This window comes from Citrobacter sp. Cf136 (assembly GCF_030333815.1).
Classification (GTDB): domain Bacteria; phylum Pseudomonadota; class Gammaproteobacteria; order Enterobacterales; family Enterobacteriaceae; genus Citrobacter; species Citrobacter freundii.
Genome location: NZ_JAOWFE010000029.1, coordinates 346030 through 461372, shown reverse-complemented (window position 1 = coordinate 461372; position 115343 = coordinate 346030). Strand labels below are relative to the sequence as shown.

At 49.6% G+C, this 115343-nt stretch carries 110 protein-coding genes, 1 tRNA gene, 1 other RNA gene and 1 pseudogene (2 of these 113 only partly in view); 37 read left to right on the top strand and 76 right to left on the bottom strand.

Annotated features, from left to right (window positions below; all coding sequences use genetic code 11):
- The 3 genes in view from OGV98_RS02770 to OGV98_RS02760 are tightly spaced (at most 25 nt apart) and all read right to left on the bottom strand, a layout consistent with a single transcriptional unit that may run on beyond the window.
- Positions 1–1061 carry the 5' portion of a PTS fructose transporter subunit IIC gene (locus tag OGV98_RS02770; RefSeq protein WP_142712486.1) on the bottom strand. Its footprint begins 370 nt before the window's first position, so the window shows 1061 of its 1431 coding nt (coding positions 1–1061); the start codon lies at positions 1059–1061; its stop codon lies beyond the left edge, outside the window.
- Between the two features lie 25 nt (positions 1062–1086).
- On the bottom strand, positions 1087–2001 hold the full coding sequence (pfkB, locus tag OGV98_RS02765; protein WP_200023938.1) for a 1-phosphofructokinase: 915 nt from the start codon (positions 1999–2001) through the stop codon (positions 1087–1089).
- A 10-nt stretch (positions 2002–2011) separates the two neighbouring features.
- The gene (locus OGV98_RS02760) at positions 2012–2866 is read right to left on the bottom strand and encodes a tagatose bisphosphate family class II aldolase (RefSeq protein WP_044714487.1); all 855 of its coding nucleotides are present in this window, start codon (positions 2864–2866) and stop codon (positions 2012–2014) included.
- A gap of 339 nt (positions 2867–3205) precedes the next feature.
- Between OGV98_RS02760 and OGV98_RS02755 the strand changes: the two genes are divergently transcribed.
- Together OGV98_RS02755 and OGV98_RS02750 are read left to right on the top strand one after the other, a co-directional pair.
- Positions 3206–4039 (top strand): DeoR/GlpR family DNA-binding transcription regulator, encoded by an 834-nt coding sequence (locus OGV98_RS02755; RefSeq protein WP_044714486.1) that lies wholly within the window; start codon positions 3206–3208, stop codon positions 4037–4039.
- Positions 4040–4049: 10 nt separating this feature from the next.
- Positions 4050–4988, top strand: coding sequence for a sugar kinase (locus OGV98_RS02750; RefSeq protein WP_048232847.1), 939 nt, complete (start codon positions 4050–4052; stop codon positions 4986–4988).
- Positions 4989–5036: 48 nt separating this feature from the next.
- Here OGV98_RS02750 and garD read toward each other — a convergent pair whose 3' ends face one another.
- Entirely contained in the window at positions 5037–6608 is a 1572-nt protein-coding gene (gene garD / locus OGV98_RS02745; protein WP_044701298.1) for a galactarate dehydratase, read from the bottom strand.
- A 403-nt stretch (positions 6609–7011) separates the two neighbouring features.
- Between garD and garP the strand changes: the two genes are divergently transcribed.
- The 5 genes from garP (at position 7012) to rnpB (ending at position 11673) form a co-directional block, all read left to right on the top strand.
- On the top strand, positions 7012–8346 hold the full coding sequence (gene garP / locus OGV98_RS02740; protein WP_003024898.1) for a galactarate/glucarate/glycerate transporter GarP: 1335 nt from the start codon (positions 7012–7014) through the stop codon (positions 8344–8346).
- A gap of 15 nt (positions 8347–8361) precedes the next feature.
- Positions 8362–9132: a 2-dehydro-3-deoxyglucarate aldolase gene (garL, locus tag OGV98_RS02735; protein WP_048217113.1), complete on the top strand. Its 771-nt coding sequence runs from the start codon at positions 8362–8364 to the stop codon at positions 9130–9132.
- Between the two features lie 30 nt (positions 9133–9162).
- Positions 9163–10053 carry a 2-hydroxy-3-oxopropionate reductase gene (garR, locus tag OGV98_RS02730; RefSeq protein ID WP_003840019.1) on the top strand — a complete coding sequence of 297 codons (891 nt, stop codon included), beginning with the start codon at positions 9163–9165 and terminating at the stop codon, positions 10051–10053.
- 65 nt (positions 10054–10118) lie between these two features.
- Positions 10119–11264 carry a glycerate 2-kinase gene (gene garK / locus OGV98_RS02725; protein ID WP_044714478.1) on the top strand — a complete coding sequence of 382 codons (1146 nt, stop codon included), beginning with the start codon at positions 10119–10121 and terminating at the stop codon, positions 11262–11264.
- A gap of 32 nt (positions 11265–11296) precedes the next feature.
- Positions 11297–11673: RNase P RNA component class A (gene rnpB, locus OGV98_RS02720), an RNA gene on the top strand.
- Positions 11674–12134: 461 nt separating this feature from the next.
- On the opposite strand, the gene OGV98_RS02715 is transcribed toward rnpB, so the two are convergent.
- The 18 genes from OGV98_RS02715 to OGV98_RS02630 all read right to left on the bottom strand — a co-directional run bounded on the left by OGV98_RS02715 (position 12135) and on the right by OGV98_RS02630 (position 28490).
- Positions 12135–12974 (bottom strand): helix-turn-helix domain-containing protein, encoded by an 840-nt coding sequence (locus OGV98_RS02715; protein WP_060854943.1) that lies wholly within the window; start codon positions 12972–12974, stop codon positions 12135–12137.
- A 477-nt stretch (positions 12975–13451) separates the two neighbouring features.
- Positions 13452–14081, bottom strand: a complete 630-nt coding sequence (locus tag OGV98_RS02710) for a DsbA family protein (protein ID WP_202580972.1) — start codon at positions 14079–14081, stop codon at positions 13452–13454.
- Positions 14082–14165: 84 nt separating this feature from the next.
- Complete coding sequence (locus OGV98_RS02705) at positions 14166–16322, bottom strand: polysaccharide biosynthesis tyrosine autokinase (protein WP_376740923.1); 2157 nt, start codon at positions 16320–16322, stop codon at positions 14166–14168.
- Between the two features lie 14 nt (positions 16323–16336).
- The gene (locus tag OGV98_RS02700; RefSeq protein ID WP_032939221.1) at positions 16337–16783 is read right to left on the bottom strand and encodes an arsenate reductase/protein-tyrosine-phosphatase family protein; all 447 of its coding nucleotides are present in this window, start codon (positions 16781–16783) and stop codon (positions 16337–16339) included.
- Complete coding sequence (locus OGV98_RS02695; RefSeq protein WP_048998063.1) at positions 16771–17910, bottom strand: polysaccharide export protein; 1140 nt, start codon at positions 17908–17910, stop codon at positions 16771–16773. The genes OGV98_RS02700 and OGV98_RS02695 overlap by 13 nt, the downstream gene beginning before the upstream one ends.
- Positions 17911–17974: 64 nt before the next feature.
- Positions 17975–18295: a hypothetical protein gene (locus OGV98_RS02690; protein ID WP_003842056.1), complete on the bottom strand. Its 321-nt coding sequence runs from the start codon at positions 18293–18295 to the stop codon at positions 17975–17977.
- A gap of 26 nt (positions 18296–18321) precedes the next feature.
- A complete protein-coding gene (locus OGV98_RS02685; protein ID WP_032939223.1) occupies positions 18322–18876 on the bottom strand; it encodes a fimbrial protein in 555 nt (184 codons plus the stop codon).
- Positions 18869–19357, bottom strand: coding sequence for a fimbrial protein (locus OGV98_RS02680; RefSeq protein WP_003842057.1), 489 nt, complete (start codon positions 19355–19357; stop codon positions 18869–18871). Before OGV98_RS02680 ends, OGV98_RS02685 begins: the two co-directional genes overlap by 8 nt.
- A 27-nt stretch (positions 19358–19384) precedes the next feature.
- Positions 19385–19879 carry a fimbrial protein gene (locus OGV98_RS02675; protein WP_202580974.1) on the bottom strand — a complete coding sequence of 165 codons (495 nt, stop codon included), beginning with the start codon at positions 19877–19879 and terminating at the stop codon, positions 19385–19387.
- Between the two features lie 8 nt (positions 19880–19887).
- A complete protein-coding gene (locus tag OGV98_RS02670; RefSeq protein WP_003842060.1) occupies positions 19888–20409 on the bottom strand; it encodes a fimbrial protein in 522 nt (173 codons plus the stop codon).
- A gap of 14 nt (positions 20410–20423) precedes the next feature.
- On the bottom strand, positions 20424–20903 hold the full coding sequence (locus tag OGV98_RS02665; RefSeq protein WP_003845290.1) for a fimbrial protein: 480 nt from the start codon (positions 20901–20903) through the stop codon (positions 20424–20426).
- A 9-nt stretch (positions 20904–20912) separates the two neighbouring features.
- A complete protein-coding gene (locus OGV98_RS02660) occupies positions 20913–21425 on the bottom strand; it encodes a fimbrial protein (protein WP_237665911.1) in 513 nt (170 codons plus the stop codon).
- A 35-nt stretch (positions 21426–21460) separates the two neighbouring features.
- Positions 21461–22525: a hypothetical protein gene (locus tag OGV98_RS02655; protein ID WP_210943523.1), complete on the bottom strand. Its 1065-nt coding sequence runs from the start codon at positions 22523–22525 to the stop codon at positions 21461–21463.
- Positions 22526–23218: a fimbrial chaperone gene (locus tag OGV98_RS02650; RefSeq protein WP_003842067.1), complete on the bottom strand. Its 693-nt coding sequence runs from the start codon at positions 23216–23218 to the stop codon at positions 22526–22528.
- The gene (pefC, locus tag OGV98_RS02645) at positions 23202–25565 is read right to left on the bottom strand and encodes a PefC/AfrB family outer membrane usher protein (RefSeq protein WP_202580977.1); all 2364 of its coding nucleotides are present in this window, start codon (positions 25563–25565) and stop codon (positions 23202–23204) included. The genes OGV98_RS02650 and pefC overlap by 17 nt, the downstream gene beginning before the upstream one ends.
- A 76-nt stretch (positions 25566–25641) precedes the next feature.
- Positions 25642–26184, bottom strand: a complete 543-nt coding sequence (locus tag OGV98_RS02640; protein WP_060854949.1) for a fimbrial protein — start codon at positions 26182–26184, stop codon at positions 25642–25644.
- Positions 26185–26672: 488 nt separating this feature from the next.
- Positions 26673–27584, bottom strand: a complete 912-nt coding sequence (locus tag OGV98_RS02635; RefSeq protein ID WP_200058405.1) for a helix-turn-helix domain-containing protein — start codon at positions 27582–27584, stop codon at positions 26673–26675.
- A 396-nt stretch (positions 27585–27980) separates the two neighbouring features.
- Positions 27981–28490: a redoxin family protein gene (locus OGV98_RS02630; protein ID WP_003845298.1), complete on the bottom strand. Its 510-nt coding sequence runs from the start codon at positions 28488–28490 to the stop codon at positions 27981–27983.
- Positions 28491–29640: 1150 nt separating this feature from the next.
- On the opposite strand from OGV98_RS02630, the gene tdcA reads away from it, so the two are divergent.
- From tdcA to OGV98_RS02585, 9 genes are all read left to right on the top strand, one after another.
- Complete coding sequence (gene tdcA / locus OGV98_RS02625) at positions 29641–30579, top strand: transcriptional regulator TdcA (RefSeq protein ID WP_044714476.1); 939 nt, start codon at positions 29641–29643, stop codon at positions 30577–30579.
- Between the two features lie 98 nt (positions 30580–30677).
- A complete protein-coding gene (gene tdcB, locus OGV98_RS02620; RefSeq protein ID WP_003024877.1) occupies positions 30678–31667 on the top strand; it encodes a bifunctional threonine ammonia-lyase/L-serine ammonia-lyase TdcB in 990 nt (329 codons plus the stop codon).
- A 22-nt stretch (positions 31668–31689) separates the two neighbouring features.
- A complete protein-coding gene (gene tdcC / locus OGV98_RS02615) occupies positions 31690–33021 on the top strand; it encodes a threonine/serine transporter TdcC (RefSeq protein ID WP_003024875.1) in 1332 nt (443 codons plus the stop codon).
- Between the two features lie 31 nt (positions 33022–33052).
- Positions 33053–34261 carry a propionate kinase gene (gene tdcD, locus OGV98_RS02610; protein ID WP_003845303.1) on the top strand — a complete coding sequence of 403 codons (1209 nt, stop codon included), beginning with the start codon at positions 33053–33055 and terminating at the stop codon, positions 34259–34261.
- Between the two features lie 28 nt (positions 34262–34289).
- Positions 34290–36584, top strand: a complete 2295-nt coding sequence (pflB, locus tag OGV98_RS02605; RefSeq protein ID WP_003024871.1) for a formate C-acetyltransferase — start codon at positions 34290–34292, stop codon at positions 36582–36584.
- A gap of 13 nt (positions 36585–36597) precedes the next feature.
- Positions 36598–36993, top strand: a complete 396-nt coding sequence (locus OGV98_RS02600) for an enamine/imine deaminase (RefSeq protein ID WP_003024870.1) — start codon at positions 36598–36600, stop codon at positions 36991–36993.
- 87 nt (positions 36994–37080) lie between these two features.
- Positions 37081–38445, top strand: coding sequence for an L-serine ammonia-lyase (tdcG, locus tag OGV98_RS02595; protein WP_048218687.1), 1365 nt, complete (start codon positions 37081–37083; stop codon positions 38443–38445).
- 282 nt (positions 38446–38727) lie between these two features.
- On the top strand, positions 38728–40059 hold the full coding sequence (locus OGV98_RS02590; RefSeq protein ID WP_003841510.1) for an SLC5/6 family protein: 1332 nt from the start codon (positions 38728–38730) through the stop codon (positions 40057–40059).
- 24 nt (positions 40060–40083) lie between these two features.
- The gene (locus tag OGV98_RS02585) at positions 40084–41397 is read left to right on the top strand and encodes an L-cysteine desulfidase family protein (protein WP_044714474.1); all 1314 of its coding nucleotides are present in this window, start codon (positions 40084–40086) and stop codon (positions 41395–41397) included.
- A 54-nt stretch (positions 41398–41451) separates the two neighbouring features.
- Here OGV98_RS02585 and OGV98_RS02580 read toward each other — a convergent pair whose 3' ends face one another.
- Positions 41452–41601, bottom strand: coding sequence for a protein YhaL (locus OGV98_RS02580; protein ID WP_164919136.1), 150 nt, complete (start codon positions 41599–41601; stop codon positions 41452–41454).
- A 26-nt stretch (positions 41602–41627) separates the two neighbouring features.
- Positions 41628–42329 (bottom strand): pirin family protein, encoded by a 702-nt coding sequence (locus OGV98_RS02575; RefSeq protein WP_003024860.1) that lies wholly within the window; start codon positions 42327–42329, stop codon positions 41628–41630.
- Between the two features lie 104 nt (positions 42330–42433).
- Here OGV98_RS02575 and yhaJ point away from each other — a divergent pair, with 104 nt between their 5' ends.
- Positions 42434–43330, top strand: a complete 897-nt coding sequence (yhaJ, locus tag OGV98_RS02570) for a DNA-binding transcriptional regulator YhaJ (protein WP_003024855.1) — start codon at positions 42434–42436, stop codon at positions 43328–43330.
- A 91-nt stretch (positions 43331–43421) separates the two neighbouring features.
- Here yhaJ and OGV98_RS02565 read toward each other — a convergent pair whose 3' ends face one another.
- The 12 genes from OGV98_RS02565 to OGV98_RS02510 form a co-directional block, all read right to left on the bottom strand.
- The gene (locus OGV98_RS02565) at positions 43422–43781 is read right to left on the bottom strand and encodes a DUF805 domain-containing protein (protein WP_003841504.1); all 360 of its coding nucleotides are present in this window, start codon (positions 43779–43781) and stop codon (positions 43422–43424) included.
- 217 nt (positions 43782–43998) lie between these two features.
- Complete coding sequence (locus tag OGV98_RS02560; protein ID WP_003841502.1) at positions 43999–44364, bottom strand: DUF805 domain-containing protein; 366 nt, start codon at positions 44362–44364, stop codon at positions 43999–44001.
- Between the two features lie 863 nt (positions 44365–45227).
- Positions 45228–46214: a glutathionyl-hydroquinone reductase YqjG gene (gene yqjG, locus OGV98_RS02555; protein ID WP_162648190.1), complete on the bottom strand. Its 987-nt coding sequence runs from the start codon at positions 46212–46214 to the stop codon at positions 45228–45230.
- A gap of 72 nt (positions 46215–46286) precedes the next feature.
- Entirely contained in the window at positions 46287–46679 is a 393-nt protein-coding gene (locus OGV98_RS02550; RefSeq protein WP_003024847.1) for a DoxX family protein, read from the bottom strand.
- Positions 46680–46852: 173 nt separating this feature from the next.
- The gene (locus tag OGV98_RS02545; protein WP_003024845.1) at positions 46853–47152 is read right to left on the bottom strand and encodes a YqjK-like family protein; all 300 of its coding nucleotides are present in this window, start codon (positions 47150–47152) and stop codon (positions 46853–46855) included.
- Complete coding sequence (locus OGV98_RS02540; protein ID WP_003024834.1) at positions 47152–47547, bottom strand: phage holin family protein; 396 nt, start codon at positions 47545–47547, stop codon at positions 47152–47154. The genes OGV98_RS02545 and OGV98_RS02540 overlap by 1 nt, the downstream gene beginning before the upstream one ends.
- Before the next feature lie 2 nt (positions 47548–47549).
- A complete protein-coding gene (locus OGV98_RS02535) occupies positions 47550–47855 on the bottom strand; it encodes an ElaB/YgaM/YqjD family protein (RefSeq protein ID WP_003024832.1) in 306 nt (101 codons plus the stop codon).
- A gap of 33 nt (positions 47856–47888) precedes the next feature.
- Positions 47889–48257, bottom strand: a complete 369-nt coding sequence (locus tag OGV98_RS02530; RefSeq protein WP_003024825.1) for a DUF1090 domain-containing protein — start codon at positions 48255–48257, stop codon at positions 47889–47891.
- Between the two features lie 148 nt (positions 48258–48405).
- Entirely contained in the window at positions 48406–48774 is a 369-nt protein-coding gene (gene mzrA / locus OGV98_RS02525; RefSeq protein WP_162838710.1) for an EnvZ/OmpR regulon moderator MzrA, read from the bottom strand.
- A gap of 18 nt (positions 48775–48792) precedes the next feature.
- Entirely contained in the window at positions 48793–49455 is a 663-nt protein-coding gene (gene yqjA / locus OGV98_RS02520) for a DedA family general envelope maintenance protein YqjA (protein WP_003024820.1), read from the bottom strand.
- A gap of 348 nt (positions 49456–49803) precedes the next feature.
- A complete protein-coding gene (gene exuR / locus OGV98_RS02515; protein WP_003024817.1) occupies positions 49804–50580 on the bottom strand; it encodes a transcriptional regulator ExuR in 777 nt (258 codons plus the stop codon).
- 134 nt (positions 50581–50714) lie between these two features.
- Positions 50715–52016, bottom strand: coding sequence for an MFS transporter (locus OGV98_RS02510; RefSeq protein WP_003024814.1), 1302 nt, complete (start codon positions 52014–52016; stop codon positions 50715–50717).
- Between the two features lie 473 nt (positions 52017–52489).
- On the opposite strand from OGV98_RS02510, the gene uxaC reads away from it, so the two are divergent.
- From uxaC to OGV98_RS02495, 3 genes are all read left to right on the top strand, one after another.
- Entirely contained in the window at positions 52490–53902 is a 1413-nt protein-coding gene (gene uxaC / locus OGV98_RS02505; RefSeq protein WP_003024811.1) for a glucuronate isomerase, read from the top strand.
- 15 nt (positions 53903–53917) lie between these two features.
- Complete coding sequence (locus OGV98_RS02500) at positions 53918–55405, top strand: UxaA family hydrolase (protein WP_003024809.1); 1488 nt, start codon at positions 53918–53920, stop codon at positions 55403–55405.
- A gap of 207 nt (positions 55406–55612) precedes the next feature.
- On the top strand, positions 55613–56167 hold the full coding sequence (locus OGV98_RS02495; protein ID WP_003024807.1) for a YgjV family protein: 555 nt from the start codon (positions 55613–55615) through the stop codon (positions 56165–56167).
- 16 nt (positions 56168–56183) lie between these two features.
- Here OGV98_RS02495 and sstT read toward each other — a convergent pair whose 3' ends face one another.
- From sstT to OGV98_RS02475, 4 genes are all read right to left on the bottom strand, one after another.
- Positions 56184–57428, bottom strand: coding sequence for a serine/threonine transporter SstT (gene sstT, locus OGV98_RS02490; protein ID WP_286551011.1), 1245 nt, complete (start codon positions 57426–57428; stop codon positions 56184–56186).
- Positions 57429–57670: 242 nt separating this feature from the next.
- Positions 57671–58639: a TerC family protein gene (locus OGV98_RS02485; protein ID WP_003828551.1), complete on the bottom strand. Its 969-nt coding sequence runs from the start codon at positions 58637–58639 to the stop codon at positions 57671–57673.
- Between the two features lie 271 nt (positions 58640–58910).
- Positions 58911–59909, bottom strand: a complete 999-nt coding sequence (locus OGV98_RS02480) for a Gfo/Idh/MocA family protein (protein ID WP_049001658.1) — start codon at positions 59907–59909, stop codon at positions 58911–58913.
- 72 nt (positions 59910–59981) lie between these two features.
- Complete coding sequence (locus OGV98_RS02475) at positions 59982–60482, bottom strand: M48 metallopeptidase family protein (protein WP_106107580.1); 501 nt, start codon at positions 60480–60482, stop codon at positions 59982–59984.
- A gap of 84 nt (positions 60483–60566) precedes the next feature.
- Here OGV98_RS02475 and rlmG point away from each other — a divergent pair, with 84 nt between their 5' ends.
- Complete coding sequence (gene rlmG / locus OGV98_RS02470; RefSeq protein ID WP_003024789.1) at positions 60567–61703, top strand: 23S rRNA (guanine(1835)-N(2))-methyltransferase RlmG; 1137 nt, start codon at positions 60567–60569, stop codon at positions 61701–61703.
- 128 nt (positions 61704–61831) lie between these two features.
- On the opposite strand, the gene OGV98_RS02465 is transcribed toward rlmG, so the two are convergent.
- The 7 genes from OGV98_RS02465 to ebgR all read right to left on the bottom strand — a co-directional run bounded on the left by OGV98_RS02465 (position 61832) and on the right by ebgR (position 73819).
- On the bottom strand, positions 61832–63850 hold the full coding sequence (locus OGV98_RS02465) for an oxidoreductase (RefSeq protein ID WP_016151020.1): 2019 nt from the start codon (positions 63848–63850) through the stop codon (positions 61832–61834).
- 228 nt (positions 63851–64078) lie between these two features.
- A complete protein-coding gene (ygjK, locus tag OGV98_RS02460; RefSeq protein ID WP_044713668.1) occupies positions 64079–66430 on the bottom strand; it encodes an alpha-glucosidase in 2352 nt (783 codons plus the stop codon).
- Positions 66431–66445: 15 nt separating this feature from the next.
- A complete protein-coding gene (gene ygjJ / locus OGV98_RS02455; protein ID WP_202580980.1) occupies positions 66446–67507 on the bottom strand; it encodes a protein YgjJ in 1062 nt (353 codons plus the stop codon).
- Between the two features lie 82 nt (positions 67508–67589).
- Positions 67590–69023, bottom strand: a complete 1434-nt coding sequence (locus OGV98_RS02450; RefSeq protein ID WP_202580981.1) for an amino acid permease — start codon at positions 69021–69023, stop codon at positions 67590–67592.
- Between the two features lie 66 nt (positions 69024–69089).
- Complete coding sequence (locus OGV98_RS02445) at positions 69090–69539, bottom strand: beta-galactosidase subunit beta (protein WP_086538602.1); 450 nt, start codon at positions 69537–69539, stop codon at positions 69090–69092.
- Positions 69536–72628: a beta-galactosidase subunit alpha gene (gene ebgA / locus OGV98_RS02440; protein WP_123977379.1), complete on the bottom strand. Its 3093-nt coding sequence runs from the start codon at positions 72626–72628 to the stop codon at positions 69536–69538. The genes OGV98_RS02445 and ebgA overlap by 4 nt, the downstream gene beginning before the upstream one ends.
- A gap of 207 nt (positions 72629–72835) precedes the next feature.
- The gene (ebgR, locus tag OGV98_RS02435; RefSeq protein WP_049001650.1) at positions 72836–73819 is read right to left on the bottom strand and encodes a transcriptional regulator EbgR; all 984 of its coding nucleotides are present in this window, start codon (positions 73817–73819) and stop codon (positions 72836–72838) included.
- 208 nt (positions 73820–74027) lie between these two features.
- Here ebgR and OGV98_RS02430 point away from each other — a divergent pair, with 208 nt between their 5' ends.
- Positions 74028–74360: a tRNA-binding protein gene (locus OGV98_RS02430; protein WP_003024768.1), complete on the top strand. Its 333-nt coding sequence runs from the start codon at positions 74028–74030 to the stop codon at positions 74358–74360.
- Positions 74361–74433: 73 nt separating this feature from the next.
- Here OGV98_RS02430 and ygjG read toward each other — a convergent pair whose 3' ends face one another.
- Positions 74434–75813, bottom strand: a complete 1380-nt coding sequence (gene ygjG, locus OGV98_RS02425) for a putrescine aminotransferase (RefSeq protein WP_202580982.1) — start codon at positions 75811–75813, stop codon at positions 74434–74436.
- A 430-nt stretch (positions 75814–76243) separates the two neighbouring features.
- Here ygjG and OGV98_RS02420 point away from each other — a divergent pair, with 430 nt between their 5' ends.
- Complete coding sequence (locus tag OGV98_RS02420; RefSeq protein WP_003841468.1) at positions 76244–77764, top strand: methyl-accepting chemotaxis protein; 1521 nt, start codon at positions 76244–76246, stop codon at positions 77762–77764.
- 53 nt (positions 77765–77817) lie between these two features.
- Here OGV98_RS02420 and OGV98_RS02415 read toward each other — a convergent pair whose 3' ends face one another.
- On the bottom strand, positions 77818–78543 hold the full coding sequence (locus OGV98_RS02415) for a PadR family transcriptional regulator (protein ID WP_202580983.1): 726 nt from the start codon (positions 78541–78543) through the stop codon (positions 77818–77820).
- 235 nt (positions 78544–78778) lie between these two features.
- On the opposite strand from OGV98_RS02415, the gene OGV98_RS02410 reads away from it, so the two are divergent.
- On the top strand, positions 78779–79561 hold the full coding sequence (locus OGV98_RS02410; RefSeq protein ID WP_202580984.1) for a siderophore-interacting protein: 783 nt from the start codon (positions 78779–78781) through the stop codon (positions 79559–79561).
- Here the strand turns inward: OGV98_RS02410 and OGV98_RS02405 are convergent.
- Positions 79558–80406 carry a helix-turn-helix domain-containing protein gene (locus OGV98_RS02405; RefSeq protein WP_003024755.1) on the bottom strand — a complete coding sequence of 283 codons (849 nt, stop codon included), beginning with the start codon at positions 80404–80406 and terminating at the stop codon, positions 79558–79560. The genes OGV98_RS02410 and OGV98_RS02405 overlap by 4 nt on opposite strands.
- Positions 80407–80473: 67 nt before the next feature.
- Here OGV98_RS02405 and cfa point away from each other — a divergent pair, with 67 nt between their 5' ends.
- Positions 80474–81628, top strand: a complete 1155-nt coding sequence (cfa, locus tag OGV98_RS02400; RefSeq protein ID WP_003846231.1) for a cyclopropane fatty acyl phospholipid synthase — start codon at positions 80474–80476, stop codon at positions 81626–81628.
- Between the two features lie 90 nt (positions 81629–81718).
- Here the strand turns inward: cfa and OGV98_RS02395 are convergent, their stop codons facing one another.
- Entirely contained in the window at positions 81719–83377 is a 1659-nt protein-coding gene (locus OGV98_RS02395; protein WP_202580986.1) for a glycerone kinase, read from the bottom strand.
- A 561-nt stretch (positions 83378–83938) separates the two neighbouring features.
- Between OGV98_RS02395 and OGV98_RS02390 the strand changes: the two genes are divergently transcribed.
- Both OGV98_RS02390 and dhaR read left to right on the top strand, forming a co-directional pair.
- On the top strand, positions 83939–85036 hold the full coding sequence (locus OGV98_RS02390) for a glycerol dehydrogenase (RefSeq protein ID WP_003024745.1): 1098 nt from the start codon (positions 83939–83941) through the stop codon (positions 85034–85036).
- Between the two features lie 91 nt (positions 85037–85127).
- Positions 85128–87053 carry a dihydroxyacetone kinase operon transcriptional regulator DhaR gene (gene dhaR / locus OGV98_RS02385; protein WP_286551004.1) on the top strand — a complete coding sequence of 642 codons (1926 nt, stop codon included), beginning with the start codon at positions 85128–85130 and terminating at the stop codon, positions 87051–87053.
- On the opposite strand, the gene OGV98_RS02380 is transcribed toward dhaR, so the two are convergent.
- Genes OGV98_RS02380 through OGV98_RS02365 form a run of 4 tightly spaced genes read right to left on the bottom strand, consistent with a single transcriptional unit; the run spans position 87031 to position 89546 of the window.
- A complete protein-coding gene (locus OGV98_RS02380; RefSeq protein WP_044713680.1) occupies positions 87031–87561 on the bottom strand; it encodes a cob(I)yrinic acid a,c-diamide adenosyltransferase in 531 nt (176 codons plus the stop codon). The genes dhaR and OGV98_RS02380 overlap by 23 nt on opposite strands.
- Positions 87562–87915, bottom strand: coding sequence for a glycerol dehydratase reactivase beta/small subunit family protein (locus tag OGV98_RS02375; protein ID WP_003846238.1), 354 nt, complete (start codon positions 87913–87915; stop codon positions 87562–87564). It lies immediately after the preceding gene.
- A 16-nt stretch (positions 87916–87931) separates the two neighbouring features.
- The gene (gene dhaT / locus OGV98_RS02370; protein ID WP_003024734.1) at positions 87932–89095 is read right to left on the bottom strand and encodes a 1,3-propanediol dehydrogenase; all 1164 of its coding nucleotides are present in this window, start codon (positions 89093–89095) and stop codon (positions 87932–87934) included.
- 22 nt (positions 89096–89117) lie between these two features.
- Positions 89118–89546, bottom strand: coding sequence for a GlcG/HbpS family heme-binding protein (locus OGV98_RS02365; RefSeq protein WP_003024730.1), 429 nt, complete (start codon positions 89544–89546; stop codon positions 89118–89120).
- Positions 89547–89938: 392 nt separating this feature from the next.
- Between OGV98_RS02365 and OGV98_RS02360 the strand changes: the two genes are divergently transcribed.
- The 5 genes from OGV98_RS02360 (at position 89939) to OGV98_RS02340 (ending at position 94891) form a co-directional block, all read left to right on the top strand.
- Entirely contained in the window at positions 89939–91606 is a 1668-nt protein-coding gene (locus tag OGV98_RS02360; protein WP_003841447.1) for a propanediol/glycerol family dehydratase large subunit, read from the top strand.
- Positions 91607–91617: 11 nt separating this feature from the next.
- A complete protein-coding gene (locus tag OGV98_RS02355; RefSeq protein WP_049001634.1) occupies positions 91618–92202 on the top strand; it encodes a propanediol/glycerol family dehydratase medium subunit in 585 nt (194 codons plus the stop codon).
- A gap of 2 nt (positions 92203–92204) precedes the next feature.
- Positions 92205–92633: a diol dehydratase small subunit gene (locus OGV98_RS02350; protein WP_202580987.1), complete on the top strand. Its 429-nt coding sequence runs from the start codon at positions 92205–92207 to the stop codon at positions 92631–92633.
- A 10-nt stretch (positions 92634–92643) separates the two neighbouring features.
- A complete protein-coding gene (locus OGV98_RS02345) occupies positions 92644–94458 on the top strand; it encodes a diol dehydratase reactivase subunit alpha (protein WP_003846244.1) in 1815 nt (604 codons plus the stop codon).
- A gap of 109 nt (positions 94459–94567) precedes the next feature.
- A complete protein-coding gene (locus OGV98_RS02340; RefSeq protein WP_001573898.1) occupies positions 94568–94891 on the top strand; it encodes a DUF1889 family protein in 324 nt (107 codons plus the stop codon).
- A 469-nt stretch (positions 94892–95360) separates the two neighbouring features.
- Here OGV98_RS02340 and OGV98_RS02335 read toward each other — a convergent pair whose 3' ends face one another.
- The 4 genes and pseudogenes from OGV98_RS02335 to OGV98_RS02320 all read right to left on the bottom strand — a co-directional run bounded on the left by OGV98_RS02335 (position 95361) and on the right by OGV98_RS02320 (position 97497).
- Positions 95361–96047 (bottom strand): AAA family ATPase, encoded by a 687-nt coding sequence (locus OGV98_RS02335; RefSeq protein ID WP_286551024.1) that lies wholly within the window; start codon positions 96045–96047, stop codon positions 95361–95363.
- Positions 95984–96709, bottom strand: a complete 726-nt coding sequence (locus OGV98_RS02330) for an AAA family ATPase (RefSeq protein ID WP_202580988.1) — start codon at positions 96707–96709, stop codon at positions 95984–95986. The genes OGV98_RS02335 and OGV98_RS02330 overlap by 64 nt, the downstream gene beginning before the upstream one ends.
- Positions 96710–96747: 38 nt before the next feature.
- Positions 96748–96942, bottom strand: a pseudogene (locus OGV98_RS02325) (hypothetical protein); the annotation flags it as partial.
- A 117-nt stretch (positions 96943–97059) separates the two neighbouring features.
- On the bottom strand, positions 97060–97497 hold the full coding sequence (locus OGV98_RS02320; protein ID WP_202580989.1) for a hypothetical protein: 438 nt from the start codon (positions 97495–97497) through the stop codon (positions 97060–97062).
- Between the two features lie 558 nt (positions 97498–98055).
- Between OGV98_RS02320 and OGV98_RS02315 the strand changes: the two genes are divergently transcribed.
- A complete protein-coding gene (locus OGV98_RS02315; protein WP_272929961.1) occupies positions 98056–98178 on the top strand; it encodes a hypothetical protein in 123 nt (40 codons plus the stop codon).
- Between the two features lie 293 nt (positions 98179–98471).
- Here OGV98_RS02315 and OGV98_RS02310 read toward each other — a convergent pair whose 3' ends face one another.
- Genes OGV98_RS02310 through OGV98_RS02300 form a run of 3 tightly spaced genes read right to left on the bottom strand, consistent with a single transcriptional unit; the run spans position 98472 to position 101361 of the window.
- Positions 98472–99719 (bottom strand): hypothetical protein, encoded by a 1248-nt coding sequence (locus OGV98_RS02310; protein ID WP_286511689.1) that lies wholly within the window; start codon positions 99717–99719, stop codon positions 98472–98474.
- Entirely contained in the window at positions 99716–100774 is a 1059-nt protein-coding gene (locus OGV98_RS02305) for a phage integrase (RefSeq protein ID WP_286511690.1), read from the bottom strand. The genes OGV98_RS02310 and OGV98_RS02305 overlap by 4 nt, the downstream gene beginning before the upstream one ends.
- On the bottom strand, positions 100774–101361 hold the full coding sequence (locus OGV98_RS02300) for a phage repressor protein CI (RefSeq protein ID WP_286511692.1): 588 nt from the start codon (positions 101359–101361) through the stop codon (positions 100774–100776). Before OGV98_RS02300 ends, OGV98_RS02305 begins: the two co-directional genes overlap by 1 nt.
- Before the next feature lie 137 nt (positions 101362–101498).
- Here OGV98_RS02300 and OGV98_RS02295 point away from each other — a divergent pair, with 137 nt between their 5' ends.
- Together OGV98_RS02295 and OGV98_RS23575 are read left to right on the top strand one after the other, a co-directional pair.
- Positions 101499–101798, top strand: coding sequence for a putative phage tail assembly chaperone (locus tag OGV98_RS02295; protein WP_286551000.1), 300 nt, complete (start codon positions 101499–101501; stop codon positions 101796–101798).
- Positions 101795–101944 carry a DUF6890 family protein gene (locus OGV98_RS23575; protein WP_502873840.1) on the top strand — a complete coding sequence of 50 codons (150 nt, stop codon included), beginning with the start codon at positions 101795–101797 and terminating at the stop codon, positions 101942–101944. Before OGV98_RS02295 ends, OGV98_RS23575 begins: the two co-directional genes overlap by 4 nt.
- A gap of 242 nt (positions 101945–102186) precedes the next feature.
- On the opposite strand, the gene OGV98_RS02290 is transcribed toward OGV98_RS23575, so the two are convergent.
- The 5 genes from OGV98_RS02290 to OGV98_RS02270 form a co-directional block, all read right to left on the bottom strand.
- Complete coding sequence (locus tag OGV98_RS02290; RefSeq protein WP_200018610.1) at positions 102187–102357, bottom strand: hypothetical protein; 171 nt, start codon at positions 102355–102357, stop codon at positions 102187–102189.
- Positions 102350–102976 carry a DUF6338 family protein gene (locus OGV98_RS02285; RefSeq protein WP_286550996.1) on the bottom strand — a complete coding sequence of 209 codons (627 nt, stop codon included), beginning with the start codon at positions 102974–102976 and terminating at the stop codon, positions 102350–102352. The genes OGV98_RS02290 and OGV98_RS02285 overlap by 8 nt, the downstream gene beginning before the upstream one ends.
- Positions 102977–103031: 55 nt before the next feature.
- On the bottom strand, positions 103032–103289 hold the full coding sequence (locus OGV98_RS02280; protein ID WP_060683193.1) for a hypothetical protein: 258 nt from the start codon (positions 103287–103289) through the stop codon (positions 103032–103034).
- Positions 103290–103333: 44 nt separating this feature from the next.
- On the bottom strand, positions 103334–103831 hold the full coding sequence (locus tag OGV98_RS02275) for a hypothetical protein (protein ID WP_286550994.1): 498 nt from the start codon (positions 103829–103831) through the stop codon (positions 103334–103336).
- A 205-nt stretch (positions 103832–104036) separates the two neighbouring features.
- Positions 104037–104112, bottom strand: a tRNA-Ile gene (locus tag OGV98_RS02270).
- 125 nt (positions 104113–104237) lie between these two features.
- On the opposite strand from OGV98_RS02270, the gene mug reads away from it, so the two are divergent.
- Complete coding sequence (gene mug, locus OGV98_RS02265; protein WP_003838087.1) at positions 104238–104744, top strand: G/U mismatch-specific DNA glycosylase; 507 nt, start codon at positions 104238–104240, stop codon at positions 104742–104744.
- Between the two features lie 30 nt (positions 104745–104774).
- Here the strand turns inward: mug and OGV98_RS02260 are convergent, their stop codons facing one another.
- The 5 genes from OGV98_RS02260 to rpsU form a co-directional block, all read right to left on the bottom strand.
- The gene (locus tag OGV98_RS02260) at positions 104775–106772 is read right to left on the bottom strand and encodes a TonB-dependent receptor domain-containing protein (RefSeq protein ID WP_003838090.1); all 1998 of its coding nucleotides are present in this window, start codon (positions 106770–106772) and stop codon (positions 104775–104777) included.
- A gap of 10 nt (positions 106773–106782) precedes the next feature.
- Positions 106783–107832, bottom strand: a complete 1050-nt coding sequence (gene yncE / locus OGV98_RS02255; protein WP_202580990.1) for a 7-bladed beta-propeller protein YncE — start codon at positions 107830–107832, stop codon at positions 106783–106785.
- A 161-nt stretch (positions 107833–107993) separates the two neighbouring features.
- Positions 107994–109841, bottom strand: a complete 1848-nt coding sequence (rpoD, locus tag OGV98_RS02250; RefSeq protein ID WP_003024699.1) for an RNA polymerase sigma factor RpoD — start codon at positions 109839–109841, stop codon at positions 107994–107996.
- A 243-nt stretch (positions 109842–110084) separates the two neighbouring features.
- The gene (dnaG, locus tag OGV98_RS02245; RefSeq protein WP_003024697.1) at positions 110085–111830 is read right to left on the bottom strand and encodes a DNA primase; all 1746 of its coding nucleotides are present in this window, start codon (positions 111828–111830) and stop codon (positions 110085–110087) included.
- A 237-nt stretch (positions 111831–112067) separates the two neighbouring features.
- On the bottom strand, positions 112068–112283 hold the full coding sequence (rpsU, locus tag OGV98_RS02240) for a 30S ribosomal protein S21 (RefSeq protein ID WP_001144069.1): 216 nt from the start codon (positions 112281–112283) through the stop codon (positions 112068–112070).
- Positions 112284–112519: 236 nt separating this feature from the next.
- On the opposite strand from rpsU, the gene tsaD reads away from it, so the two are divergent.
- Positions 112520–113533, top strand: coding sequence for a tRNA (adenosine(37)-N6)-threonylcarbamoyltransferase complex transferase subunit TsaD (gene tsaD / locus OGV98_RS02235; RefSeq protein ID WP_279279144.1), 1014 nt, complete (start codon positions 112520–112522; stop codon positions 113531–113533).
- 37 nt (positions 113534–113570) lie between these two features.
- Here tsaD and ureG read toward each other — a convergent pair whose 3' ends face one another.
- The 4 genes in view from ureG to ureC are tightly spaced (at most 9 nt apart) and all read right to left on the bottom strand, a layout consistent with a single transcriptional unit that may run on beyond the window.
- On the bottom strand, positions 113571–114188 hold the full coding sequence (gene ureG / locus OGV98_RS02230) for an urease accessory protein UreG (RefSeq protein ID WP_003838095.1): 618 nt from the start codon (positions 114186–114188) through the stop codon (positions 113571–113573).
- A 9-nt stretch (positions 114189–114197) separates the two neighbouring features.
- Positions 114198–114869, bottom strand: coding sequence for an urease accessory protein UreF (locus tag OGV98_RS02225; protein ID WP_049002826.1), 672 nt, complete (start codon positions 114867–114869; stop codon positions 114198–114200).
- The gene (gene ureE / locus OGV98_RS02220; RefSeq protein ID WP_003024684.1) at positions 114869–115327 is read right to left on the bottom strand and encodes an urease accessory protein UreE; all 459 of its coding nucleotides are present in this window, start codon (positions 115325–115327) and stop codon (positions 114869–114871) included. Before ureE ends, OGV98_RS02225 begins: the two co-directional genes overlap by 1 nt.
- Before the next feature lie 8 nt (positions 115328–115335).
- Positions 115336–115343, bottom strand: the 3' end of a protein-coding gene (ureC, locus tag OGV98_RS02215; RefSeq protein WP_003846283.1) for an urease subunit alpha. 1696 nt of this gene lie beyond the right edge of the window; 8 of the gene's 1704 nt are visible here — the last part of the coding sequence; its start codon lies beyond the right edge, outside the window — the gene reads right to left on this strand; it ends in the stop codon at positions 115336–115338.

Below are 115343 nucleotides of genomic sequence, written 5' to 3'. Positions count from 1 at the left end.
GGGAAGAAGGTGGTTGCCAGAGCGATCACCAGCGGAGGAGTAATACAGGCAGCGGAAACCCCCGCCATAAAGAAATAGTTTCCCTGGCCGAGCAGCAGCGTGCCGGTTACGTAGGCAGCTTTGTTGACCGGGCCACCAAAGTCGAACGAGCACATGGCACCGACGACAATTCCAAGCAGAATAGGATTGGCTTCCTGTAATGATGCAAGCCAGTTCATCATACCGTTGTTGATGGCGGCAACGGGTTGTCCGAGTAGCGACATCAGCACACCAATAGCCAGCACGCCAATCAGCGGCATTATGAAAATGGACTTCAGCCCTTCGTACTGACGAGGCAAACCGTCGAGCCGATTTTTTACCCACAGCATCAGATAACCAGCTGCAAACCCGGCAATGATGCCGCCGAGAAACCCTGCACCCGTTGCGTTAGCCAGTAAGCCGCCAACGAAGCCAGCCACCATTCCAGGCCTTCCGGATATAGAGTAAGCGATATACGCAGTAAAGACGGGAACCATGATTGAAAAAGCCTGCTGTCCAATCTTCATTAACATGGCTGCAATGGCATTATATTCCGGTGACTTAGGGTCGGCGGAATAAATTCCCCATAAAAAAGAAATAGCAATCAATATACCGCCGGCGACCACGAATGGCAGCATGTTCGAAACACCACTCATCAGATGTTTATAAATCTGACGACCTAAAGACTCTTTTTCTGTGTTATTCTGTGAAATAGTTTGGGCTCCTTTACGAATGGAGGCTTCGCCATTGAGAATCTTGTTAATCAGTTCAACAGGATGGTGAATGGCTTCTTTTACCGGGACTTCAATAACGGGTAAGCCATTAAAACGATCGGGAGAAACATCTTTATCAGCCGCAATAATCACCCCCACGATATCAATAAGGTCAGTGGGCGTAATAACATTCTCAACGCCGCTAGCACCATTCGTTTCCACTTTTATTTCGACAGACATTTTCTTCGCTGCATGTTTTAAAGCTTCTTCAGCCATAAAAGTATGCGCGATACCGGTAGGGCAGCCGGTAACTGCAATGATCTTTTTCATAAGCAGACCTTTAATTTGTTTTTGTTTACAGCTTTCGGACATGGGTTTGAGGAAGTAATGTATCAATCGCTGCAAGTTGGCCCAGCCCGGCCGAACTTGCTACATCAGCACCCGTTGCGCTGGCAAGCGCCAGAGCATATTCGACTTCACCTGTGGTTAACCAATGGCTTAAGAATGCAGCAAGCGCAGCATCGCCTGCGCAGGCTGAACTCACCAGTTCAATAGTCGGTGCGGAGCAGAACCAGCGATCAATGCCATTCGAGAAGTACATTCCTTTGGCTCCGAGCGTCAGTAAAACATTCTGCGCGCCGAGAGAGTGCAATTCTGCAAAGGCATTTTTTGCCTGAACATCATTGGTTACGGTTAACCCAAAAATGGCGTTTACCTCTTCGTCGTTTGGCTTGATTAATAATGGATTAAACTCCAGTAATTGACGCAACGATGGATGACTAATATCCAGTACAATCGCAATTTCTTTATGCCGACAAATCTGCATAATTTCAGCATAAAAGTTACTTTCGATTCCCTGGGGCAAACTGCCACTGATAACTAAATACTCTGCATCAGATAGTCGTGATATTTCATTCAATACTTGCTGCTTACAGTCATCAGGAATATATGAACCAGGATTGACCAGTTTGTACTCCTGTTGACCATCATTAATAAAAATATTAATTCTTGTTGGTTCATTGACCCACGCAGGAGATACGCTAATTTTTTTCTTGCGTAACTCTTCTACAATATAACGACCAGTAAACCCCCCAAAAATGCCAAGTATATGTGCAGGTCGTTGAAAATGTTTTAATACCAGAGCGACGTTGACGCCTTTTCCATTTGGGCAATATTCTGTATGGCGCGTACGGTTTACAATGTCAGGCTGTAAAGGATCGCTAAAGATATTCATATCAATCGCGGTGTTGAGCGTTAACGTGTAGATCACTGGCATTCCCTCACAACTGTCCTTCACAACCGCAGACATGGATCACTTTGCGTACGACTGCTTTCATCGCCTGTTTTGCTGGCCGCATGTAGTGGCGCGGATCGTTGGCTTTCGGGTTTTGTGCAAAGTACTGTTTTAGCGCATCAGAAAATGCGATTTTTAACTCTGTCGCGACATTAACTTTGCACACGCCCAGGCTAATAGCTTTGCGGATATCGTTTTCTGGCAGGCCGGAGGCACCGTGCAGAACAAGCGGGATATCGACCTGTGCGCGGATCTCTGCCAGGCGGTTAAAGTCGAGCTTGGGTTCTGCGGCGTACAGTCCATGTGCGGTGCCAATAGCGACGGCCAGAGAGTCAATACCGGTCCGCGCAACGAATTCACGCGCCTGTTGTGGGTTGGTGTACAGCGCATCTTTGCTGTCGACGATCAGATCGTCTTCCACGCCGCCCAGACGTCCCAGCTCTGCTTCTACACTCGTATCGTAGCGATGGCAAAAATCGACCACTTTTTTCACCAGCGTCACGTTTTCTTCGAATGGGAAGTGAGAGCCGTCGATCATCACTGAACGGATGCCAGCCAGCACTTTGCTTTCAATATCAACCGTTGATTCATGATGATCGAGGTGAATTGCCAGAGGGAGATTGTGCTCGCGAGCCAGATCGCCTGCGATCGCAACGATATTTCCTGTCCCGGCATAGCTAAACGTTCCTGGCGTACCTGCCACGATCAATGGCGAGCGCATTTCTGCTGCGGTTTCGACAACGACCTGCAGGGTTTCCAGGTTATGGATATTAAAAGCTGGTACCGCGTAGCCATCGCGTTGCGCTTTCTGAAGCATATTTTTGCTGGAAATGATGAACATGATTTTCTCTCTATAGTTTACTTTCAAAGTTAAAGTTGATACTGATGTTGTGCCTTCATTTTGAAAGTAATCTAACGATCATTCATGGATCTTATTGTGATCATCTACACAAAATCGTATTAAAATTTATAAAATGAAAGTTATTTATTGACTATTAATTTTCTTTTGTAAGTTAATGAGAAAAAACAGGATGCTGCTAATTTATTGATATTACTGAAATGTTTTGAGTTTTTTGCATCTTCGTGAACGAAGCGTAATTGACATCACTCAGAGGAAATTTAAAAATGAAAGTTAAAGCGCGGAAGAGACTTCCGACATGTCATATAAAAAGGGTACGTTGTGGCAAAACCATCTACCAGCCTGCTGAAGAGGCGTCTGGACATTGCCGAAATCGTTCGTAAGAACGGTGAAATCAAAGTGGACGACCTGGCAGAAATGTTAGCTGTTTCAGGAGTGACAATCCGTAATGATCTCAATTACCTGGAGCAGCAGGGTTACCTGAAAAGATCTTTTGGCGGGGCGATTTATACTGCACAGCCGGTTAGAGCATCTGTCACTCAGGATATGAGTTTGGTGCAGGAGTGGGACCGTAGCGCAGAGCTTGAGTTGGCGAAGCAGGTGGCTCGCCTGGTTGCTGATGAAGATTCGCTTTTTCTCGGGGCCGGAGTCGTTCCACGTAAAGCGCTCCCTTTTCTTGGCGAATCTCGTGAGCTGCGTCTGGCGTTCAACGATCTCGGCCATGTGTCTACTGCGCGTGATTATATTGACGGCGAGATTGTGTTGCTGGGGGGGACTCTGGACCGTAGCGGACAGAGACTGGAAGGCGAAATTGCTATTCAATCGATCCAGCGTTTTCAGCCAACCTGTAGCGTAGTGATGATTGAGCACGTCAGCGAAGATGGCACTCTGAGTGTGGCCAGCGAAAGCGCTGCGGTAATACTGGCGGAATCACTCAGGCTCAGCCTGCGATGCGTGGCGGTCATTGCGCAGCGTCCAGATTATGGTGAAGCAAGATATTCTGTAGGTAAGTTGAGCGCACTTAGTGCGGTGGTGACCCCGCAGATTGTTGCTGCCGAGTACCACTCGCGATTTATCGCCGTTGGGTTGACCAACAGCTATACCAACAATGAATGTCTGACCTGGATAAATCCCGCCCTGCATCCGGCAAGGTGAAGGACAACGCATGAAAATGACTATTGCGACACTTGGTGAATTACTCGTCGAATTTTTGGCGAAAAAAGAGAATCAGGGTTTTTCGTCTCCTGGCGAATTTTGGGGACCGTATCCCAGCGGGGCGCCAGCTATCTTTGCCGATCAGGTCGCTAAGCTGGGCTTTCAGTCTTTGCTATTTAGTTGCGTTGGCAATGATGCCTTTGGGGAGATGAATATCGCCCGGCTGAGACGAGACGGTGTGAACGTTAAGGGCATTTCCGTTCTTCCTCATGCCACCACAGGCAGTGCGTTCGTTAGCTATCGTTCACAGGCACAGCGTGATTTTATCTTCAATTTACCTAACAGCGCCTGTGGGTTGCTGAGCGCTGAACATCTTGATGGAAAATTGCTTGGGCAATGTAACCACTTCCACATAATGGGATCTTCATTATTTTCTTTTCGACTGATTGATGCCGTGCGTAAAGCCATCAGCATTGTTAAAGAGAACGGAGGAACCATTTCGTTCGATCCGAACATTCGCAAAGAGATGCTGAATATTCGCGAGATGTCACAGGCTTTTGAATACATCCTGGATTACGCCGATTTCTTCCTGCCAAGTGATGGTGAACTGGACTACTTTGGTTTGAGCAAATCACGCGATGAGTTGCAGATTGTCGAAAACCTGCTTGCTCGGGGAATTAAACATATTGTGATTAAACGCGGTCCTCGCGGTGCCAGCTATTATTCTACGCAGGAGCAGCATCACGTCACCGGCTATCCGGTTGACGTTGTCGATCCCACTGGTGCTGGTGATTGCTTTGGCGCAACATTTGTCAGCCTGTTTCTTGCAGGATACTCGATTCCGGATGCGTTGGCTCATGCCAATGCGGCAGGCTCGTTGGCGATATCGACGCGTGGGCCAATGGAAGGTACGTCAACGTTAGCGCAGATCAAGGCGCTGATGGGGTGAAATACCAGATGACGCTGACATCGTCTGGTATTTCACTGATTGGAATAATCAGGTCACTGGCGCCGGGTTAAACACCGCCAGCTGGTTATGCAGTCCCCACTGATCTGAGAAGGTTTTCTTACGTCCGCTGGCGACGTCGAGAATAAACTCGAACAGTTTCAGACCCACGTCTTCAATGGTTTCTTCTCCGGTAGCGATGGTACCGGCGTTGATGTCCATCAGGTCAAACCAACGATTGGCCAGCTCGGTGCGTGTCGCCATTTTAATCACCGGCACAGCCATCAGGCCATACGGCGTACCGCGACCGGTGGTAAAGACTTGTACTGTGATCCCGGAAGCAACCTGTTGCGTACCGCAGACAAAATCGCTGGCGGGGGTGGCAGCGTAAATCAGGCCACGTTTGGTTGGACGCTGTCCCGGCGACAAGACTTCGACAATCGCGCTCTTGCCCGACTTCGCAATAGAACCCAGCGCTTTTTCTACCACGTTTGCCAGACCGCCTTTCTTGTTGCCTGGTGATGGGTTGGCGCTCCGGTCAGTCTTGCCCATGTCCAGGTAGTTATCGTACCAGGCCATCTCTTCGAGCAGGCGTTTACCCACCTCTTCGTTAATCGCGCGCGGGGTCAGAAGGTGGATGGCATCGCGCACTTCGGTGACTTCGGAGAACATCACTGTCGCGCCGCAGCGCACTAACAGGTCGGAGGCATAACCTACCGCTGGGTTGGCCGTCACGCCGGAAAACGCATCGCTGCCGCCGCACTGCATGCCGACCACCAGTTCTGATGCCGGGCAGGTTTCACGCTGGCGCTGATTGAGCTTTGCCAGATGGCGTTCGGCCACTTGCAAAATATCGGCAACCATTGATTGAAAGCCGACGTGTTTTTCATCCTGCAGGCTGACGATGCTGGCGCTGTCGACCGGAATGCTTTTTACATCGTGCGTACCTTCCAGCAGGCGCTCTGGCTGCAGTTTTTCACAGCCGAGGCCAATGACCATTACCTCACCGCCAAAGTTAGGGTTCAGCGCAATATTATGAATAGTTCGAATGGGCACGATGGCGGCTGGAGCGTTAATCGCCACGCCGCAACCGTACAGATGATTGAGCCCCACCACACCGTCAACATTCGGGTATTTGGGCAGCAGATCGCGTTCAATGATTTTCACCACATAGTCCACCACGCCCGCCACGCAGTGCACGCTGGTGGAGATGCCGAGCAGATTCTTGGTGCCAACGCTACCGTCAGCATTGCGGTAACCTTCGAAGGTATAACCCTCGAGAGGCGGCAGCGGCTCAGGCACTTTAGTTGCCAACGGCAGCGTCTCCAGCGGCGGAGCCTTGGGCAGCTCAACCATTGATTCATCAATCCAGCTGCCGCGTGGGATGTCGCGAATGGCATAGCCTATCACTTCGCCATAACGCACGATTTCGCCATGAGCAGGAATATCCAATAGCGCCACTTTATGACCCTGGGGAATATGTTCAATGAGTTCCAGTCCGTCCGGAAAACGCGTTCCGGCTTTCAGACCATTGTCATTGACAATTATCGCCACATTATCTGTTTCGTGAACTTTAATATAAAACGCCGTTGGCGATTCTTGTCTAATTTCGATGTCGGCCATTGTCCAGTATTCTCCAACAAGTGGTGATAATAGTGTGGATATTTATATTTTGAATCTCATTTTCAGTAATAAAGATTCGGTATCGTGAAATAAGAATGTCAGGAGTTTATCGTGAAGAATGTGACAATGATCACTTAAACTCAGCAAGACCGCACCAGCAGGGGTAGCAATACGTAAATGTGTGGATTAGCGCCCATGCATGTGTGCATATGCCCAAAACATTATTTTCATAACGCATATTTAATGAGCGCTTGCACAATGATTAACGTTGCACTGCTGATTATACTAAATCACGGTTTCATAGCGTCTGATAAATTATTATACGTTTTTATTATCGGTAATTTATCACCAGGGATATCTGCCAAATAATAATAAAAACTTTTATGTACCCGAGGTAATTAGAATGATACTGGATACAGTTGTCGAGAAAAAGAAAGGTACGCACACCCGTTACTTAATATTGCTAATAATATTTATTGTTACCGCCGTTAACTATGCGGACCGTGCCACGCTATCTATTGCCGGCACGGAAGTGGCGAAAGAGTTGCAGCTCAGTGCCATCTCAATGGGTTACATTTTCTCCGCCTTCGGTTGGGCTTACCTGTTGATGCAAATCCCTGGCGGCTGGCTGCTGGATAAGTTCGGTTCGAAGAAAGTCTACACTTACAGTCTGTTCTTCTGGTCGCTGTTTACTTTTCTGCAGGGTTTTGTCGACATGTTCCCGCTGGCCTGGGCGGGTATTTCAATGTTCATCATGCGCTTTATGCTGGGCTTCTCGGAAGCGCCGTCCTTCCCGGCGAACGCCCGTATTGTGGCGGCCTGGTTCCCGACGAAAGAGCGCGGTACGGCATCTGCGATTTTTAACTCCGCACAATATTTCTCTCTGGCGCTGTTTTCGCCGCTGCTGGGCTGGCTGACCTTTGCCTGGGGCTGGGAGCACGTCTTTACCGTGATGGGCGTTATCGGTTTTGTGCTCACCGGCCTGTGGGTAAAGTTTATTCATAACCCAACCGATCACCCGCGTATGTCGCAGGAAGAGCTGAAGTTTATCTCTGAAAACGGCGCGGTCGTGGATATGGACCATAAAAAGCCCGGCGATGTGAAATCAGGTGGTCCTAAACTGCATTATATCAAGCAGTTGCTGACAAACCGCATGATGCTTGGCGTGTTCTTCGGACAGTATTTTATCAACACTATCACCTGGTTTTTCCTTACCTGGTTCCCGATTTACCTGGTACAGGAAAAAGGCATGTCGATCCTGAAAGTCGGTCTGGTGGCGTCGATTCCTGCGCTGTGCGGATTTGCCGGTGGCGTGCTCGGCGGTGTGTTCTCTGATTATCTGATTAAACGTGGCTTCAGCATCACCCTGGCACGTAAGCTGCCGATTGTGCTCGGAATGTTGCTCGCGTCGACCATTATTCTGTGTAACTACACCGATAACACCACCCTGGTGGTTGCGCTGATGGCGCTGGCGTTCTTCGGCAAAGGCTTCGGCGCGCTGGGTTGGCCGGTGATTTCCGATACCGCGCCGAAAGAAATCGTTGGTCTGTGCGGTGGGGTATTTAACGTATTTGGCAACGTAGCCTCTATCGTCACCCCGCTGGTGATTGGTTATCTGGTGAGCGAGCTGCACTCATTTAATGCTGCGCTGATGTTTGTAGGGTGTTCGGCGCTGATGGCAATGGTTTGCTACCTGTTTATTGTCGGTGACATTAAACGTATGGAATTGCAGAAATAAATAAAGGTATAGGCGATGAATAACACGATTTTCCCGAATAAGTTTAAAGCGGCCCTCGCGGCGCAACAGATTCAGATTGGCTGCTGGTCTGCATTGGCCAGCCCAATCAGTACCGAAGTTTTAGGCCTGGCGGGTTTTGACTGGCTGGTACTGGACGGCGAACACGCGCCGAACGATATCTCGACGTTTATCCCGCAATTGATGGCGCTGAAAGGCAGCGCCAGCGCGCCGGTCGTACGCGTGCCGACCAACGAGCCGGTGATTATCAAGCGCCTGCTGGATATTGGGTTTTACAACTTCCTGATCCCGTTCGTTGAGACACAAGAAGAGGCGGTGAACGCCGTGGCGTCGACCCGCTATCCGCCGGAAGGTATTCGCGGCGTGTCCGTCTCCCATCGCGCCAATATGTTTGGCACCGTACCGGACTACTTTGCGCAATCGAATAAGAACATCACCATCATCGTGCAGATCGAAAGTCAGCAGGGCGTTGATAACGTTGACGCCATCGCGGCGACCGAAGGTGTAGACGGTGTCTTCGTCGGCCCAAGCGATCTGGCTGCGGCGCTAGGCCATCTCGGCAATGCGTCGCATCCTGATGTGCAGAAAGCTATCCAGCACATTTTTGCCCGCGCGAAAGCACATGGCAAACCAAGTGGAATTCTGGCGCCGGTAGAGGCGGATGCGCGTCGTTATCTGGAGTGGGGCGCGACCTTTGTTGCTGTTGGCAGCGACCTTGGCGTGTTCCGTTCAGCCACGCAGAAACTGGCTGAATCTTTTAAGAAATAACCACCATCGACAGTAGAGAGAGATAAAGACATGACAATGAAAGTTGGTTTTATTGGCCTCGGTATTATGGGTAAACCAATGAGTAAAAACCTCCTCAAGGCAGGTTACTCGTTGGTGGTTGCTGATCGTAACCCGGAATCCATTGCGGAAGTCATTGCCGCTGGTGCAGAAACCGCCGCCACGGCGAAAGATATTGCTGAGCAGTGCGACGTGATCATCACCATGCTGCCGAACTCGCCGCATGTTAAGGAAGTGGCGCTGGGTGAAGGCGGAATTATTGAAGGTGCGAAACCGGGCACAGTGCTTATCGACATGAGCTCCATTGCACCGTTGGCCAGCCGTGAAATTAGCGACGCGCTGAAAGCGAAAGGCGTGGATATGCTGGATGCGCCGGTCAGCGGCGGCGAGCCAAAAGCGATTGATGGTACGTTGTCGGTAATGGTCGGCGGCGATAAAGCGATTTTCGACAAGTATTACGATCTGCTGAAAGCGATGGCTGGCTCAGTGGTACATACCGGCGACATTGGCGCGGGTAACGTCACTAAGCTGGCGAACCAGGTGATTGTAGCGCTGAACATTGCGGCGATGTCTGAAGCGCTGACGCTGGCGACCAAGGCGGGTGTGAACCCGGATCTGGTGTATCAGGCGATCCGTGGCGGACTGGCCGGAAGCACCGTGCTGGACGCGAAAGCGCCGATGGTCATGGACCGCAACTTTAAGCCAGGTTTCCGTATTGACCTGCATATCAAAGATTTGGCGAATGCGCTGGACACTTCTCATGGGGTCGGCGCGCAGTTGCCGCTGACTGCTGCAGTCATGGAGATGATGCAGGCGCTTCGCGCAGATGGGCTGGGCACCGCCGATCACAGCGCGCTCGCATGCTACTACGAAAAACTGGCGAAAGTGGAAGTCACACGCTAACAAGAAGGGCGCGGATGTGCGCCCTGTATTTCTTGCCTTGCGCGGCACAGTCAGGCTACATAACTATGAAAATCGTAATTGCCCCAGACTCTTATAAAGAAAGTCTATCTGCCACTGAGGTCGCTCAGGCAATAGAAAAAGGATTTCGGGAAATATTTCCCGATGCGCAATATGTTTCAGTTCCGGTGGCCGACGGCGGCGAAGGAACGGTCGAAGCCATGATTGCCGCCACGCAAGGGAGTGAATATTCCGCGTGGGTAACGGGGCCGCTGGGCGAAAAAGTGAATGCCTGCTGGGGCATGTCCGGAGATGGTAAAACTGCGTTTATCGAAATGGCGGCAGCCAGTGGTCTGGCGTTAGTCCCTCCTGATAAGCGTAACCCGTTAGTCACCACGTCACGTGGTACCGGGGAATTGATTTTGCAGGCGCTGGATAGCGGGGCGCAGAGCATTATTATCGGCATTGGCGGTAGTGCAACCAACGACGGCGGCGCGGGTATGGTGCAGGCTCTGGGCGCGAAACTTTGCGACGCTAACGGGACTGAGATTGGCTACGGGGGCGGTAGTCTGATGAGCCTCAACAGCATCGACATTTCCGGTTTGGATCCGCGATTAAAAACCTGCTCCATTCGCGTGGCCTGCGATGTGACCAATCCGCTCACAGGTGATACTGGCGCTTCACGCATCTTCGGCCCACAGAAAGGGGCGACGGAAGAACGCATTATCGAACTGGACCGAAATTTGTCTCACTATGCCGACATCATTAAAAAATCGTTACGGGTAGACGTGAAGGATGTTCCCGGGGCGGGGGCTGCCGGTGGTATGGGCGCTGCGTTAATGGCTTTTTTAGGCGCGGACTTGCGCAGTGGTATTGAGATTGTGACCCAGGCGCTCAACCTGGAAGAGCATATTCACGACTGTACGCTGGTGGTGACCGGGGAAGGACGCATCGACAGCCAGAGCATTCACGGCAAAGTGCCGGTGGGCGTGGCGATCGTCGCGAAGAAATACCACAAACCGGTAATTGGTATTGGCGGCAGCCTGACGCGCGATGTGGAGGTGGTGCATCAATATGGTATCGATGCGGTGTTTAGCGTATTGACCAGCATCAGTACGCTGGAAGAGGCCTTCCGTGGGGCATTTGACAATATTTATCGCGCCTCAAGAAACATCGCCGCCACGTTAGCGATAGGAATGCGCAGTGCGGGGTGACATTACCCCGCAAACCCTCTATACTGCGCGCCGAAGCTGACCAGACAGTCGCCGCTTCGTCGTCGTCCTCTTCGGGGGAGACGGGCGGAGGGGAGGAAAGTCCGGGCTCCATAGGGCAGGGTGCCAGGTAACGCCTGGGGGGGAAACCCACGACCAGTGCAACAGAGAGCAAACCGCCGATGGCCCACGTAAGTGGGATCAGGTAAGGGTGAAAGGGTGCGGTAAGAGCGCACCGCGCGGCTGGTAACAGTCCGTGGCACGGTAAACTCCACCCGGAGCAAGGCCAAATAGGGGTTCACAAGGTACGGCCCGTACTGAACCCGGGTAGGCTGCTTGAGCCAGTGAGCGATTGCTGGCCTAGATGAATGACTGTCCACGACAGAACCCGGCTTATCGGTCAGCTTCACTCTTTATAAAACCCCGCTTCGGCGGGGTTTTTGCTTTCCGGATAGGCCAGATGAATGACTGTCCACGACGCTATGCTCAAAAGAACGCGGCTTATCGGTCAGCTTCACTCTTTATAAAACCCCGCTTCGGTAGTTTTTTATTTTGTATAATAGTAATTTGATATGACAATAAATAATTTCCCTTTTCTAACTTTATTTTTCACACTTAATTAAGTGTGATGTGTCAAATTGATTATATCGTTTCTTAGTTTCCGTAATGCTATAAAATAATCTTTACCATCATCATGATTAACCAGACACTCATTGAGTTTCGATGAAATCCATGATAAAGATGCTTGCTCAACTTTTTCATTATTCAGATATTTCAAAAAGAATAATATATCAGCACATTCTATAAAACCATAGTTTCTGACAATATCCATAATGTATTGTTTAAGCATTAAATAATCTCTTCTGTTTTTAGCTATACTACAGGAATAAAATAATCACAAGATATTGTACCTGGACATGCTGTATCTATATATTTTAAAATCTCAATGTCTGATCCCTCTCGTCTTTTCAATCTAAGTTTAGGAAGTAAATAATAATAGACGCTCCTTGGGAAATATATATATTCATTGAGGCTGCCATTAAATGAAAATTTTATATACTTACCATCTTCAGATGTGAATTCCTCATCGGTTGATATCAAAAGATCATTTTTAGCGTGAAAACCTAAGAATGAGTTAACGATCAAATGGCGATCTTTCTGAGCGTGAGGAGAAAAAGTGCTGCTTATAAATAAATCTGAATGATATTTCCTCATGATATCAATGATCTTTTGATATCTGATGATGGTTTCATTTTCTCTAATGAAATACATTTGCTGCTCAAAGCTAAAGCGGTATCCATGATATTTTTTTGATTCTAAAATGCAATACTCGAATTTTATTTCAGGTACATTTTCTGGCTGAATTGGAAGTTGTAAAGATTTAAAATCCCACTCTCTGGATTTTCGATACTGGCGAGGTGAATATCCGAATAATTTACTGAACTCTCTGCTGAAGGATTGCTGGGAATCGAATTTCAATTGATATGCGATATCCATTATCTTGAGGTTTGTTAATCGTAGTAAAAAAGCAGCGCGACAAAGTTTTCGTTGTCTAATATATTTTGCTGGAGTTAGGTTTGTATACTGCATAAATATGTTTGATAAGTGTCTAATAGTATATCCACTAATATTCTCAAGTGTTGAGCTACAGATCTTTTCGTCGATGTTATCCTCGATCCAATGGATGATATCAGCAAGAAATTTCTTTTTCATAGGCTCCTGGCTAAACAAATCTTAATTTAAATAATGCCAAAAATAAAATTTTTTCTTGAAATTTATTCAGTAATAAATGACGGGTGTGAGTATTGATTAGATTTTTCCAATTATTGATGCTCATAGTATTAGATGCGATTATTAACGCACTTTCGTCCAGTATGATTTTTTCCTTGCTGTTTTACGCAATGTAAAGTGTGATATAAATAATACGGCCATGAGCTCGTCTGCTAATTTATTCATTGTTAATTGATGATTGATTAATATAAATTCGAGATTTGATGGTTATTATAATACATGCAAAATTAAGGGGGTTTAAGTTTGAGCTATAGAATTAGTCATAAGAGCTATAATATTATAGCTTCGGTGTGGACATGAATTTTTCTCTTTCGACTAATACAGTTTTGTTGCAGATTGATCAGGGTTAGCAAAAAGATACAACATAGAATTGCGAATCTGTCGTATCTTTTGTTATCACTATTCTTTGCCCAAAAGCAAAGCCTTCACGATTTGAGCAACGGTAGCGCCATACTTACATGGAGACGTTTCTCCTGTCCCATTGTTATTTAAAATGTATTTACCATTAACATAGAATGATGGTGTGCCTTGAACCTCAAAACTTTGGGCGGCGTGTATCTGTTTTTGTGTTAGCGCTTTAACCACAAAACTGTCTTTTGCTGCATCGTATTCTGTGGCTGAAATTCCTGCGTCAATAAATACCTGGCGAATATCTTCTTCATTGCGCAAAGATTTTTTATCCTGTACGGCAATAAATAGAGGATGCTCAACCTTATCTGTTACTCCTAATGCCATTGCAACCGACCACGCTGTTGTCAGATTTTGTCCCAGACTACCCATTGCGCCAACATGGTACTTTTCAACTTTTGTCCCTTCAGGTAGTACCTGGTTTATGGCCTCACTCACTTTATATTCACGAGAAAATGCCATGCAGGGTGGACAATAGAACGAAAAAAACTCGACTACCATAGGTGCATCTTTAACTGGTCTTCCCATTCGTGAATATTGTTGACCTTCCGCTACAGGAAAAGCGCTAACGCTAAAGGTGCAGAATGCCAGAACAACAAAGGATAATATTTTTTGTATCATGTTTGCTCTCATATCGTTAGTATAAATGTGTGAAAATAATAGATTTTGCATTAGAACGAACAGCATATTTCTATTGAGACGGCACTAAGATGTGGTGTATTCATATGCGTAGTAATTTGCATCTTCCCGTGTGATACCATTAAGAATAACGCCTTTCACGTTTATTCCATTTTGCTCAAATTTTCGCAGGCATCGGTTCACCTGTTGCAAGCTATCCTGATTTGCGCGCGTAACTACCAGACAAGTTCCTGCCTCGTACCCAGCGATGATTGCATCCGCAACCGCGAGAACTGGAGGGCTGTCGACGATCACCATGTCATATTCATTGTTTGCCCATTTCAATAGCTGCTTAAATCGCTCGTTCGCCAGAAGATCCACAGGACTAGAAAGTAATGTTCCACGGGTAAGTATGTCGAATTGGCCTTTCAGGCAATATTGAATACTTTCCGTTAATGTTGTGTTTCCACATAGAAAATCAGAGAGGCCATTTTTGTTCTCAACGTTGAATAAAATATGGGTGTATCCACGCCGCATATCGGCATCAATAAAAAGTACGCGCTGGCCGGACTGAGCAATAACAGCCGCAAGGCTGCTGCTGATAAATGTTTTACCACATCCCATTGTTGCGCCAGAAATCATCAGCACTCTGTTCGGTGTCTCCTTCATGATAAAATGCAGTGTGGTACGCAATCCGCGAACAGCTTCTATGGAAATATCAGCTGGTTCTTCAAATGCCAGACAAAATCGTGGCGACGTATCTCGTCGGAAGAAGTTAACGATTGAAGACCTTTGCTGATGCCGATATTTTTTTTCCAGAGATTTAGACACCGGCACAGTTGCCAGCACATGAACTCCCGCATTTTCTAATGTTTCTGATGATTCGATCCCACGACGCAGGGCTACGCGAGCAATAGCCAGACCCGATGAACTGATCAGACCAAGCATCGTCCCAAGCATGATAATCAATGCTTTTTTAGGTTTGACAGGCGAAGGCCAGGTCACTGCGGGATCGATAATGCGTACATTCCCCACGTTGCTGGAGCGGGAGATGTTGAGTTCCTGCTGACGGCTTAGAAGCTGTAAATAGATCTCTCTTCCTGTTTCAACATCACGGCTCAACTTCAGAACTTCTTGTTGAGTGGATGGCATTGCAGATATACGCTGGTTAAGTTTGTCCTTTTCCTGCACCAACGTTTGGCGTTTATCGAGTAATGCGCGGTAGGCTGGGTGGCTTTTCTTATAAAGTTGCGAGATCTCTGCTTCCCGGAAGGTTAACGCGTTGAGTTGGTTCTCTACGTTCACCATCTGTTCAAGTACCGTTTTTGCTTCCAAATTGAGATCAACAGAATCCTGTTGCTGTCGGTAAACGTTAAGTTTGCTTTCAGCATCATCCAGTTCAGACTGCACTTTCGGCAACTGGCGTTGTAAAAAAGCCAGGCTGTTGGCGTCGCGGGCCGCCTGACGATTGATATTCTGCTGAACGTAGTTGTTCATTACCGTATCGAGAATGCGTGCGATTTCATTTGGGTTATGTCCCGTGATACGAAGTGCGATCATTCCGCTCTCTTTACCCTGTTGGGACACGTCAATTTGCAGTTGCAAATTGCTAATAGCTTCCAGTTTACTTATTTTACGGAGCTTGAATCGAGAGCCAGGGACAGCATGTATGTTGCTAACTTCAATGATGATATTCTCTTTCTTCAGTCGCTCTCCAACCTTACCTTCTAAAGAAAAGTTTGTTCCTTGTAGATGAAATAATCCCTTCTCTTGTACTGTAAGAATAACCTCCGAGTTTTGATCGTTAGTCTGCGGCAAACTGAGATCTTGTATTGTAATTTCTGCTGATGATTCTCCCTTCAGCTTAGCCCAGAGGTATCCTGTGACAGGAAAATAAATTTGTTCCGATTGTATTCTTAGATTAAGGTCATCAACTGTTTTTCCCAGAATCATTCGCGATTTAAGCAACTCAATTTCAGCTGATACAGCAGATGTGTCGGTTGGTAAAATATTCTTCAAGCGGTTCAAAAATGCCTGATTTTGCTTTTGCTCAACCTGAATTAGGGCATCTGCTTGATACACCGTGGGAGATAAAAAAGTGTATAGTGATGCAGCCAGGGTAAAGGCGATGGTTATGCAGAGGATTATTTTCCATTGCAAAAATAAAATATGCAGTAGCTGGATAAGATCCAATTCTTTTTCCGCGGAGGAAGTGCGCGGATATTTCGAATTCTCATTCAAGATTAAACTGTCCTTTTTTACACCAGATGCTGGGCCCATCTTTGTGCACCCAGTTCCAGTTGTTGAAACACATACTCATAAACATCATGACTTTTTCGATAAGGGTCGGGGATTGCTTGTTTACTGGACCAATAGCTGAATAATAATGTTTTGCCTCTGGCTTCTGGCGCCATTGATGTAACAAACGCAATATGCTTTGGTTCCATCGCCAGGATAAGCCCGGAGTCACGTAGCATTTCCAGGGTGACATTTCTCGCGATGTGTCCGCTCAGTGACACGCCATGTTCGAACGCCACTGCCGCGCTCATGTTTTCCGCCGGATGCCCATGATGGGCATGGATCCCGGCAGAGGTGACAGAAATTGTTGGTGGCAAAAATTGGCATAGTAAGCGTTCTGCAATGACCGAACGGCAAATGTTCCCAGTACACAGCACCAATATCGATGTGAAATTTATCGGGCCCATGTTCTGATATACCGCGTGGTTTCAGTCAAATCGCGCACACCAACAATGGTGGGCAGTAACTGTGATATAACCCGATTCCAGCGTGCCAGAGGCGCTGTCGTTACGTAGACGATATCGTATGGTTCCAACTGGAATTCGGTACTGAGTACCATTGCGGAAGCATCCTGAGCATCCAGTTGATAAATGTTGGCTATTTTGCCATCGGGCTTTCCTTTCAACGCCCGAATCACGAAAATACCGGTTGCATCAGAGCTCTCTTGCTTCATGCCTTCGGCATTTCCCAGCGCTTCTGCCAGCGTCATTCCACTTCTGTCCATTTTGAGGGTGGCTTGTCTGCCGACCTCACCCATGACAAAAACTTTCAAATCATCATTACGGGGTATAAATAAAATGTCACCAGGATGAAGCAGACGGTTTTGCGTCAGATCACCGCGCTGTAATAGTGCATATAAAGAAAGGTGAGATTTCTGTCCATTATGGGTGAGAGTGACATTTCGCCAGTCGGCGTCTGCAGTCAGACCACCTGCAGCGTTGACTGCATCCATTACCGTAAGTGGAATATTGGTAACAGGTAGCACACCTGAACGCATCACTTCGCCTGTAACGTATATTTTCTGTGAGCGGAAGGCGGCAATACTGACATCTACCTGTGGGTTCTCTATAAATGCATTCAGGCGGGTAGATATGGCGTCGCGAACTTCATTTAAGGTTTTACCTGCCACATGCAGGCGCCCGACGTAAGGATAAAAAATAGTGCCGTCAGCACTGACCCAGTTGCCAGTATCACTGGCACTGCGATATTGGCCCGCTGGCGTAGTCAGCTCCGGATGATCCCAGACGGTAACCATTAAGACATCACCCACACCGATACGATAGTTATAAGACAGCAACTGTTTTTCTAATTGAGGGTTTGGACGAGAAACGATATTAGCCGGACGCAGTGTGTCGACAAGTCCGGGAGTCAGCATAATAATATTGAGCCTGTCATTCAGTGCATCACGATTGTGCGGCAAACCAGTGCCATTTTTCCCCTGAACAGGGAGCCCTTGTCCTGGCAATATCGTACATCCGGAAAGCAGTATCATTGTGCCAAAAAGAATAGGGCACATAAAATGTTGTCTGTTCATATTATCTCAAGTCGAACGGTTTCAGACTTTTGTTAAAATTCATAGCCTAATAATATATAATTAGTCATCGCGTTAATGTGCACCATTCATTATAATTTAACTCTATTGCACTAATAAATCTGAGCATCTGCTGGCTAATGTTGTTAATAGTATATAGTTTCCTCGATGTTGGTGATAAAATATCCATGGGATTAGGTGCGTGAGTTGATAATACCCGCGCCATGATTTTTTGCATGTTACTTTCAAGGATAAGAAGATACTCTCCCTCATCAACACACACTGATTCAATGACTCGCCATTCCTTGTTGATTTCTTTATTTAATAGTTTGTCCATTTTATGGATATAACTGTCAATTGAATCATTGCTATGAAATGACATTTGCATTTAGTTCCCCGTAAACAGAACAATGTTTAGTAATAGGTGATGTTAATTGTCAAATCAGCCTGGTAGCGGCCCGGAGTTAATGATGCAGAAGCAGTATTGATAACAGTTGGATATACTTTAAACGAGCTATCATATATGCTGGGTTGAATCTCAGCATCTTTAACTGACAATATATCTGTAGCAGTGGACAAATCAATCACGCTTGCACCATTACGTTTCCAGCGGGTAAGGAGAGCAATGTTTGCCATTGTGGTATTCACCAAACCTTTCGCTGCATTCTGAAAACCAGGGGTCGCGGCAGTAAAAGAAATCGTGAGTGCGCTGGGCTTGACGCCTTTGCTGCAGTCGATAATGAGCGGTACATCAGTAGCGCTAACGCGATCAGTGACGTTACCGCTTTCGTTCATTAGCGGCAAGTTATATGCTCCAGAAATACCTTTTCCGCCATTAACAGTACAATTAGCATGGGTGATTTTCATTTTTACCCCGATACTGGATGTGCTGTTACCAGCGATCGCAGTTGATGAGCATAGTGATGACAATATAATTATCGAGCATAGTAACAGCACCTGTTTAATCATAACTCAGCCTTAAAATAACAGACGTATCAATATTTCCAGCTGCCATCTGTTCAGCCGTTATTGGTAATAACTTGAATTTAAGGTCAATAGTTTTTTCATGATAAGGATAATCCTCATTAAAATTTAGGGCACCATACAACCCCATTTTCATTACACCAATACCAATACCATTCAGCCCTGATTTCATTATTGATTTCCCGAAATTTGTTTGACCTGATACGATCCCTTGTGCGGGAACAAACCTCATCTTAGTATTTGCCTCGGCCAAATCACAGTTACGTGTGAATTTAATTGACTTTTCTACCTTTCCAGCAAGTAGATCATGTGCAGAAACAGAGCCAAAATTAACCTCAGAAGAGATACTAATGGAACAGGTAGCTTCGGTAATTGCACCATTTATATTAACAACTGTATCCGTTTGCTGTGCGTTAGCGAGACAAGCAAAAAAAAATGCAACAAAGAAATATACTCTGAATGGCATTGCTTAAATTCCTTGCCAGGGTTATCACTAATCGTAAGACAGGCGTATGATTAAAGTCGTATCAATATTACCAGCAGCAATATCCTCTGAAGGTATTTTTACCGGTTTAATTTTGACCGGCATCGAGCGTTGACCGCCGTTTGGGATCCCCACGGAAGACCAGATATGTTCAGTATTAAATGATAAATTGCTAATGCTACCCATAGTAGGCAATTTAAATCCAACACCCGCTAATCCGGATTTCATTATTTTCGGATCACCCGTCACGATTGCACCTGGAATAAAAGTAAGTTTAATATTGGTTGCCATCCAGTCACAGTTTATCGTCATATTAATATCTTTTTCTGGAACGGTATTGTTATTAACATTTAATGCGGTAATAGAACCAAAATTAACCTCTGAGTCTGCTGTGAAGGTACAGGTGGTAGACGTTATGGTACCTTTCACAGGGACATTTACCGTTGCCGTAGATGCAAATACAGAGGATGAAAAAAGGGAAATTATCATTCCTATTTTTTTCATATTCTTCCTTAATCATACTGAACACTAATGGCCAGGTTGGTATCAACATTACCGGCTGCGATATCCTCGCCGCTGATATAGAATGGTTTAAGCGCAATTTTACCACCTAAATTGTAAGGTGATGCTGTTGTCGTCGTACTTGCCCAGGTTTGCTCTACGCCAAAGGGGGTATCAGTTAATGTACCTCCCGCAGTATTAGCAAATTGGAGCTTGAATCCTAAACCCGTTTTACCCGAGCGCATTACGCTGGTGTTGCCGGTAACGGTACCTTCCGTAGGGGTAAATGTCACTTTTACATTTTTAGCAATCCAGTCACAGTCCAGGGCTAGACTTACCTCTTTGGCGGCAATTCTGTTATTGCCGATATCTCCTGCGGTCAGGGTATTAAAGTTAATTTCAGTAGGCGTTGGTACAATATTACAGGTAGCGCCTGTTACGCTGGCTTTAATTGCGACAGTTGTATCCGCCGTTTTGGCATAAGAATAAGGAGATATACCCAGCAGAAAAACGACCGGAATTACTTTTTTCATATTTCATCCTTATATTAGATATAAGTTAACTGAATTGTCATTGAGGTGTTAAAAACCCCTTTGGTTATCGCACCATTTGCACCCAAGAGCATCCTGACAGATGTCGTCCCTGGTGATGGCCAAACTATATTACTGTTAAAGTTAACATTATTAACCCCCATGGCTGTCAATGAAACTGTATACATTACACTGGCGTTACTGGTTAATGCTGCATCATTTCTACCGCTTACTATGCCATTTCGTGGAATAAACATTAACTCGACCCGTGAAGCATTGTGGCAAGATGCGGTAATATCAAAATTCCTGATTCGTAAATCTGGGTTACCATTTAAAAAATCATTTCTGTTAATATCCCCAAAATTAATCACCGCAGGGGCAGTTAATGTACAGGTCGGAATAATTAGGCTTGCCCCTACGGTTATGCTTAATGTGCTGGTCTTGGCCGAGACGCTATGACCGCATAGCAGCAGTGTAAACAGGAATACTCTTGTCATATTTGCACTCTATGTATAAGTCAGCTCAGCGTTAAGTACGACGGATACCGAACCTGAAGATATCGTTCCACTGCTACTTTTTTTAACAAGTTTAAATTTTAATTTATAACCCGAACCACTCAATGCTTTTAAATTATAATCGGAGTTAAACTGCATCCGGGCATTATTGAAAAAGGGAAGGATCGCAACATTATGCCCGGCATCTAAAAAAGCGCCTCCTGACCCCCCGGTACTTACGGGGGAGGTGAAACGCAAATTCGCCGATTGCAAAGCTGTGACTGCGTTATTCCCGGTTAACTCTGGCGTGGCGCTATCAAGACGACACGTTAACGTCAAATCGGCTTCGATTTCCGGTCCTTCAGTAAGTGTTAAGGTTGTAATATTAACATCACCAAAGCTTAAATTATTCCCTCTGCTGGAGGTTATATTGCATGTAAATTCTCGGAATTTAACCGATAAATTTACCGTGGCGGTTGTACTTTTAGACAGTACATCCACGGGTATAAATAATAGTAGGGCCATGAAGGTATATGTTATCCGCATTATATCTCGCCCAGCTAGTTATAATTAATAATGAAATTTACAGCCCCCTTCCAGTCTGCGCTACGTCCTGGATCGGCCCAATACTTGTAGGGATAAACTGGTATAGTGATATTATTGAGCTCATTGATATTTAAAATCTGGCTTTTATTTGTATCAAACCTCAACCCCCATCCGTTTCCAACATGAAGCATAAAATCACCATTATAAATGTTTTGTGCATCCGGGGAATCAATGATAATTCTTGTAGAGCCGGGGATTATAAATGATGAATAATTTGATGTCATATTCCCACCACTAAGTCCCAAACCGCATCTCATACTCAGAACTATAGTCGCCAGTGGTTTGTTTAAATCTCCATTTATGTTTACAACACCAAGGTCAATATTATTTGCATTACTAGTGACAGAGCATGTTACCGTATTTGTATAATTCAGTGTAACACTATTATTTGTTACATTAGGTGTTACGGATTTATTACCTGGAATAAGTCCGCCTGATCTGTAGGTTATTTGGTTTCCGGTAGCTGAAGTCATCATTGATATAATTTTACTATTGGATGCAACATTACCTCCAATACTTCTGTTGGTATATATGCCATAAGTAAATGTCGGACCAGTATTGTTTCTTGGGTTTCCACCCAGAGCATCTGAAAATTCTAAGAAAATATTTGGGAAATTCCAAGAGTTACCATTTCTATCAAAGAATTTAGCTTTAGAAGACGCTATTCCTTCTGGCGCTAAATATATCCATCCACTGTTATGCTCTAATCTATTATTATTGATAAAGTTAAATTCTGGAAGTGGTACATATATATATCCTGCGGAACCTCCTAAGTACTGATCAATTTGCCAGGAATTTGGTCCGACATAATATGGGCAGCTAAAGGTTACCTTCATTGTTCCTATCCTTGTACCCGCAACAGTCTCTGTCGTGAGTGTGCTTTGCGAGTAAGAAACCTCTATTTTGCTAGAAGGCGATCCCCAATAGTAAGCTGCATTACCCGCCGCAAAACACCCTGCATATGCTGAAGGTGCTGCTAGTATTGATAGCAAAAAAAAACAAAAATATATTTTTCTCATTTACTTAACCTGATATTGATTATTTGCGCCGTAATCATCAATCGCGTTCACCGACACATTCCCGGTTAATGAGTTGCTGATCTGTACTTTGCTAAACGGCGCAAATTTGGCTAGCTGTGCCCCTTCATTTTTAGTGAGCTTTACCTCATTACCATTCACTTTTATCCCTGTAATAGCAAAATAGTAGGGAGTGGGGTTTTCAAGAAAATATTTTCCATCAGTCTTTAACAGCCTGACCTGCTTTTCTGCTTCTTTACGCCCATCGACCAGCGTTTGTGGGCGATAAATCAACTTAACGCGAGTGTTCAACGCAATAGCCAGAACATTTCCACCTGATTTAGGGGCCGGTGGGATCTCCTGTACATTAAGCCAAGTTAACGTCTCACGATCTTGCGGCAGATTAGGGTTGATATCCAGAATCCTGATCGTCTGTCTGCTTTTCGGGTCTACTTTAAAAAATGTTGGACTGGTTGTGAAGTAAACGTCTTTATCTTTTTCGTTGTCATTATCAATCCATACCTGTCCGGCATATTTTTGCTCGCTTTCATTAGAGACCATTACGGACAGGCTTTTTTTCCCACCTTCATAAACATAGCGAGTCCCATTAAGGCTAAACGCGGCATTACTGCTCAGGCTTACAGATAGCATGGCAACAGCAATAAAAGCTTTGATTTTGTTATTTACAGTAAACATCTTGAATTGTTCTCTTGGTTGGACTCAATTTTTCTAAATTAATGACACACTGATCGAGTGCGATATTTTTTACTTTACTATCAACGTTAAGTAACAATACGCCACCATTACTGACAAAACCCACTTCCTTGCCTGCATCATCCTTTGCAATTGTTCCCATAGGAATGACGTACTTATTTTTACTAAAAACGCGTAATATATAGTGATGAACACGGCGATACTTTATCTTCCTGTAGATAATAGCTTTCTCGGTTGGTATAACATTAATCACATTGCCCTGTATTTCAATATCTGTTGGCAACTTATCGACATCGATATTAATAGAGTTCGGTGAATAACTCGCCAAAGAGATCACCGCTCTCCCGTTGCTGTCTGTCGGAAGGCCGCCATTAATTACCGCACCACTAATTCCATCCATGTCAATCACTGCCAGCGTACCATTACTATTCTGTGATAACATCAGCCCACCACCATAAATCCCCAGTACTGATCCGCTCATCTGCAAGCTCAGGTTTTGGCTGGTAGAACCTTTCGAATACATGCTGTTTAATTGGGCATAATCCGAAGCATAGCCAGTGGATAACGAAATATTATTTCCGTTATTGTCTCGATTCATACTAACGTTGTAACTCAGTCGATCGTTAAGATTTGCAGAGCTACCCGCCATATAACTCATTCCGCCTTCACGGGTATAGGTCATCGAGGTATTACTATAATGCATCACATCGAATGCACTGAACGGGATGTTAAAGGAGAGGCTGGTCATATATTCTCCGCCATTCTCCCCTCTCTTACTGTAGCTTCCACTCAGCGAGGCCGAAAAGCGGCTAAATGACTTGCTGAGCATAAAATTCACTCCACTCTCCTGTGGCTTATCCCAATATTGCTGCATCCATCCGTTCATACTGAGATAAATATTTTGTTCCGGTATACGGTGAGCCAGGATCGCCTCATAGCGATTTTTTGACTTAAACTCATCCGTGCTGTAGCTCAGGTAATCATAATTGGCATACTCGACATATCCGCGGTCCGTAAACCGGTAGCCGATTAACTGTAAATCTGTCGTATCGGTTAGTGAGCGAGCATACTTAACGGAAGCGCTATACCCTTTCTGTTCATCTTTCTGTTTAAACCTGGCTTTTGACAGGTTCAAACTGGTCGATAATGCGCCAAACCATCCGAGCGAATGGGTGCTACCAATGCCCATGTTTTGATAGTTCTGACTCAACAACAATGCTGAGTTAAACGTTGCATAGTTGAAGCCGTAATCCAGGCTGCCCAGCCCGAAGGTACCATCGGCGGAACTTTTATTATTGCCCGCCATTTTTTTACCCACGGCCAAACCATAATCCATGGCACCGGGGCGCAGGAGGTTACCCATTATGGTTACAGGAAAATGTTCTGTTCTTTTACTGCCATTTTCCTCCGTAATGGTCATAATCAGATCCCCGCTACTGATTGCGCCCAGATTGTTAATTTCAAACGGCCCCGGGGGGACAACAATAGATTCTAATACGCGCCCATTTTGCTCTACGGTCACCCTGGCATTACTGGTTGCAATTCCCTGCAATTTAGGTGCATAGGTTCTGCTTAACCATGACGACATGTTCGCATTCGAGGTCAACTGAATCCCGCGAAAACCAAAACCATTCATTAACGGGCTATAGGTACTCTGTGCCTGCCCAATGCTTAGATCGGCCTTAATGGATTCCAACGCACGGGTTAAACGTAGATCGCTGGTGTTAAAACCACTTTCATCGGTGGCATTTGCGGTAAATGAAAGCACCCATTTGCCAATGTTCGCATTACCATTCACACCCAGATAGTTAGTACGCTGTTGCCCTGAGCTTTTACTGGTGTTCGCGTTGTATGCTAATTGAAATCCGGAATTGCCATAATCCCAAGGGCGTTGACTACGTTCGCCAGACAACAAGGCTGCCTGAGGAATACGTAATTTCAGCGTTTGTGTACTATTATCCAGCTCAACTTTTGTTGTTTTATTATTGCTTAATACGTAACACTTTCGGGTTGCGTCGAATTCCTGTGCATAAAAGTCCTCCTTGATAAAAACGCCTTGTTCGCGTAACCATTCGTTTGCCAGGCAAAGAGCTTGCTTTTCGCTGTCGGTAACGGTAATAAAACCGCTACCGACCTTTTCGCCATTAACCTCAACGTCAACCAGATATTCACCAGGAACAAAGTTAACGTTTTTATCAAAGACTTCTGGTAATTCATCCTGTGCACCACCACGAATAAAACTCATGTTAAATTCATCATCTGCCATTACAGTAAATACAGGCTGTAATGCAGAGCAAATCAGTAGTAATAATATTTTATTTTTAAGCATGTTATATATTATTTCAACTGTAAAATAAACGGGCTGCATATTTTATGCAGCCCAAAGGCGCATGAGGGTAATACGATTATTTATAGGCTACGGTATAGGATGCTGAAGTGGCAAAACTACCGGCCTTGACCGTACCGCTTTTAACCGTTTTAACCAACTGAGCTTCATAGTCAAACGTTGTCAAAGGTGTGGCTGGGGTGCCAGTACCTGCATATGCAATAGTACGGTTGGTGTCGGTCACCAGTTCGTCAGCTGTAGCGGCATTCTTGGCTTTTAGCTGCAGGGATACGCCGGTTGCCGAACCGCCGCTGTTACCCAGTCCTGCTGCATCCATGTTTGGTGCGCTCCAGCTCACGTCAGCAGCGGTTTTAGCCAGACAGTCGGCGGCAGAAGGGCCTGCTGGCGTCAGTGAAAATTGGACGGTTTTGGCTGCGGTTAAATCCGTGCCCGGTGTTCCCAAATCGATTGAGCTTGCTACACCACCTCCCACAACCGGACTTACCGTACAGGTTGCAGAGGTAATCGTACCGGTAAAATTAATTGTACCGCTGTTTGCTGATGCGACAGAAGAGAATGCTACCGCCGAAGCCAGTGCTCCAAGAATAAATAGTTTTTTCATTTTAACTCCAGGGATTAACTTTTTGTGATTACCTGTAAGTGCTAATCAGCGCACTTAAGGGATGTGGTCATATTATCTTTTGAATGGTGAATGACAATGGCTCAACAGAGGGTTGGGCTAAATGTGTAATATTTTGCGTTTCATTCTGGTATGTTTTTTTAATAGTATGAGCACTGAAGATATTAACCTCCTTAGCTTATAAGGCTTACCAGATTGACAAATAGAAAATGTGAGAATCTGTAGTTGATAGGGTAATGAGCATCGACATGAAAGTGCGTCGATTTATCTATTGCCTGTTTAGTTGGTCTGCAGCCAATAATGAAGGAGAAGGTGGCGAATGCCCTCGTCCCGCTAAAGTATAATTATTAACGGGGTTCTGGCTATGATGAGGGTGCTTAGTTACTGTAGGAATGGAAAGGTCAAGGGTCTTGATGAAGACAATTCTACTAGATTAACGTTTGCCATTGTATTGATAGTGAAGCGTACTTTCAGTGGTTTACCAGACTCATAAAAGTATAAGGGGTCATCTGGAAGTATTTCTTGAATGTGGTGATAAAATAAGACGTATGGTTGTATCCACACATCACCGAAACCTGAGTAATATTATAATCGCCTGTACGTAGTAGCCTTGCTGCCATACACATCCTGGCATCGAGATAGATCTCGCTGAAGGATGTTTGTTCTATCGCAAGTTTACGTTTTAGTGTGGAACGGCTCATATACAGCCTGGCTGCAACATCGTCCAGGCTCCATGATTTGGATGGAGCATTTTTCACCATATTATATACTTTTTCTCTCAGGCTTGATTTAACCGTACGAGTTAGTATGCCAATACCGTCCTCGTGAGCGGTAAAGGCCGAAAGCAGAAACATTAACGTAAAATCCAGCGGTGAACCTTCAGTTCCGGTGTCACAGCGTGTGCAATGCCCACACTCACTGCGCTCTGATTTTTGCAGGCAGCCAAAAACATTGTCAAAGGCTTCATTCATCCCTGGACGCAACGGTGAACAAAGCATGCGCGAGCTTATGCTTTTGTGCGCGCCTGACATATATTCCAGTTTGTTACCGGTGATCAGCAATGAGTACATTTTACTCATTAACTCATATGAAATATCGATTAGTTTGAATTCTAAATGATTATCGATATCACTGCACTTTATGTTAATTGTTTGGTTTTTCTCGATAAGAATAAGGCTTTCTCCAGTGCATTTCAGCATATCATTATTGCTGGAGTTAATGGTGAGTTCTCCCTTGCTTAATTTGATGAGTGTTGTATTGGCAACGTAGAGATGATTTAAAACTACGCCTTCGGTTGATTGATAATAGTTACTATTACTCACACTTTGTTGTTTACAATTGACCATGTCTGAACATTTTCTTTGGTTCATCGAATTTTGCATTGCAGCACCTTTGTTTTTATGTGGTTAATATACATATTATCAAGTAATGATTTTTTCTATGATTATTTGAGAGAGTTGGTCTGATAGTGAAAAAATTACAGCTGATATTAATATACAGAGTTGGTGCTGTAGTATTGCATTAACTAAAACCTCAATATTTGAGTTATGGCCATCTCAGGTGTCATAAAAAAGCACGATCAACGAAAGGTATCTTCTGAATTGTGTGAGGGGATTTTATGAGTGATGGAAGCCATGCATACAGAGTAAAAAAGATACATGCGATTAAAAAAACACCCGATCAGGTCCGGTAATATCGTTGAACCTGAAATTCAAAATGAATTCAACCGTCTTATGATGCGTCGTCGGGCGTTGTACAACCAGGAGTACGCAAATAACTTAAGGGATATGGGTGATGTCGACAGGGATTGTGACGTTCAGAACTGTATCAGTTTCATCACACTCAATCACTGAGCGGGCGAAAAGATTTAATTCAATAATCCGCAATCCTGTTTCAATCATAAAGCGATGGTTTGCATAATCCGAGACAAATTGGATTTTCGGACTGATATTGTTCTCTTTGATAAATCGACTTTGAGCAAATGGAGTATCGATGCTAATGACATAATATTTTGTAGTACTAACATCCTCATGAGTTAGAGACTCACTGAGTTGTTTTATTTGGGACTCACAAACTGGTGTATCTAGTGATGGTACGGTGTAAATAATCTTCCTAACACCTTTCGGTAATTTAAAAACATCCAGTTCTGGAGTCACCAGATCGTGTGCCGCTGGCAGTTTACCGCCTACGGACATGAAACCTTGATCCAGTGTCAGATCGTTTTCACCAAACTTTAATTTGAAATCCTTTCCTAAGTGAATATTATTAATTGATTTGACAAGTTTCATTAATCTTAATCCTTATAAAATATAAATGCGGATAACCGCTAAAATCGGCATAGCAACTGATAGGGATGAATCATTTGCTGAATAAATTAAATCATATTCAATGTTTTATTATTCAGTTGTCTCCCTAAATAAATAATAGCAGATGCGAATTTCAAAAACTTAGCTAAAAAGGAAATGTGTGAAATGAATTTTTAGAACACTTAAAAATTAGAATGTATATCCCCCTATAGAGGTATTTTATCCATGTAAAGAAAATGACTTTAAAAAGCATTGACTTGAGCAAACTTTGTCTTCTTGCGAGTATCAGTAAAGGGGCGAGGGACTAACGATTATCCGATGGGGGGAACCCTCTGTTGCCGTAAAGAAACACTCGCCAATTAGCCATACCCCTCCATCACCGTTAGCGTCGTCAGGTGCGCATGTTAACTGACATGGAAATTTTCTCGAGACTCTATTCCGCACTCATTTCCTGGTAGCTTTCTTTTTTGAGTAACTACTGCCGGAAGATGATAATTGAGACGATTTGGATACAAATGGTATATAGGTCTCTAAAAGAGATTTCTGGTTTTGTGATGACTAGCACAAAACGCTGAGCGATACGTTTTTATCGAGAATAATCGAACGCAATCGATCGCCATCACAAAATTACGCGCTAATAAAGTGTACAAAATTAGTGTTAATACAATGTTGCATATGATAATTATTTGTATTGTCTAGATTGAATTTTAATAAACGCAATGTTTCTTTACAAACAAATATGGCGAAAAAATGTGATGCATGGCGTTATTTAATCACCACAAACGGTGAAATATAATTATATTTGATAAATTACTCATTAAATTTAAGTGTCATTCTGCCCGATAATTGCGCTGTAATTGATTGAAATATAGCCTTTCCTGGTTTTTAGAAATAACAGATAAAATGGCGATGTTATAGCCATAAAAAATCGTTATCCCCCCATCTTTTTTTGATTAAAGTCAGGGTAAAGTGAGATATGTATTTCATATCCATATGATTTATAAGTGGTTTCATTTTTTATAATAGTCTTACAAAATGTAAGTCAAGGGGATTTGTGAGGGGTAGCACATATCCTTGTTTGCTTAATTTGGTACACTTCCTGCCGTCAACAAAGTAATTAACGCAGGTCGATATGAATACTATTACACTCCCTAAAACACAGCACTTAGTGGTCTTTCAGGAAGTCATTAGAAGCGGTTCTATCGGCTCAGCTGCAAAAGAATTAGGTTTAACTCAACCCGCTGTCAGTAAAATCATCAACGATGTTGAGGCTTATTTTGGTATTGAGTTAGTTGTGCGTAAAAATACTGGTGTGACATTGACTCAGGCAGGTCAGGTGATGCTCTCATGGTCTGAATCAATTACCCGTGAAATGAAAAACATGGTTGATGAGATGAACAGCATGACGAGCAATGCGGTCGTTGATGTGTCGTTTGGTTTTCCTTCACTGATTGCCTTCACCATCATGTCCGGCATGATTAAAAAATTCAAAGAGGTATTCCCGAAAGCACAGGTTTCTATGTATGAAGCTCAGCTCTCCTCGTTCTTACCGGCAATCCGTGACGGGCGTCTGGATTTTGCCATCGGTACGCTGAGCGATGAGATGAAACTGCACGATCTGCATGTGGAGCCGCTCTTTGAGTCAGACTTTATCCTGGTTGCCAGCAAGTCCCGAACATGCACCGGCATCACCTCGCTGAGCGCGTTGAAAAACGAACAGTGGGTGTTGCCACAAACGAATATGGGGTACTACAGCGAACTTCTTACCACGTTACAGAATAATGGCATCAGCAGTGAAAACATCGTTAATACTGACTCCGTCGTCACCATTTATAATCTTGTTCTCAATGCTGATTTCTTAACAGTAATTCCCTGCGATATGACCACACCGTTTGGCTCAAACCAGTTTATTACTATCCCGGTACAAGAAACCTTACCCGTCGCGCGTTATGCCGCCGTGTGGTCGAAAAATTATCGAATTAAAAAAGCAGCATCTATTTTGGTGGAATTAGCCAAAGAGTATTCATCATATAATTGTCGGAGACGAAGGCAATTAATTGAAATTAATTAAAGATTGAAATTGTTTTAACAAAAAATAAACGCCATCTGTCTATATCTGACAATGGTCACGGCTATCTATTTACTTTAATACCCTAGTAAGAGGTTCTAATGCACATTACATACGATCTCCCAGTTGCAATTGAAGATATCCTCGAAGCGAAAAAAAGACTGGCGGGGAAAATTTATAAAACGGGAATGCCTCGCTCTAACTATTTTAGTGAACGTTGCAAAGGGGAAATTTTCCTCAAGTTTGAAAACATGCAGCGTACCGGTTCATTTAAAATCCGTGGCGCTTTTAACAAGCTCAGTTCCTTAACAGAAGCAGAAAGAATGAAGGGCGTGGTGGCTTGCTCTGCAGGTAACCATGCGCAAGGGGTTTCTCTCTCCTGCGCCATGCTCGGTATCGACGGCAAAGTGGTGATGCCGAAAGGCGCACCGAAGTCTAAAGTAGCGGCAACCTGCGATTATTCCGCGGAAGTTGTGCTGCATGGCGACAACTTCAACGACACCATCGCTAAGGTTAGCGAGATTGTGGAAACGGAAGGCCGTATCTTTATTCCACCATATGATGACCCGAAAGTTATTGCTGGACAGGGCACTATTGGTCTGGAAATTCTGGAAGACCTGTACGATGTCGATAACGTGATTGTGCCAATTGGCGGTGGTGGTCTGATTGCGGGTATTGCGGTGGCAATTAAATCTATTAACCCGACCATTAAAATTATTGGCGTGCAGTCTGAAAACGTTCACGGCATGGCGGCTTCTTTCCACGCTGGAGAAATAACCACGCACCGAACGACCGGCACCCTGGCGGATGGTTGTGACGTCTCTCGCCCGGGTACTTTAACGTATGAAATCGTTCGTGAGTTGGTGGATGACATTGTCCTGGTCAGCGAAGATGAAATTCGCAACAGCATGGTGGCATTAATTCAGCGAAATAAAGTTGTAACTGAAGGTGCCGGTGCGCTGGCATGCGCAGCATTATTAAGCGGGAAATTAGATAGCTATATCCAGAACAGAAAAACAGTCAGCATTATTTCTGGCGGTAATATCGACCTTTCTCGTGTATCTCAAATTACTGGTTTAGTTGACGCTTAATATACTTCGTTGAGGATAGGATATGAGTACTACTGATAGCATTGTATCCAGCCAGACAAAACAGTCGTCCTGGCGCAAATCGGACACCACCTGGACACTGGGTTTATTTGGTACAGCCATCGGCGCTGGGGTGCTGTTCTTCCCTATCCGCGCAGGTTTTGGCGGACTGATCCCCATTCTGATCATGCTGGTGTTAGCATACCCAATCGCTTTCTATTGCCACCGTGCGCTGGCACGCCTGTGTCTTTCCGGTTCTAATCCTTCCGGTAACATCACAGAAACGGTTGAAGAGCACTTTGGTAAAACGGGCGGCGTGGTTATCACGTTCCTCTACTTCTTTGCGATTTGTCCGCTGCTGTGGATTTATGGCGTCACCATTACCAACACCTTTATGACCTTCTGGGAAAACCAACTGCAAATGCCAGCATTGAACCGTGGCTTTGTGGCGCTGTTCCTGTTGCTGCTGATGGCATTCGTTATCTGGTTTGGTAAAGATCTGATGGTTAAAGTGATGAGCTACCTGGTATGGCCGTTCATTGCCAGCCTGGTGCTTATCTCTCTGTCACTGATTCCTTACTGGAACTCAGCGGTTATCGATCAGGTTGATATCAGCAATATCGCTCTGACTGGCCATGACGGCATCCTGGTTACCGTATGGCTGGGTATTTCCATCATGGTGTTCTCTTTCAACTTCTCGCCAATCGTTTCTTCCTTCGTGGTCTCTAAACGCGAAGAGTATGAGAAAGATTTCGGTCGCGAATTTACCGAGCAGAAATGTTCTAAAATCATCTCCCGCGCCAGTATGCTGATGGTTGCGGTGGTAATGTTCTTCGCCTTTAGCTGCCTGTTCACGCTGTCTCCGGCAAACATGGCGGATGCGAAAGCGCAGAACATTCCAGTACTGTCTTATCTGGCGAACCACTTCGCTTCACTGTCCGGGACGAAGTCCACCTTCGCGACCGTTCTGGAATACGGTGCTTCTATTATCGCCCTGGTTGCTATCTTCAAATCGTTCTTCGGCCACTACCTGGGTACGCTGGAAGGTCTGAACGGTCTGGTGCTGAAGTTTGGTTACAAAGGCGATAAGACCAAAGTTTCCGCCGGCAAACTGAACACCATCAGCATGATCTTCATCATGGGCTCCACCTGGGTTGTGGCTTACGCCAACCCGAACATCCTGGACCTTATTGAAGCAATGGGCGCGCCGATTATTGCCTCTCTGCTCTGCCTGCTGCCGATGTATGCCATCCGTAAAGCGCCATCACTGGCGAAATACCGTGGCCGTCTGGATAACGTGTTTGTTACCGTGATTGGTCTGCTGACCATCCTGAACATTGTCTACAAACTGTTTTAATCCTTAAGCTCAGGATGAGCGGAGTAGTGAAATGAATGAGTTTCCGGTAGTACTGGTTATTAACTGTGGTTCGTCTTCCATTAAATTCTCAGTGCTGGATGCAGCTAACTGTGAAGTTTTAATGGCGGGAATCGCGGACGGTATTAACTCTGAAAATGCGTTCATAGCAATTAATGGAGGAGAGCCAGCTAAGCTGGCTCACCACAGCTACGAAGACGCATTGAAAGCAATTGCCGTTGAACTAGAGAAACGTAATTTAATGGACAGCGTGGCCTTAATTGGCCACCGCATTGCCCACGGCGGAAATATCTTTACCGAATCAGCAATTATTACTGACGAAGTTATCGATAATATCCGCCGGGTATCGCCGCTAGCACCGTTACATAATTATGCGAACCTGAGTGGGATCGAATCTGCTCAGCACCTTTTCCCTGGCCGGCAGCAGGTTGCGGTATTTGATACCAGCTTCCACCAGACGATGGCCCCTGAAGCCTATTTGTACGGTTTACCGTGGAAATATTTCGAAGAGTTGGGCGTTCGTCGTTACGGCTTCCATGGTACGTCGCATCGCTATGTTTCTCAGCAAGCGCATGACCTTCTCGACCTGCAGAGTGATGACTCGGGTCTGGTTGTGGCTCACCTGGGGAACGGCGCGTCAATCTGTGCGGTGCGTAACGGCCAGAGCGTTGATACCTCAATGGGCATGACGCCGCTGGAAGGGTTGATGATGGGGACACGCAGTGGCGACGTTGATTTCGGCGCGATGGCGTGGATTGCCAGCGAAACCAACCAGACGCTGAGTGACCTTGAGCGCGTAGTGAATAAAGAGTCCGGTTTACTGGGTATTTCCGGTTTGTCCTCTGACTTACGTACGTTAGAAAAAGCCTGGCACGAGGGACATGAGCGTGCGCAGCTGGCGATTAAAACGTTTGTGCATCGTATCGCGCGTCATATCGCCGGGCATGCCGCATCGTTGCATCGTCTTGATGGGATTATTTTCACTGGTGGAATAGGTGAGAACTCAGTATTAATTCGTCGTCTGGTTATTGAGCACCTTGCCGTTTTAGGCGTGAATATCGACAACGAAATGAATAGTCTGCCAAATTCCCATGGTGAAAGAATTATCTCAAATAAAGATGCTCGTGTTATTTGTGCGGTTATTCCCACAAATGAAGAGAAAATGATTGCACGTGATGCCATTGCATTAGGCAAAATTAATACCCCAGTAGCATTTGCATAATTAATTTTCAGCAGAGAGATTATTTTTCATGAAGGTAAATATCGATACCAGCGATATGCTGTATGCCGAAGCCTGGAATGGCTTTAAAGGTACGGACTGGAAAGAAGAAATTAATGTCCGTGATTTTATTCAGCACAACTATACGCCTTATGAAGGGGATGAATCTTTCCTCGCCGAAGCAACGCCTGCGACCACTGCATTGTGGGAAAAAGTTATGGCGGGCATCCGTATTGAAAACTCGACGCACGCGCCGGTTGATTTCGATACCAATATTGCTACCACGATAACCGCGCATGATGCGGGTTATATTGAACAAGAACTGGAAAAAATCGTTGGTCTGCAAACGGATAAGCCGCTCAAGCGCGCTCTGCATCCGTTTGGTGGCATCAACATGATCAAAAGCTCTTTTGATGCTTATGGTCGTGAGATGGATGCTGATTTTGAATACCAGTTTACTGAACTGCGTAAAACCCATAACCAGGGCGTATTCGACGCCTACTCTCCGGATATGCTGCGCTGCCGTAAATCCGGCGTGCTGACCGGTCTGCCGGACGGCTATGGCCGTGGCCGTATTATCGGTGATTATCGCCGCGTCGCACTGTACGGTATCCGCTACCTGGTGCGCGAGCGTGAACTGCAGTTTGCCGATCTCCAGTCGAACCTGGAGTGGGGCCAAAATCTTGAAGCCACGATTCGCCTGCGTGAAGAGCTGTCTGAGCATCGTCGCGCTCTGCTGCAAATGCAGGAAATGGCGGCGAAGTATGGCTGCGATATCTCCCGCCCGGCACGTAATGCGCAGGAAGCGGTGCAGTGGGTGTACTTTGCTTACCTGGCTGCGGTGAAATCGCAGAACGGCGGTGCGATGTCGCTGGGCCGTACCGCATCGTTCCTCGACATCTACATTGAGCGCGATTTCAAAGCGGGGATTTTAAACGAGCAGCAGGCGCAGGAGCTGATCGACCACTTCATTATGAAGATCCGTATGGTGCGCTTCCTGCGTACGCCGGAATTCGACACCCTGTTCTCAGGCGACCCTATCTGGGCGACCGAAGTTATCGGTGGTATGGGGCTTGATGGCCGCACGCTGGTGACGAAGAACTCGTTCCGCTATCTGCATACGCTGCACACCATGGGCCCGGCACCAGAGCCGAACCTGACGGTGCTGTGGTCTGAACAGCTACCAATCGCCTTCAAAAAATACGCCGCCCAGGTGTCGATCATTACCTCGTCTTTACAGTACGAAAACGACGATTTGATGCGTGCCGACTTTGACAGCGATGACTATGCCATTGCCTGCTGCGTCAGCCCGATGGTTATCGGCAAACAAATGCAGTTCTTCGGGGCGCGTGCCAACCTCGCCAAAACGTTGCTGTACGCAATCAACGGCGGTGTGGATGAGAAGCTGAAAATCCAGGTCGGGCCGAAAACGGCACCGCTGATGGATGACGTGCTGGACTACGACACGGTAATGGAGAGCCTGGACCACTTTATGGACTGGCTGGCCGTGCAGTACATCAGCGCACTGAACATCATCCACTACATGCACGACAAGTACAGCTACGAAGCATCGCTGATGGCGCTGCACGATCGTGATGTCTATCGCACGATGGCCTGTGGTATGGCGGGTCTGTCCGTGGCGGCGGATTCTCTGTCGGCTATCAAATATGCTCGCGTGAAACCGATTCGCGATGAAAACGGTCTGGCGATTGATTTTGAAATCGAAGGAGACTATCCGCAATACGGCAACAACGACGAGCGCGTAGACAGTATTGCCTGCGATCTGGTCGAGCGCTTTATGAAGAAAATTAAAGTGTTGCCAACCTACCGTAACGCGGTGCCGACGCAGTCCATTCTGACCATCACCTCCAACGTGGTGTACGGACAGAAAACTGGTAACACGCCGGACGGACGTCGCGCAGGTACGCCGTTTGCGCCAGGGGCAAACCCGATGCACGGCCGCGATCGTAAAGGTGCGGTGGCGTCGTTAACCTCGGTCGCCAAACTGCCGTTCACCTATGCCAAAGACGGTATCTCGTACACCTTCTCCATTGTACCGGCAGCGCTGGGCAAAGAGGATGGAGTGCGTAAAACCAACCTGGTCGGTCTGCTGGACGGTTACTTCCACCATGAAGCGCATGTGGAAGGTGGGCAGCATCTGAACGTTAACGTTATGAACCGTGAAATGTTGATGGATGCCATTGAGCACCCGGAAAACTATCCGAACCTGACGATCCGCGTGTCTGGCTATGCGGTGCGCTTCAACGCGCTGACCCGTGAACAGCAGCAGGATGTTATTTCACGTACTTTCACCCAGGCGCTCTGACGCCGGAGGGACTATGAGAAAAGTTATTGCAACCGAATGTGCGCCAGGGGCTATCGGGCCTTACGTACAGGGGGTGGATCTGGGCAGCATGGTGTTGACGTCAGGTCAAATCCCGGTGTGTCCACAGACCGGTGAAGTGGCTGAAAACGTATCCGATCAGGCGCGTCAAAGCCTGGAAAACGTGAAAGCGATTGTCGAGTCTGCAGGTTTGAAAGTGAGCGATATCGTCAAGACCACCGTTTTCGTTTCCGACCTGAACGACTTCGCCACCATCAATCAGGTGTACCAGCAGTTCTTTGATGAGCATAAGGCAATCTACCCTACGCGCAGCTGCGTGCAGGTCGCCCGCTTACCCAAGGATGTGAAGCTGGAGATTGAAGCCATCGCCGTACGTGGCGACACGCTGTAATCCCTTGCGGGGCGATCTCAGGAGCGCCCCGATCCTTAATGAGTGTGAAACCTGGTCTTCACTGAACGGCAATCCGAGGGTGTGGATATGATTAGCGCATTCGATATTTTCAAGATTGGCATTGGACCTTCCAGCTCCCATACCGTGGGGCCAATGAACGCAGGTAAAAGCTTTATCGATCTGTTGGTCAGCAGCGGGGAACTCCCCAAAGCTACGCATATTGTGGTCGATCTTTATGGATCGCTTTCCCTGACCGGAAAAGGTCATGCGACAGATGTCGCCATCATGATGGGACTGGCCGGTAACAGTCCACAAAATGTTAATATAGATTCTATCGCTGGTTTTACTCAGGAAGTGGCCCGTACCGGACGTTTACCGGTTGCAGAGGGCACGCATGTTGTCGATTTTTCCCCAGACAAAAATATTCTCTTTCATACCGAAACGCTGCCACGCCATGAAAATGGCATGCGTATCACCGCATGGAACGGCACCGAGACGCTATTAAGCAAAACCTATTACTCCATCGGTGGTGGTTTTATCGTTGAAGAGGAGCAATTTGGTCAGGCGCATGATGTTGAAGCACACGTGCCCTACAATTTTCATTCCGCCAGCGAACTGCTGAAACTGTGCGAGCGCAACGGGCTGTCTGTTTCCGGCCTGATGATGCAAAACGAACTGGCGATGCGCAGCAAAGAAGAAATCGATGCTGGCTTTGCTGCCATTTGGGACGTTATGCACGCTGGAATTGAGCGCGGCATGAACACCGAAGGCGTTCTGCCGGGTCCACTGAACGTCCCGCGCCGCGCCGTGGCATTACGTCGGTTGCTGGTTTCCAGCGATAACCTGTCCAGCGACCCGATGAACGTTATCGACTGGATCAACATGTTTGCGCTGGCCGTGAGCGAAGAAAACGCCGCCGGATGCCGGGTTGTGACGGCACCGACCAACGGAGCATGTGGGATTATCCCTGCTGTCCTGGCCTATTACGACAAGTTCCGCCGCCCGGTGAATGCAAACTCCATTGCCCGCTACTTACTGGCCGCGGGGGCGATAGGTGCGCTGTATAAGATGAACGCCTCGATTTCGGGTGCCGAAGTGGGCTGTCAGGGTGAGATTGGCGTCGCTTGTTCAATGGCTGCAGCTGGGCTGACCGAGTTGCTCGGCGGTAGCCCGTCTCAGGTGTGTATTGCGGCGGAAATCGCCATGGAGCATAACCTGGGACTGACCTGCGATCCGGTCGCCGGACAAGTGCAAATACCGTGTATTGAGCGCAATGCGATCAACGCGGTAAAAGCCGTCAACGCCGCGCGTATGGCGCTACGTCGAACATCTGAGCCACGCGTTTCGCTCGATAAAGTGATCGAGACCATGTATGAAACGGGCAAAGATATGAATGACAAATACCGTGAAACGTCACGTGGTGGTCTGGCTATCAAAGTGATTTGTACTTAACTAAATTTGTGTTTATTTCTCCTTTGGGCGCACCTGAGTGCGCCCTTTTTTTGTTGTGATCCGCTTCAAAAAGAGAAATTAATCCCATTTTGTAAATATAAAATAGAAAAATTTTATTAAACATTATGAAATGAGGGGGTATTTATGTGAAGTTTTTCTCTGACCCTCGGCGTATGATTTCTCCATTCTAACGAACTCGCCTGCACGACTCGTACCGCGTATCGCATTGATGCGGAACGGAAAAATAATAAAACCTTACCCTACATTTTGAGCGAGATTTTTATGGAAACGGCAACGAATAACAGCGTAATACTCGACGCATCTGCTCCGGCGCGTCGGGCTGGGATGACCGAAAGTGAATGGCGTGAAGCTATTAAATTCGACAGCATGGACACCGGCTGGGTCATTATGAGTATCGGTATGGCGATTGGTGCGGGGATTGTTTTTCTTCCTGTCCAGGTCGGGTTAATGGGGCTGTGGGTGTTCTTGCTGTCCTCTATCATTGGCTACCCAGCCATGTATCTGTTCCAGCGTCTGTTTATCAATACGCTGGCTGAGTCCCCGGAATGTAAAGATTACCCAAGCGTGATCAGCGGTTACCTGGGTAAAAACTGGGGCATCCTGTTAGGTGCGTTATACTTTGTGATGCTGGTAATCTGGATGTTCGTCTACTCCACCGCCATCACCAACGATAGCGCCTCTTACCTGCATACTTTTGGCGTTACTGAAGGTTTACTGTCCGACAGCCCGTTCTATGGCCTGGTGCTGATTTGCATCCTGGTGGCCATCTCGTCACGCGGGGAAAAACTGCTGTTTAAAATCTCCACCGGCATGGTGCTGACCAAACTGCTGGTAGTGGCAGCGCTTGGCGTATCGATGGTTGGGATGTGGCATTTGTATAACGTAGGTTTACTGCCGCCGATGGCGCTGCTGATCAAAAACGCGATCATAACGTTGCCATTTACGCTGACCTCAATTCTGTTTATTCAGACATTAAGCCCGATGGTTATCTCGTATCGTTCTCGCAACAAATCTATTGAAGTGGCGCGCCATAAAGCCCTGCGAGCGATGAATATCGCGTTCGGCATTCTGTTCGTGACCGTCTTTTTCTACGCCGTTTCCTTCACGTTAGCGATGGGCCATGACGAAGCGGTTAAAGCTTATGAGCAGAATATTTCCGCTCTGGCGATTGCCGCGCAGTTTATCAGCGGTGCGGGTGCTGGTTGGGTGAAAATCGTCAGCGTTGTTCTGAACATCTTTGCCGTTATGACCGCTTTCTTCGGCGTCTACTTAGGTTTCCGTGAAGCGACTCAGGGGATCGTAATGAACGTGCTGCGCCGCAAAATGCCAGCCGAGAAAATCAACGAAACCCTGGTTCAGCGCGGTATTATGGTTTTCGCCATCCTGCTGGCCTGGAGCGCAATTGTGCTCAATGCGCCGGTGCTGAGCTTCACCTCTATTTGTAGTCCTATCTTCGGCATGGTGGGTTGTCTGATCCCGGCCTGGCTGGTCTACAAAGTTCCTTCACTGCACAAATACAAAGGCGCTTCCCTGTATCTGATTATTATCACGGGCCTGCTGCTGTGCGTTTCTCCGTTCCTGGCATTTTCCTGAGTTATCTGAGCAAAGGTTGTTGTTATGTTTGAGACTACATTGAATCCATTATGGGATAGTTTTATCCGCGCGGTACAGGAAGAGGTTAAGCCTGCGCTGGGTTGTACGGAACCTATCTCTCTGGCGCTGGCGGCAGCGGTCGCATCCTCTGAGCTGGACGGCGCGGTTGAACGTATTGATGCGTGGGTCTCACCGAACCTGATGAAAAACGGCATGGGCGTTACCGTGCCGGGTACCGGAATGGTCGGGTTACCTGTCGCGGCGGCGCTGGGTGCGCTGGGGGGAAATGCCCGTGCCGGTTTAGAGGTACTGAAAGATGCGTCGCCCCAAGCGATCGCTGATGCGAAAGCGATGTTGAGCGCTGGTGGCAAGGTCGCGGTGATGCTGCAGGAGCCTTGCGAGGATATCCTCTTTTCCCGCGCGAAGGTTTACAGCGCTGAAGGATGGGCGTGCGTGACGATTGTGGGCGGTCATACCAACATAGTCCACATCGAGACCAATAAGGGTGTAGTGTTCACCACAGAACAGAATGCTCAGGAAGAGGAGCTGGAGTCGCCGCTGGCGGTACTGTCTCACACCTCGCTGGAAGAGATTCTGGCGTTCGTGAACGCGGTACCGTTTGAGTCGATCCGCTTTATTCTTGATGCGGCAAAGCTGAACGGTGCGCTGTCTCAGGAAGGGCTGCGTGGTAACTGGGGCTTGCACATCGGAACCACACTTGAGAAGCAGTGCGCGCGTGGTCTGCTGGCGAACGATCTCTCCACCTCTATTCTGATCCGCACCAGTGCGGCATCGGATGCGCGAATGGGCGGGGCGACGCTGCCGGCCATGAGCAACTCCGGATCCGGCAATCAGGGTATTACCGCGACTGTTCCGGTCATGGTGGTGGCCGAGCACTTTGGCGCGGATGAGGAGAAACTGGCACGTGCGCTAATGTTGTCTCACCTGAGCGCTATCTACATCCATCATCAGCTTCCTCGTTTGTCTGCGCTGTGCGCAGCAACCACGGCGGCGATGGGTGCAGCAGCGGGGATGGCATGGATCGTGGATGGCCGCTACAACACCATCGCGATGGCGATCAGCAGCATGATTGGCGACGTGAGCGGAATGATTTGCGATGGCGCTTCAAACAGCTGCGCGATGAAAGTATCAACCAGCGCATCTGCGGCGTGGAAAGCGGTACTGATGGCACTGGATGATACTGCCGTAACCGGCAACGAAGGGATTGTGGCGCATAACGTGGAACAATCTATCGCTAACCTGTGTGCGCTGGCGTGTCGTTCGATGCAGGAAACCGACAAGCAGATTATTGAGATCATGGCCAGTAAGGCGCATTAATCTTCAGGTCGGGTAAGGCGTTGCCGCCACCCGGCATAAGTCTAAGCCGCCTTTTCAGGCGGCTTCTTCGTCTTCCAGCCGTAGCTCGGCATCGGCCACAATCGCTTCCAGCTCTGTCAGCATTTCTTCATAGCCGAAGGCAACTGTTTCCCGTTTTTTCAGCTCAACCTGTGGCTGGCGTTTTTTTGATGATTTCTTGCTCAATAGTCGTACTCCATTGTTTTCCCTGACTATACGGGCAAATCTATCAGCAAAGCGCGCAGCGGGGTATCGGCGACTAACGTTATGTTAGTTTCGTCACGAATAAATGCCCCATCGCCACAGGTGAGCGCTTCTTTTTCGGCGCCAGACGTCACCGCATGGAATCTGCCGTGAATCGACTGTAAATAAGCGCGTGGCCCATGTAACTGAAAACTCAGCGATTCACCTTGCTGCAGTTCAACGTGGTGCACCCATACCTGTTGGCGCAGATGCAGGCTGCCTTGTTCACCGTCCGGCGAGGCCAGCAGCTGATGCTTACCGGTACCCAGCGTGGCTTTCTGTACGCAGGCGTTTTCACGCTGCGGGCAGGCGTCCAGCCAGAGCTGCATCCGCGTTAACGGTTTGTCTTTGCTGATATTGTGTTCGCTATAGCTAATCCCGGGCTGTGTCGCGAGCAGTAAAACTTCGCCTGCTTTGGCCTTGATATGGTTGCCTTCGCTGTCTCGGTACTCCGCTTCCCCTTCAAGGATCAGATTGACGATATCCACCTTCGGATAGGTCCGCGGCTGGAAAGAGGCCCCCGGTGCCAGAACTTCCTGGTTCAGAACACGCAGCGAGGCATAACCCAGCAGTTTAGGATCAAAATAGTGTCCAAAGGAGAAGGTATAACGGGCCTGCAGCCAGCCGTAGTCTGCTTGCCCGCATTGTTTGGCTGTACGGGTAGTAATCATAGTTCTTGACCTCTCTTTACTTCCTTTTATGTTAAATGGCTAGACGCTGCATTGTTAGCCAGATATTCTGCCTAGTATGTTCAAATTTCCTGAATGAGAACGAGATGGCTAAAGAAAGGGCTTTAACGCTTGAGGCGTTACGCGTCATGGACGCAATAGACAGGCGCGGCAGCTTTGCCGCCGCAGCGGACGAACTGGGGCGCGTGCCTTCCGCACTTAGCTATACCATGCAGAAGCTGGAGGAAGAGCTGGACGTAGTGCTGTTTGACCGTTCAGGCCACCGTACAAAATTCACTAACGTCGGGCGTATGCTGCTGGAGCGTGGGCGCGTACTGCTGGAAGCTGCGGATAAGCTGACTACCGATGCCGAAGCGTTGGCTCGCGGATGGGAAACGCATTTGACTATCGTTACCGAAGCACTGGTGCCAACGGCGGCGTTTTTCCCGCTGATCGACAGACTGGCTGGGAAGGCCAATACCCAGCTTTCCGTCATTACCGAAGTTCTGGCCGGGGCGTGGGAGCGTCTTGAACAGGGGCGGGCGGATATCGTGATTGCGCCGGATATGCATTTTCGCTCATCCTCAGAAATCAACTCGCGCAAGCTGTACTCGCTGATGAACGTATATGTGGCGGCACCGGATCATCCGATTCATCAGGAGCCGGAACCGTTATCGGAAGTTACCCGCGTGAAATACCGTGGGATCGCTGTGGCGGATACCGCCCGTGAGCGTCCGGTACTCACGGTTCAATTGCTGGATAAACAGCCGCGTCTGACGGTGAGTACGATAGAAGATAAACGTCAGGCGCTGCTGGCCGGATTGGGCGTAGCGACAATGCCGTACCCGCTGGTGGAAGAGGATATTGCAGCTGGTCGACTGCGGGTCGTTAGTCCGGAATCGACAAGCGAGATAGATATTATTATGGCCTGGCGTCGTGACAGCATGGGCGAGGCGAAATCCTGGTGTCTGCGAGAAATTCCCAAGCTGTTTGCGGGTAAATAATCTACGTCTGTGAATGATTGCAGTTCGGATTATTTCGGGGGCAGATTTCAGTGCAAATCGGGGCAATAAAATAATTGCCCCGCGAAATAAATTAATTAATTTCGTTTTGCTTCGGATCGTTGCCGTAGCGGTTGCTGCCGGAAGTCCCGTTTTGGCAGAAAAATACCAGCAGAATAATGGAGCCGATGACTGGAATTAACATGAGCCACATCCAGTGACCAGAACGCTCTGTATCATGCAGACGGCGAACGCCAACGGCAATGCTTGGTAGAAGTACGGCCAGGCTATAGATCAGTGAGAGTGCCGGAATTTCCATACCGATTACGGATTGAATGACGTTCAGAATGGCGCTGATAATCACGCTAATCAGAATAAACATCCAGTATTCTTTACGACGCGCGCGACCAGAGAATTCCACATAATTTTTTAAAACCTGTAAATACCACTGCATAAAATATCCCTATTCATCTTAAGAAAACAAAAAAATGTAGCACATGAACCTGTAAAGATCATGATTATTATTAAAAATAGGATATTTTACTAGTAATATTTTTTATGTTTATATTTATGGATAAAATATATAAATTAATTATTGTTGGTAGCAGTCTAATAAATATTTTTCTTGTTATGAATAAAAAGGCAGAATAGTTTTCTGCCTTTTTGAATATCTACGAAAGTTGCTTCGGGTTTTCGCCAAATCGGTTTTCACCCGGCGTGCCATCCTGACAGTTGAAAATGATGATGACCAACCAGCCGACGATCGGGATCAATAGCACCAGCAGCCACCAGGCTGAACGGTCGGTGTCATGTAAACGCCGGAACTGTACCGCCCACCACGGGATAAAGACCAGAACCCCGTAAATCGTCGTTAATATGCCTTCTCCTCCGGCGCGCTCCCAGCCAAACATTCTGTCCAGAATGCCCAGCACGAACGTGAAGATGATGTTGACCAGCACAAACATCCAGTATTCTTTACGACGCGCGCGGCCACCAAAACCAAAGTAATTCTTTAATACGTTTAAATACCAATCCATTTTTGCCTCGTTCTGCGTTCAATTACTTGTTTTTAAAGCAATCAAATTAAGAATAGCTGCGAATGGAATGCTGGTAAATATTTGTGTTGTTAATTATTTGGCCTCCAAACGGGCAATGACGATCAGTTAAGCATGTATGGTGAACATGTGATTCTTGCTCAGGGTTCCGTTCACCTCATGTGCGTTGCTTCTCTGATATCTTTATACCCGTGAACGGGCAAGGGAGGCTCACCGCCGCCTCCCTTGCAACCCAGGCTCCCGGCGGGAAAATCGTCGCTGCGCGATGTATTCGTCTTATTCCGTCTGCCTGTCGGGTCGGGGCCGAGCCTGCGTCCATGCAGGCCGTCCCCTCTGCCCGCATCCCTGCGGGCAGCCCCGGTCAGCCGTCAACGCCTCATCGATTTTCAGCCGGACCGGGGTCATCGCTGTAATGCTCTGACTTCCAGTTAAATCTGATTTGCTGTTCAGATATATTCAAAAAAACGCAGATGGTCAGGTGTGGGCTGGTCCGGCTGAAAATTGCCGACGTGTTTCCGTAAGGCCGGGAGAACCCGCATGGATGCGGGTTCAGGGCGCGTTTTACAGGGACGTTTCCTCGCGCCCGACCCGGTAGCCTGGAGGAGTAAGCGGAGGGTATTGCACAGCAACAATTTTCCTGCCGGGAGCCGGGATTGTAAAGGGCGTGGCGGAGAACGCCCTTTACACGTTCACAGGAATCGGTGCTTCAGAGAAACGATGAACATGAGGTGAACGGAACCCTTTCCCTGAAATAACATATTCATTACCTCCGCCAGCACATGTTGATGCCTTTCGAAACGGAGGCGTTAACTGAACAGCATTACCCAAACGGAGGCCAGTGTAAATCAGGCGAAACGCTCGTCACGCCCATGAGGTTCGCTGAGATCCTGCCACGGGCCGATTGAAATAATACCGGTCGGGTTGATTGTTTTGTGGCTACGGAAGTAGTGATGACGGATATGGTCAAAGTTGACGGTCTCCGCAATGCCCGGCATCTGGTAGATATCGCGCAGAAAACCGTACAGATTCAGGTAGTCACTGATGCGGTGTTTGTCGCACTTGAAGTGGGTGACATAAACCGGATCAAAGCGCACCAGCGTGGTCCACAGGCGAATATCGGCCTCAGTTAGCTGGTCACCGGTCAGGAAGCGATGCTGACCCAGGATCTGCTCCAGTCGTGCCAGAGATTGAAAGACTTTTTCCACGGCATCGTCGTAGGCTTCCTGGCTGGTGGCAAATCCCGCTTTATACACGCCGTTATTGACGTTGTCATAAATCCAGCCGTTCAGCTCGTCGATTTTGCTTTGCAGGGCCGGTGGATAGTAATCCCCGGCTTTCGCACCCAGCGCATCAAACGCAGTATTAAACATGCGGATGATTTCTGCAGATTCGTTGCTGACAATAGTGTGGTTTTTTTTGTCCCACAGTACCGGAACGGTCACCCGACCGCTGTAGTGTGGATCGGCGTGTAAATAGAGCTGATAAAGAAATTCGTGCTGATACAGGGTATCGCCGGTTGCCGCTGGGAAGTTGTCGTCAAAGGTCCAGCCGTTTTCCAGCATTAACGGATGCACAACGGAAACGGAAATAAACGGTTCCAGCCCTTTAAGTTTACGCAAAATCAGTGTGCGATGCGCCCATGGACAGGCCAGAGAAACGTACAGATGATAACGGTCTTTTTCGGCAGCAAAGCCACCTTCACCGGTCTGGCCAGGCGCGCCATCTGCGGTGAGCCAGTTACGGAAAGCCGATGCAGAACGTTGAAATTTCCCGCCGGTTGATTTGGTGTCGTACCAAGTGTCATGCCAGATGCCGTCAATCAGTTGTCCCATGATTTTCGTCTCCTCAGATAGCAAAAGCGAGGAGATATCTCCTCGCTTTTTGATGTGTTCAGTATAGTTTGCTTACCACTTTTTATTCAGTACGCGGTCAATACTGAATGCGCCCGGACCGGTGATAGCCAGCAGCAGGAAGCCGCCTGCGATGGTCAGGTTTTTCATAAACATCAGAGAGTTCACACCTTCCGCAAAGTTACTGTGGAAGAGGAATGCCGTCAGCAGCGTGAAGCCTGCGGTGAACAGCGCGGTAGTACGGGTCAGGAAACCGAACAGAATTGCCAGACCGCCGCCAAACTCAAGCAGAATCACCAGCGGCAGCATAAATCCAGGGACGCCCATGGCTTCCATGTACTGTTGGGTACCTGCATATCCGGTGATTTTTCCCCAACCTGCGGTAATAAACAGGATTGGCATCAGAATGCGCGCTACCAGTACACCAACATCTTCTAATTTCTTCATCATACTCTCCAGGAAACCACTCAAGCGGCTTATTGTGTTTTTTTGTGCAACGACGCTGCTGAGCGCGTCGTTGCTGTCGATGAAGAGAATAATAAACGTGGCTAATGAGAATTGTTAGCAAGGAAAACTGTCAGTATTTTTCAAAAATTTTGAGGTTGGGGGTAGGGAAGGGATTAGCCGCGCAGTTGCTGCTGTCTGATGGTCGATTTCACCAGACGCCAGATGCTCCAGACGCTAAAGCCGCGTTTGGCCCAGCGGACCAGCAGATTTGGGTTACGGATGGTGCGAACTGCCATAATACTGCTCCCGACTAACACCCAGCCGCGCAGGTTCAACAGCGTCTTCCAGCCACGATCGTAGACCTCGGTGGCTTCCAGCCAGTCGCGGCGAGTAGCAGACAGATCCAGCCGTTGCTGCTGGATCTGTCCAAGCAGTTGCGCCTTACGTTGTTGACGTTCGACTTTACTGCTCATTATGCGTCATCCTCCAGAGCCCGCCTGTCGTTCGCGAGTTCATTGCGCGTATGGCGTAGCAGCGTTGTTTTACGCGCTTTACGAAGCGTCCATATCCCGCCAATCAGCGCTAACAGCAACAGCACTACGGTGGTGGCAATCATGGCGTTCAGGCGGTATTGAGGGTCAATGGCCCAGATGATAAGTACCATCAGGCTCATCAGGCCAAACGCCGCGAACAGCATAGTCAGCCCAAGCATCAGCAGGATCTGGATGAGGTTGGCTTTTTCCTCTTCCAGCTCAACGACGGCCAGCCGCAGCCGCGTCTCTACGATCTCAACGAGAATCGTCAGGATCCGCTGTCCAATACCCAGTACGCCTTTGCCTGGACCTTGTGCGTGTTGAGAATCAGCCATTGTTAACGGCGCGACAGCAGTACACCAAGCACCACACCGACTGCAGCGCCAATGCCGACGCCTGTCCATGGGTTTTCGCGCACGTAGTTATCGGCTTTAGCCGCGGCCTCACGGGTCTGTTTGGCAATCACATCGCTTGTTTCACTCAGACGATGGCGGCTCTCGCGCAGCGCATGTTCGGCTTTGCTGCGAATTTTACTCATCTCTTCCTTCGACTTATCGCCAGAAGAGCTAAGTACTTCTTCAAGCGTATCCGCAAGAGATTTCAGCTCAGCGCGCAGGTTTTCCGTAGCATTATCTTTCGACATAGTTTTCTCCAGTTGAGTGGCTAGTTACCGTACTTAGTAATCGCGGGTTTCGAGTTCTTTTAGCTCTTTCTGAGCTTCAGCAAGCTTGTGTTCGCGCTTTGCTACCTTATCCGCATCGCCTTTTTGCTTAGCTTCGGCTAAGTCACGTTGACGCTCGGCAATCTCATTTTTCTGCTCGGCGATTTTTTTCTGATGGTTGGCGCGCAGTTTGCTGTCAGTACAGTTTGCCCTGACTTCGCTCAGCGCTTTGTTCAGCCCATTGATGCGGCTCTGATTATTGTGTTTTTCGGCATAGCTAATCTCCCGCTGAATGTCTTGTTCTTTTTCCTGACAGAGAGTGTTGGCGTAGCTGCCGGCACTTAGAGCGAAAAGGCTAATTGCCAAAGCGATGCGGTATTTCATTCTTGAACCTTCCATTGTGATTCGACCTCGTCGTTTAGGGTCGATGCTCCAGAATAATAAAACGTTGGGTCATAAGCCCTGTTTATTAATCATAGGCGCTAAACGGTGAAATCACCAAAGTGAGTGATCTAATTCAGATTCCTGGAAATTAACCAAAGCGGTGTGGAGTATCACGTAAGCGGGATAACCACTGCACCGCCTGGTTATCATCATCCTGCTGAGCGATAACGAAACCGTGCGGTAACGTTCGATCAAGTACGACCTTTGCGGCTGCGCTCTGCGCGCTGGAATCAAAGGTAATCAGCAGTGCGTCATTTTGCGGAGTGATGCTTTTAAAACGAATGCCGTTGGCATCCAGGTGATGCCAGATAGAGAAGCCATCAGGCATGCTGGCTCCCTGGTTTACGGCACGAATGGCAAGCGTTGATTCCTGCTGGCGAATGACAGACCAGGTCAGGAGCAACGCGCCAATGAACAACATAAAAGTGGTGGACCAGGCAAGTCGTCGGAGCGTTATGCATGATTTCAGCATAATTTACCCTCGGTTCCCGTATTTCTTCTTCCAAAGAACAACCAGTGAACCTGCCAGACCAAACACCAGTAACACCACAGGAAGCAGCATCAGACAAGACATCAGCTGATCTTCATATTTGAGAAACACCGGCGTTTTGCCCAGCAGATAACCAAGCGTTGTGAGAATCAAAACCCAAAGCAGTCCACTCATCCAGTTGAAGAACTGAAAGCGCGCATTGTTCAGGCCGGACAATCCTGCGATGGTCGGCAGTAATGTTCTGACAAACGCGATGAAGCGACCGACCAGCAGCGCAGACAAGCCATGCTTATGGAACAGATGATGCGCGCGCTGATGGTAATGCGCGGGCAGATGAGATAGCCAGTTTTGTACTGTGCGGGTATTCCCCAGCCATCGCCCCTGGATATAGCTAAGCCAGCAACCCAGGCTGGCTGCGGTAGTGAGCAGCAGTACCGTTTGCGGGAAACCCATCGCGCCTTTGGCGATAAGTACGCCGACCAGCACCAGTAGACTGTCGCCAGGTAAAAAGGCCGCTGGCAGCAGTCCGTTTTCCAGAAACAAAATGGTAAATAGTACGAAATAGAGCATGCCAATCATGGAAGGATTGGCCAGCGTTTCAAAATCCTGAGCCCATAAAGCATTCAGTAATTGAGTCAGTAGTTCCATTCAATATTCCTGGAGAATCGGTTGTCGTCATGCCGGTTTTCTGGAGTTTGTAACGCCGCAATTTTATTGGTGTTTTTTACATGGATCGCGGTCTGACACAAATTCACGGCCTGAACTATTCCCTGTAAAGTTGTGAAGTAAGCAAGCTCTCAAACACAAAAATTCAAATAGCATCTAATTGTAACAAAGGTCAACGTTGTCCGTTATAGAAATTACGGTTGTTGAACTGTGATTTTGCTTATCGCAATGGAGGGAGGCGAGAGGATTTACACAGGCTGACACTTTATACCTAATGCTTACCAAGCAGGAGAAACAGGCGCTTTGTCGCGCCTGCATCGAAAAGATTGCTTATTTAGCGCTGTTAACCGCCGTATCGAGATGAACGACCGGATTTTCTGCAAAAAGATAACGATCGGCATTGAACTCAAAATCATCGCTGGTCTCATTGAACAACATGATTTTGGTATTCTCCAGGTGCTGCCACATCGCCAGTTTTGCCGCGTTCGGATCTTTACGGATCAGTGCTTTGAGAATTTGATCATGGTCATCACACCAGTTATCGACGGTACGTGCGTCGATATGCTCGTGCAGTTTTTTCCAGTACGGGTTGTGGCTGCGCTGGGTCCACATTTTTTCTACGATGGCGGCCAGCGCTGAGTTCTGCGTGGCTAGCGCGACCTGAATATGAAACTGCAGATCCCATTCGGAATCGCGGAAGCATTTTTCATTCCGCGCATGCTCTTGAATGTCCATCAGTTTCATGATGTCTTGCTTGGTAACCTGCGTTGCGGCAAATTCAGCGATATTGCTTTCAATCAACTGACGAGCCTGAAGCAGCTCGAAAGGACCATAATTGGCGAATTCAAGCGATTCGTCGGTGGCCTGCTGGTGACGGGCCTGGTTCGAAATGACATGAATGCCAGAACCTTTGCGCACTTCTACATAGCCCTCAACTTCGAGCATGATAATCGCTTCACGAACCACGGTACGGCTGACATTTTTTTCATCGGCGATAAAGCGCTCAGCGGGGAGTTTTTCACCCACCAGATAGACGCCCTGCTCAATGCGTTCTTTCAGATCAGCGGCAAGTTGTTGGTACAAACGTCGTGGTTCAGTGATTTCCATATGCGCTCCAGGCATGATACGGCAGACTCTATTTGTTATACCACTTTTACGATTACGGCTCCACTCGCGACGTCAAAAAAGCCGCCAGATAACTGGCGGCTTAGCATGACAAAACCTTGTTAAATCTTGTCCGGTTAACTTTGCGCAGCGGGATCGCCAGTTTGCGACTCTGACTCTACCTCGCTGGCCGATTTGTTCTGCAATACCGTCCAGATGACTAACGCGCCGAGCAGGTCGAATACCGCCAGTACGGCAAACAGTGGGCTAAAGCCGATGGTGTCAGCCAGTGCGCCGACGACCAGCGCAAACAGCGTACTTGCAAGCCAGGCGGACATACCGGTCAGACCGTTCGCAGTAGCCACTTCATTACGACCAAACACGTCAGAAGAGAGTGTAATCAGCGCACCGGACAGCGCCTGGTGAGCAAAGCCACCGACGCACAGCAGGGCGATAGCAATGTATGGGCTGGTGAACAGACCAATCATCCCTGGGCCAATCATCAGCAATGCACCCATGGTGACGACCATTTTACGTGAAACGATCAGGTTAACGCCGAACCAGCGCTGGAACAGCGGCGGTAAGTAACCCCCAACGATACAGCCCAGGTCAGCAAACAGCATCGGCATCCAGGCAAACATCGCAATTTCTTTCAGGTTAAAGCCGTAGACTTTAAACATGAACAGCGGGATCCAGGCGTTGAAGGTACCCCAGGCCGGCTCTGCCAGGAAACGCGGCAGCGCGATGCCCCAGAACTGGCGGTTACGCAAGATCTGACCGAGCGACATTTTTTTCGAGGTCGCGTTTTTATGCTGTGATTCCTGACCATTCAGAATGTAATCACGTTCCTCATCAGACAGTTTTTTCTGGTCGCGCGGGTGTTTGTAGAACACAAGCCAGCACATCGCCCAGATGAAGCTCAGCGCACCGGAAATAATGAATGCCATCTGCCAGCTGTGCATGACGATGGCCCAGACCACCAGCGGTGGAGCAATCATCGCGCCGATAGAAGAGCCGACGTTAAAGTAACCTACGGCAATTGAACGCTCTTTTGCCGGGAACCATTCAGAACTGGCTTTCAGACCCGCAGGGATCATTGCGGCTTCAGCGGCACCTACCGCACCACGCGCCAGTGCCAGTCCACCCCAACTGCCAGCCAGTGCGGTCGCGCCACAGAAGACGGCCCACAGAACGGCGAACATCGCGTAACCCACTTTTGTGCCGAGCACATCGAGCACGTAGCCGGCAACGGGTTGCATTACGGTGTAAGCAGCAGAATACGCTGCGATGATATAGGAATACTGTTGAGTGGAGATGTGTAACTCTTCCATCAGAGTTGGCGCAGCTGCCGCCACAGTGTTACGTGTCAGGTAACCCAGCACGGTGCCAAGTGTCACCAGTGCAATCATGTACCAACGTAACCCTTTAATTTTACGCATGTAAAACCTCATCGTTTTGTTATGTCCGCGAACGAGCGGTCATCTTCCAGTTCAGGGCGGAGGATGTTCTTTTACGAGGGGGGACCGAAAAAAAAAGCCGGTACTCCCCGAACTTTGCCATGTCAATAATTGTGCTAATTCGGTTTCCGTACCGGTCAATCCGATGGATATCCATCGGTAATTTGCATTCCGTCGGCTTATGTATCGCGACGGCCAAAAGATAACTTGTCATACAGCTTTAAAAGGTGAGTGCCATCACAAAAGTGTGAATCTTCGTGTGGTCATTATTTCGATTCAGCAAAGCCAGAACTGGCGCGGCTTGACGCGTGATTTACCTCTTTGAGAGTAATTTTTTTGTCACCATTTGTTGATCTAACTCACGAAAATATCTTAAGCGTATAGAAATTGGTGTGATAACTTTGTCAACATCAAAACATAAGCAATCTGACGCACTCGTTGAGAGGAAGACGATAATGACCCCGTTTATGACTGAAGATTTCCTGCTGGACACCGAATTTGCCCGCCGTCTGTACCATGATTACGCCAAAGACCAGCCGATCTTCGATTACCACTGCCATTTACCACCGCAACAAATCGCTGAAAACTACCGTTTTAATAACCTGTATGACATCTGGCTGAAGGGTGATCACTACAAATGGCGTGCGATGCGTACCAATGGCGTCGCTGAGCGCTTGTGTACCGGCGATGCGTCCGATCGCGAGAAGTTTGACGCATGGGCCGCCACGGTTCCGCACACTATCGGTAACCCGCTGTACCACTGGACCCACCTCGAATTACGTCGTCCGTTTGGTATTACAGGTAAGCTGCTGTCTCCGGCAACGGCTGACGAAATCTGGAACCAGTGCAACGAGCTGCTGGCGCAGGATAAATTCTCTGCGCGCGGAATCATGCAGCAGATGAATGTGAAAATGGTCGGCACTACCGATGATCCGATCGACTCTCTGGAGCACCATGCGGCCGTTGCTAAAGACGGAAGCTTTGATGTGAAAGTGCTGCCGAGCTGGCGTCCGGATAAAGCCTTTAACATTGAGCTGGCGACCTTTAATGACTACATGGCGAAGCTCGGTGAAGTGTCTGACACGGATATCCGCCGCTTCAGCGACCTGCAAGCTGCACTGACCAAACGTCTTGATCACTTCGCGGCGCACGGCTGTAAAGTCTCGGACCACGCGCTGGACGTGGTGCTGTTTGCCGAATCTAACGAATCTGAACTGGATAGCATTCTGGCGCGTCGCCTGGCGGGTGAAACCCTGAGTGAACATGAAGTTGCCCAGTTCAAAACCGCCGTTCTGGTGTTCCTTGGTGCGGAATATGCTCGTCGCGAATGGGTACAGCAGTACCACATCGGCGCGCTGCGTAATAACAACCTGCGCCAGTTCAAGCTGTTGGGCGCGGATGTCGGTTTCGACTCCATCAATGATCGTCCGATGGCCGAAGAACTGTCCAAACTGCTGAGCAAGCAGAACGAGCAAAACCTGCTGCCGAAAACCATTCTGTACTGCCTGAACCCGCGCGATAACGAAGTGCTGGGCACCATGATCGGTAACTTCCAGGGCGAAGGTATGCCGGGCAAAATGCAGTTCGGTTCCGGCTGGTGGTTCAACGATCAGAAAGACGGGATGGAACGTCAGATGACGCAGCTGGCCCAGCTCGGTTTGCTTAGCCGTTTCGTCGGTATGCTGACCGATAGCCGTAGCTTCCTGTCATACACACGCCATGAATACTTCCGTCGCATTCTGTGCCAGATGATTGGCCGTTGGGTTGCCGCGGGCGAAGCCCCTGCCGACATCCAGCTGCTGGGTGAAATGGTCAGAAATATTTGCTTCAACAATGCGCGCGATTATTTCGCCATTGAACTGAACTAAGGCCTGGGTGAAGGTATGCAATACATCAAGATCCATGCGCTGGATAACGTCGCGGTTGCGCTTGCTGATTTGGCTGAAGGAAACGAAGTCACCGTTGATGGGCAGGCGGTAATCCTACGTCAGGCGGTCTCTCGTGGCCATAAATTCGCCTTATGCGATATTGCGAAAGGCGAAAACGTCATTAAATACGGTTTGCCAATTGGCCATACGCTGGTGGATGTTGCGGCGGGTGAGCATATTCATGCTCACAACACGCGTACCAATCTGAGCGACCTGGATACGTATCGCTACCAACCTGATTTTCAGGCGGAAGTTGCACAACCGGCGGATCGCGATGTGCAGATTTATCGCCGCGCGAACGGTGACGTTGGGGTGCGTAACGAACTGTGGATCCTGCCAACGGTAGGCTGCGTTAACGCCATGGCGCGCCAGATGCAGAACCGTTTTCTGAAAGAGACTAACGACGCCGAAGGAATCGACGGCGTGCATCTCTTCAGCCACACCTACGGCTGTTCACAGCTCGGCGACGACCACATTAATACCCGCACCATGCTGCAAAACATGGTGCGTCACCCGAATGCGGGTGCGGTGCTGGTGGTTGGTCTGGGCTGTGAAAACAATCAGGTGGATGCCTTCCGCGAAACCTTAGGCGAGTACGATCCTGATCGCGTTCACTTCATGGTCTGCCAACACCAGGAAGACGAAGTGGAAGCGGGGATTGAACATCTTCACCAGCTGTACAACGTGATGCGTAACGATAAGCGTGAACCGGGTAAGCTGGGCGAGCTGAAGTTTGGTCTGGAATGCGGCGGCTCTGACGGCCTCTCCGGTATTACCGCCAACCCGATGCTGGGCCGTTTCTCCGACTACGTGATTGCTAACGGCGGAACTACAGTGCTGACCGAAGTACCGGAAATGTTCGGCGCCGAGCAGCTGCTGATGGACCACTGCCGCGATGAAGAAACGTTTGGCAAGCTGGTCACCATGGTTAATGACTTCAAGCAGTATTTCATTGCCCACGACCAGCCGATCTACGAGAACCCATCGCCGGGCAACAAAGCGGGCGGTATCACCACGCTGGAAGATAAATCTCTGGGCTGCACGCAAAAAGCAGGCTCCAGTCAGGTGGTGGACGTGCTGCGCTACGGCGAGCGTCTGAAAACCCACGGCCTGAACCTGCTGAGCGCACCGGGCAACGATGCCGTCGCCACCAGCGCGCTGGCGGGCGCGGGCTGTCATATGGTGTTGTTCAGTACCGGTCGCGGTACGCCGTACGGTGGTTTTGTACCGACGGTGAAAATTGCCACCAACAGCGAGCTGGCAGCGAAGAAAAAGCACTGGATCGATTTTGACGCTGGACAGTTGATCCACGGTAAAGCGATGCCTCAACTGCTGAGCGAGTTTGTCGATACGATCGTTGAGTTCGCCAACGGTAAGCAAACCTGCAACGAGCGCAACGATTTCCGGGAACTGGCTATCTTTAAAAGCGGCGTAACGTTGTAATTACCCTTCATCTTTTGCACCACAGCTGTGTTGGCTGCGTTCGCCCACCCCGGTCACTTACTCATGTAAGCTCTCGGGGATGTGCGAACTTGCCGCCTTGCTGTAGCACAAAATCTTTTGGGTAAGTTTGTTTATGGTGGAATCTAAAAACGGCGTTTCATAATATGGAGCGCCGTTTGTTTTTGCATTACCTGACAAGGATCATTCATGACCGCGTATTGGCTGGCCCAGGGCGTAGGTGTCATCGCCTTTCTGATCGGCATTACCACCTTTTTCAATCGCGATGAGCGCCGCTTCCGGCTGCAACTTGCTGTCTATAGCGCCACCATTGGCGTGCATTTTTTTCTGATGGGCGCCTGGCCCGCGGGAATGAGCGCAGAACTCAACACCATCCGCACACTTGTCTCAATGCATACCCGCAAACTGTGGGTAATGACCGTTTTTATTATCCTCACCCTGGTTCTCGGTCTGGCGAAATTACAGCATGCGATGGAGCTGTTACCGATAATTGGCACGCTGGCCAGCACCTGGGCGCTGTTTCGCTGCAAAGGGTTAACCGTGCGTTGCGTAATGTGGTGCGCAACCGCCTGTTGGGTTATCCATAATTTCTGGCTGGGATCGATTGGCGGGACGATGATCGAAGGGAGTTTTCTGGTGATGAATGGCCTGAACATTATTCGCTTCCGGCGGATGCAAAAACGCGGAATTGATCCGTTCAAAATTGAAAAAAGCGTACAAGAAAAGAGCCCCTCCGCCCGATGACGGAGGGGCGCAGGGATTAGCCGCGCAGAGCGTTATTTGCCAGACGCTCGTCTTCAGCCTGGCAGGCTACCGCGGTAAACAAGACATCTGTAGAAGAGTTCAGCGCCGTTTCACAGGAATCCTGCAATACGCCGATGATAAAGCCGACGGCAACTACCTGCATGGCGATATCATTCGGGATACCGAACATATTACACGCCAGTGGGATCAGCAGCAGAGATCCACCCGCCACGCCAGATGCGCCACAGGCGCAAAGCGAAGCCACCACGCTCAGTAACAGCGCCGTCGGTAAATCGACCGGAATACCCAGCGTATTCACCGCCGCCAGCGTCAGCACGGTAATGGTGATCGCCGCACCCGCCATATTGATGGTGGCGCCCAGCGGGATAGATACCGAGTAGGTATCACGATCCAGATTCAGCTTCTCACATAGCGCCATATTCACCGGAATGTTGGCGGCGGAGCTGCGGGTAAAGAAAGCGTACACGCCGCTTTCGCGCAGACAGGCCAGCACCAGCGGATACGGGTTACGGCGAATTTTCCAGAAGACCAGCAGTGGGTTGACCACAAACGCCACCAGCAGCATACAGCCTACCAGTACGGTCAGCAGTTGGGCGTAGCCCCAAAGCGTTGCAAAGCCGGTGGTTGCCAGCGTGGATGAGACCAGACCAAAGATACCGATTGGCGCGAAACGAATCACCAGCTTTACCATAAAGGTGACGGCGTTGGACATATCATTGACCAGATTTTTGGTCGTTTCATTACCGTGGCGCAGTGCAAAGCCCAGACCGACGGCCCAGACCAGAATACCAATATAGTTAGCGTTAAGCAGGGCATCAACTGGGTTAGAAACCATGCTCATCAGCAGGCTACGCATTACTTCAACGATGCCGGACGGTGGCACAATATCGCTGGCGCTGCTGGAAAGATGCAGTGTTGATGGGAAAGCAAAGCTGAAGACAACGGCGGCTAATGCCGCTGAAAATGTTCCGAGCAGGTAAAGGAACAGAATGGGGCGGATATTGGTTTTTTGCCCGTGCTGGTGGTTGGCGATAGAGGCCATTACCAGCATCAGAACCAGAATTGGTGCGACAGCTTTTAATGCGCCGACGAACAGCGTACCCAGTAAACCAACGGCTTCTGCCGCAGGTTTTGACACCAGTGCCAGTAAAATCCCCAGTACCAAACCGATCAAAATTTGTTTAACCAGGCTCCCTTGCGCCAAACGCGAGAGTAGCCCCGATGAACGTTGCGTAGTCATGTCGTGATCCTTTCATTGTGTTGTTGCCTTACCTTTGTGCGTTCTGTTGACGCATCTTTCAGGATGGGGCAAATGTTTGCATGGCTGAGTATAAGGAAAGAACGGGGTTCTGGAAGCGAAATATACTGGATTCCGCGCTGAGATCATATTTTATAACTTTGGGTTAACATTATTTTGACATGATAGACAAAAAGCCCGACGCACGCAGTGTGCTGTCGGGCTTTTCAGCTAGCAGATGAAACTTACTGTATTTGCTGCTTTTTATCGTGCTGGTGGTTGACCCATGCGTTAACAATCAGCGTCACAAACAGAATGCCAAATACCACACCTAACGAGATAGCGATCGGAATATGGTAGAAATCGACGATCAGCATCTTAATACCGATAAACACCAGAATGACCGACAAGCCGTACTTCAGCATGGAGAAACGCTCTGCCACGCCCGCCAGCAGGAAGTACATCGCACGCAGCCCCAAAATAGCAAACAGGTTCGAGGTCAACACGATGAACGGGTCGGTGGTAACGGCAAAGATAGCCGGAATACTGTCGACGGCGAAAATCACGTCGCTCAGCTCAACCAGAATCAACACCAACATCAGCGGCGTGACAAACAGCAGACCGTTTTTACGCACGAAGAATTTTTCATCTTCGATGGTATCGGTCATGCGTAAATGGCCGCGCAGCCAGCGTACTAACGGTCTGTCGCCGATACCGGAGGCATCTTCTTTTGCCAGCGCCATCTTCACGCCGGTAAACAGCAGGAACGCGCCGAACACGTACAGCAGCCACTCAAACTGGGTGATAAGCCAGCTGCCGGCGAAGATCATGATCGTACGCAGAACAATTGCTCCCAGCACGCCATACACCAATACCCGGCGCTGCAACGCAGGCGGCACTGAGAAGTAGCTGAAGAGCATCAACCAGACAAAGACGTTATCTACTGCCAGCGATTTTTCGATCAGATAGCCGGTCAGGAACGCCAGTGCCTGTGGGTCGGCAACGGCGCGGCCCTGGGTTTCCGCCAGGTACCACCAGAAGGCGGCGTTAAACAGTAGCGACAGCGTTACCCAGACGATTGACCAGGCCGCAGCCTGTTTCATCGACATTGTATGTGCGCCACGACGACCCTGCAACAGCAGGTCGATGGCCAGCATAATTACCACTACGACAGCGAAGCCACCCCATAACAACGGTGTGCCGACAGTATTCATTGTATTTCCCCATGCATAAAAAAAACGGCCAACGCCGAATGACGTTAGCCGCTGCTTTTTATGCATAGACCTTGCCATTCGGCAAGGTCTCACTTACAACAACAAAGGAATACGATGGCGTATTCCTTTGTTATCGCCCGGTGACCGGATGTGGTTTTTCACACATCGTAATGACGATCAACCGACAACGAAGTTACTCCCCTTTGCGGGTTACAAAATATTACAGGCCATGCATTCAGTCAATGGCCTGCAACATTCCATTTACACACTTTTACGCAGTCAGCGAGGTTACCGTCTCGTCTGCCGGGAAAACCACGCCGGTCTGGCGGCGAATCTCCGTTTGCAGTTTAGCGGTGATACGGCTGACGGCCAGTGCCGGGTGATCCACTTCGCCGGATTCAACCAAATGGGCAAAAGCCTCTGCCTCATACAGCATAGTATTGATGTGTTGAGGCGTCGTCAGATCCTGCGTTTTTCCCCCGCGCGGAACAAAGCACACTTTTTGGCATTCGGAAATATGCTCGATGACCAGCGATCCCGACTCGCCCTGAATTTCACTGGCTAATACCGAGTCGCTTACTTTTGAGTGCTGGAGCGTAACGCTGAAATCACCGTAATTCAGCACCACCACACCGTGGGCATCCACGCCGCTTTCCAGCAGGCTGGCGCTGGCCTGAACGCTCTGTGGTTCGCCCCATAGCGCAATCGCCGAGGCCAGGCAGTAAAAACCGATATCCATAATCGAGCCATTGGAGAACGCCGGATTAAACGTGTTCGGATTTTCACCATCCAGATAGCGCTGGTAACGCGAGGAGTACTGGCAGTAATTGATAAATGCTTTCCTGATTTTTCCAACTTTTGGGAGCGATTGCTGTAACAGCAGGAAGTTAGGCAGGCTGGCGGTTTTAAACGCTTCAAACAGCACGACCTGGTTTTCACGCGCGCAGGCGATAGCGGCTTCGGCTTGCGCCAGGTTGGAGGCCAGTGGCTTTTCGCAAATAACATGCTTTTTGTGCCGCAAAAACAGCTCGGTCTGCGGGAAGTGCAGGGAGTTTGGACTGGCGATGTAGACGGCGTCGATCGCCTCGCTTTGCGCCATCGCTTCCAGCGAAGTAAACAGATGCTCGACGGGGTAATCGTTGGCGAAGGTCTGTGCCTGCTCAAGGCTACGAGAATAGACTGCGGTTAACTTATACTTGCCGGTTTCATGGGCGGCATCGACAAACTGGCGGGTGATCCAGTTTGTGCCAATTACTGCGAAACGTATCATAAAGGCCTTCAGGCTGCGAAAAGGGATTCTTTCGTCAATTTAGCATGCCCTGAAGACAAAGCCAGTGCGCGACTACGCAGTTTGCTTTAACGATTGTTGCGTTAACCACAGGCGGGTATCGAACTCCAGTTGGTGATACTGAGGCTCCATATGACAGCACAGCTGGTAAAACGCTTTGTCGTGCTCTTTTTCTTTCAGATGCGCCAGTTCATGAACGACAATCATACGCAAAAAGGGTTCGGGGGCATTGCGAAAAACGGTCGCCACGCGGATCTCCGCTTTAGCTTTGAGCTTTCCGCCCTGCACGCGAGAAACGGCGGTATGCAGTCCCAGCGCATTCTTCAGAACGTGGATCTTGCTGTCATACATGACTTTATTCAGCGTCGGGGCGTTACGCAGAAACTGATTTTTCAGATCCTGAGTATATTGCCAGAGCGCTTTGTCGGTCGCGAAGTCATGCGTACCCGGATAGCGCTTCTCCAGCACTGCGCCCAGGCGTTGCTCAGCAATCAGCGTTCTCACCTGAGAAAGTAAATTCTCCGGATATCCTTGCAGATAGGTCAACTGACTCATTAGTGCCCCATATAAAGTATAAAAAGTGTATACTCACGCACCCTTTTCAGGGATACGCCGAAATTTTACCATTCAGGAGGGCCGATGAGCCACATAGACAACGGTTTCCGTTCGCTGTCACTTAAACGTTTCCCGGAAACGGATGACGTTAACCCGCTGCTGGCGTGGGAAGCTGCAGATGAATATCTGCTGCAACAGCTGGACGATACCGAAATTAGCGGCCCGGTGCTGATCCTGAATGATACCTTCGGCGCGCTGGGCTGTGCGCTGGCGGAACATACGCCGTACAGCATTGGCGACTCCTATCTCAGCGAGCTTGCCACACGTGAGAACCTGCGTCACAACGATATTGCCGAGTCGAGCGTCAAGTTCCTCGACAGTACCGCTGACTATCCGCAGGCGCCGGGCGTGGTGCTGATTAAGCTGCCAAAAACCATGGCGCTGCTGGAGCAGCAACTGCGCGCCCTGCGTGAAGTGGTCACGCCGCAGACGCGTATCATCGCCGGTGCAAAAGCGCGTGATATCCACACCTCTACGCTGGAGCTGTTTGAGAAAGTGCTGGGACCAACCACCACCACGCTGGCATGGAAAAAGGCGCGCCTGATCAACGGCACCTTTACCAAACCGGCGCTGGCCGATACCGCCCAGACCCTGAGCTGGAAGCTGGAAGGCACCGACTGGACCATCCACAACCATGCCAACGTCTTCTCCCGAACCGGGCTGGACATCGGCGCACGTTTCTTTATGGAGCATCTGCCGGAAAACCTGGAAGGCGAGATTGTCGATCTCGGCTGCGGTAACGGCGTGCTGGGCATGACGCTGCTGGCGAAGAACCCAGAAGCCAGCGTGGTGTTTGTTGATGAATCACCGATGGCGGTCGCTTCCAGCCGTCTGAACGTGGAAACCAACCTGCCGGACGCGCTGGATCGCAGCGAATTTATGATTAATAACGCGCTCTCCGGCGTAGAACCGTTCCGCTTCAACGCGGTGTTCTGCAACCCTCCGTTCCACCAGAAGCATGCGCTGACCGATAATATCGCCTGGGAGATGTTCCACCACGCCCGCCGCTGCCTGAAAATCAACGGTGAGCTGTACATTGTGGCTAACCGTCACCTCGACTACTTCCACAAGTTGAAGAAGATTTTCGGCAACTGCGTAACCATCGCCACCAATAATAAATTCGTGGTGCTAAAAGCGGTCAAAACCGGTCGCCGTCGTTAAGCCCTAGTGCCGGATAGCGGCTAACGCCTTATCCGGCCTACACGAGCTGCATCGTAGGCCTGATAAGCGTAGCGTCATCAGGCAAAGATGTGCGCAGTTGCCTTATCCGACCTACGGGATACAACGTGTTAAATCTCCAGCGCTAAGCGGGTTCCCTGCGCAATAGCGCGTCGGGCATCCAGTTCCATCGCCACATCGCAGCCGCCGATCAGATGCACCGTTTTACCTGCCGCGTGCAGCGGATCGACCAGTTCACGGCGTGGCTCTTGTCCGGCGCAAATCACCACGTTATCCACGTTAAATATCACCGGTTCGCCGTTCAACACGACGTGTAACCCATCATCATCAATCTTCTGGTAGCTGACTGCCGGGATCATTTTCACGCCGCGTGAGAGCAGGGTGGCGCGATGGATCCAGCCCGTCGTTTTACCTAAACCTTGCCCCGGTTTGCTGGCTTTACGCTGCAACATCACTATCTGGCGCGGGCTGCGGGATAAGTGCGGACCTTCCGGGCGTAAGCCGCCAGGCTGTTGCAGGCTGGTGTCGATCCCCCATTCCACGCAGAACTCCGCAATGTTCTGGCTGGTGGCTTCACCGGGTTGACTCAGATACATGGCTGTATCGAAACCAATCCCGCCGCAGCCAACGATCGCTACGCGTTTGCCCACTGGCGTTTTATCGCGCAGGACGTCGAGATAGCTCAGCACTTTTGGATGTTCGATCCCCTCGATCGGCGGCATACGTGGCTCGATCCCGCTGGCAAGGATCACTTCGTCGAAAGTGTGCAGATCGTGTGCGCTGACAAAGTGATTCAGCTTCAGGGTCACGCCAGTCACGTCGATCATCCGGCGGTAGTAGCGCAGGGTTTCATAGAATTCTTCTTTGCCGGGGATCTGTTTGGCGATATTAAACTGCCCGCCAATTTCGCCATGTGCGTCAAACAGCGTGACGTGATGTCCGCGTGCGGCGGCATTAATGGCGAAGGCGAGGCCCGCAGGACCCGCACCGACAACCGCCAGATTCTTTGGCACAGCTGCCGCAACGATCGGCATTTTGGTTTCATGGCAGGCGCGCGGATTGACCAGGCAAGAGGTGACTTTGCCGACAAAGATCTGATCCAGACAGGCCTGGTTACAGCCGATACAGGTGTTGATCTCATCCGCTCGTCCGGTTTGCGCTTTTGACAGCAGTTCGGCATCGGCGAGGAACGGACGGGCCATCGACACCATATCGGCATCGCCACGGGCCAGAATGTCATCGGCGACCTGGGGATCGTTAATGCGGTTGGTGGTGACCAGTGGGATTGTCACATGCCCTTTCAGCTTACGCGTCACCCAACTAAACGCGCCGCGCGGTACCGGGGTAGCGATAGTGGGAATACGCGCCTCATGCCAGCCAATACCGGTGTTAATGATGGTGGCCCCGGCGGCTTCTATAGCCTGCGCCAACTGGACGGTTTCGTCGAAGGTTCCGCCGTTTTCTACCAGATCGAGCATCGACAGGCGGAAGATAATTATAAAGTCATTACCGGCACGCTGACGTACCGCTCTCACCACCTCAACGGCAAAACGCATCCGGTTGGCATACTCACCGCCCCATTGGTCATCGCGCTGGTTGGTACGCAGAGTCAGGAATTCGTTGATGAGATACCCTTCCGACCCCATCACTTCTACGCCATCGTAGCCCGCTTCCCGCGCCAGTTGGGCGCAATGGGCAAAATCTTCAATCAACTGCAGCACTTCATCGTGCGTCAGCTCATGTGGCGTAAAGCGGTTAATGGGGGCCTGAATAGCAGATGGTGCCACCAGATGCGGCTGGTAGCTGTAACGCCCGGTGTGCAGGATTTGCAGGGCGATTTTGCCGCCTTCGTCATGAACGGCATCGGTAATGACACGATGGTGTGCAAGCTGGCTGCTGTCGTTGAGCATCGCGCCGCCTTCCATCCCCACGCCGGAAAGCGCAGGCGCAATGCCTCCGCTCACAATTAACGCTACGCCGTGACGAGCGCGCTCGGCGTAGAACGCGGCCAGCCGTTCTGCACCGTCGGGATACTCCTCCAGCCCGGTATGCATTGAACCCATCAGCACGCGGTTTTTAAGCGTGGTGAAGCCTAAATCGAGCGGGGCGAACAGCGACGGATAGCTCATAAAGGTGTCCAGTATGTAAAATTATTGTTATGTGGTCGGATGAGTTCTAATTTAGCCGTCGCCGCGTAAAAGGGAAAAGGGGAATGCCGTGATTGTGATGGGATTCAAAAAAGGAGTGGAGCCAGAGAATGAATTTGCCGGATATCGGTGCAAGCACCTAATCCGGCCTGTGAAAATGTGTCTTTGTAGGCCGGATAAGCGAAGCGCCATCCGGCGGTATGTCACAGATTACTGTTTTTTAAGAAAATCGTTATACAGCATATAGAGATGTGCCGCGCTCCAGGAGAAGTTCGGCGCGCCCTGTTGTGCGCCAGTCAACGGGTTATAGTTTTCCTGAATCGGACCATCTGCGGTAAGGCCTTTGGCGTGGCTGAAGAAGGTATCCGCCAGTTTTAATGCTTCATCGCGATAGCCATAACGCTCCATCCCTTTTAGCCCAAACCAGAACTGATCCACCCAGACGCGCCCGCGCCAGTAGATGTCCGCGCCGAAGGCGGGGTTGGTTAGCGCTGCAGTACCAAGTGGTACAAAGGTGTTGAACTCTTTGGGATCGAGCATCACCTTAACCACCGCATCCGCATGGGGCTGCGTTGCCGCCCCGTTAAACAGCGGCGACCAGCCTTCCGGCCCTTTGCCACGTTCGACGATTGGTTTACCCGCACAGCCGTTGGTCAACGGGGTATCTTCGATCCTCACGTCATAGAAGAATCGGGTGTCTGGGTCGAACATGCAGGTATTGATATAATCCGCCAGTTTTTGCGCCAACTGGCGGTAGCGCTGCGCTTCTTTGTGTTTACCGAGCAGGGTCGCCATCTCCGCCAGATAATGGTTGTCGCTGTACATATAGCTGGCCTGATCGACCGATTCCTGCAGCAGCGAGTAACCCAGCAACTTACCGTCGTTACTGCGGTTTTCGGCAAATTTGACCACCCAGTCGCTGCGTTTCCCACCGTTAGCGACGTATTTATCCAGTTGCTCTTTGTCGATAAAACCAAAGACTGCCGCATCGTCACGCCCGGATTCCCAGGAAGCAGCAACCTGTGCTGGGATCTCGAGGCTGTCATACTGGCCTTTACTGGTGATGTTGGCGTAGTTTTTCAGTCCGGAAAGGGTTTCTTCCTTGTCGCCATTTTTCACCGTAAACAGCATTTCACCGCTGTCGGTATTGTGGGCTTTATCGCGGGTCGCGCCGTATTCCGGTACGCCGTTGCCGTTATGATCGCGGTTTCGCAGCCACCAGTCGTGATATGCGACCAGCTTTGGATACATCTCTTCGAGCCAGGCCTTATCCTTGGTGACGTTGTAGACTTCCATCACCGACCAGGCAGCCAGGCTTGGCTTGGTGTTACGCTCGTTCCAGTTGCCGCCGTCGCCGCCGCGCTCGGGGCTAAGGTTCCAGGCAATCAGGTCGGGAATGAATCCGGCGTCTTGCGGGCGAACGGGATCGCCGGGTTTAATCTGCCATGAAAAGACGGCGCGGATGTTCTCTTTGGCGATTTCCGGGTTAAAGTGCGCCATGGCGAAGGCCTGCTTCCAGGTATCCCACGGCCAGGTCTGGTTGCCGGAGAACCAACGGCCGGTAACCGACGGTGTCACGGTATTGTGTTTTACCGCGCCGCCCGGCGATCGCCAGTTACCGTTCAGCGTTTCGATCGCCTTCACCGCCACTCGGGTTTGTTCTGGCGTGGCGTCCGGGTTGTTTAAGCCTTTCTTGAGATAGTCGTCCCAGCGCTGCTGCGAGGCGAGCATGTAAGAAGAAGGACGCGCCAGAATATCGCGGATCTGCGGCTGCTCTTTTGCCACATCTTCGGCGGTAAGCAGATGAGACCAGGTGGTGTAAATCGTCGTCGAACCGTTGATATGGGTCTTCCCCGTGAAGCGATGACCATTAACCGTGGTTTTCATGGCGACAGATTTATGCACCTGATACTCCGACTCGCCGGAGGTGAGCAGATCCCAGGTTGAACGCACCTTGCCGAAGGTGACTTTCAGGCCGTCGTGCGTGGCGGTGATTTTGCGCTGATAGCCAGGGAACTCGCCATCAATGGTTTTATCCGACAGGGCTTTTCCCTCTTTTGCCTCCAGTTTTTCCAGCAGTTCGCCGTCCCACACCAGATCCAGCGGCGAGTTGCTGGTGATTTTGGTTTCCAGCAGCGAAGTGCGCGGACTGGCGAAGCGTAGCGTCATCTCTACCTGTACATCTTTTGATGACAATTTCTGTACCAGCGCCCCGGGAATGCTGTAAGCCTCGAGGGCAAAATCGACCTTTTTACCGTGCTGATACACCGTCAGTCGGTCAAAATTATTGGCCATAAAGTTGATGTACTCTTCGGTCAGCAGTGCGACGCCAGGAAAGCCGCCCATTGTTGCGGGGCCATCTGGCAACAGATGCCCATGCCATGAGCCGAGGTCGAAAAAGGGATTAAAACGCTGGTGGTCGTCGTGATCGTAGTCATGCATGTAGTCCGGCGCACCGGTGCGATTAATGATGTTTTTGAAGTCATTAACGCTGGCGGCATGCGCAGAGACGTTCATCAGCAGGAGGCAGGCCAGCGGCGTAAGAAGAGGTTTGATATTCATGGGTTCCGGTCCTTGTTACCAATAGAAATATTGCATCAGGAAGATTTGGTCGCTCGGGTCACCAGATGCATTCTGCATATAGAACCGGCTGTCGAATGCGGTAGCGAAACGTCCGCCGCCGTATTCATACCAGATACCGAACTGCATAAAGGACGTGGTTTCTTCCTCGGCGCGATCCGGTCGGTGTTTGGCGTAGCTATATGCGGTGGAGAGGTAAACGCCTTTTAGCGCTTCATACATCGCGCTGACCATATAGCCGGTCTCGGTGCCGGATACATCCAGCCCGTCGGCGCGACCCGTGTGGTGCCACGCGCGGGCGGCGAAGTTGGGCGAGAGGATGCCGGTCAGGAACAGCTGTCCGGTACCGTCCGTTATCTCCAGACCGTTCATCCAGGTTACGCCTTCAGTCAGGTCGTACTGGATGTAACCGTTCATCATGGCCGGATAGGTATATTTATCGTCGTAGCGATCGTATTTACCAAAGTGCAACCAGGCTTTGCTTTCATCGTGATGTCCGGCGGGTGTAGCGGTCACGCTATAGCGCAAAGGGCCGGTCAGGTTTTGCACCTTAATGGCGGTCATGATGTCTCGGGTATTCGGAATAACGTAGCCCAGGTCTGGCGTGAAATCCCCCCACCACTGCAGGTCATCCAGCGAGGAGTCCTGGCGCAGGCTGAGCATCACCTCTGTTCCTGCATCGGTACGGTAACCACCGTAAAAGCGGTTGATCCCGCCTTCGAATCCGCCCCAGCTATGGTCAGGAACCCAGGCATTGCCTTGATGGTCGGCTTGCACGGTCCAGCCCTCGCCGTAGATCAGACCAAACCATGAACCGTGTTTTATCTCCAGGCCACCTTCAATGTAAGTACCGTCGCTGTATTTATGCTTATCTTTTCCTTCTAAATCCATATATCCACCCATGCCCAATTCGCCATAAAAACGAAAAGAGGGGGAGGTTATGGCAGGTGTTTTCGTATCGTCGTGTTCAGCAGGGCGAACTTCTTCTGCACCCAGAGAAGAGACGCAGAAAAAGGGCAGGGCAATAATTGCCCTGCAACAATGGCTAATGTTATTCATGCTTCGATCCTAAGCAAATAAAATATAATTTTTATTGTTATAGCCTTAGCGAATATTGTTTATTGTTATTATGTTTTAGTCATTAATTGATATCTGAAGCGGGAGCAGCCTCAATAGCTTTTTCTTCTTTAGTTAGCCCTTTGATGTATTTACTGTATTTCCACCAGGCAAAACCGAGGAAAATAACAATCCCACCGACGTTATAGAAAATAATGGTTATGATATTCCCGCCGGTCGGGAAGGTAGAGGCAATAAATCCGATGGTGAACAGGACGATCAGCATTGATACCACGATAATGCCAGTTTTTTGCGAACCCATACGGAAGTCGCGCGGTAAGTGGTCCAGTTTTGCGCGCAGATTCAGGTAGGCCAGCATAATAAACAGCGGCGGCAGCATCGATGCGGCGGCGGTCATGTTGATGATGGTGTTCATTAAGTCTTGCACGGTATTGGAACCGAGCGTTGGGATAATCATCAGCGGGATAACGATCAGAAACTGGATCCACGCTGCGCGGGCCGGTACGCCGTTTTCATTCAGTTCGACGGTTTTTTTACCGAAAATACCCGCCGGAATTTCAGAGAAGAAGATCTTCACCGGCGTTGCGGTCCACATCAGCAGAGAGCCGAACATCGCGGTAAAGGAGACCAGGCCGACAAAGCGGTTAACGATCAGTTCCGGCAGACCAAAGTATACCGCCAGACCGTGGAATACCTGCACCGATCCACCAGTAAACTTCAGCTCTTTGCTGCTGACGAAGACGTTGATCAGCACCGAGGAGATGGAATAAAGCACGCCGATAAAAATCCCGGCAATGATAATGACCTTCACGAACGATTTTGACCCGCCCTTGACGTCGTTGACATATACCGCCACGGACTCCGCGCCGCCTGCCGCCATAAAGATCCAGGTGGTGATACCGAGGAATGCCCAGTTAAAATTCGGGATCATCGCATCAACGGTGATGGGGTCAGCAGGCTGCACGCCGCCCACCAACGCAGTACCCGCCAGTAAAATGTAGGACAGCGTCAGCAGCAGCATTAACGTGGAGGTGACGGAGGTAATCGGCCCCAGCATTTTTGCGCCGTTGGTCGAAACCCAGGTCGAGAAGGCAAACAGCACCATACTTAACACGGTTGTGGCGAACGGCGTCAGAATGTATTCGTAGCCTAAAAATGCGTACGAGGCATAGGCGATAACGCGCGGGAGTAACGAGGTAAAAAAGAACAGGTTAACGAACCAGTAGGTGTAGGCGGTAATAAAGGCCCAGCGCCCGCCCAGCGAGCTTTTCACCCATGCGTAGACACCGGCTTCGGAGTTTTTATTCAGCGAAACAAATTCGGCGATGATTAAGCAGAATGGAATAAAGTAGAAAATTGTCGCGAGGAAAAACATCGGTGCGGATGCCAGACCAAGCTCAATATTATTGTTGATAACGTTATTAAAACTATAAACCGCGGCAAAGGTGAGTGAAAGTAAGCCGAACTTGCCGATGGTATTACGTTTGGTATCAGACATAGCACATCTCCGATTCCTGATTATTATAGGGTACTGGCGGCGCAACGTCGGCGCCGCCTGTGTTTTTTATTTATTATGAAAATAACCATCTTCGATGGTGACTTTGAGTACGACTTTCTTCACTACGCTATTACAGATAAAACGATAGGCTTCATGGTTGTCACAAATAACCATTTGTCCTTCATGCACTTCTACGGTTTTTCCGCAGCCTTTCAAATATTCGCGGTCGGTTTCATCGCGATAATATTCAACCACCTGGAGATCCTCTTTGGCGGCATACTCTATTTTTTGCTGTCCTTGCAGGTAGTAATGGATCTCAAAATAACGACGATGACCGGTAAACAGCGCATCGGTTGCAGAGTCTGTCTCTAGGCGGTAGCTCAGAGAATCACCGATAGAGTGAGCGACGCCTGGCTGAATATTGTCAATATTTTCAATGGCCTCGACGCAGCGTTGCCATTTCCGACCCGAAGCATAGCGTTGCTGGAACTGCTCTAAGTTGTCGATGATCCTCATTTTGTATTCTCGCTGTGCATATTCGTGGAAAAGAACCCGGTGCCAAAGGCACGGTTGGCGGTGGTTTGAGCACCAGACTCACTGCCGGCAACCGGCAACAACGTGAAGCCGTAGCTGAATGACGTAAACCAGACGCGCCAGGAATCAAGTACCTCGCTTCCCCACGAGTTAGAACCTAAGCCCAGTAGCTGATGGTCCAGATTGAGGGTGATGTCATCGCTGTGCTGCAGCTCATTACAGTGCTGTGCGGCAAAGATATTTTCTGGCGTATAGCGCCAGGCGCTCAGGTTGACAGGGCGCTGCGGAATCACTAGCAGACCGTTACCGTGACGATTGGTTAGTGTTGCCCAACGTACGTCCTGACGATTGCCGTTGTTTTGCGGGAACGGATAATTCTCGAACATCTCATCCACGCTGCTGCGCCAAATGTCGATGATGTTGGCCTGCTGACTATCGGCATAGTTTTCACCAGGACCACGTCCGTACCAGGCCACCTGTCCCAAATCACCGCTGATGCCCATCGTGAAGCCGATGCACGGAATAATGTCCCGGTACTCGCCGTAAGGCTGGCCGGAAAGCTCCACATTCAACTGACCGTCTGCGGCAATCCGCCAGCGATAGGTGCAGCGCATACCGAAATCAAATACCGGCGGGGCGATAATCGTCTGGCTGGTGATGAGCAGCGCATCTTCGGTTTGCTCAAAGGTAAAGTCGCGCAGATGCTCCTGCATTATCTGTATATGATTTGGCTGCCAGAGGCCTTCGAACTCTTGCTTGTGGTTATCTATGGTTGGTTTGAAGAAATTAATCTTCGGCTCGCGGGTAATCAGCTCTTCACCATTGACGTTCCAGCTAATGGGTTTACCGGTCAGCTTTGAGAACGTCAGATGGAAGTTATAACCGCGAACGGTGCAGCTCTGGCGGTTCTCTTCCAGCGTCAAAGGGGTGGCGTTTTGCAGACTGAACGGTACGGCAGTCGCCGTTCTGGCCTTCAGCGGGAACTGATAAGTCGCGATGTGATGCCCGGCTTCGCTGTATAACGTGCGGGAATCTTTCGTCACGGTGACGTTGAGGAACGCCTCGCGCGCATCCAGCTCCGGCAGCGTGCATTGCAGCAGCGTATCGCTGTTGGGAGGAACGTCGCGCAGTTTTATCTGCTGAGCAGAGAGCGTATCTCCTTCGGCGCGAACCTCAATATGCAAGGTGTAGTCGTCAAGCGTGGTGAACCACAGTTTGTTTTCTACCCGCAGCTCGCCGCGAGCCAGATCCTGCGCGCGCACTTTCACTGGTGCAATTACCTGCTTGTACTCTTGCAGACCCGGGCCTGGGGTTTGATCGGAATATATCAGGCCATCAAGGCAGAAGTTGTAGTTGTTCGGGTAGTCGCCGTAGTCACCGCCATAGTTGTACCAGACGTTACCGTCGTCATCTTTGGCCTGAATCCCGTGATCGCACCACTCCCAGACATAGTGTCCCTGAATGCAATCATGCTGATAGAAGACGTTCTGATATTCCGTTAGCCCTCCGGGGCCGTTGCCCATTGCGTGAGCATATTCGCAGATGATGCGCGGTTTAGGATGTGGGTATTCACCAAACTCATTCATCAACGGTACGCGGGTGTACATGGTGGAAATGATATCCACCACTTCGGCGTCACGATCTTCTTCGTAGTGGATCAGACGCGTGTCATCCAGCGCTTTTGCCGCGTGGTACATGGCGCGAATATTACAGCCGTAGCCGGATTCATTGCCGAGCGACCAGATGACGATCGACGGGTGGTTTTTCTGCGCGTGGACGTGGCGTACGATGCGCTCAACGTAGACATTTTCCCACAGCGGATCGTCGGTGATCCGGCTGATATCGCCGATATTAGCGAAGCCGTGAGATTCAACGTCGGTTTCGGCCATGACGAACAAACCGTAGATATCGCACAATTCATAGAAACGTGGATCGTTCGGGTAATGGGCGGTGCGTACGGAGTTGATGTTGTGCTGCTTCATTAACAGCAGATCTTTTTCCACGCGATCCATACCGACCGCGCGACCCTTGAGATGATCGTTATCATGACGGTTGACGCCATGCAGCATGACATAGCGGTTATTGATGTAAAACAGACCGTTGCGAACGTTGATATCGCGGAATCCGACGCGCTGCGGCACAACCTCAAGGATGTTGCCGCTGGCATCTCTCAGGGTCATTACCAGATGATAGAGATACGGCGATTCCGCCGACCACTGCTGTGGTGCGCTGACCTTGAAATTGAACGCGGTGCGGGTGAGTTTATCCACCGTCAGAGCGTTAATCACACCGCTATGCAGTGCCTGCTCACCGTCAAACAAAGTGTATTCGAGCGATGCCATCGTTGGTGTGGAGGCGATGTTTTCCAGCACGATGTCGCAGGAGAGGGTGGCATCGCGATAGTCATCATCGAAATCGGTACGAACGGTAAAATCCTGGATATGGGTCGCCTGTTTGCCGACCAGATAGACGTCGCGGAAAATTCCCGCCGACCACCACATATCCTGGTCTTCAACGTAGGTGGAATCAGCCCATTGCATGACGCGAACGCACAGCAGGTTGTCACCTGTTTTCACCACCGCGCTGATATCAAACTCGGCCGTCAGGCGACTGCCTTTGCTGAAGCCAACGTACTGACCATTCACGTAAACTTCGAAGTAGGTTTCTACGCCATCAAATTTAATCAGCGTCTGTTTACCCTGCCAGCCTTCGCTGAGAGAGAAAATACGCTGGTAGGCTCCGGTGGGGTTATTGGTCGGTACGTAGGGGACATCAATCGGGAAAGGAAAACCTTCGTCGGTATACTGCAGCTTGCCGTGCCCTTCCATCTGCCACATACCGGGTACGGTGATGTTGCCCCAGTCGCTCATAAACTGCGATGTAAAGGCTTCCGGCACCTGCAGCGGATGCTCAAAGAACTGGAAATTCCACTGACCGCTCAGCAACTGAAAGAGGCTGCTGGTTTCGCGGGCAAACGAGCGAGCCTGCGCAACGGAGTCGTAAGAGAAAAAATATGCGCGTGGCGCCAGTCGATTTTCGTGGGTGAGCTGAATGTTTTCCCAGCGATTCATAAGGCCTCCCGGTGGAGAAAAATCGGAACCATTCATTTTAATGGTGAGTAAGTGTAATTGATGGTGATTTTAGTAAAAGTTTTACTAAAATATAGCGAGTGAGGTGATTTACTTTAACTGGATCACGAAAATAATTCGGGCGCAGAAAAGAATGCATGACAATGCGCGCCCGGCTTCAGCAGAAACCGGACGGATTAACGGGGGAGTTTAGCGGGTGGTACCGCGCAGTTTCAGCTTGCTGGGAACAAAAACCAGCAGGGGAAGTGCACGCCCGTCGCGGGCTTTCTCAAACAGCAGGTTGACGCCCTGACTGCCCATCATTTCTGAATGGATGCGTACGGTGGAAAGCGGAGGAAAGGTGAAGCGCGCCGTCGGGATATCATTAACGCTAATCAGCGAAATATCCTGCGGAATGTTCAGTCCACGCTCGTGAATGGCGCGCAGAACGCCAATAGCAATCGAGTCAGAAGCCACAAACAGGGCGCTGGGATAGTCGGCTTTCGCCAGCATTTTTTTGGCCAGTTCATAGCCTGATGAACTGGAGAAGCCGCCGCGATAAATATCCTGTTCTGAAACGACCTGCTGCAGGCGACCGTATTCGACAAACGCGGCTTCGCGGATATCAGCCTTGCCAGGCTGATCTTCGCCGCCGATGAAGCCAATGCGGGTCACGCCCTGGGCGATGAAGTAGTCGATGCTCTCTTTACTGATGCGGGCCAGATCGATATCGACAGCGTCATATTCGCTGCCGGGTTCATGAAAATCGATAAAGCAGATGTTGTCGGTAAGCGCTGTTGCCGCCTCGCGCAGCGCATGAGAAGGCTTGCCGACAATAAGAATGCCGGTAATGTTTTTGCTCTCCGGCAACCCACTGTGCTCATAGCAGTTGGTCAGTTCAATCCCCAGCTTCTCGCACTGGGTTTCAATCCCATGGCGGATCGCGAGATAGTAAGGATCGTTGATTTCCAAATCCTGCTGATAGCTGTAGAGCGCCAGAATATGCTGGGGGCCGAGTGCGCTGGTCTGGTTCTTACGGGCGCTGCTCGTTTTGTACTCCAGCTTTTCCGCGATCTCCAGAATGCGATGCTTGGTCTCTTCTTTTACATTCAGCGTGGGGTCATCGTTTAAAACCCGGGACACTGTCGCCAGGGACACGCCAGCTTCGATTGCGATGTCTTTAAGTGTTGCCATGTTTGCCTTTTCCCTGAGTTACCTGCGCATTGTAAATGAAGTGCTTATCTATTCATCTGTTTTCAGTAAAAAAAGCACGTTTAATTGACATGTTCGGGGTAAAGCTGGGCTTGCAGAGTGTGATGGGTACGTCATTTTCCCGCTTTTGAGAACAATGCCCAGAAAATAATTTGCTAGTATTTAGTAAAATTTTACCAAGGAGAAAACAATGGATACTGTCGCATTTGCTGATTTTGCCCGCATGGAAATACGTGTTGGAAAAATCGCACAGGTTAAGCGCCATGACAATGCCGATAAGCTGTATATCGTACAGGTTGATGTGGGAGAACGTACGCTGCAAACCGTGACCAGCCTGGTGCCTTATTACAGCGAAGAGGAGCTGATGGGGAAAACGGTGGTGGTGCTGTGTAATTTGCAAAAGGCCAAAATGCGCGGTGAAACATCAGAATGTATGCTGCTGTGCGCTGAGACGGACGATGGCAGCGAAAGCGTGCTGTTAACGCCAGAACGGGTGATGCCTGCAGGCGTGCGGATTGTTTAAATGGTGCTGATGCCGGATGGCGGCTACGCCTTATCCGGCCTACGTTTGCTCACGCAGGCCGGACAGACATCTGTTACATCTGCTCCACGCTCACCCGTAATGCTGCCAGGGCTTTGCGTGTTGATCGCAACACCAGATCGCATTGCTCGATCGTTAACGTTAGCGGCGGTTCGATGCGGATCGTCTTGGCATTGTTTAGCGTCCCGGCGACCAGCACCCGCTGGCGGAACATCTCACTGGCAAAGTTGTATCCGATTTCATTATCGACAAACTCAATCGCCATCAGCATGCCTTTGCCGCGTACATCATGTACCAGGTCCGGGTATTCCCGCGCAAGCTGACGGAAACCATCCAGCAACATGTCGCCTTTCTGCTCCGCCTGAGCCGGTAAATTTTGCTCCAGCAGGACGTTAATGGTGGCCAGCGCAGCCGCACAAGCGAGCGGGTTGCCGCCAAACGTGGTGGTATGCAGGAAAGGATTGTCGAACAGGACGGAGAACACCTCTTCGGTGGCAATGGTTGCGCCAATGGGCATTACGCCGCCGCCCAACGCTTTGGCCAGACACATAATGTCGGGCTGCACATTTTCGTGCTCACAGGCGAACATCTTGCCGGTACGCCCCATCCCGGTCTGCACTTCGTCAAGGATCATCAGTGCGCCGAACTCATCGCAAAGTTTACGAACAGCGGTTAAATAGCCTTGCGGCGGCAGGATCACCCCCCCTTCACCCTGGATGGGTTCGAGGATCACAGCTGCGACATTGTCACCGGTCTTTTTACACTCGCTGAGCATGGTGCGCATCGCGTTAACATCGCCAAACGGCACATGACGGAAGCCCGGCAGCAGCGGCATAAAGGGTTTGCGGAAGGTAGATTTAGCCGTGGCGGACAGCGCGCCCAGTGATTTACCGTGGAATGCGCCGCTGGTGGCAATAAACGTAAATTTACCGCGCGGTGATTGATACGCTTTCGCCAGCTTCAGGGCGGCTTCAACCGACTCGGTCCCGCTGTTACAGAAAAAACTGTATTTCAGTTTACCGGGCGCCAGTGCGGCGAGAGTTTTTGCCAGCATGGCCCGCAGAGGGTCAAGTAACTCCTGGCTGTGCAGAGGTTGTTTCGCGAGTTGATTCTGTACGGCGGAAACCACGACTGGATTACGGTGCCCCACGTTGAAAATTCCAAAACCACCCAGGCAATCGACGAACTCCTGCCCCTGGGTGTCGACAAGCGTATTCAGGCTTCCCGCTTGCCACTCTACGGCTCCGTAATCCCCGCCTGCAGTTACAGATTTTCGATACTCTAAGAACCCCGGATTGACATGCTCCTTGAAGTACTCAATCACCTCTCGGTTTAACGATTTCATTTCCTCATGATCAAGCGTGCGCTTTTCGATGAGATTCAGTGCGTGTGCGCTGCAGGCCAGGGCCGATGCGCTGGAAGGTAACCTGTTCAAAATATGCTCCCGGAGCTCGCGTATCACATGATACTGATTTAAGTATTGCAGGGATTGCGCCATTCCGGCGCGCTTAGCAAAAATCGGGATAAACACCAGGAAACATCTTATTTACGCAACATTTAATGCCATCATTTAACATTCGCTGGCATTTTGTCCAACTCAGGAGCCTGAAAACAGATCGAATAAACGCAAATTTGCTCTAAAAATGGGCAATATTTGCACTGTGACTGTGCGCTGGTAGAAGTGATATTGAATAGTAACCGGATGAAAGTATTTTAAATCAATGGATTAGAATGCGTACAGATTTTGAGGTTTAATCGCAAATTGCGATCTAAATCAAATTTAACAACTAAAGATAAAAAAATTATCGCCGAAATAACATAAGCCGAAAGAGTTAACAACCAGATAACCTGCACAGGACGCAATCATGTCTTCTCATCCCTACGTTAGTCAGCAAAATACACCGCTGGATGATGATATCACCCTCATGTCGACCACCGATTTGCAAAGCTATATCACCCATGCGAACGACACCTTCGTTCAGGTCAGCGGCTATCAACTGAATGAGTTGCTCGAAAAGCCGCACAATCTGGTTCGTCATCCGGACATGCCAAAAGCGGCGTTTGCGGATATGTGGTACACCCTGAAGCAGGGCGAGCCATGGAGCGGGATTGTGAAAAACCGGCGTAAGAATGGCGATCACTACTGGGTGAGGGCCAATGCGGTGCCGATGGTGCGGGAAGGACGCGTGACCGGGTATATGTCGATTCGTACCCGGGCAACTGACGAGGAAATTGCAGCGGTAGAGCCTTTATATAAAGCGCTGAACGAAGGACGTTGCAACCGGCGTATCCATAAGGGGTTGGTGGTACGCAAAGGCTGGCTGGGTAAACTGCCGGCGATGCCGATTCGCTGGCGGGTACGCAGCGTGATGGCATTCATGTTTGTCCTGCTAGCGGTCGCATTGCAGCAAATGGGTGCTGAATGGCCGTTACTGTTGATGAGTGCATTGGTGATGCTTTTAGGAACGGCTATTTTCGAATGGCAGATTGTGCGTCCTATTGAGAATGTCACCCGTCAGGCGCTGAAAGTGGCGACCGGTGAGCGGAACAGCGTGTCGCATCTTAACCGCAGCGATGAACTGGGACTGATGCTGCGAGCGGTGGGGCAACTGGGGTTAATGTGCCGTTGGCTCATCCATGATGTCTCCAGCCAGGTGAGTTGTGTGCGCAGCGACAGCGAAACGCTGGCGAAAGGCAGTGATGATTTAAACAAGCATACGCAGCAGACCGTAGAGAATGTGCAGGAAACGGTGACCACCATGAATCAGATGGCGGCATCGGTAAAACAAAACTCAGAGACCGCCGCGGCGGCTGATAAGCTCTCTATTGCCGCCAGCAGCGCGGCAACGCACGGCGGTGAGGCGATGGATACCGTCATCAAAACCATGGACGATATCGCCAACAGCACCCAGCGGATCGGCACCATTACCACGCTGATTAACGATATTGCCTTCCAGACCAACATTCTGGCTTTGAACGCCGCTGTTGAAGCCGCGCGGGCGGGCGAGCAGGGGAAAGGGTTCGCCGTGGTGGCGGGAGAAGTGCGTCATCTTGCCAGCCGCAGCGCCAGTGCGGCCAATGATATCCGCAAGCTGATTGATGCCAGCGCCGACAAAGTGCAGTCCGGATCCGACCAGGTTCACGCCGCAGGACGCACGATGGACGATATTGTGGCGCAGGTGCAAAACGTCACTCAGCTGATCGCCCAAATCAGCCACTCAACGCTGGAACAGTCAGATGGTCTTTCCAGCCTGACCCGCGCGGTGAATGAGCTGAGCAACATTACGCAGAAAAACGCCGAACTGGTTGAAGAGAGTGCGCAGATTTCCGCAATGGTGAAACATCGCGCGGGTCGTCTGGAAGATGCGGTCACGGTGCTGCATTAATACTAATAATACAGGCGGAACGTCGGGCAAACGGGTTCCGCCTGCTGTGCAGGTTAATCCAGCTGAGTAATATCCAGCGCAGCGCGATCGATAATACCGATGATTTTTTTGATCTGCGCATCGCTGGTATCACCATGATTAACGCGTAGATCCAACACGGCTTTGAAGTTTTCCAGCGCGCGTTTCATCTGTGGATTTTTGCGTAATTCAAAACCCACGCAGCGGGCTTTGATCCGTTCGTGGATATGGCCCAGATGCTCACGGTTTTCATCCAGCCATTGCTGGCCCTGAGTCGTGATCGCAATCTGTTTACGCCCACCTTCCTCGTCGCTGACGGTGATCAGTGCCTGATCCTGCAAGAAATCCAGCGTCGGATAGATAACGCCCGGGCTCGGGGTATAGTTACCCTGAGTCAGGGTTTCAATCGCTTTTATCAGCTCATAGCCGTGGCTGGCGTCGCGGGTCAAGATATCCAGAATGACCAGGCGTAATTCTCCGTGACCGAAGAAGCGTTGGCGACGACCACCACCGCCGCGACCGTGGCGGTGCCCGCAGCCGTGCTCGTGGTGGTGCCCGCAGCCGTGCTCGTGGTGGTGCCCGCAGCCGTGCTCGTGGTGGTGATCTTTGTTACAGCCTTCATGGCGATGTTCTTCACCTTTGCAGCAGCCTGCATGGTGCTCGTTGTGGCGGCCTTCGTGGTGATGTCCTTCACCCTTGCAGCAGCCTTCGTGTTGGTGCTCTGTATTTTTGCAGCAACCTTCATGATGGTTTTGCATCATCGTCTCCTGATGTTATTTAGATATATCTAATTTATATCTAAAAGCTATTATTTTGCAAGTCTACAAATTATATGTTGTTTAAGTCTATGATTATTTAGTGTTTTTATTGGTTTTTGATAGCTACTTAATCAGACGGTGACTATATCAAAAAAGTGCTTGCAATCTTCTTGATTAGCAATCATTATCATTTAAAAATGAATTTAGATATATCTTATTATTTCACGAAGGCGAAAACATGACAAAAAACACCTCACGCTACCCGCAGCGCGTTCGTAATGAACTGCGTTTTCGAGAACTTACCGTCCTGCGCGTAGAGCGTATTAGCGCGGGCTTTCAGCGCATTGTACTGGGCGGTGACGCTCTGGACGGTTTTAGCTCACACGGCTTTGACGACCATACCAAGGTCTTTTTCCCTGAACCGGGCAGCCACTTTGTGCCGCCTGTCGTCACCGATGAAGGCATTGTCTGGGCTGACGGCGTGCGTCCGCTTTCCCGTGACTACACGCCGTTGTATGACGAAGCGCGCCATGTGCTGGCGCTGGACTTCTATATTCATGATGGCGGCGTGGCGAGTACATGGGCGATGAATGCCCGCGAGGGCGACAAGCTGACAATCGGCGGGCCGCGCGGTTCTTTGGTGGTGCCAGAGGATTATGCGTATCAGGTTTATGTGTGCGATGAGTCGGGAATGCCCGCGCTACGCCGACGCCTGGAGTCGCTCAGCCGTTTAGCGGTACGTCCAAACGTCACGGCGCTGGTCAGCGTGCAGGATGCGGCGTACCAGGATTATCTTGCCCATCTCGACGGGTTTACTATTGAGTGGTTTATCGGCCATGACGCGCAGGCGGTGAATGAACGCTTATCGCGACTAACCGTGCCCGCAGATGATTATTACGTCTGGATCACTGGCGAAGGCAAGGTGGTAAAAAACCTGAGTGCTCGCTTTGAAACCGAGGCGTTTGACCCTCAACGGGTGCGTGCGGCAGCCTACTGGCATCAGCGTAAAGCGGCAGATTAATAATTAGATGGCGGAACGCCAAACGCCTGGCGGAAGGCATAGCTAAATGCCGCGGTGCTTGAATATCCTACGTCGAGCGCCACGGCGGTCACGCTTTTATTTTTTTTCAGCATTAATACGGATTCCAGAATACGCATTTTTTGCTTCCAGACGCTGAAAGGCAATCCGGTTTCTTTTTTGAAATGGCGTGAAAAGGTACGGGCAGACATACCCAGATGATGCGCCCAGTATTCAACTGAATGCTCCAGGGCGGGGGATTCTTGTATGGTTCGGCATACTTTGGTTAATTCGCGATCCTGCGGCCAGGGTAATACAAAGGCGACTTCCGGGAGTTGCAGAATAATATCGACCAGTACGCTAACCAGTTTGCCCTCTTTTGACTGGCTATCATAATGACCTGAAATTGAATTCGTGGCGTAATGAATAAACTCTCTGGCGAAATCACTGATAGCCACAACTTTGCATTCATTGATGCTCTCTTCAAGAAAGCCCGGTTTAATATCCAGATTTTCTAAATACACATCATCCAATGCCCAAACTGCATGCTCAGTATTATTGGGGATCCAGATGCCATAATGCGCCGGGATTATCCAGCACTTACCGGCAACATCAATGCGCATGCTGCCTTTGCGGGCGAAATGAAATTGCATAAAAGAGTGTGAATGCTGCGGTACATGGTGGTTGGCTTCCAGGACATAAGAGCGAAAGAATACATCCTGCGGCAGTTCGGTCATGGAGTTATCCGGGAAGGAGTTCCACTGTTTTTGCGCCAGAGTTTCCATAAATGAATCGTCAATACTCCCGATGATGTGTCCGCTACTCGATAGATCTTGTCCGCGGATCATAATACATACACTCTTTTTTCCATAATAATCTTGCGTAATAATTTTTAGCCCACTTTTGGTAAATACCATGAACTCGCTTTGTTCAGATGCTGTCATCGTCAATGAAACAAATGATAACTGGACCCGAATGGGAAAAGAGCTGCTTTCACAAGCGGATATCAGAATTAATGGCTCACGCGCCTGGGACATTCAACTTCATCATACCGGTTTCTTTAAACGAGTATTGCAGCAAGGCTCATTAGGGCTTGGCGAAAGCTATATGGAAGGCTGGTGGGACTGCGAACGGCTCGATATTCTGTTCTGCAAAATCCTGAAAGCAAAACTCGACCAGCAGATGCCAGGTAATCTGAAAGATATTTTACGCATTGCCAGCGCGCGCCTGTTTAATTTGCAGTCACGTAGCCGTGCATGGATCGTCGGTAAAGAGCATTATGATATTGGTAACGATCTCTTTGCGCTGATGCTTGATCCGCATATGCAATATTCCTGCGGTTACTGGAAAGATGCAACCACATTAAACGATGCGCAAAATGCCAAATTAAAAATGATCTGCGAGAAGCTGCAGCTTAAACCGGGTATGCGTTTACTCGATATCGGTTGTGGCTGGGGCGGGTTGGCGGAATATGCGGCGCGTCATTATGGCGTGGCAGTAGAAGGCGTTACCATTTCCAAAGAGCAGCAGAAAATGGCGCAGCAGCGCTGTGAAGGGTTGGACGTTAACATTCTGCTACAGGATTATCGCGATCTTAATAAACACTACGATCGCATTGTCTCCGTGGGGATGTTTGAACATGTCGGGCCGAAAAACTACGACACCTATTTCAGTATCGCCGACCGTTGTTTAAAACCAGACGGACTGTTCCTGCTGCATACCATTGGTAGCAATAAAAAAGGGATGAGCGTCGATCCGTGGATCAATAAATACATTTTCCCAAATGGCTGCTTACCGGCGATTTCCCATATTGCCGAGGCCAGCGAATCACGGTTTGTGATGGAAGACTGGCATAACTTCGGCAGCGATTACGATAAAACGCTGATGGCCTGGCATGAGCGCTTTAATCAGGCATGGCCGGAGCTGTCATCACGTTATTCCGCCACCTTCAGAAGAATGTTTAATTACTATTTATGCGCGTGCGCAGGGGCTTTCCGCGCCAGAGATATTGAGCTTTGGCAGGTGCTGTTTAGCCGCGGCGTAGAGGGTGGGATCCGCGTTTATCGTTAACGTTCCGCCGGATGGCTGTGTTGCCTTATCCGGCCTACAAAGCTTTGCACTCGTAGGCCTGATAAGCGCAGCGCATCAGGCACTTATGGCTTATCCCAGCTCACTCTCTGCCAGCGCTTTAAACACCATCGCTACGGCGTGCGCGCCGGGGTCCATATTTCCGAGCAGGCTTTCGCTGCTGAGATACGATGCGCGACCGGCATTGGCTTTGCTCGACAAACAGGTTCGTTCGGCTCCCGCTTGCGCGGCGTCGAATGCGGCCTGCAGATTTTGCGGCTGCGTGAGCAGCGAAGTCAGGGCCGGTTGCAGCGCATCAATCATGGTGCGATCGCCTTCGTCTGCGCCGCCGTAGAACTTCATCTGCGCCAGTCCCGTATTCAGGGATTCGGCAACGCTAGCTCCCTGTTCCAGTTTCTGCCCCGCAGCGGTAAAGAAAATAGACATCAGCACACCGCTGGAACCACCCATCACTACGGTCAGACGTTCGCCAATCAGCGCGAACAGCGTGGCAAGGTTATCCAGCGGCAACTGCTGGCGATGCAACAGACTGGCAATTTCACGCGCGCCAGCGGAAAAGGTCGAACCGGTATCGCCATCGCCGACTTTGGCGTCCAGCGCATTAAGATGAGTCTCCAGATCGGAAAGGGTTGTGGTGACAAGTTCCACAATCCCGGCCACCATGGCGTTCGCCGAAGGCTGGAATTCCACGCGTGCGCTACGCTGAGATGACGGTACACAACTGATTTCACGCGGCGGGACCGGCGTCGGCCAGTTGCTGGTTTCCACCTCGGTGAGTAACGCTTTTTCGATGCTCTCTTCCAGCACGATGGCCGTCAGTGAAAAGCCTTTCATATCCAGCGCGGTGACCAGTGAGGCCGGGCCAATCAGCCAGTCGATACGCGGGTGCAGCGGGCTGCTGGCCAGTTCGCGGGTAATGATGGCCATTTCGGCAACGGAAACGCCGCCAAGATTGTTAATCATCACCGCCAGACGGCCGGTTTCAGGCAGGGCTGCCATCAGTTTATCCACCATCAGGTTCACCACCTGCGCACTGTTCTGGGTGTCGATAACCGATGCGCCTGGTTCGCCGTGAATGCCCATGCCCAGTTCCGCGTGGCCCGGATGATGACGCGGGGCGGCGTCGGCTTCTTGCGGCAGATGACAGCTGGAAAGCGCAACGCCCAGGCTGAAGGTGTTATTGGCCGCGTACTGCGCTTCACGCAGGACGGTGGCGAGGTTGTAGCCGCGTTCGGCAAAATAGCCTGCGATTTTGTGCACCAGGATGGTTCCCGCAATGCCGCGTGGGTGTTTGTTATCAGGCAGGGAGATGTCGTCGCCAACAATCAGCATTTCAACGTTGTAACCAAGGCGACGGGCTTTCTCGGCGGCGAGACCGAAATTAAGACGGTCACCGGTGTAATTTTTCACGATCAATAAACAGCCCGCCTCACCGGTTACCGCCTGGATGGCGGTCAGTACCGCATCCACGCTCGGGGAAGCGAAAACGTCGCCGCAAACCGCAGCGGTTAGCATACCTTTACCGATAAACCCAACGTGCGCGGGTTCGTGCCCTGAACCGCCGCCGGAAATTACCGCCACGTTATTTTTGTTGAGGTCACGACGGACCACGATGCGAATGGCCGGATCGCTTTCCAGACGCGCCAGGTTATTCCACGGGCTGGCGATAATCGTACCGTCGATGACGTCGCTCACGAGATGGGTGCGTTGATTAAAAAAGAATTGAGACATAACGGCTCCTTGAGGTTGAGTGTAAGACAAACCCCCGGAAGCATGGTCATGGTACGGAGGCGATAGAGAGATTCTGGCGAAGTCAGCGCGGAAAAAAACAACGTTAAAATGAGTTTCATTACGGAACGTTGTCATTGTTTTTTGTTCCGTAATGAAACCAAAAAGAATGAGGAACGATCACAATGCGAGCTCGCTCGACTTTTTTCTCTCGCGATGAATGCAGCTGATATGGCACTGTCAGCTTTTTTTTTGCCGGTTTTTTGGCAAGTGAGTAGGTAAAAAGAAAGTGAGATTCGTCTGTGCCGGAGATTTGGTGGCAAATGAGCGGATCGGGATCGCAAACCTTATCATTTTTGTGGATAAGCGTTCCAATATGGAACGTACTCCGTTTTTATCTGTTTCATATCAGAACAAAAAGACGAAAGATTTTTTTGTGCACGCCTCGCCATACAGTTATTGCATCGCTCCGGTACCTCCCGTTTTCGCCGTCTGCATCAGGCCAAACAGGTTAACGCCAGGGCTCACCATGTAAAAACATGTACTTATTTGAGGATGAAAGGAATGCTAAAAGTTATTCAATCTCCAGCCAAATATCTCCAGGGTCCTGACGCTTCCACCTTGTTTGGTCAATACGCTAAAAATCTGGCGGACAGCTTTTTTGTGATTGCGGATGACTTCGTGATGAAGCTGGCGGGAGAGAAAGTACTCAACGGCCTGCACAGCCACGACATTAGCTGCCATGCGGAACGCTTTAACGGTGAATGTAGCCATGTTGAAATTAATCGACTGATTGCCATTCTGAAACAGCACGGTTGTCGCGGCGTGGTTGGGATTGGCGGCGGGAAAACGCTGGATACCGCCAAAGCGATTGGTTACTACCAGAAGCTGCCGGTGGTGGTGATCCCGACTATCGCGTCTACCGATGCGCCAACCAGCGCGCTGTCCGTTATCTATACCGAAGCCGGTGAGTTTGAAGAGTATCTGATCTATCCGAAAAACCCGGATATGGTGGTGATGGACACTGCGATCATTGCCAAAGCGCCGGTACGTCTGCTGGTGGCCGGGATGGGCGATGCGCTCTCGACCTGGTTTGAAGCGAAAGCCTGTTATGACGCCAGAGCGACCAGCATGGCGGGCGGACAGTCCACCGTGGCGGCGCTGAGCCTGGCGCGCTTGTGCTATGATACCCTGCTGGCGGAAGGCGAGAAGGCACGCTTTGCTGCGCAGGCTGGCGTGGTGACCGATGCGCTGGAGCGTATTGTCGAAGCTAACACTTACCTCAGCGGCATCGGCTTTGAAAGCAGCGGTCTTGCAGGGGCGCATGCGATCCACAACGGCTTTACGATTCTGGAAGAGTGCCACCATTTGTACCACGGTGAAAAAGTCGCCTTTGGTACGCTGGCGCAACTGGTGCTGCAAAACAGCCCGATGGAAGAGATCGAAACCGTGCTGAATTTCTGTCAGAAAGTCGGCCTGCCGGTAACGTTAGCGGAAATGGGCGTGAAAGAAGACGTTGACGGCAAGATCATGGCCGTGGCGAAAGCGACCTGCGCAGAAGGTGAAACCATCCACAATATGCCGTTCCCGGTAACGCCTGAAAGCGTACATGCCGCTATCTTGACGGCAGATCTGCTGGGACAGCAGTGGTTGGCGCGTTAATCAGTCGTCGGTAGGTTGTTATCCGGCATCTTCTCCCCCTCTGACAGTTTCTGCCGGAGGGGTTGTCTATGGTTAAACAGCGGAAAGGGATATGACGGCGCACACGCATAGCATCGGGAAGGAAGTCTCTTCAGTCATTGCCCAGTCATGGCATCGTTGCAGCAAGTTTATGCAGCGGGAAACCTGGCAGGCGCCGCATCAGGCGCAGGGGCTGACCTTTGAGTCGATTTGTCGTCGCAAGACGGCGTTGCTGACGATTGCTCAGGCTGCGCTGGAAGATGCCTGGGAGTTTATGGACGGACGCCCGTGTGCGCTGCTGATTCTGGATGAATCAGCCTGTATTCTCAGTCGTTGCGGCGATCCGCAGACGGTAGAACAGCTGGCGGAGCTTGGGTTTCGTGACGGCAGCTACTGTGCGGAAAGCATCATTGGCAGTTGTGCCCTGTCGCTGGCGACGATGCCGGGTCAGCCGACAAAAACCTCTGGCGATCAGCATTTTAAACAGGCGCTGCATCCGTGGTCGTTCTGCTCGACGCCGGTCTTCGATAACCATGGTCGACTGTTCGGCTCCATTTCGCTGTGTTGTCTGGTGGAGCATGAGTGCGTTTCTGATTTATCCCTGACGCTGGCGATTGCCAGAGAAGTCGGCAACTCTTTGCTGACCGACAGCCTGCTGGCTGAATCCAACCGCCATCTGAACCAGATGTACGGGCTGCTGGAGAGTATGGATGATGGTGTGATGGCCTGGAACGAACAGGGCGTATTGCAGTTCCTCAATGCACGAGCGGCGCTGCTTTTGCATCTCGATGCGCAGGCCAGTCAGGGGAAAAACATTCACGATCTGCTTAATCTCCCCATGCTGCTGCGCCGGGCGATCAAACATGCCCGCGGTCTGAATCACGTCGAAGTTACCTTTGAAAGCCAGCATCAGTTTGTTGATGCCGTCATTACCCTGAAGCCGATTGTTGAGGAGCAGGGCAACAGCTTTATTCTGCTACTGCATCCGGTGGAACAAATGCGCCAGCTGATGACCAGCCAGCTCGGCAAGGTGAGCCACACCTTTGAGCAGATGTCGACTGACGATCCGGAAACCCGCCGCTTGATCCATTTTGGACGCCAGGCAGCGAGGGGGAGTTTCCCGATCCTGCTGTGCGGGGAAGAGGGGGTTGGTAAAGAGCTGCTGAGTCAGGCCATCCACAATGAAAGCGAGCGCGCCAGCGGGCCGTATATCGCCGTGAACTGTCAGCTGTATGCCAACAGCGTACTGGGGCAGGATTTTATGGGCAGTGCGCCCACCGACGATGAAAATGGCCGGTTGAGCCGTCTTGAACTGGCGAACGGCGGCACGCTGTTTCTGGAAAAAATTGAATATCTGGCGCCGGAGCTGCAATCCGCGTTGTTACAGGTGATCAAACAGGGGGTATTAACCCGCCTGGATGCCCGTCGGCTGATTCCGGTGGATGTCAAAGTGATCGCCACCACCACGGTTGATCTCGCCAATCTGGTGGAGCAAAACCGCTTTAGCCGTCAGCTGTATTATGCGCTGCACTCTTTTGAGATAGTGATCCCACCGCTGCGGGCGCGGCGCAGTAGTATTCCCTCGCTGATTTTTACGCGGCTGAATAGCCTGAAAAAACGCTTTCCATACAGTTTGAAGATCGACGACGACGCGCTGGCGCAACTGGTGGCCTATTCGTGGCCGGGCAATGACTTTGAGCTGAACAGCATTATCGAAAACATCGCCATCAGCAGTGATAACGGCCATATTCGGCTGAGCAATCTACCGGATTATTTGTTTGCCGAACGTCCGGGTCTGGAGACGGCGTCTTCACTGCTGCCTGCTAGTCTGACGTTTACCGCTATTGAAAAAGAGGCGATTATCCATGCTGCCCGCGTCACCAGCGGGCGCGTGCAGGAGATGTCGCAACTGTTGAATATCGGCCGCACTACCTTGTGGCGCAAGATGAAGCAGTACGACATTGATGCCAGCCAGTTTAAGCGCAAGCATCTGGACTAGTTTCTTCAATTCTCGCCATCGAGAACAGCGCGTCTGACAGTCGATTGATATAACGCCTGGGTTCATCGCGTAACGTTAGCGATCTGCTCATCGCGATGAGGACCCGCTCCAGTCGGCGCGCCAGGGTTCGTGCTACGTGTAGCTGTGCCGATGCGAGATTTTTCCCCGGAATAACAAACTCTTTGAGCGGGCCGCTTTGCGCCATATTTCGGTCAATAAGCTGCTCCAGCGCCTGAGTATCCTCTTCACCAATACGCTGTTGTAAGCGAGCGAGTCCTTTCTCATCGCTGGCGAGTTCCGCACCCAGAACAAACAGCATTTTCTGTATGGCGTGCAGATCCTGGCGTAGCCCGGCCTGACGCGTGCTGGCATAGCAGACGCCAAGTTGGGAAATCAGTTCATCCACCGTGCCATAGGCCTCAACGCGGATGTCGTCTTTGTCGATACGGCTGCCGCCAAACAGTGCGGTCGTGCCTTTATCGCCGGTTCGGGTGTAGATGCGGTACATTTATTTTATCTCGCTGAAGGGAAGCACTTTGACCAGTTGACCAGCATTAGCACCGAGGACGCGGAGCCGGGCTGCACCGGCGCGGATATGACCACGGATCAGCGCCCGATCCTCGGGCAACTGGGCGTGGGTTAAAGCAATATCACCCGTGGCGTTAAGACCCAGACCGACACGTAGCGTTGAGCTTTTGGCCGCAAGTTTGCTCAATGCCAGTGCGCAGTCATGCTCGTTGCAACAGATTGCCCGACAAGGGACGCCTTGCTCTTCCAGTCCCCAGCACAGCTCATCAAGCACGCGAGTATCCTGCCAGCGCGAGTGATAAAACAGATGTACGCCCGGTGATGAAAGTGACATTGCGCCCCCTGTACTATCAGAATGCCTGACGGAAGATCTCGGCAATTTCTTTCTCGTTCCCTTTGCGCGGGTTAGAGAAGGCGTTGCCGTCCTTCAGCGCCATTTCCGCCATGTACGGGAAATCGGCTTCTTTGACACCCAGATCGCGCAGATGCTGCGGAATGCCGATGTCAGCAGAGAGACGAGCAATGGCGTGAATGGCCAGTTCTGCGGCATCCATGGTGGAAAGTCCGTCAGTGTTTTCGCCCATAAACTCTGCAATGTCGGCAAATTTTTCCGGGTTAGCGATCAGGTTATAGCGCGCCACGTGCGGCAGCAGTACGGCATTCGCCACGCCGTGCGGCATGTCGTACAGACCGCCAAGTTGATGCGCCATCGCGTGAACGTAGCCGAGGTTGGCGTTGTTGAAAGCCATACCTGCCAGCAGGGAGGCGTAGGCCATGTTCTCGCGAGCTTTCAGGTTGCTGCCCAGCGCTACGGCCTGACGCAAGTTGCGTGCGATCAGGCGAATAGCCTGAATAGCGGCAGCGTCGGTGACCGGGTTGGCATCTTTGGAAATATAGGCTTCTACGGCGTGGGTCAGGGCGTCCATACCCGTCGCGGCGGTCAGCGGGGCGGGTTTGCCGAGCATCAGCAGCGGATCGTTAATGGAGACCGACGGCAGGTTGCGCCAACTGACAATCACAAACTTCACTTTGGTTTTTGTATTGGTCAGCACGCAGTGGCGGGTGACTTCGCTGGCGGTACCGGCAGTGGTATTCACCGCAACGATCGGCGGCAGCGGGTTGGTCAGGGTTTCAATCCCGGCATAGCTGTAGAGATCGCCTTCGTGAGTTGCTGCGATACCGATGCCTTTACCGCAGTCATGCGGGCTACCGCCACCGACGGTAACGATGATATCGCAATGCTCTTTGCGAAAGACTTCCAGACCGTCACGCACGTTGGTGTCTTTGGGATTAGGTTCAACGCCATCAAAAACCACCACGTCAATGCCCGCTTCACGTAAATGGGCGAGGGTTTTATCTACCGCGCCGTCTTTAATGGCCCGCAGACCTTTATCAGTAACCAGCAGCGCTTTTTTACCGCCTAACAGTTTGCAGCGTTCGCCGACAACGGAAATAGCATTGGGGCCAAAGAAGTTCACATTTGGCACCAGGTAATCAAACATACGATAGCTCATAATATACCTTCTTAGATTTAAATTATAATTCAGAGAAACAATTCAGTGCGGTTTCTGCTAATAATCTGTCTTGTTCCACGGTGCCGCCACTAACGCCAACGGCACCAATTAATTTACCGTTTAATATGACGGGTAAACCGCCGCCGAAAATAACAATGCGCTGTTGGTTGGTAAGCTGCAAACCATATAGCGAAGCACCAGGCTGTACCGCATCGGTAATTTCATGGGTACCCTGGCGCAGGCAGCAGGCGGTATACGCTTTATTAAGAGAGATATCACAGCTGGTGACAAACGCATCGTCCATGCGTTGCATTAGCAGCGTATTCCCACCGCGATCCACCACGGAAAAGACCACCGGAACGCTGATCTCAAGCGCTTTAGCCTCAACGGCCTGCGCCATTTTTTTTGCAGCCGCCAGCGTAATGGTGGCAATTTGTTGGCTCTTATTCACAGTTTCTCCTGAAAATGTTGTAGGGCTGAGGTCACGAAACATATCGCGCAACAGCTATTTTTATCATTGGCTTTACCTTATTTTCTCGCCGTGCGTTATTAAGTCAATAGGGCGAAAATTTCAAAGATATTAAATTCACCTTCCCGGTTTTGCGTTTATTGATAATGATCATTTAACCTCGTCACAATTCACGATGGATATTCCTGAATTGCGTTTCAATATGAAACGATGCGTTTTTATTAGGTACCAAATTGGAACGAAATTAATTTTATTTTTTTATTGTTCTGCTCATTTAGAGTTCGACCATTGCTGATGAAAGGCGAATGACGGGTGTTGTGTCCCCGGCAATGCGGCCCAGCGTCCCTATTTTTTATCTTTTGAGTCAATAAATCATGAGAAGATCAAAACGATTCGAAGTACTTGCGAAGCGGCCTGTAAATCAGGATGGGCTGATTGGCGAATGGCCTGAAGAGGGGCTGATCGCCATGGAAAGCCCCTACGATCCAGCGTCGTCGGTGAAGGTGGAAAATGGTCGTATTGTTGAGCTGGACGGTAAGAGCCGCGCCGAGTTCGACATGATCGACCGTTTCATTGCCGACTACGCCATTAACGTGGCTGAGGCCGAGCACGCCATGCAGCTCGACGCGCTGGAGATCGCCAGAATGCTGGTGGATATCCACGTCAGTCGGGAAGAGATTATTGCCATTACCACTGCCATCACCCCAGCGAAAGCGGTGGAAGTGATGGCGCAAATGAACGTGGTGGAGATGATGATGGCGCTGCAAAAAATGCGTGCCAGACGCACGCCCTCCAACCAGTGCCACGTGACCAACCTGAAAGATAACCCGGTACAGATTGCCGCCGACGCTGCTGAAGCGGGGATCCGCGGCTTTTCCGAGCAGGAAACGACGGTCGGGATCGCCCGCTACGCGCCGTTTAACGCCCTGGCGCTGCTGGTGGGTTCCCAATGCGGTCGTCCCGGTGTGCTGACGCAATGTTCTGTTGAAGAGGCCACGGAGCTGGAGCTGGGCATGCGTGGGCTAACCAGTTATGCCGAAACGGTGTCGGTGTATGGCACAGAATCGGTGTTTACCGACGGTGATGACACGCCGTGGTCCAAAGCGTTTCTCGCCTCGGCTTATGCGTCGCGTGGCCTGAAGATGCGCTACACCTCCGGCACTGGCTCGGAAGCGCTGATGGGCTATTCCGAAAGTAAATCGATGCTTTATCTGGAGTCGCGCTGCATTTTTATCACTAAAGGCGCGGGCGTACAGGGGCTGCAAAACGGTGCGGTCAGCTGTATCGGCATGACCGGCGCTGTGCCTTCGGGGATCCGCGCGGTGCTGGCAGAAAACCTGATTGCCTCAATGCTCGACCTTGAAGTGGCCTCCGCCAATGACCAGACCTTTTCTCACTCCGATATTCGCCGTACTGCCCGCACCCTGATGCAGATGCTGCCGGGTACCGACTTTATTTTCTCTGGTTACAGCGCGGTACCCAACTACGACAACATGTTTGCCGGGTCGAACTTCGACGCTGAAGACTTCGATGATTACAACATCCTGCAACGCGATCTGATGGTTGACGGCGGTCTGCGTCCGGTGACTGAAGAAGAAACCATCGCTATACGCAATAAGGCTGCACGCGCCATTCAGGCGGTGTTCCGCGAACTGGGCCTGCCGCTGATAAGCGATGAAGAAGTGGAAGCCGCTACTTATGCTCACGGCAGCAAAGATATGCCTGCGCGCAATGTAGTGGAGGATCTGGCGGCCGTGGAAGAGATGATGAAGCGTAATATCACCGGGCTGGATATCGTCGGCGCGTTGAGTTGCAGCGGTTTTGAAGATATCGCCAGCAATATCCTCAATATGCTGAGACAGCGTGTTACTGGTGATTACCTGCAAACGTCGGCCATTCTGGATCGCCAGTTCGACGTCGTCAGCGCTGTCAACGACATCAATGATTATCAGGGACCTGGTACCGGCTATCGCATCAGTGCCGAACGCTGGGCGGAAATTAAAAATATTGCGGGCGTGGTTCAGCCCGGCTCGATCGAATAAGGCGGAACACTGTGGAATGCACAACTGAACGTAAGCCGGTTTTCACCTTACAAGTGAGCGAAGGCGAGGCGGCTAACGCGGATGAACGCGTGGATGAAGTGGTGATTGGCGTCGGCCCGGCCTTTGGCAAGTACCAGCATAAAACCCTGATTGATATGCCTCACAACGCGATTCTGAAAGAGCTGGTTGCTGGCATCGAAGAAGAGGGATTACATGCGCGGGTAGTAAGGATCCTGCGCACCTCGGATGTTTCTTTTATGGCATGGGATGCGGCAAACCTCAGCGGCTCAGGCATCGGGATTGGCATCCAGTCGAAAGGAACCACGGTGATTCATCAGCGCGATCTGCTGCCGTTAAGCAACCTCGAGCTGTTTTCTCAAGCTCCGCTGCTGACGCTGGAAACCTATCGTCAGATTGGTAAAAACGCCGCGCGATATGCACGCAAAGAGTCGCCTTCGCCGGTGCCAGTGGTCAATGACCAGATGGTGCGCCCTAAATTTATGGCCAAGGCCGCGCTGTTTCATATCAAAGAAACCAAACACGTGGTGCAGGATGCTGCGCCTGTCACGTTGCACATTGCACTGGTAAGGGAATGACCATGAACGACAACATCATGACTGCGCAGGATTACCCATTAGCGACCCGCTGCTCGGAGAAAATCCAGACGCCTACCGGCAAGCCGCTAACCGACATTACCCTTGAGAATGTGCTGGCGGGCCGCGTAGGACCGCAGGATGTGCGTATTTCTCAGCAAACGCTGGAGTACCAGGCGCAGATTGCCGAGCAGATGCAGCGTCATGCCGTGGCGCGCAATTTTCGTCGTGCGGCTGAGCTGATTGCGATTCCGGATGCCCGCATTCTGGAGATCTACAACGCGCTGCGGCCGTTTCGTTCTTCGTTCGCCGAGTTGCAGGCCATTGCCGATGAACTGGAACACACATGGCATGCCACGGTGAACGCCGGGTTTGTCCGCGAATCGGCAGAGGTATACCAGCAGAGAAATAAGCTGCGTAAAGGCAGCCAGTGACGGAGGCAGCATGCCGTTAATTGCAGGGATCGATATCGGCAACGCCACCACCGAAGTGGCGTTGGCGCAGGATGGCCGGTTTATCGGCAGCGGGATTGTCGCCACGACCGGTATGAAAGGCACGCGGGATAATATCGCTGGGGTAGTCGCGTCCCTGCAGCAGGCGCTGAATAACACGCCGTGGTCGCTGCAGGACGTAGCAAAAATTTGTATCAACGAGGCCGCACCGGTGATTGGCGATGTGGCGATGGAAACCATCACTGAAACCATCATTACCGAATCGACGATGATTGGTCATAACCCGCAAACGCCCGGTGGCGTTGGCGTGGGTATGGGAACCACCATCGCCGTGGAGAAGTTGGCGGCGTTGAGCGAGGATCGATTTGCCCAGGGCTGGATCCCGTTGGTAGGTGAGGAGATGGATTTCCTTGAGGCGGTTTGGTTTATCAATGAAGCGCTGGATCGCGGCGTCAATGTGGTGGCGGCTATCCTGAAAAAAGATGATGGGGTGCTGGTGAATAATCGCCTGCGTCGGCCAATGCCGGTGGTTGATGAAGTCACCCTGCTGGAGAAGGTGCCGGAAGGTGTGCTGGCGGCGGTGGAAGTGGCGGCCCCGGGACAGGTGGTACGGGTGCTGTCGAACCCTTACGGCATTGCGACCTTCTTTGCCCTGACGCCCGAGGAAACGCAAACTATCGTCCCCATCGCCAGAGCGCTGATTGGCAACCGTTCCGCCGTGGTACTGAAAACCCCGCAGGGCGATGTGCAATCAAGAGTGATCCCGGCGGGTAAGATCTTTATCCGTGGTGAAAAGCGTGGCGGTGAAGCCGACGTAGCGCAAGGCGCGCAGGCCATTATGCAGGCGATGAGCGCCTGCGCGCCCGTGCGCGATATTGCTGGGGAAGCTGGTACGCACGCAGGCGGCATGCTGGAGCGGGTGCGAAAGGTGATGGCCTCGCTGACCGGTCATGACATGAACACGGTGCATATTCAGGATCTGTTGGCGGTCGATACATTTATTCCGCGTAAGGTGCAGGGCGGCATCGCCGGAGAGTGTTCAATGGAGAACGCCGTGGGCATTGCGGCGATGGTGAAAGCCGATCGCTTACAGATGCAGGCCATCGCCAGTGAGCTGAGTGCCCGGTTAAACACGCCGGTTGAAGTTGGTGGCGTGGAGGCCAACATGGCTGTAGCGGGGGCGTTAACAACACCTGGATGCGCTGCGCCGCTGGCAATCCTCGATTTAGGCGCAGGATCTACCGATGCAGCCGTCATCAATAGCGATGGCATAGTGAAAGCGGTACATCTGGCCGGGGCGGGGAATATGGTCAGCCTGTTGATTCAAACAGAGCTGGGCTTAAGCGATGCATTTTTGGCGGAGGAAATTAAAAAATACCCGCTGGCAAAAGTGGAGAGCCTGTTCAGCATTCGCCATGAGAACGGCGCGGTAGAGTTTTTCCGCGAACCGCTCAGCCCGTCGGTGTTTGCCAAAGTTGTGTATTTGAAAGAGGGCGAGCTGATCCCGGTAGATAACCAGACCTCGCTGGAAAAAATACGTCTGGTGCGCCGACAGGCCAAAGAGAAGGTTTTTGTGACCAACTGCCTGCGCGCGTTACGCCAGGTGTCACCTGGTGGATCTATTCGCGATATGACTTTTGTGGTGCTGGTAGGCGGTTCTTCGCTGGATTTCGAAATCCCGCAGATGATCACCGATGCGCTGGCGCATTACGGCGTTGTCGCCGGGCAGGGCAATATTCGAGGTACCGAAGGGCCGCGTAATGCGGTGGCAACTGGACTAGTTTTAGCCGGAGATGCAAAAAAATAGCGCAGAAAACAGCCGCGCAAGCGTTTAGCTGCGGGGTAAGTCAAATAAAGGCGATGTTCTCTTTGATATCCCGGCGGAGTTGGGTACATAGTATAAATGTGTCTCTCACGTGGTTAATTTTAAGGATAAGAGCATGCCAACAGCAATTGAGAAAGCATTGGATTTTATTGGTGGTATGAACACTTCGGCGTCAGTACCCCATTCAATGGATGAAAGCACCGCTAAGGGAATCTTAAAGTATTTGCATGACTTAGGTGTGCCAGCGAGTCCGGAAGTTGTGATGGCACGGGGTGAGCAGGAGGGATGGAATCCCGAGTTCACGAAAAAAGTGGCCGGATGGGCAGAAAAAGTTGCCTCCGGTAACCGCATCCTTATCAAGAACCCAGAGTATTTTTCAACCTATATGCAGGAGCAGCTCAAAGAGCTAGTGTGAGCTGACTATCGAATCAAACTCTAACGGACGTTTCCATCTCGGGATGGCGGCGTCCAAAGCGGTATCACATGCTGCTTATTGAGCGGGTATATCTAAACGGAAGATTAATAAAAGAAGATCTGCGATTTATCGCAAGTCCTTGAAATCTGGTGGCCCCTGCTGGACTTGAACCAGCTATTAAGCGATTATGAGTCCCATTTTTAAAAGATTTAAATCTTTAACTTACTGATTTATATGTTTTATTTAGAACGAATAGTGATGGAAAGTGGCATATAGTGCTGTGTTCTGCTGCTACTTTGCTACGTATTCCTAATACTAAAACCTTTCAAAAATCACATCAACTTTAGATATGTTAAAAACTAGATATGAATATTTTAATAAAATAAGTTTTCAAATTTACTCTTGTTGGTTCGAATCCACTTTGCACAAAGTGGATTCGAAATATATGTTCTTTAATTGGTAAAGTTGATTATTTGCAAATATCTATGAGAAACTCGATAGAGGTCCTTAACTCCTGTTCTGTGAAAGTATTACCAGAGTCTGGGTGATGGATGCAGTTTCTAACATATGTGCAAAGTGTATCATATGTAGTATTATTATGACCTGATTGCTTTGCATGTTTAGAAGGGTCATATTTAATGTGATTTTTGATAAAAGTATCACAGTCCTTGACTTTACTCTTATTTTCTTTATCTTGAAGCCATCCGTAAAGCTCAATATGGTAGTCATTTGAAATAATATCGAAAGCTAAGTATGCTGTTTCAGCATTTGTTACAGAGGGTAATACTGATGGGGCATTAATATTTTTACATTTTATTAAACCATTGCTTTCTACTAAAGTGATAACAAGATTGTCATTAATATCAATTAAAGCTTCTTTAAGAACATGATCTGAGTGTGTGGCGAAAAATATTTGAGCAGTTTGTCGACCACTCATCGAAAATAATTTTTTGTAGTAACTGAATATTTTCCTTTCCCACTTGGGATGCATACTTAACTCGGGCTCGTCAATCATAATTGATGCGCCATCCAATATGCTAGTATTTCTCAATAAAAATGCACCTCTGAACACAACTTGCTTTTCGCCAGTGCTTAGTTTATCAACTGGAATAAGTTTGTTATTTTTTTTAAATAAGATTGTTTTTTCACCTTCAATGTCATCAACGTGTCCGTATTTAATTTTTTCAAAAAAATTGTCAAATGCATTTTGAAATCTAAATAATTTTGATTTTTTAAAAAAACATCCCAAGATTTAGGACTGTTGCCTAATATTTTATTTTCCTCTACATATGCTGAGTTGTCCTGATTTACAATGTCAATTATAAGTTGTTTTAATGAGGTGAAATCCTCAACTGTATCAATATCATGCTTGTTTTTATCAAGTTCACTGATTGTAGTTGACGTTATTTTTTGAGTTTTATAATCTGAGCGTGCCTTGGAGTATACGCAGCCATAATTTCTCAAATCTTTATTGTCCGAACCTATTTTATCAGGACTGTAATTTCTATCATATGTTACGGGATGGATGTCACCATTTTGTTCGACTATATTGAAAAAATTTTTAGAGTGTGTGTGTTGACTATTAATTGTGGTTTTATATATATCACTATTGACCTCATATTCAATAGAGTCAATATATTCATGTGAACCGTAGTTTAAAAAGCTACTAATTGATTCAAGAATTGTTGATTTTCCTGTTCCATTTTCCCCCGCTAAAAGTATAGTATTATATGCTTTTTGGGTTTGGGGATTGGTGAAATCTAATTTCAGATCACCTAATACTGGATGATTTAACCATTTTATTTTTCTAATATTCATCTCTTAATCCATTTTAGTATTGTAAAGAGTTTGCATTATCAATTGGTTGCTAATTTGATGTCACAAAGTTGAAACCTCTGTTTAAAATTCGATGCTGATGCTTGAGTTAACAACTCAATCTGATTCGGAGGATTGAGTGACATTGCTTCGGACAAATGATCAGGTGCAAAGTATACATACCGCATCGTGACCTTCATGTCAGTGTGTCCCAATATCCGCTGAAGTACAAGTAATGCTGGTGTAGCGCCGATGGACTGGTGAGGTATGTTGAAGTCCACAGGGACGGCACCGACAGAGACATAGTTATTTAAGTGGTCGGAAGACCGCTTTTAAGGTGAATATTTTTACTATCACGGCATTCCCATTTTTTGTGCCGCGATTTTTATGCCAGCCGATAATACCTGATTAGCCAGTATTTTTAACGCCTCTTTGCTACCTGATTTGAGAGCGTTTGAAATTAGTGATTCGCCAGGGACGGAAAGACTTTCTGGAGTAAGCTTGAGGCACTCCAGCCCCTTTGGGGTTAGGACCACAGAATAATGGCTTTCCAAGCCTTTATCACCTATCTGGATGAAGTCAGCTTCTGCTAACCAATTGATTGTCGAATCAACAAATAGGGCGCTTTCAGATATGTCATACCCAGTAAGAGTTTCATCATTTGCTTCATAAACCTCACCATCAATAAAGTCCCTCAAGTGAATATCCACTGGGACTGGAAATGAGCAATAAAGAATGGCAAATATTTTTCCTGTCACTTCATTGAATTTATCAATATTGGTTTCAGACATGAGGTGTCCCTATAGGATAGATTTTTTATAGACTACCAAAGAATGAACAGTGAAATACATCTTCAGTTCATCCCTGCCCTGATGATTTTGAAGGTATTCCCAGAGGGGGGGCCTACTCCACAGGGGGGCTGACTCGCGGAAAGCGGCTAGTTTTTCGCATTTTATTGGCATCACCATTATGTGGTTAACTGACTGTTTTTATTGTATTTAAATATATTTAAAATTGTAAGGATGATAATTTGTGCATTTTTTTGATCGACATGTGAAGGTTAAATTCGGAGTATGGTCACAAAAAAATTATGAACATTAACTAGTTCTCCAGCCTCACTGGATTGCATCGGCAGACGGTAGTGGCCCGTCTAATCCTGAGAAGGGGAGCAATAGCAAATTAAAGCAATATGACGCTGGGTACGCATTAAAGCGCATCTTCGCAACGGTACGAAACCTTAGCAGTAAAAGGATCCCGCCATGAAACTTACCCGCCGAGAACTTGAGGTAGCGAACGCCATTACCATGCAGTACCGCATGAGGCATACAGGGGCCGGATAGCGTGAGGTTATGGCGGTATTCTATCGCGCCCGCGCCGCCGTTATGGAAGCGTGTATGGACGAAGGGGCCGCCGTTGCTCCGTCTTTTGCGTGGCGTAAGCCTGTGCAACTACGGCGTAAACGTGCCGATTAATACGCCATGATTACCCATTAACCCCTATCTACGATATCCCCGAAGCATCCCCAGAAAAACAAAAGGACTCACGTTTTTAGCGTCAGCCCTTGCAGTGTTTGGTGGCCCCTGCTGGACTTGAACCAGCGACCAAGCGATTATGAGAACGCTGTCTCACCTTGAAAAAACAATAAGTTACAGGTGAATCATAAGCTTAAAGAATGAATGTTGCCGGTCTTTATTGGTCGTCTGAGTTCTGAGGGGGCAGAAAGGGGACAGGCTTCAAGGAACAGAGACTGTACCGCTACTAGTGCTCAATCGTCAAAGTAGCCTTCAGGGAAAAAGCTTTCATGCATGCTTTGTATTTCAATATATCTATGATTTACATCTATAGTCTCATTCACAACATCCAGGCCTAATTTAACTGAGTTTATATTTAGACTGGTATTGCCGCAACAATATTCTACGCCAAGTTTGTTTATTGCAATGTCTTTGAATAAACCCCATGAAGTAAAATATAATGGTTCCCATTGTAAGGAATCAAATCCTTCCTTAATAATCTCCCATGTTGTTAATCCTTCAATATGAGGCGAGCAAATATTATTAAGAAATTCAAGAGAGGTTTTTATTATTGAGTCCATATTTGAACCATAACCATATGGCGAATGTTCCATATAAATATCTATGTATTTCTTCGTCATTTTGGGAAGGTCGTCATATGTGGATATTTCATTTGTATGGAGTATTCTCTCAAGACATTTAAAAGGGGCGATGCTTACCACATGAATGAAATATGGCGATAAACCAAACCCTAAATTCTCCTTACTTAAAAATGCGAATCCATGACTGTTTATTTTCTCTCCTTTTGTCGCGATCGTATCGATGCTTGCGAGCATTAATGGTAATTGTCCATGCAGTTTCGTTGGCGGAGGAGTGCGAGACTGTTGTGTATCGTCATACAGGCAGATAGTATATGCTGCTAGTTGTTGTTCGCTAAATTTTTCTGGAGGAATTCCTTGTACAAGCGTCTGTATGTCCACCACTTTAAGAAAGATATCATCGCCTTTCATGAGCGGTTCAAGGCAGAGAATGTTCTTGTTTTGCCAGACAATCGCGTTGTATAAATGATGTTTGATTAAAGTAGGCCATTTTGGAGACACAATTATGCTAATAATATCTCCATCCGATAAATGGTCTAGGGATGTTTTGACTTCAGCTGCGTAGGCAGATAACTCAGTACCGGCCTCTCTTGTAGCATTTCCGAAGTTTTTTAATTCTATTATTACGATTGCTTCTTTTTCAGGCGCATATGCAAGAATATCTGGCTTTAGTACATCACCCTTCTTATTCGATATATTTTCATTTTTAGATATAACATTCGTGATATGCAAGCCATTCAAACACGAGATGAAGCTATCTTTAATTTTTTGTTCGGGGGTATTAGTAGGGAGAAAGTTTGATATGTCATCAGTGTTCAATATTAATTCGTGAAGGCCTTCAACCTCCTCCAATCTTTCTTCCATCCATTCCTGCATTTCATCTTCATTAGCAAATATACTCATTTTTTTCTCTCTCTTATACCAAAGACCGAGTTTTTATAATTTAAAGGGTTATATTTTGTTGCTTCGTTCAAATGATTTGGAGCAAAGTGAGCATAGCGCATAGTCATCTTTATATCCGTATGGCCAAGTATGCTTTTAAGAACCAGTATGTTTCCGCCGTTCATCATAAAGTGGCTTGCGAATGTATGACGCAGTACATGTGAGAGCTGTCCGTCTGGTAAATCTAAATCAGCGCGTTCAACTGCTTTACGGAACGCCGAATAGCAAGAACTAAAGTAGCGGCCGGGTTTTGCTGGTTTTGGAAGTGCATCAAAGAATTCCTGGCTGATCGGCACTGTGCGGTTTTTGTTCCCCTTAGTTTTTGAAAAGGTGACTTTGAGATTTCTGATTTGTTTGGTTGTTACCGATTCAGCTTCATCCCAGCGCGCCCCTGTTACTAAGCACAGACAGGCAACCCAATATGCGCTTTCATTCCGACTTTTGGAACATTCATTCAGCAGTCGTTCAATTTCCTCGTCTTCGAGAAATGCCAGTTCTGCTTCTTCTGATTTAAAGGCCCGAACATTTGAAAGAGGGTTTTCCGGCTTCCAGTGGCCAAGTCTCTTCAGCTCATTAAACACCGCGCGAAAATATGCCAGCTCTAAATTCATGGTTCTGGGTGAAACCTGCTTAACGCGAGGTGTGCGGGATATCTCCCCGGATAGGCGTTTTTTACGGTATAGGGAAAACATGGTTGCATCAAATTCATGAGCAAGGGGATCGCCCATGCTTTCACAGGCAAATTCCATAGCGCTTTTGCGTTTTTCGCCATCGTCCAGTGTTACGCCATGTTCATCGAACCACTGGTTTACTAGGTCGCGCAATTTGCGGCGATCTTCTTTTCCGTCCAGCCAGGGTTTTACATGGACGTTTTCCATTATGTGGCTTTGGTAGGCCAACGCCTCACCTTTGGTGGTAAAGGTTTTACGGATGCGCTTGCTGGCTTTCCCCTGGGGTTTTCCTTCCGGGTAAAAGTCTAGCAGCCATTTCCCGTCCGCCTTCTTTCGTATGCTCATTATGAATTAACGATAGTCATCACGACTCGGCCGATAATTTCTATATCTTCCAAGCCGCAGTCAAAAGCCATACCCACGCCGCTAACTCGTACTTTTTTAACAGGAATACGGGTCAGTGTTCTTATGCTTGATTTGCCTTCAATGTTAACAAGCCATTCTCCATCGAAAACCTCCGCAAATTGCTGATCTAGGATGTACTGCGCTTTTTCATCCTGAACACAGATTGGCGCTGCCGGTAGTGGTGTACCAGCTCGGAAAAATATCTTGTCAAACATGGCATAGCCAGAATCGTAGAGTTGGCCATCTACAAGCTTTTTGCGTGGAAACTTTAAAATATCGAGTTCATTGTCATTGAATTTTTTCCCCTCACCAGTTGCCAGCCATTCCAGGTTAACACCTGTTTCAGCAATGCATTTAACGACAATATCAGCAGGGAAAACGCCACGCTTATAGCGAGAAGAAAGGGAGCTAGCAGCCATGTCTAGATGTTCGGCAAGCTGTAGCTTTTGCGTAAAGCCGTAAGCCTCGATAACCCTGTTCAGAATAGGGGTGCTGTCTACGTCCAGATTGATTTTGAATGTGCTCATGACGAATCTCGCAATTCGCTATTCAAGAAATGAATATTGACACTTCTCGATTCGCGAATTAGTCTAGCTCCGAAAGTTGTTGAAGTTCGAATATTAATGAGCGTTGCAGCGCTCAGCTGAACTGAGGAGTTTGCCTTATGCGTCCTAACATTACAATTACCATTCCCACGCCTTACCTCCCTATTGATGAATACTGCCGAATCACCGGTACGCCCATTGTTTTTGAACCTAATCAGACTGCCTACAATAAACTGATTAATGAAATGGCGATGGATAATAAAGTTGCACCTGCAAATAATTATCTGATGCGTATTGTTACCCCGGAAACGAAAGAAGCACTGATTGACGTATTAAAACGTCCGGGTGCAGCACTGCAACTGGTCAGTAAGGTTAATGATATTTACGCGCCGGAACTGGAGATTGAAGTAAAAAACTGACAAAGCGAGTCCATGATATTGAACGAAATGGACTCGAACAGTATTTAATTCTTCGCCGTCATTATTTACCACATGGTCAGGATTCCGTTGACGATATTGCCGCCGCCAGCGCCATTACTGGGGGAATAGCGGATTACGTGAACTGAAAAGATTGAAAAGAATTTCAGTTTTTTTCAGTGGGAAAGATCCAAAAAGGATCTCTTTTTGGTGGTAATTAATTGATAAGTATATGAAAAATTAATTTTCGTTGAGATTTTAAAATCAAATGTGCCGAGTATCGCAGATAACAGAAAGCCCGCTAACCTACGAGTTATGCGGGCTACATCTATATTTACTGTGATTTCATAACTGAAAATTATCAGCTATGGCATCAACTGTAAGTGTTGTGCTAGCGTTTCTTAGGCGGTGGGGCAACTTGCTGTGTTTGCTGCGTTTGCCTTGGTGGTTGATAACCATTATTTTGCTGGTTTGGTCTGCTAGATGGTTGATAACCTTCATTTAAAGGTTGCCATCCATCGTGAATAGTTCTTGGGGTATTAGCCGGTTTTTCTTCAGCCATTTTCTTCCTCGCTATTGTTAGGTTCGAGCGTGTTTACCTTAATAAATTCAACACTTTCTATTTCATTAGTCAATATTATTATCCCTAACGTATCAGTTAGTTCGTGATCAAAATCACCATCATCATCGAGTGCCCAGTGCTTTTCTAGATAGATTTGTTCAGGTTCAGGGCTGTTGGATGCGAATGATTCACTACCATAATAACCCCCATATTTTTTACCATTCTTTAGTGTTACCAGAACCCAACAACATTGCCTTGTTGAAAAAAAGTAGTCCCATGAACGCCCGATAGGGTGGGGAAGAACTCGTTTGACTTTCTCACAGCTGCGAATCTTCAACAATATAATAGGTAGTAATACAGGAATAATTATTAATACAAATAAATAAAATAAATAATATAAAACAGGGTGGTTGATAAAAACGTTATTTATTTCAATGAGATATATTGGTATTAATAAGAGGGAGAAATTTATGCAGCTATAAGAAACCACATCGATCAGTACTTTGGATGTGTCTGAGTCAGCAGATGGATGAAAAAGCCTGTATACCCTCATGCTAATAAAACCGGGCATGATGAAAAGTACAAATAGAAATAGCTTTCCCTTCTCCAGAATATCCATTATTTAATCCTTTAGAGATAGATAAGCCGGATATGTTATGATCCGGCTATCAGAATTAGAAATCTTCAATGTCGAATGACTTTATATCACCGGGAATAGAGTGGGGCCTCTTACCAACTAGGCTCTCGACGGTGCTGAATAGAGCATCTTCTGCGCCACCTCTTTCACGATGCGAATCTTCTTTTATATAAAGATGCTCTTGTTGCATGCGTAGAATCGTTCTTTCAATTAATTCATACAAATCGCATCCCGAATGATTTAATTCCGTTAGTAATGCTTTTAGGGCAAGTTCAGTTTGGTGCTTGGTAGCCATTTACAAATGTCCTTAAGTCGAAAACCAGCCTTGTAGCGGAATTACTACAGTTTTCCTTCTGAAATCTTGAAGTCTACGACTTCTTTTGTTTTCAGATCCAGTGTACAGGCATATGTCATGTTCACTTTAGCATTGAAGCCGTTAGTGAATTTGACCTTATCGCCGATGAAAGTGAACTGGTTATTCTTGCTATCAATTCGGCCATGAGAAAACATTGGGTCTAACAATCCATCAGTCCATTCAAATTCATACTTCGCGGAACGCTCAACTAATGGCTTGCATTTCGTCACAGCATCTACCAGGTTCTTATCAAAGTTGCACTGAGTGTCTGTGTTAGAGCATGCCTTCGTGGCCTCAGCTGCTTTATCGTCATCGCTATTGCCAACGAAGTACATGACTATCCCGACAATGATAATCAGTATCAGACAGCCGCTAAGTTTCTGTTTTGCACCAAAGCCCGGATCTTTAACACCACAGTGTGGGCATGTTTTCGCAGATGTCGAAACTTCTTTTTTGCATTCTTTGCATTTTGTGAGTGCCATAAACATTTCCTTTTAAATTTATGCGCCTGAATCATAACCAGCCATGAGCAAAATGTAAAAAATAGGCATGGTGTTGGCTTAGGATGCGGACGGGGAGGAGAGGGGACTGGTGACATGAGGGGACAAAAAGGGGACGCCGACTCTACAAAACAAAAAAGCCATCTTATTAAAGATGGCTTAATTATATGATTTTAAAGCTAAAATTTGGTGGCCCCTGCTGGACTTGAACCAGCGACCAAGCGATTATGAGTCGCCTGCTCTAACCACTGAGCTAAGGGGCCGTGGCGGTGGATTATAAAGTAACTCCGCGTTGCAATCCAGACATAAGCGTACGGATGCTGTTTTTATAAACAATGTATTTTCAGTCCGTTATACTTGTTCCTCTGATGTATTGTTCGGAGTAATTATGGTTAAGGACATACTGGCACCGGGGCTGCGGGTGGTATTTTGCGGCATCAATCCGGGGTTATCTTCTGCAGGTACAGGATTTCCCTTTGCGCATCCCGCGAATCGCTTCTGGAAAGTCATTCATCAGGCGGGATTTACCGATCGCCAGCTTAAACCTGAAGAGGCACAGCATCTGCTGGATTTCCGCTGCGGCGTGACTAAGTTTGTCGACAGACCAACGGTACAAGCCAATGAAGTCAAGCTCCTGGAGATGCGCAACGGCGGTCGTCTGCTCATTGAGAAAATAGAAGAGTATCAGCCAGCCGCGCTCGCTATCCTCGGGAAGCAGGCATTTGAGCAGGGGCTTAGCCAGCGTGGGGCGCAGTGGGGAAAACAGACGCTGACCATTGGCGCGACGCAAATATGGGTATTGCCGAATCCCAGCGGGTTAAGCCGGATCACGCTGGATAAACTGGTAGAGGCGTATCGGGAAGTGAATGTGGCGTTGAAGGCGCGCGGCCTGTAACTACCGGAGCCTTAGGCTCCGGCGTCACTGTCAGAACTCGAAGCGTGCGCCCATGTTGTAGCGGCGTCCTTCCAGGATGGAAGACTGGTTATAGGACGTTTTGTAGATTGGGTTCACGTCGAACAGGTTATAAACCCCCGCCATCAATGTGATGCTCTTGTTGAGATGGTAGCGTGCCCCTAAATCGACCAGCGCATAGGCGTCGGTTGACGTTGATTTGCCGATGTCAGGCGTATTGCTGCGCCAGCTGGCTTTGCTCCACAGTTCAAGATCGTTAAGTGCATTCCATGTCAGAGACAGGTTGGCCATGCTCGTCGGGAACTCGTTCAGTGCCTCTCCCTTGTACTGACCACTCTTTTGCTCGCTGTGGGTATAGGTGTAGTTCGCGTTCGCTTTCAGCGCGGTAGTGACCTGCCAGTCGCCGTTCAGCTCCAGGCCATAGATTTCCGCGTCGCTGACGTTGAAATACTGCGAGACTTCTTCCGCTTCATACCCGTTGTAAATACACTTCTGCGTGGCCGTTGCGGTACAGATGGTGTAGTCGCTGATCTTGTCCTTGAATTTGGTGAAGAACACGGTTGCATCCAGTGCCAGTGTGTCCTGTTGCCAGTAGACGCCCAGCTCGGTGTTGACGCTCTGCTCAGGTTTCAGGTCATCGTTACCGATCCCAATGAAGGAATACGGATACGAACCGTAGACGCTGGTGAAACCTTCATTGTTCTCACGCAGGTCCGGTTTTTTATAGCCCGCCGATACGCCGCCCTTCAGCGCCCAGCTTTCGTCAATCGTCCAGTTACCGTAGAGTTTTGGCGTGACGTGGTAGCCAAAGTAGCTGTCGTGATCGAGACGCGCCGAGGTGGTGAGGGTGAAGTCCGGAACCATCATCCAGGCATCTTCCGCGAAGATGGCCCAGCCGTCACGGGTGATCTTGCTGACTGGCGTTATGCCCGGCACTTCTTTGTTTTCGATGCCGAAAGTGTCGTCCAGCTCATTACGGGTGAAGTTGATCCCCAGCGTCAACTTGTGGTCGCCCAGCGTAAAGGTGTTCGCGCTGTTGGCTTCATAGTTTTTCTGCTTAATGAACTGCGAACTCATGCCCGGCACACGATACTCGGTTTTAGCGTTTTCGTAGCTGATGAAGTTCTTCACTTCCAGCAGATCGTCGCCGTACCAGGCATGCTGCGCAAGTGAAGCGGCATCGCGGTCAAAGTCCCATTGCCAGGCTTTATCATTGTGTGATTTTACCTGATGCCCTTTGACGACGTTCAAATCCCAAAGTTGGGTGTCGGTCGGCGACATGTTGATGGTGGCATCCAGATTGCCAGCCTGGTGCTTCACAAAGCGCTCATCGGAGATGCTGTCGTCATCACGGCGATCAAGATAATCCGCCGCTACGCTCACCCCGAGCTTGCTGGGGATAATTGGCCCCATCAGGAAGACATTGGTCTGGTTGGTGTTACCGTACTCGCTCTTCTCTTGCAGGAAGTAGTTATCTTCCAGCACACCTGTCCATTTATCGAGGTTGTAGCCTTTTTTGGTGATGACGTTGACCACGCCGCCGATGGAGTCAGAGCCATACAGTGAGGACATCGGTCCGCGAATCACCTCTATTCGCTCGATAGCAGCAAGCGGCGGTAAAAAGGCAGCCTCTGTCCCGATATGGTGTCCGTAAGGACGCGATTCGCGGGTGCCTTGTTTGATGCCGTTGACCATGTAGGAGGTATAGGTCGAGTCCATTCCGCGCATCTGCACATCGCCTGTGGCAAGGCTACCGTTGCCATTACCCACCAATACGCCGGGCATCTCGCGAAGGGCTTCGGTGACGTTCTGGTTAGAGCGGGTGTTCAGTTCTTTCTCGCCGACGACGGAGATGGTCGCCGGTGCCTCACGGCGTTCCTGTGCGAAACCGGTGGCGGTGACCACCAGTTGATCTTCATTATCTGGTGTGGTTTCTTCGGCGAAAACGGTCGCCGGGAGGCTGGCAAGGGCGAGCGAAATCGCCAGCGCGGTACGAGTCTGGTTAATCACAACGCATTCCTCAGAACTGGGTTAAATCGAGCTTGAGTACATAGTCAGCCTTGTTGGCTTTTTCATCCTGCTTCACGCTAACGAAGAGCGTTTTGCTGTCAGGAGAAAGCACCATGCTGTTTGGCATTGCTGCCGTTTTGATGGTGTGCTTCAGGCTGTAAGTGTTGGCATCGATAACGCTAATCTGACGGGCATTGCGATGGGTAACATACACTTCGTTGCGGGCAGGGTTATAGACCGCAGCGATAGAGTTTGGCGTGGGAACGCGGTGAACAATTTTACCGCTGTCCAGTTGGACTACCAGCACGTCGGCGGTGTTGGTATCGGCGATAAATCCGACGCCTTTGGCCGTGTTCAACGCGATGTTCAGGAAGTAATGCTTCGGCTCGGAGGGGTCAACCTTCACACGCGACAGAACCTGCGACGTTTTGCCATCCAGGGTAACAAGTTCGCCTTTGCCAGTGACGGCGTAAACTTTATCGCCAGCTTCATCAACGGCGAAACCGACCGGATCCATCCCTTTGAGGGCGTGTAATAGTTTCTGGTTATGCGTGTCGACAACCCACAGCACACCTTTATTTTCACTGCCAATACCGGAGACATACAGACGGTGGTGCTTCTTGTCGAGCACCACTTCACGAACGTGGGCTTTATTTTCTTCGTCTGCAAGCTGAAGCATTTTCACTTCTTTATGGGTGCGGGTATCCAGCAGGGTCAGTGAGCCATCCAGCGCATTACCTAGCCAGAGAATGTGGTTAGGTTCATCCAGTGAGACCGCAAAAGGACGGCGTTCGGTGGCGATCCGCTCATCGACTTTTAATGATTCAGTTGAAAACAGGAACACTTCACCGGCGGTTTTATCTTTGTCGAAAGAGGGGGCAGAGGCTGCATAGATAGCCTGATGTCCGGCGTCATAAGCCAGTTCGTAAACGCCATGACCAAGCGTCTGAGAGGCGAACTGATCCTCAGTAAAGTCTTTTGCCAGGGCTGAACCGGTATAAAGTGCCAGTGAAATCGCAAGCGCGCAGAGGGACTGATTTTTTAATGTTTTTAAATTCATGTCATTTTTCTTTACAGTTGTTTACGAAAAGAAAAATGATAATGAAAATAAATATCATTTACAATTGCATGTATGGGCAATGCCCCCTACCAATTTTTGTACACTGCGGAAAATCCCAAAAAAAAAGCTCCCCGGAGGGAGCTTCTTAATAACAGAAACGATTAATCGTCGAGGAAGCTACGCAGTACTTCAGAGCGGCTCGGGTGGCGCAGTTTACGCAGCGCTTTCGCTTCGATCTGACGGATACGTTCACGGGTAACGTCGAACTGTTTACCGACTTCTTCCAGCGTGTGGTCGGTGTTCATATCGATACCGAAACGCATACGCAGAACTTTCGCTTCACGGGCGGTCAGGCCAGCCAGAACGTCGTGCGTTGCGGCACGCAGACTCTCGGTGGTCGCAGAGTCCAGCGGCAGCTCGAGGGTGGTATCCTCGATGAAATCACCCAGATGCGAATCTTCATCGTCGCCGATCGGCGTTTCCATGGAGATAGGCTCTTTAGCGATCTTCAGCACTTTACGGATCTTGTCTTCCGGCATCAGCATGCGTTCAGCCAGTTCTTCCGGCGTAGGCTCGCGGCCCATCTCTTGCAGCATCTGACGGGAGATACGGTTGAGCTTGTTAATGGTCTCAATCATATGTACCGGGATACGGATGGTACGCGCCTGATCCGCGATCGAACGGGTGATCGCCTGACGGATCCACCAGGTTGCATAGGTGGAGAACTTGTAACCACGACGGTATTCAAACTTATCAACCGCTTTCATCAGACCGATGTTACCTTCCTGAATCAGATCCAGGAACTGCAAGCCACGGTTGGTGTATTTTTTAGCGATAGAGATAACCAGACGTAAGTTCGCTTCAACCATCTCTTTTTTCGCACGGCGGGCTTTCGCTTCACCGATGGACATGCGACGGTTGATATCTTTAACCTGCTCGATGGTCAGGCCGGTTTCTTCTTCAATCTGCTGCAGTTTCTGCAGGCCGCGGTGAACGTCATCTGCCACATCGTGCAGTTTTTCAGACCACGGTTTGTTCATCGCGATTGCCGCGTTGAACCAGGTTTCGCTGGTTTCGTTGCCAGTGAACAGGGTGATGAAGTTTTTCTTCGGCATTTTGCACTGCTCAACGCAGAGCTTCATGATCAGACGTTCCTGAGTACGCACGCGGTCCATCATGACGCGCATGCTGTTTACCAGGTAGTCGAACTGCTTCGGCACCAGGCGGAACTGTTTGAACACTTCGGACAGCTTCTGAATTTCTTCCTGCGCGGCAGCATGGCTGCGGCCTTTCGCTTTGATGGTGTCGCGAGTGATTTCGTACTGAGTACGCAGTTCACCGAATTTTTCACGCGCTAACTCAGGGTCGATGCTGTTGTCATCATCACTGCTGTCGTCGTCGCCATCTTCTTCATCTTCGTCTTCATCGTCATCCATCTCTTCCTGAGAGAGTTCAGAACCGACGTGGGTCGCCGTTGGCGCCATGTCTTCTTCCGCGTTTGGATCGACAAAGCCAGTGATCAGATCGGAAAGACGTGCTTCTTCAGCTTCTACGCGATCGTACTGCTCAAGCAGGTAGGTGATAGCTTCCGGGTATTCGGCAACGGAGCATTGAACCTGGTTAATCCCGTCTTCGATGCGTTTAGCGATGTCGATTTCGCCTTCGCGGGTTAACAGTTCAACGGTACCCATTTCACGCATGTACATGCGGACCGGGTCAGTTGTACGACCGATTTCGGACTCAACGCTGGACAGAACCTGGGCAGCCGCTTCTTCCGCGTCTTCATCGGTGCTGTTGGAGGTTTCAGCAAGCAGCAGATCATCGGCATCAGGTGCTTCTTCCATCACCTGAATACCCATGTCATTGATCATTTGGATGATGTCTTCGATTTGATCTGAATCGACGATATCTTCCGGCAGATGGTCATTGACCTCGGCATAGGTCAGATAGCCTTGCTCCTTACCACGTTGGACAAGAAGCTTCAGCTGTGACTGCGGGTTTTGCTCCATAAGACGGTATCCACACTTAATTCGTTTGATTGGTGTTGGGCGGTAAAACCGCCAACGGCAAAACGAGGGCATACTTATATTTTGCCGCTGCCTCTCCGTGCGGCTGTCGGGGGCTTCCCGATCGATATTCGGCAGTTAAGCCGTTAAATACTTCATCTTTCACGTTGTCTCTGCGTTAGCTGCGTTCGTTCACTTGCTGCCTTGATACAACGCGAATGATTTTGTCTTTGTTTTGTCTTTCTCTTATTTCTTGGCCAGTTCCTGGTTCAGCGTCCAGAGTTCCCGGCGTTCTTCGCTGCTTAAACCGTGTGTGCGCTCACGAGCTATCAACTCTTCCTGGCGCAGTTCAAGCATCGAATCAAACATATGGTTGAGTGAGTCGGTGAAGGTTTTTTCTGCGATATCTTTATCTGCTATATCGTCCCACATCGACAGTTTTTCAAGGGTCGCAGCATCATTTGTGCCACGATAGTGTTCTAAAAGTTGCCCGGTGGTCAGACCTGGCTGAGCCAGACAAGTGTTGACCAGTTCTCTGAATAAGCCAAGTCCAGGCAGCTTATTGCTATCCAGTGCGCCTAACGGTGGAACCAGCGGGGCGAGCTCCGGGTTCTGCACCAGCAACCCTATAAGTATACGCATGGTCGTACGTTTTAGCTGTGGAACAGGGCGGGAAGCCCCATTTTCTGCCAGTTTTGGCATTAAACGTTCAAGCTGGCTGTCATCCAGAATGCCGAGCTTGTTTCCCAACTCCTGTCGCAGGTAAATGCGCAACGTTTCGCCTGGTACTTGAGTAATCAGCGGTAATGCCAGCGTGCTGAGCTGTGCGCGTCCGTCTGGGGTACTCAAATCCACCTGCGGCAACAGGCTGTTAAATAAAAACGCAGAGAGCGGCAGCGCCTGCTCCATCCGCGCTTCAAAGGCCTCTTTCCCTTCTTTGCGCACTAGCGTATCGGGATCTTCGCCGTCAGGTAAAAACATAAAGCGTAGCTGGCGTCCGTCTGTCATATAGGGCAGTGCGGTTTCCAGCGCGCGCCATGCTGCGTCGCGTCCGGCACGGTCGCCGTCGTAACAGCAAATTACGTTGTTCGTCGCGCGGAACAACAGTTGGATGTGATCGGCGGTGGTTGACGTCCCAAGGGATGCCACGGCGTAGTTAATGCCGTATTGCGCCAGCGCCACCACATCCATATAGCCTTCTACCACTAACAGGCGCTGTGGATCGGCGTTATCCTGCTGGGCTTCATAAAGACCATACAGCTGGCGACCTTTATGGAAAATATCGGTTTCCGGGGAGTTCAGATACTTCGGCAGGGCATCGCCCAGCACGCGTCCACCAAAACCAATGACCCGACCACGTTTGTCGCGGATGGGGAACATCACCCGTTCGCGGAAGCGATCGTAACTGCGTCCCTGATCGTTGGTGACCAACATCCCCGCATCAACCAGCGATTTGCGATTTTCAGCATTGCCGCCAAACCGTTTCAGGACGTTGTCCCAGCCGGGGGGCGCAAAACCAATAGCAAAACGGGTGATAACGTCGCTACTTAATCCTCGCTTTTCCAGGTACTGGCGCGCAGGGGTAGCGGCGGGTTGCATCAAAGACTGTTGATAAAAAGTGTTCAGGCCATCCATCAATTGATAAAGGCTTTGCCGTTGATGGCGCTCTATCTGACTGGGGCCACTGCCTGCTTCATAGGGCACTTCAAGGTTGTGCATTGCGGCCAGTTCTTCGACGGTTTCCACAAACTCGAGCTTGTCGTAGTTCATGAGAAAGTCGACGGCGTTGCCATGCGCGCCACACCCAAAGCAGTGATAAAACTGTTTTTCACCGTTTACGGTGAAAGAGGGGGTTTTTTCGTTATGAAACGGACAGCACGCGTGATAATTTTTGCCCTGCTTTTTCAGCTTTACCCGCGCGTCGATGAGATCGACGATGTCGGTTCTTGCCAGCAGGTCATTGATAAAAACGCGAGGAATTCGTCCAGCCATAAGCCCCTGTTTTTTGATGACTCATATACACAAAATCATTCAGGATGCATCAAGGCGGCAAGGAAGCGAATCCTCAGGAGCGTACATCAGTACGTGACTGGGGTGAGCGACTGCAGCCAACACTGAGGCAGCTTGAATGATGACGTGTATAAACGAAAATAAGCCGCGCATTCCTTCCGGAAGCACGGCCTTACAACTACAACTCAGTCTGAATTGAGAGCTTTGGCTCTCAATGGATTAGTACAGACGAGTACGGCGTGCGTTTTCGCGAGCCAGTTTCTTCGCGTGACGTTTCACAGCAGAAGCTTTAGCGCGCTTACGTTCGGTAGTCGGTTTTTCATAGAACTCACGACGACGAACTTCCGCCAGAACACCTGCTTTTTCGCATGAACGCTTGAAGCGACGCAGTGCTACGTCGAACGGCTCGTTTTCACGTACTTTAATTACCGGCATGTAACTCTCACCTTTAATAAATTCGGTTTGCCGCTGGCATCAACGCCAGCTTATTTCAAAATGGTGCGGAATTTTACTGCAATTGCTGCTGCTTTGTAAAGCACCGACGCGATTTTGAAAGGGACTTTTATAAGGACAAGGAGTATACACGAGCGGAACTCCTGGGGCGAACAAAGTTTTACATCAACCCGCATTGGTCCTACACTGCGCGGTAATAGAGCGAGGTAAAACAAGTCATGCGTGTACTGGGTATTGAAACATCCTGCGATGAAACCGGCATCGCCATTTACGACGATGAAAAAGGTCTTTTAGCCAACCAATTGTATAGTCAGGTGAAATTACACGCTGACTACGGCGGCGTAGTGCCAGAACTGGCCTCGCGCGATCACGTACGTAAAACCGTACCGCTGATCCAGGCCGCGCTGAAAGAGGCGGGACTGAAGGCAAAAGAGATTGATGCGGTGGCGTATACCGCAGGTCCTGGTTTGGTTGGCGCGCTGCTGGTTGGCGCAACCGTAGGACGTTCGCTGGCGTTCGCCTGGGGCGTACCAGCAATTCCTGTGCACCACATGGAAGGGCATCTGCTGGCGCCGATGCTGGAAGATAATCCGCCTGCTTTTCCGTTCGTCGCGCTGCTGGTTTCTGGCGGTCACACGCAGCTGATTAGCGTCACCGGTATCGGTCAGTATGAATTACTCGGCGAATCGATTGATGATGCTGCTGGCGAAGCGTTCGACAAAACCGCCAAGCTGCTGGGACTGGATTATCCTGGCGGTCCAATGCTGTCAAAGCTGGCCTCGCAAGGCGTTGAAAAACGCTTTGTCTTCCCGCGCCCGATGACCGATCGTCCGGGGCTGGATTTCAGCTTCTCCGGGCTGAAAACCTTTGCCGCGAATACCATTCGTAATAACGAAAATGACGATCAGACGCGCGCAGATATCGCCCGTGCCTTTGAAGATGCGGTAGTTGATACGCTGATGATCAAGTGCAAACGCGCGTTGGATCAAACCGGTTTTAAACGTCTGGTGATGGCGGGGGGCGTGAGCGCGAACCGTACGCTGCGCGCGAAACTGGCCGAGATGATGCAAAAACGTCGTGGTGATGTGTTTTACGCGCGTCCGGAGTTTTGTACCGACAACGGGGCGATGATCGCCTACGCGGGCATGGTGCGCTTTAAAGCGGGCGCAACGGCGGATCTTGGCGTGACCGTGCGCCCACGCTGGCCGCTGGCGGAATTACCGGCGGCGTGATTTTTTGCCCGGTGGCGCAATGTTACCGGGCAAGACGCTACATCCGCAGCATTCCTTTCTCTTCCAGAAACGCGATAATTTTTTCCAGACCCTCTCCGGATTTTAAATTGCTGAACGTCCATGGACGCTCCCCGCGCATACGCAGGGTATCGCGTTCCATCACCTCCAACGAGGCGCCGACGTAGGGAGCCAGATCGGTTTTATTGATAACCAGAAAATCGGATTTAGTGATCCCCGGACCGCCTTTACGCGGGATCTTCTCGCCTTCGGCAACGTCGATCACATAGATCGTCAGATCCGCTAATTCCGGACTGAAGGTGGCGCTCAGGTTATCGCCACCGCTTTCCACAAAAATCAGATCCAGATTGCCGAATTTCTCGCTCAGCGCCTCTACGGCAGCCAGATTCATCGACGCATCTTCGCGGATGGCGGTATGCGGGCAGCCGCCGGTTTCCACACCGACGATCCGGTCTGGCTCCAGTGCGCCCGCCTCGGTGAGAATGCGCTGATCTTCTTTGGTGTAGATATCGTTGGTGACTACCGCCAGTTGATAGCTACTGCGCATGGCTTTGCATAACGCTTCCAGCAGCGCCGTTTTGCCGGAGCCGACCGGGCCGCCAACGCCCACACGCAGGGGATGCTTGTAGTTACTCATTTTTTCTCCTCAGGAGCGGAATAATCGGGAATATTGGGTTTCATGCCGGGCAGACGCGATAGCGGCCAACGGCGTAGCGGAGCCGAGACTGTCTTCAGGCGTCGCCAGCGCCTGTGCCAGACCCTGCGCATAGCGATCGCAGAGCGCAATAATCAAACGCTGGGCCGCCTGTTGTCCAAAAGGAACCAGCTTGACGCCAGCCATCACAGCGCTCTCAATCCAGCTGTAGCCGAGGCTTAACGCCAGTTCGGTCAGGGGAATTCTCCAGCGCACGCCCAACCAGGCCATGCCGCAGAGTTGGCTGTCAGCGAAGAGAGTGCGCCACTCTCGCGAGCAATCCGCCTCCCAGTCGGTGACCAGCCGCGTAAACGCCGCGCCCCGACTGCGTTCTTCATCCCGCAGTTCGCGAGTTTCCCGGCAGGCCAACAGGTAAGCGCTCCAGCGGCGCGCGGCGTCGAGATCGTCCTGCTCGCAGGCGCGATACAGTCTCGCCAGCAGCGGTAGGTCGACGGTAAAAAAGTTCTGCTCCATCTGCTGAATTTGCCAGGCAGAGAAGTCATCGACGCTTTTCACCCAGCCAATCTCCACTGCCCACTCCAGACCCTGGGACCAGGTAAACGATCCCACCGGGAGTGCGCTGCTGGCGAGCTGCATCAGACGCAGCTGTTGGGTGTTATGCATCAGTGCGCATGGCCGTGATGATGCCCGTGTGATTCACTGGCATAAGCGCCTGCTTCCGGTTCAAACGGTAGTTGAGCGAACGTCACCTCGAGGTTGAACTGGCGCAGCATGGCGTCCAGCACATGATCGTGGTGGTAGCGCAGCTCATCCGGCAGAATTTGTAGCGGAACGTGGCGATTGCCGAGGTGATAACAGGCTTTGGCGAGCAGGAAAGGATCGGCGCAGCGCACCACGGAAACCGACTCCGGCGCGGCGATCACTTCGATCACCTCGCTTCCATCGTCGGTGGTCAGCAGGTCGCCACCGCGTAACAGCAAACCGCGCGGTAGCATCAGCCCGGCTTCGCGACCGTCGTTCAGCGCCACTCTGGCACGACTTTTTACCCGCATATCAATGGGTAGCGTGACGCTTGCGGTGACGCGGTGAGCGTGGTCAAGGCGTTGGGTCAGGTAGATCATCGTCACTCCTAAAACA

What these genes read in the sequence shown, in the direction of transcription:
- OGV98_RS02760 (WP_044714487.1), bottom strand. Translation starts at nt 2,866, where the DNA reads ATGTTCATCATTTCCAGCAAAAATATGCTTCAGAAAGCGCAACGCGAT.
- OGV98_RS02750 (WP_048232847.1), top strand. Translation starts at nt 4,050, where the DNA reads ATGAAAATGACTATTGCGACACTTGGTGAATTACTCGTCGAATTTTTG.
- garD (WP_044701298.1), bottom strand. Translation starts at nt 6,608, where the DNA reads ATGGCCGACATCGAAATTAGACAAGAATCGCCAACGGCGTTTTATATT.
- garP (WP_003024898.1), top strand. Translation starts at nt 7,012, where the DNA reads ATGATACTGGATACAGTTGTCGAGAAAAAGAAAGGTACGCACACCCGT.
- garL (WP_048217113.1), top strand. Translation starts at nt 8,362, where the DNA reads ATGAATAACACGATTTTCCCGAATAAGTTTAAAGCGGCCCTCGCGGCG.
- garR (WP_003840019.1), top strand. Translation starts at nt 9,163, where the DNA reads ATGACAATGAAAGTTGGTTTTATTGGCCTCGGTATTATGGGTAAACCA.
- garK (WP_044714478.1), top strand. Translation starts at nt 10,119, where the DNA reads ATGAAAATCGTAATTGCCCCAGACTCTTATAAAGAAAGTCTATCTGCC.
- OGV98_RS02715 (WP_060854943.1), bottom strand. Translation starts at nt 12,974, where the DNA reads ATGAAAAAGAAATTTCTTGCTGATATCATCCATTGGATCGAGGATAAC.
- OGV98_RS02710 (WP_202580972.1), bottom strand. Translation starts at nt 14,081, where the DNA reads ATGATACAAAAAATATTATCCTTTGTTGTTCTGGCATTCTGCACCTTT.
- OGV98_RS02700 (WP_032939221.1), bottom strand. Translation starts at nt 16,783, where the DNA reads ATGGGCCCGATAAATTTCACATCGATATTGGTGCTGTGTACTGGGAAC.
- OGV98_RS02695 (WP_048998063.1), bottom strand. Translation starts at nt 17,910, where the DNA reads ATGAACAGACAACATTTTATGTGCCCTATTCTTTTTGGCACAATGATA.
- OGV98_RS02690 (WP_003842056.1), bottom strand. Translation starts at nt 18,295, where the DNA reads ATGCAAATGTCATTTCATAGCAATGATTCAATTGACAGTTATATCCAT.
- OGV98_RS02685 (WP_032939223.1), bottom strand. Translation starts at nt 18,876, where the DNA reads ATGATTAAACAGGTGCTGTTACTATGCTCGATAATTATATTGTCATCA.
- OGV98_RS02680 (WP_003842057.1), bottom strand. Translation starts at nt 19,357, where the DNA reads ATGCCATTCAGAGTATATTTCTTTGTTGCATTTTTTTTTGCTTGTCTC.
- OGV98_RS02675 (WP_202580974.1), bottom strand. Translation starts at nt 19,879, where the DNA reads ATGAAAAAAATAGGAATGATAATTTCCCTTTTTTCATCCTCTGTATTT.
- OGV98_RS02670 (WP_003842060.1), bottom strand. Translation starts at nt 20,409, where the DNA reads ATGAAAAAAGTAATTCCGGTCGTTTTTCTGCTGGGTATATCTCCTTAT.
- OGV98_RS02665 (WP_003845290.1), bottom strand. Translation starts at nt 20,903, where the DNA reads ATGACAAGAGTATTCCTGTTTACACTGCTGCTATGCGGTCATAGCGTC.
- OGV98_RS02660 (WP_237665911.1), bottom strand. Translation starts at nt 21,425, where the DNA reads ATGGCCCTACTATTATTTATACCCGTGGATGTACTGTCTAAAAGTACA.
- OGV98_RS02655 (WP_210943523.1), bottom strand. Translation starts at nt 22,525, where the DNA reads ATGAGAAAAATATATTTTTGTTTTTTTTTGCTATCAATACTAGCAGCA.
- OGV98_RS02650 (WP_003842067.1), bottom strand. Translation starts at nt 23,218, where the DNA reads ATGTTTACTGTAAATAACAAAATCAAAGCTTTTATTGCTGTTGCCATG.
- pefC (WP_202580977.1), bottom strand. Translation starts at nt 25,565, where the DNA reads ATGCTTAAAAATAAAATATTATTACTACTGATTTGCTCTGCATTACAG.
- OGV98_RS02640 (WP_060854949.1), bottom strand. Translation starts at nt 26,184, where the DNA reads ATGAAAAAACTATTTATTCTTGGAGCACTGGCTTCGGCGGTAGCATTC.
- OGV98_RS02635 (WP_200058405.1), bottom strand. Translation starts at nt 27,584, where the DNA reads ATGCAAAATTCGATGAACCAAAGAAAATGTTCAGACATGGTCAATTGT.
- OGV98_RS02630 (WP_003845298.1), bottom strand. Translation starts at nt 28,490, where the DNA reads ATGAAACTTGTCAAATCAATTAATAATATTCACTTAGGAAAGGATTTC.
- tdcA (WP_044714476.1), top strand. Translation starts at nt 29,641, where the DNA reads ATGAATACTATTACACTCCCTAAAACACAGCACTTAGTGGTCTTTCAG.
- tdcB (WP_003024877.1), top strand. Translation starts at nt 30,678, where the DNA reads ATGCACATTACATACGATCTCCCAGTTGCAATTGAAGATATCCTCGAA.
- tdcC (WP_003024875.1), top strand. Translation starts at nt 31,690, where the DNA reads ATGAGTACTACTGATAGCATTGTATCCAGCCAGACAAAACAGTCGTCC.
- tdcD (WP_003845303.1), top strand. Translation starts at nt 33,053, where the DNA reads ATGAATGAGTTTCCGGTAGTACTGGTTATTAACTGTGGTTCGTCTTCC.
- pflB (WP_003024871.1), top strand. Translation starts at nt 34,290, where the DNA reads ATGAAGGTAAATATCGATACCAGCGATATGCTGTATGCCGAAGCCTGG.
- OGV98_RS02600 (WP_003024870.1), top strand. Translation starts at nt 36,598, where the DNA reads ATGAGAAAAGTTATTGCAACCGAATGTGCGCCAGGGGCTATCGGGCCT.
- tdcG (WP_048218687.1), top strand. Translation starts at nt 37,081, where the DNA reads ATGATTAGCGCATTCGATATTTTCAAGATTGGCATTGGACCTTCCAGC.
- OGV98_RS02590 (WP_003841510.1), top strand. Translation starts at nt 38,728, where the DNA reads ATGGAAACGGCAACGAATAACAGCGTAATACTCGACGCATCTGCTCCG.
- OGV98_RS02585 (WP_044714474.1), top strand. Translation starts at nt 40,084, where the DNA reads ATGTTTGAGACTACATTGAATCCATTATGGGATAGTTTTATCCGCGCG.
- OGV98_RS02575 (WP_003024860.1), bottom strand. Translation starts at nt 42,329, where the DNA reads ATGATTACTACCCGTACAGCCAAACAATGCGGGCAAGCAGACTACGGC.
- yhaJ (WP_003024855.1), top strand. Translation starts at nt 42,434, where the DNA reads ATGGCTAAAGAAAGGGCTTTAACGCTTGAGGCGTTACGCGTCATGGAC.
- OGV98_RS02565 (WP_003841504.1), bottom strand. Translation starts at nt 43,781, where the DNA reads ATGCAGTGGTATTTACAGGTTTTAAAAAATTATGTGGAATTCTCTGGT.
- OGV98_RS02560 (WP_003841502.1), bottom strand. Translation starts at nt 44,364, where the DNA reads ATGGATTGGTATTTAAACGTATTAAAGAATTACTTTGGTTTTGGTGGC.
- yqjG (WP_162648190.1), bottom strand. Translation starts at nt 46,214, where the DNA reads ATGGGACAACTGATTGACGGCATCTGGCATGACACTTGGTACGACACC.
- OGV98_RS02550 (WP_003024847.1), bottom strand. Translation starts at nt 46,679, where the DNA reads ATGAAGAAATTAGAAGATGTTGGTGTACTGGTAGCGCGCATTCTGATG.
- OGV98_RS02545 (WP_003024845.1), bottom strand. Translation starts at nt 47,152, where the DNA reads ATGAGCAGTAAAGTCGAACGTCAACAACGTAAGGCGCAACTGCTTGGA.
- OGV98_RS02540 (WP_003024834.1), bottom strand. Translation starts at nt 47,547, where the DNA reads ATGGCTGATTCTCAACACGCACAAGGTCCAGGCAAAGGCGTACTGGGT.
- OGV98_RS02535 (WP_003024832.1), bottom strand. Translation starts at nt 47,855, where the DNA reads ATGTCGAAAGATAATGCTACGGAAAACCTGCGCGCTGAGCTGAAATCT.
- OGV98_RS02530 (WP_003024825.1), bottom strand. Translation starts at nt 48,257, where the DNA reads ATGAAATACCGCATCGCTTTGGCAATTAGCCTTTTCGCTCTAAGTGCC.
- yqjA (WP_003024820.1), bottom strand. Translation starts at nt 49,455, where the DNA reads ATGGAACTACTGACTCAATTACTGAATGCTTTATGGGCTCAGGATTTT.
- exuR (WP_003024817.1), bottom strand. Translation starts at nt 50,580, where the DNA reads ATGGAAATCACTGAACCACGACGTTTGTACCAACAACTTGCCGCTGAT.
- OGV98_RS02510 (WP_003024814.1), bottom strand. Translation starts at nt 52,016, where the DNA reads ATGCGTAAAATTAAAGGGTTACGTTGGTACATGATTGCACTGGTGACA.
- uxaC (WP_003024811.1), top strand. Translation starts at nt 52,490, where the DNA reads ATGACCCCGTTTATGACTGAAGATTTCCTGCTGGACACCGAATTTGCC.
- OGV98_RS02500 (WP_003024809.1), top strand. Translation starts at nt 53,918, where the DNA reads ATGCAATACATCAAGATCCATGCGCTGGATAACGTCGCGGTTGCGCTT.
- OGV98_RS02495 (WP_003024807.1), top strand. Translation starts at nt 55,613, where the DNA reads ATGACCGCGTATTGGCTGGCCCAGGGCGTAGGTGTCATCGCCTTTCTG.
- sstT (WP_286551011.1), bottom strand. Translation starts at nt 57,428, where the DNA reads ATGACTACGCAACGTTCATCGGGGCTACTCTCGCGTTTGGCGCAAGGG.
- OGV98_RS02485 (WP_003828551.1), bottom strand. Translation starts at nt 58,639, where the DNA reads ATGAATACTGTCGGCACACCGTTGTTATGGGGTGGCTTCGCTGTCGTA.
- OGV98_RS02480 (WP_049001658.1), bottom strand. Translation starts at nt 59,909, where the DNA reads ATGATACGTTTCGCAGTAATTGGCACAAACTGGATCACCCGCCAGTTT.
- OGV98_RS02475 (WP_106107580.1), bottom strand. Translation starts at nt 60,482, where the DNA reads ATGAGTCAGTTGACCTATCTGCAAGGATATCCGGAGAATTTACTTTCT.
- rlmG (WP_003024789.1), top strand. Translation starts at nt 60,567, where the DNA reads ATGAGCCACATAGACAACGGTTTCCGTTCGCTGTCACTTAAACGTTTC.
- OGV98_RS02465 (WP_016151020.1), bottom strand. Translation starts at nt 63,850, where the DNA reads ATGAGCTATCCGTCGCTGTTCGCCCCGCTCGATTTAGGCTTCACCACG.
- ygjK (WP_044713668.1), bottom strand. Translation starts at nt 66,430, where the DNA reads ATGAATATCAAACCTCTTCTTACGCCGCTGGCCTGCCTCCTGCTGATG.
- ygjJ (WP_202580980.1), bottom strand. Translation starts at nt 67,507, where the DNA reads ATGAATAACATTAGCCATTGTTGCAGGGCAATTATTGCCCTGCCCTTT.
- OGV98_RS02450 (WP_202580981.1), bottom strand. Translation starts at nt 69,023, where the DNA reads ATGTCTGATACCAAACGTAATACCATCGGCAAGTTCGGCTTACTTTCA.
- OGV98_RS02445 (WP_086538602.1), bottom strand. Translation starts at nt 69,539, where the DNA reads ATGAGGATCATCGACAACTTAGAGCAGTTCCAGCAACGCTATGCTTCG.
- ebgA (WP_123977379.1), bottom strand. Translation starts at nt 72,628, where the DNA reads ATGAATCGCTGGGAAAACATTCAGCTCACCCACGAAAATCGACTGGCG.
- ebgR (WP_049001650.1), bottom strand. Translation starts at nt 73,819, where the DNA reads ATGGCAACACTTAAAGACATCGCAATCGAAGCTGGCGTGTCCCTGGCG.
- OGV98_RS02430 (WP_003024768.1), top strand. Translation starts at nt 74,028, where the DNA reads ATGGATACTGTCGCATTTGCTGATTTTGCCCGCATGGAAATACGTGTT.
- OGV98_RS02420 (WP_003841468.1), top strand. Translation starts at nt 76,244, where the DNA reads ATGTCTTCTCATCCCTACGTTAGTCAGCAAAATACACCGCTGGATGAT.
- OGV98_RS02415 (WP_202580983.1), bottom strand. Translation starts at nt 78,543, where the DNA reads ATGATGCAAAACCATCATGAAGGTTGCTGCAAAAATACAGAGCACCAA.
- OGV98_RS02410 (WP_202580984.1), top strand. Translation starts at nt 78,779, where the DNA reads ATGACAAAAAACACCTCACGCTACCCGCAGCGCGTTCGTAATGAACTG.
- OGV98_RS02405 (WP_003024755.1), bottom strand. Translation starts at nt 80,406, where the DNA reads ATGATCCGCGGACAAGATCTATCGAGTAGCGGACACATCATCGGGAGT.
- cfa (WP_003846231.1), top strand. Translation starts at nt 80,474, where the DNA reads ATGAACTCGCTTTGTTCAGATGCTGTCATCGTCAATGAAACAAATGAT.
- OGV98_RS02395 (WP_202580986.1), bottom strand. Translation starts at nt 83,377, where the DNA reads ATGTCTCAATTCTTTTTTAATCAACGCACCCATCTCGTGAGCGACGTC.
- OGV98_RS02390 (WP_003024745.1), top strand. Translation starts at nt 83,939, where the DNA reads ATGCTAAAAGTTATTCAATCTCCAGCCAAATATCTCCAGGGTCCTGAC.
- dhaR (WP_286551004.1), top strand. Translation starts at nt 85,128, where the DNA reads ATGACGGCGCACACGCATAGCATCGGGAAGGAAGTCTCTTCAGTCATT.
- OGV98_RS02380 (WP_044713680.1), bottom strand. Translation starts at nt 87,561, where the DNA reads ATGTACCGCATCTACACCCGAACCGGCGATAAAGGCACGACCGCACTG.
- OGV98_RS02375 (WP_003846238.1), bottom strand. Translation starts at nt 87,915, where the DNA reads ATGTCACTTTCATCACCGGGCGTACATCTGTTTTATCACTCGCGCTGG.
- dhaT (WP_003024734.1), bottom strand. Translation starts at nt 89,095, where the DNA reads ATGAGCTATCGTATGTTTGATTACCTGGTGCCAAATGTGAACTTCTTT.
- OGV98_RS02360 (WP_003841447.1), top strand. Translation starts at nt 89,939, where the DNA reads ATGAGAAGATCAAAACGATTCGAAGTACTTGCGAAGCGGCCTGTAAAT.
- OGV98_RS02350 (WP_202580987.1), top strand. Translation starts at nt 92,205, where the DNA reads ATGAACGACAACATCATGACTGCGCAGGATTACCCATTAGCGACCCGC.
- OGV98_RS02345 (WP_003846244.1), top strand. Translation starts at nt 92,644, where the DNA reads ATGCCGTTAATTGCAGGGATCGATATCGGCAACGCCACCACCGAAGTG.
- OGV98_RS02330 (WP_202580988.1), bottom strand. Translation starts at nt 96,709, where the DNA reads ATGAATATTAGAAAAATAAAATGGTTAAATCATCCAGTATTAGGTGAT.
- OGV98_RS02320 (WP_202580989.1), bottom strand. Translation starts at nt 97,497, where the DNA reads ATGTCTGAAACCAATATTGATAAATTCAATGAAGTGACAGGAAAAATA.
- OGV98_RS02315 (WP_272929961.1), top strand. Translation starts at nt 98,056, where the DNA reads ATGGCGGTATTCTATCGCGCCCGCGCCGCCGTTATGGAAGCGTGTATG.
- OGV98_RS02310 (WP_286511689.1), bottom strand. Translation starts at nt 99,719, where the DNA reads ATGAGTATATTTGCTAATGAAGATGAAATGCAGGAATGGATGGAAGAA.
- OGV98_RS02305 (WP_286511690.1), bottom strand. Translation starts at nt 100,774, where the DNA reads ATGAGCATACGAAAGAAGGCGGACGGGAAATGGCTGCTAGACTTTTAC.
- OGV98_RS02300 (WP_286511692.1), bottom strand. Translation starts at nt 101,361, where the DNA reads ATGAGCACATTCAAAATCAATCTGGACGTAGACAGCACCCCTATTCTG.
- OGV98_RS02295 (WP_286551000.1), top strand. Translation starts at nt 101,499, where the DNA reads ATGCGTCCTAACATTACAATTACCATTCCCACGCCTTACCTCCCTATT.
- OGV98_RS02290 (WP_200018610.1), bottom strand. Translation starts at nt 102,357, where the DNA reads ATGGCTGAAGAAAAACCGGCTAATACCCCAAGAACTATTCACGATGGA.
- OGV98_RS02285 (WP_286550996.1), bottom strand. Translation starts at nt 102,976, where the DNA reads ATGGATATTCTGGAGAAGGGAAAGCTATTTCTATTTGTACTTTTCATC.
- OGV98_RS02280 (WP_060683193.1), bottom strand. Translation starts at nt 103,289, where the DNA reads ATGGCTACCAAGCACCAAACTGAACTTGCCCTAAAAGCATTACTAACG.
- OGV98_RS02275 (WP_286550994.1), bottom strand. Translation starts at nt 103,831, where the DNA reads ATGGCACTCACAAAATGCAAAGAATGCAAAAAAGAAGTTTCGACATCT.
- mug (WP_003838087.1), top strand. Translation starts at nt 104,238, where the DNA reads ATGGTTAAGGACATACTGGCACCGGGGCTGCGGGTGGTATTTTGCGGC.
- yncE (WP_202580990.1), bottom strand. Translation starts at nt 107,832, where the DNA reads ATGAATTTAAAAACATTAAAAAATCAGTCCCTCTGCGCGCTTGCGATT.
- rpoD (WP_003024699.1), bottom strand. Translation starts at nt 109,841, where the DNA reads ATGGAGCAAAACCCGCAGTCACAGCTGAAGCTTCTTGTCCAACGTGGT.
- dnaG (WP_003024697.1), bottom strand. Translation starts at nt 111,830, where the DNA reads ATGGCTGGACGAATTCCTCGCGTTTTTATCAATGACCTGCTGGCAAGA.
- rpsU (WP_001144069.1), bottom strand. Translation starts at nt 112,283, where the DNA reads ATGCCGGTAATTAAAGTACGTGAAAACGAGCCGTTCGACGTAGCACTG.
- tsaD (WP_279279144.1), top strand. Translation starts at nt 112,520, where the DNA reads ATGCGTGTACTGGGTATTGAAACATCCTGCGATGAAACCGGCATCGCC.
- ureG (WP_003838095.1), bottom strand. Translation starts at nt 114,188, where the DNA reads ATGAGTAACTACAAGCATCCCCTGCGTGTGGGCGTTGGCGGCCCGGTC.
- OGV98_RS02225 (WP_049002826.1), bottom strand. Translation starts at nt 114,869, where the DNA reads ATGCATAACACCCAACAGCTGCGTCTGATGCAGCTCGCCAGCAGCGCA.
- ureE (WP_003024684.1), bottom strand. Translation starts at nt 115,327, where the DNA reads ATGATCTACCTGACCCAACGCCTTGACCACGCTCACCGCGTCACCGCA.